This window comes from Microbacterium sp. UNCCL10, assembly GCF_000746195.1.
Taxonomy (GTDB): Bacteria; Actinomycetota; Actinomycetes; order Actinomycetales; family Microbacteriaceae; genus Microbacterium; species Microbacterium saccharophilum.
Window position 1 is genome coordinate 845,311 of sequence record NZ_JQKT01000007.1, and the last position, 110,284, is coordinate 955,594.

Annotated in this window: 116 protein-coding genes and 4 tRNA genes (2 of these 120 running past the window's edge); 84 read left to right on the plus strand and 36 right to left on the minus strand. The window is 71.6% G+C overall.

Going from position 1 to position 110,284, the window contains the following annotated elements:
* A protein-coding gene (locus tag BR85_RS04250; protein WP_028495405.1) for an ABC transporter permease crosses the window boundary here: on the plus strand, positions 1 to 45 show its 3' portion. Its footprint begins 675 nt before the window's first position; 45 of the gene's 720 nt are visible here — the last part of the coding sequence; the start codon falls outside the window, past its left edge; its stop codon occupies positions 43 to 45.
* 30 nt (positions 46 to 75) lie between these two features.
* The gene (locus tag BR85_RS04255) at positions 76 to 990 is read left to right on the plus strand and encodes an ABC transporter substrate-binding protein (RefSeq protein WP_028495406.1); all 915 of its coding nucleotides are present in this window, start codon (positions 76 to 78) and stop codon (positions 988 to 990) included.
* Between the two features lie 76 nt (positions 991 to 1,066).
* Here the strand turns inward: BR85_RS04255 and BR85_RS04260 are convergent, their stop codons facing one another.
* Entirely contained in the window at positions 1,067 to 2,380 is a 1,314-nt protein-coding gene (locus tag BR85_RS04260; RefSeq protein WP_028495407.1) for an LLM class flavin-dependent oxidoreductase, read from the minus strand.
* The gene (locus BR85_RS04265) at positions 2,377 to 3,708 is read right to left on the minus strand and encodes an O-acetylhomoserine aminocarboxypropyltransferase/cysteine synthase family protein (RefSeq protein ID WP_051526141.1); all 1,332 of its coding nucleotides are present in this window, start codon (positions 3,706 to 3,708) and stop codon (positions 2,377 to 2,379) included. The genes BR85_RS04260 and BR85_RS04265 overlap by 4 nt, the downstream gene beginning before the upstream one ends.
* A 235-nt stretch (positions 3,709 to 3,943) precedes the next feature.
* Here BR85_RS04265 and leuC point away from each other — a divergent pair, with 235 nt between their 5' ends.
* The 6 genes from leuC to BR85_RS04295 all read left to right on the plus strand — a co-directional run bounded on the left by leuC (position 3,944) and on the right by BR85_RS04295 (position 10,303).
* Positions 3,944 to 5,389: a 3-isopropylmalate dehydratase large subunit gene (gene leuC / locus BR85_RS04270; protein WP_028495408.1), complete on the plus strand. Its 1,446-nt coding sequence runs from the start codon at positions 3,944 to 3,946 to the stop codon at positions 5,387 to 5,389.
* 1 nt (position 5,390) lies between these two features.
* On the plus strand, positions 5,391 to 5,987 hold the full coding sequence (gene leuD, locus BR85_RS04275; protein ID WP_028495409.1) for a 3-isopropylmalate dehydratase small subunit: 597 nt from the start codon (positions 5,391 to 5,393) through the stop codon (positions 5,985 to 5,987).
* A gap of 69 nt (positions 5,988 to 6,056) precedes the next feature.
* On the plus strand, positions 6,057 to 7,427 hold the full coding sequence (gene murA, locus BR85_RS04280; RefSeq protein WP_028495410.1) for a UDP-N-acetylglucosamine 1-carboxyvinyltransferase: 1,371 nt from the start codon (positions 6,057 to 6,059) through the stop codon (positions 7,425 to 7,427).
* A gap of 3 nt (positions 7,428 to 7,430) precedes the next feature.
* On the plus strand, positions 7,431 to 8,195 hold the full coding sequence (locus tag BR85_RS04285; RefSeq protein ID WP_028495411.1) for a lysophospholipid acyltransferase family protein: 765 nt from the start codon (positions 7,431 to 7,433) through the stop codon (positions 8,193 to 8,195).
* Positions 8,196 to 8,208: 13 nt separating this feature from the next.
* Positions 8,209 to 9,315, plus strand: a complete 1,107-nt coding sequence (locus BR85_RS04290; RefSeq protein WP_051526142.1) for an NAD(P)H-dependent glycerol-3-phosphate dehydrogenase — start codon at positions 8,209 to 8,211, stop codon at positions 9,313 to 9,315.
* Entirely contained in the window at positions 9,221 to 10,303 is a 1,083-nt protein-coding gene (locus tag BR85_RS04295; RefSeq protein ID WP_081782659.1) for a D-alanine--D-alanine ligase family protein, read from the plus strand. The genes BR85_RS04290 and BR85_RS04295 overlap by 95 nt, the downstream gene beginning before the upstream one ends.
* Before the next feature lie 33 nt (positions 10,304 to 10,336).
* Here BR85_RS04295 and BR85_RS04300 read toward each other — a convergent pair whose 3' ends face one another.
* Positions 10,337 to 10,807, minus strand: a complete 471-nt coding sequence (locus tag BR85_RS04300; RefSeq protein WP_028495414.1) for a DUF3515 family protein — start codon at positions 10,805 to 10,807, stop codon at positions 10,337 to 10,339.
* 22 nt (positions 10,808 to 10,829) lie between these two features.
* Between BR85_RS04300 and thiL the strand changes: the two genes are divergently transcribed.
* Positions 10,830 to 11,813: a thiamine-phosphate kinase gene (gene thiL / locus BR85_RS04305; RefSeq protein ID WP_028495415.1), complete on the plus strand. Its 984-nt coding sequence runs from the start codon at positions 10,830 to 10,832 to the stop codon at positions 11,811 to 11,813.
* Positions 11,814 to 11,976: 163 nt separating this feature from the next.
* On the opposite strand, the gene rsmD is transcribed toward thiL, so the two are convergent.
* A complete protein-coding gene (gene rsmD, locus BR85_RS04310; RefSeq protein ID WP_028495416.1) occupies positions 11,977 to 12,537 on the minus strand; it encodes a 16S rRNA (guanine(966)-N(2))-methyltransferase RsmD in 561 nt (186 codons plus the stop codon).
* Between the two features lie 4 nt (positions 12,538 to 12,541).
* Complete coding sequence (locus tag BR85_RS04315) at positions 12,542 to 13,123, minus strand: 1-acyl-sn-glycerol-3-phosphate acyltransferase (protein WP_028495417.1); 582 nt, start codon at positions 13,121 to 13,123, stop codon at positions 12,542 to 12,544.
* A gap of 59 nt (positions 13,124 to 13,182) precedes the next feature.
* Here BR85_RS04315 and BR85_RS04320 point away from each other — a divergent pair, with 59 nt between their 5' ends.
* From BR85_RS04320 to mutM, 6 genes are all read left to right on the plus strand, one after another.
* Complete coding sequence (locus BR85_RS04320; protein WP_028495418.1) at positions 13,183 to 15,348, plus strand: ATP-dependent DNA helicase RecG; 2,166 nt, start codon at positions 13,183 to 13,185, stop codon at positions 15,346 to 15,348.
* Between the two features lie 26 nt (positions 15,349 to 15,374).
* On the plus strand, positions 15,375 to 15,872 hold the full coding sequence (gene coaD, locus BR85_RS04325; RefSeq protein WP_028495419.1) for a pantetheine-phosphate adenylyltransferase: 498 nt from the start codon (positions 15,375 to 15,377) through the stop codon (positions 15,870 to 15,872).
* A 73-nt stretch (positions 15,873 to 15,945) separates the two neighbouring features.
* The gene (locus tag BR85_RS04330; RefSeq protein WP_028495420.1) at positions 15,946 to 16,494 is read left to right on the plus strand and encodes a YceD family protein; all 549 of its coding nucleotides are present in this window, start codon (positions 15,946 to 15,948) and stop codon (positions 16,492 to 16,494) included.
* 2 nt (positions 16,495 to 16,496) lie between these two features.
* The gene (gene rpmF / locus BR85_RS04335; RefSeq protein ID WP_028495421.1) at positions 16,497 to 16,706 is read left to right on the plus strand and encodes a 50S ribosomal protein L32; all 210 of its coding nucleotides are present in this window, start codon (positions 16,497 to 16,499) and stop codon (positions 16,704 to 16,706) included.
* A 17-nt stretch (positions 16,707 to 16,723) separates the two neighbouring features.
* Positions 16,724 to 17,416, plus strand: coding sequence for a ribonuclease III (gene rnc, locus BR85_RS04340; RefSeq protein ID WP_028495422.1), 693 nt, complete (start codon positions 16,724 to 16,726; stop codon positions 17,414 to 17,416).
* Between the two features lie 8 nt (positions 17,417 to 17,424).
* The gene (mutM, locus tag BR85_RS04345; protein WP_028495423.1) at positions 17,425 to 18,330 is read left to right on the plus strand and encodes a bifunctional DNA-formamidopyrimidine glycosylase/DNA-(apurinic or apyrimidinic site) lyase; all 906 of its coding nucleotides are present in this window, start codon (positions 17,425 to 17,427) and stop codon (positions 18,328 to 18,330) included.
* Here mutM and BR85_RS04350 read toward each other — a convergent pair.
* From BR85_RS04350 to BR85_RS04360, 3 genes are read right to left on the minus strand one after another with little or no spacing between them, the layout of a single operon-like run.
* The gene (locus BR85_RS04350) at positions 18,323 to 19,414 is read right to left on the minus strand and encodes a GNAT family N-acetyltransferase (RefSeq protein WP_028495424.1); all 1,092 of its coding nucleotides are present in this window, start codon (positions 19,412 to 19,414) and stop codon (positions 18,323 to 18,325) included. The genes mutM and BR85_RS04350 overlap by 8 nt on opposite strands.
* Entirely contained in the window at positions 19,411 to 20,496 is a 1,086-nt protein-coding gene (locus BR85_RS04355) for a GNAT family N-acetyltransferase (protein WP_028495425.1), read from the minus strand. The genes BR85_RS04350 and BR85_RS04355 overlap by 4 nt, the downstream gene beginning before the upstream one ends.
* Positions 20,497 to 20,531: 35 nt before the next feature.
* On the minus strand, positions 20,532 to 20,786 hold the full coding sequence (locus tag BR85_RS04360; protein WP_028495426.1) for a hypothetical protein: 255 nt from the start codon (positions 20,784 to 20,786) through the stop codon (positions 20,532 to 20,534).
* 388 nt (positions 20,787 to 21,174) lie between these two features.
* Here BR85_RS04360 and smc point away from each other — a divergent pair, with 388 nt between their 5' ends.
* From smc to BR85_RS04375, 3 genes are read left to right on the plus strand one after another with little or no spacing between them, the layout of a single operon-like run.
* Positions 21,175 to 24,684 (plus strand): chromosome segregation protein SMC, encoded by a 3,510-nt coding sequence (smc, locus tag BR85_RS04365; RefSeq protein ID WP_028495427.1) that lies wholly within the window; start codon positions 21,175 to 21,177, stop codon positions 24,682 to 24,684.
* Positions 24,685 to 24,700: 16 nt separating this feature from the next.
* Positions 24,701 to 25,573 carry a signal recognition particle-docking protein FtsY gene (ftsY, locus tag BR85_RS04370; RefSeq protein WP_028495428.1) on the plus strand — a complete coding sequence of 291 codons (873 nt, stop codon included), beginning with the start codon at positions 24,701 to 24,703 and terminating at the stop codon, positions 25,571 to 25,573.
* Positions 25,574 to 25,632: 59 nt separating this feature from the next.
* Positions 25,633 to 26,133: a DUF2004 domain-containing protein gene (locus BR85_RS04375; protein ID WP_028495429.1), complete on the plus strand. Its 501-nt coding sequence runs from the start codon at positions 25,633 to 25,635 to the stop codon at positions 26,131 to 26,133.
* Positions 26,134 to 26,149: 16 nt separating this feature from the next.
* Here BR85_RS04375 and lipA read toward each other — a convergent pair whose 3' ends face one another.
* Together lipA and lipB are read right to left on the minus strand one after the other, a co-directional pair.
* Positions 26,150 to 27,181, minus strand: a complete 1,032-nt coding sequence (gene lipA, locus BR85_RS04380) for a lipoyl synthase (protein ID WP_028495430.1) — start codon at positions 27,179 to 27,181, stop codon at positions 26,150 to 26,152.
* Positions 27,178 to 27,843, minus strand: coding sequence for a lipoyl(octanoyl) transferase LipB (lipB, locus tag BR85_RS04385; protein WP_028495431.1), 666 nt, complete (start codon positions 27,841 to 27,843; stop codon positions 27,178 to 27,180). Before lipB ends, lipA begins: the two co-directional genes overlap by 4 nt.
* A gap of 73 nt (positions 27,844 to 27,916) precedes the next feature.
* Here lipB and BR85_RS04390 point away from each other — a divergent pair, with 73 nt between their 5' ends.
* Positions 27,917 to 28,906, plus strand: coding sequence for a TetR family transcriptional regulator (locus BR85_RS04390; RefSeq protein ID WP_036272223.1), 990 nt, complete (start codon positions 27,917 to 27,919; stop codon positions 28,904 to 28,906).
* Between the two features lie 12 nt (positions 28,907 to 28,918).
* On the plus strand, positions 28,919 to 30,466 hold the full coding sequence (gene ffh / locus BR85_RS04395) for a signal recognition particle protein (RefSeq protein ID WP_028495432.1): 1,548 nt from the start codon (positions 28,919 to 28,921) through the stop codon (positions 30,464 to 30,466).
* Between the two features lie 18 nt (positions 30,467 to 30,484).
* Here the strand turns inward: ffh and BR85_RS04400 are convergent, their stop codons facing one another.
* Positions 30,485 to 31,648 (minus strand): glutamate--cysteine ligase, encoded by a 1,164-nt coding sequence (locus BR85_RS04400; RefSeq protein ID WP_028495433.1) that lies wholly within the window; start codon positions 31,646 to 31,648, stop codon positions 30,485 to 30,487.
* Positions 31,649 to 31,832: 184 nt separating this feature from the next.
* Between BR85_RS04400 and rpsP the strand changes: the two genes are divergently transcribed.
* Genes rpsP through trmD form a run of 4 tightly spaced genes read left to right on the plus strand, consistent with a single transcriptional unit; the run spans position 31,833 to position 33,800 of the window.
* Positions 31,833 to 32,255: a 30S ribosomal protein S16 gene (gene rpsP, locus BR85_RS04405; RefSeq protein ID WP_028495434.1), complete on the plus strand. Its 423-nt coding sequence runs from the start codon at positions 31,833 to 31,835 to the stop codon at positions 32,253 to 32,255.
* 4 nt (positions 32,256 to 32,259) lie between these two features.
* A complete protein-coding gene (locus BR85_RS04410) occupies positions 32,260 to 32,490 on the plus strand; it encodes an RNA-binding protein (protein WP_028495435.1) in 231 nt (76 codons plus the stop codon).
* Between the two features lies 1 nt (position 32,491).
* Positions 32,492 to 33,091 (plus strand): ribosome maturation factor RimM, encoded by a 600-nt coding sequence (gene rimM / locus BR85_RS04415; RefSeq protein WP_028495436.1) that lies wholly within the window; start codon positions 32,492 to 32,494, stop codon positions 33,089 to 33,091.
* Between the two features lies 1 nt (position 33,092).
* Positions 33,093 to 33,800, plus strand: coding sequence for a tRNA (guanosine(37)-N1)-methyltransferase TrmD (gene trmD, locus BR85_RS04420; protein WP_028495437.1), 708 nt, complete (start codon positions 33,093 to 33,095; stop codon positions 33,798 to 33,800).
* Here the strand turns inward: trmD and map are convergent.
* Positions 33,780 to 34,562: a type I methionyl aminopeptidase gene (gene map, locus BR85_RS04425; protein ID WP_028495438.1), complete on the minus strand. Its 783-nt coding sequence runs from the start codon at positions 34,560 to 34,562 to the stop codon at positions 33,780 to 33,782. The two genes, trmD and map, sit on opposite strands and share 21 nt — an antisense overlap.
* Positions 34,563 to 34,614: 52 nt before the next feature.
* Between map and BR85_RS04430 the strand changes: the two genes are divergently transcribed.
* The 9 genes from BR85_RS04430 to BR85_RS04470 all read left to right on the plus strand — a co-directional run bounded on the left by BR85_RS04430 (position 34,615) and on the right by BR85_RS04470 (position 41,740).
* Positions 34,615 to 35,112: a hypothetical protein gene (locus BR85_RS04430; protein WP_028495439.1), complete on the plus strand. Its 498-nt coding sequence runs from the start codon at positions 34,615 to 34,617 to the stop codon at positions 35,110 to 35,112.
* Positions 35,113 to 35,275: 163 nt separating this feature from the next.
* On the plus strand, positions 35,276 to 35,623 hold the full coding sequence (rplS, locus tag BR85_RS04435; protein WP_028495440.1) for a 50S ribosomal protein L19: 348 nt from the start codon (positions 35,276 to 35,278) through the stop codon (positions 35,621 to 35,623).
* 163 nt (positions 35,624 to 35,786) lie between these two features.
* Entirely contained in the window at positions 35,787 to 36,542 is a 756-nt protein-coding gene (lepB, locus tag BR85_RS04440; protein WP_028495441.1) for a signal peptidase I, read from the plus strand.
* Entirely contained in the window at positions 36,539 to 37,198 is a 660-nt protein-coding gene (locus BR85_RS04445) for a ribonuclease HII (protein WP_028495442.1), read from the plus strand. The genes lepB and BR85_RS04445 overlap by 4 nt, the downstream gene beginning before the upstream one ends.
* Before the next feature lie 71 nt (positions 37,199 to 37,269).
* Complete coding sequence (locus BR85_RS04450) at positions 37,270 to 37,590, plus strand: DUF2469 family protein (RefSeq protein ID WP_028495443.1); 321 nt, start codon at positions 37,270 to 37,272, stop codon at positions 37,588 to 37,590.
* A gap of 96 nt (positions 37,591 to 37,686) precedes the next feature.
* Entirely contained in the window at positions 37,687 to 38,049 is a 363-nt protein-coding gene (locus BR85_RS04455) for a YraN family protein (protein ID WP_028495444.1), read from the plus strand.
* Positions 38,046 to 39,578 (plus strand): YifB family Mg chelatase-like AAA ATPase, encoded by a 1,533-nt coding sequence (locus BR85_RS04460; protein WP_028495445.1) that lies wholly within the window; start codon positions 38,046 to 38,048, stop codon positions 39,576 to 39,578. The genes BR85_RS04455 and BR85_RS04460 overlap by 4 nt, the downstream gene beginning before the upstream one ends.
* Positions 39,575 to 40,765, plus strand: coding sequence for a DNA-processing protein DprA (gene dprA / locus BR85_RS04465; protein ID WP_028495446.1), 1,191 nt, complete (start codon positions 39,575 to 39,577; stop codon positions 40,763 to 40,765). Before BR85_RS04460 ends, dprA begins: the two co-directional genes overlap by 4 nt.
* Positions 40,766 to 40,819: 54 nt before the next feature.
* Positions 40,820 to 41,740, plus strand: a complete 921-nt coding sequence (locus BR85_RS04470; protein ID WP_028495447.1) for a tyrosine recombinase XerC — start codon at positions 40,820 to 40,822, stop codon at positions 41,738 to 41,740.
* Positions 41,741 to 41,819: 79 nt separating this feature from the next.
* Here the strand turns inward: BR85_RS04470 and BR85_RS04475 are convergent, their stop codons facing one another.
* Entirely contained in the window at positions 41,820 to 42,365 is a 546-nt protein-coding gene (locus BR85_RS04475) for a murein hydrolase activator EnvC family protein (RefSeq protein ID WP_028495448.1), read from the minus strand.
* Positions 42,366 to 42,686: 321 nt separating this feature from the next.
* On the opposite strand from BR85_RS04475, the gene rpsB reads away from it, so the two are divergent.
* The 9 genes from rpsB (at position 42,687) to BR85_RS04520 (ending at position 49,306) form a co-directional block, all read left to right on the plus strand.
* Positions 42,687 to 43,595, plus strand: a complete 909-nt coding sequence (gene rpsB / locus BR85_RS04480; protein WP_028495449.1) for a 30S ribosomal protein S2 — start codon at positions 42,687 to 42,689, stop codon at positions 43,593 to 43,595.
* A 68-nt stretch (positions 43,596 to 43,663) separates the two neighbouring features.
* Positions 43,664 to 44,491 carry a translation elongation factor Ts gene (gene tsf, locus BR85_RS04485; protein WP_028495450.1) on the plus strand — a complete coding sequence of 276 codons (828 nt, stop codon included), beginning with the start codon at positions 43,664 to 43,666 and terminating at the stop codon, positions 44,489 to 44,491.
* A gap of 90 nt (positions 44,492 to 44,581) precedes the next feature.
* Entirely contained in the window at positions 44,582 to 45,301 is a 720-nt protein-coding gene (pyrH, locus tag BR85_RS04490) for a UMP kinase (protein ID WP_028495451.1), read from the plus strand.
* A 54-nt stretch (positions 45,302 to 45,355) separates the two neighbouring features.
* Positions 45,356 to 45,910 (plus strand): ribosome recycling factor, encoded by a 555-nt coding sequence (frr, locus tag BR85_RS04495; protein ID WP_028495452.1) that lies wholly within the window; start codon positions 45,356 to 45,358, stop codon positions 45,908 to 45,910.
* Between the two features lie 6 nt (positions 45,911 to 45,916).
* The gene (locus BR85_RS04500; protein ID WP_028495453.1) at positions 45,917 to 46,933 is read left to right on the plus strand and encodes a phosphatidate cytidylyltransferase; all 1,017 of its coding nucleotides are present in this window, start codon (positions 45,917 to 45,919) and stop codon (positions 46,931 to 46,933) included.
* Positions 46,930 to 47,508 carry a DivIVA domain-containing protein gene (locus tag BR85_RS04505; RefSeq protein WP_036272228.1) on the plus strand — a complete coding sequence of 193 codons (579 nt, stop codon included), beginning with the start codon at positions 46,930 to 46,932 and terminating at the stop codon, positions 47,506 to 47,508. The genes BR85_RS04500 and BR85_RS04505 overlap by 4 nt, the downstream gene beginning before the upstream one ends.
* Positions 47,509 to 47,567: 59 nt before the next feature.
* Positions 47,568 to 48,296 carry an aggregation-promoting factor C-terminal-like domain-containing protein gene (locus tag BR85_RS04510; protein ID WP_036272230.1) on the plus strand — a complete coding sequence of 243 codons (729 nt, stop codon included), beginning with the start codon at positions 47,568 to 47,570 and terminating at the stop codon, positions 48,294 to 48,296.
* 4 nt (positions 48,297 to 48,300) lie between these two features.
* Positions 48,301 to 48,582, plus strand: a complete 282-nt coding sequence (locus BR85_RS04515) for a hypothetical protein (RefSeq protein ID WP_028495456.1) — start codon at positions 48,301 to 48,303, stop codon at positions 48,580 to 48,582.
* A 1-nt stretch (position 48,583) separates the two neighbouring features.
* Positions 48,584 to 49,306, plus strand: coding sequence for an alpha/beta hydrolase (locus BR85_RS04520; RefSeq protein WP_028495457.1), 723 nt, complete (start codon positions 48,584 to 48,586; stop codon positions 49,304 to 49,306).
* Positions 49,307 to 49,327: 21 nt separating this feature from the next.
* Here BR85_RS04520 and BR85_RS04525 read toward each other — a convergent pair whose 3' ends face one another.
* The gene (locus BR85_RS04525) at positions 49,328 to 50,407 is read right to left on the minus strand and encodes an AI-2E family transporter (protein WP_028495458.1); all 1,080 of its coding nucleotides are present in this window, start codon (positions 50,405 to 50,407) and stop codon (positions 49,328 to 49,330) included.
* A gap of 162 nt (positions 50,408 to 50,569) precedes the next feature.
* On the opposite strand from BR85_RS04525, the gene BR85_RS04530 reads away from it, so the two are divergent.
* Positions 50,570 to 52,369 carry a DUF8094 domain-containing protein gene (locus BR85_RS04530; RefSeq protein WP_028495459.1) on the plus strand — a complete coding sequence of 600 codons (1,800 nt, stop codon included), beginning with the start codon at positions 50,570 to 50,572 and terminating at the stop codon, positions 52,367 to 52,369.
* Positions 52,366 to 53,307: a tetratricopeptide repeat protein gene (locus tag BR85_RS04535; RefSeq protein ID WP_028495460.1), complete on the plus strand. Its 942-nt coding sequence runs from the start codon at positions 52,366 to 52,368 to the stop codon at positions 53,305 to 53,307. The genes BR85_RS04530 and BR85_RS04535 overlap by 4 nt, the downstream gene beginning before the upstream one ends.
* 9 nt (positions 53,308 to 53,316) lie before the next feature.
* Here BR85_RS04535 and glgB read toward each other — a convergent pair whose 3' ends face one another.
* From glgB to glgX, 3 genes are read right to left on the minus strand one after another with little or no spacing between them, the layout of a single operon-like run.
* A complete protein-coding gene (glgB, locus tag BR85_RS04540; RefSeq protein WP_028495461.1) occupies positions 53,317 to 55,473 on the minus strand; it encodes a 1,4-alpha-glucan branching protein GlgB in 2,157 nt (718 codons plus the stop codon).
* Positions 55,470 to 57,554, minus strand: a complete 2,085-nt coding sequence (locus BR85_RS04545) for an alpha-1,4-glucan--maltose-1-phosphate maltosyltransferase (protein WP_081782660.1) — start codon at positions 57,552 to 57,554, stop codon at positions 55,470 to 55,472. Before BR85_RS04545 ends, glgB begins: the two co-directional genes overlap by 4 nt.
* 58 nt (positions 57,555 to 57,612) lie before the next feature.
* Positions 57,613 to 59,700 carry a glycogen debranching protein GlgX gene (glgX, locus tag BR85_RS04550; protein WP_028495463.1) on the minus strand — a complete coding sequence of 696 codons (2,088 nt, stop codon included), beginning with the start codon at positions 59,698 to 59,700 and terminating at the stop codon, positions 57,613 to 57,615.
* Positions 59,701 to 59,752: 52 nt separating this feature from the next.
* Here glgX and BR85_RS04555 point away from each other — a divergent pair, with 52 nt between their 5' ends.
* The 3 genes from BR85_RS04555 to ligA are packed head-to-tail and all read left to right on the plus strand — an operon-like array spanning position 59,753 to position 64,389.
* The gene (locus BR85_RS04555; protein ID WP_028495464.1) at positions 59,753 to 60,937 is read left to right on the plus strand and encodes a cysteine desulfurase family protein; all 1,185 of its coding nucleotides are present in this window, start codon (positions 59,753 to 59,755) and stop codon (positions 60,935 to 60,937) included.
* A gap of 10 nt (positions 60,938 to 60,947) precedes the next feature.
* Complete coding sequence (gene mnmA, locus BR85_RS04560) at positions 60,948 to 62,045, plus strand: tRNA 2-thiouridine(34) synthase MnmA (RefSeq protein ID WP_081782661.1); 1,098 nt, start codon at positions 60,948 to 60,950, stop codon at positions 62,043 to 62,045.
* A 28-nt stretch (positions 62,046 to 62,073) separates the two neighbouring features.
* Positions 62,074 to 64,389, plus strand: coding sequence for an NAD-dependent DNA ligase LigA (ligA, locus tag BR85_RS04565; protein WP_028495466.1), 2,316 nt, complete (start codon positions 62,074 to 62,076; stop codon positions 64,387 to 64,389).
* A 229-nt stretch (positions 64,390 to 64,618) separates the two neighbouring features.
* Here the strand turns inward: ligA and BR85_RS04570 are convergent, their stop codons facing one another.
* Positions 64,619 to 66,319: a long-chain-fatty-acid--CoA ligase gene (locus tag BR85_RS04570; protein WP_028495467.1), complete on the minus strand. Its 1,701-nt coding sequence runs from the start codon at positions 66,317 to 66,319 to the stop codon at positions 64,619 to 64,621.
* A 61-nt stretch (positions 66,320 to 66,380) separates the two neighbouring features.
* On the opposite strand from BR85_RS04570, the gene gatC reads away from it, so the two are divergent.
* The 6 genes from gatC to BR85_RS04600 are packed head-to-tail and all read left to right on the plus strand — an operon-like array spanning position 66,381 to position 71,918.
* Complete coding sequence (gene gatC, locus BR85_RS04575) at positions 66,381 to 66,680, plus strand: Asp-tRNA(Asn)/Glu-tRNA(Gln) amidotransferase subunit GatC (RefSeq protein WP_028495468.1); 300 nt, start codon at positions 66,381 to 66,383, stop codon at positions 66,678 to 66,680.
* On the plus strand, positions 66,677 to 68,188 hold the full coding sequence (gatA, locus tag BR85_RS04580) for an Asp-tRNA(Asn)/Glu-tRNA(Gln) amidotransferase subunit GatA (RefSeq protein WP_028495469.1): 1,512 nt from the start codon (positions 66,677 to 66,679) through the stop codon (positions 68,186 to 68,188). Before gatC ends, gatA begins: the two co-directional genes overlap by 4 nt.
* On the plus strand, positions 68,188 to 69,702 hold the full coding sequence (gatB, locus tag BR85_RS04585; protein ID WP_028495470.1) for an Asp-tRNA(Asn)/Glu-tRNA(Gln) amidotransferase subunit GatB: 1,515 nt from the start codon (positions 68,188 to 68,190) through the stop codon (positions 69,700 to 69,702). The genes gatA and gatB overlap by 1 nt, the downstream gene beginning before the upstream one ends.
* 36 nt (positions 69,703 to 69,738) lie before the next feature.
* Positions 69,739 to 71,004, plus strand: a complete 1,266-nt coding sequence (gene dinB, locus BR85_RS04590; RefSeq protein ID WP_028495471.1) for a DNA polymerase IV — start codon at positions 69,739 to 69,741, stop codon at positions 71,002 to 71,004.
* Positions 71,005 to 71,056: 52 nt separating this feature from the next.
* Positions 71,057 to 71,377 (plus strand): hypothetical protein, encoded by a 321-nt coding sequence (locus tag BR85_RS04595; protein ID WP_028495472.1) that lies wholly within the window; start codon positions 71,057 to 71,059, stop codon positions 71,375 to 71,377.
* Entirely contained in the window at positions 71,361 to 71,918 is a 558-nt protein-coding gene (locus BR85_RS04600) for a nucleoside/nucleotide kinase family protein (RefSeq protein WP_028495473.1), read from the plus strand. Before BR85_RS04595 ends, BR85_RS04600 begins: the two co-directional genes overlap by 17 nt.
* 1 nt (position 71,919) lies before the next feature.
* Here BR85_RS04600 and BR85_RS04605 read toward each other — a convergent pair whose 3' ends face one another.
* From BR85_RS04605 to orn, 5 genes are all read right to left on the minus strand, one after another.
* Positions 71,920 to 72,411 (minus strand): DUF2017 family protein, encoded by a 492-nt coding sequence (locus tag BR85_RS04605; RefSeq protein WP_028495474.1) that lies wholly within the window; start codon positions 72,409 to 72,411, stop codon positions 71,920 to 71,922.
* On the minus strand, positions 72,408 to 72,692 hold the full coding sequence (gene clpS, locus BR85_RS04610; RefSeq protein WP_036272233.1) for an ATP-dependent Clp protease adapter ClpS: 285 nt from the start codon (positions 72,690 to 72,692) through the stop codon (positions 72,408 to 72,410). Before clpS ends, BR85_RS04605 begins: the two co-directional genes overlap by 4 nt.
* Positions 72,689 to 73,039 carry a metallopeptidase family protein gene (locus tag BR85_RS04615; protein ID WP_028495476.1) on the minus strand — a complete coding sequence of 117 codons (351 nt, stop codon included), beginning with the start codon at positions 73,037 to 73,039 and terminating at the stop codon, positions 72,689 to 72,691. Before BR85_RS04615 ends, clpS begins: the two co-directional genes overlap by 4 nt.
* Positions 73,040 to 73,064: 25 nt before the next feature.
* Positions 73,065 to 73,140: transfer RNA gene (locus tag BR85_RS04620), tRNA-His, on the minus strand.
* Between the two features lie 34 nt (positions 73,141 to 73,174).
* The gene (gene orn, locus BR85_RS04625) at positions 73,175 to 73,798 is read right to left on the minus strand and encodes an oligoribonuclease (protein WP_028495477.1); all 624 of its coding nucleotides are present in this window, start codon (positions 73,796 to 73,798) and stop codon (positions 73,175 to 73,177) included.
* Positions 73,799 to 73,857: 59 nt separating this feature from the next.
* Here orn and BR85_RS04630 point away from each other — a divergent pair.
* Both BR85_RS04630 and BR85_RS04635 read left to right on the plus strand, forming a co-directional pair.
* Positions 73,858 to 73,930 (plus strand) — tRNA-Arg (locus BR85_RS04630).
* A gap of 62 nt (positions 73,931 to 73,992) precedes the next feature.
* The gene (locus BR85_RS04635) at positions 73,993 to 74,205 is read left to right on the plus strand and encodes a hypothetical protein (RefSeq protein ID WP_028495478.1); all 213 of its coding nucleotides are present in this window, start codon (positions 73,993 to 73,995) and stop codon (positions 74,203 to 74,205) included.
* Here the strand turns inward: BR85_RS04635 and yczE are convergent.
* Positions 74,192 to 74,809, minus strand: coding sequence for a membrane protein YczE (gene yczE, locus BR85_RS04640; RefSeq protein ID WP_028495479.1), 618 nt, complete (start codon positions 74,807 to 74,809; stop codon positions 74,192 to 74,194). The two genes, BR85_RS04635 and yczE, sit on opposite strands and share 14 nt — an antisense overlap.
* A 62-nt stretch (positions 74,810 to 74,871) precedes the next feature.
* Between yczE and yczR the strand changes: the two genes are divergently transcribed.
* Positions 74,872 to 76,287 (plus strand): MocR-like transcription factor YczR, encoded by a 1,416-nt coding sequence (gene yczR / locus BR85_RS04645; protein WP_028495480.1) that lies wholly within the window; start codon positions 74,872 to 74,874, stop codon positions 76,285 to 76,287.
* Here the strand turns inward: yczR and BR85_RS04650 are convergent.
* A complete protein-coding gene (locus BR85_RS04650) occupies positions 76,284 to 76,520 on the minus strand; it encodes a hypothetical protein (RefSeq protein ID WP_051526144.1) in 237 nt (78 codons plus the stop codon). The genes yczR and BR85_RS04650 overlap by 4 nt on opposite strands.
* 130 nt (positions 76,521 to 76,650) lie before the next feature.
* Between BR85_RS04650 and msrA the strand changes: the two genes are divergently transcribed.
* The 5 genes from msrA to BR85_RS04675 all read left to right on the plus strand — a co-directional run bounded on the left by msrA (position 76,651) and on the right by BR85_RS04675 (position 80,620).
* On the plus strand, positions 76,651 to 77,175 hold the full coding sequence (gene msrA / locus BR85_RS04655; RefSeq protein WP_028495481.1) for a peptide-methionine (S)-S-oxide reductase MsrA: 525 nt from the start codon (positions 76,651 to 76,653) through the stop codon (positions 77,173 to 77,175).
* Positions 77,176 to 77,343: 168 nt separating this feature from the next.
* The gene (gene ssb / locus BR85_RS04660; protein WP_051526145.1) at positions 77,344 to 77,859 is read left to right on the plus strand and encodes a single-stranded DNA-binding protein; all 516 of its coding nucleotides are present in this window, start codon (positions 77,344 to 77,346) and stop codon (positions 77,857 to 77,859) included.
* A 31-nt stretch (positions 77,860 to 77,890) separates the two neighbouring features.
* Complete coding sequence (locus tag BR85_RS15510) at positions 77,891 to 78,430, plus strand: DUF6993 domain-containing protein (RefSeq protein WP_231478564.1); 540 nt, start codon at positions 77,891 to 77,893, stop codon at positions 78,428 to 78,430.
* A gap of 35 nt (positions 78,431 to 78,465) precedes the next feature.
* Complete coding sequence (ettA, locus tag BR85_RS04670; RefSeq protein ID WP_028495483.1) at positions 78,466 to 80,145, plus strand: energy-dependent translational throttle protein EttA; 1,680 nt, start codon at positions 78,466 to 78,468, stop codon at positions 80,143 to 80,145.
* Between the two features lie 10 nt (positions 80,146 to 80,155).
* Positions 80,156 to 80,620 carry an acyl-CoA thioesterase gene (locus BR85_RS04675; protein ID WP_036272237.1) on the plus strand — a complete coding sequence of 155 codons (465 nt, stop codon included), beginning with the start codon at positions 80,156 to 80,158 and terminating at the stop codon, positions 80,618 to 80,620.
* A gap of 16 nt (positions 80,621 to 80,636) precedes the next feature.
* Here the strand turns inward: BR85_RS04675 and BR85_RS04680 are convergent, their stop codons facing one another.
* Positions 80,637 to 81,527, minus strand: coding sequence for an acyl-CoA thioesterase (locus BR85_RS04680; RefSeq protein ID WP_028495485.1), 891 nt, complete (start codon positions 81,525 to 81,527; stop codon positions 80,637 to 80,639).
* Between the two features lie 58 nt (positions 81,528 to 81,585).
* On the opposite strand from BR85_RS04680, the gene BR85_RS04685 reads away from it, so the two are divergent.
* Positions 81,586 to 82,257 (plus strand): DUF8185 domain-containing protein, encoded by a 672-nt coding sequence (locus BR85_RS04685; protein WP_028495486.1) that lies wholly within the window; start codon positions 81,586 to 81,588, stop codon positions 82,255 to 82,257.
* A 7-nt stretch (positions 82,258 to 82,264) separates the two neighbouring features.
* Here BR85_RS04685 and BR85_RS04690 read toward each other — a convergent pair whose 3' ends face one another.
* From BR85_RS04690 to BR85_RS04715, 6 genes are all read right to left on the minus strand, one after another.
* On the minus strand, positions 82,265 to 83,941 hold the full coding sequence (locus tag BR85_RS04690; protein ID WP_036272464.1) for an FAD-binding dehydrogenase: 1,677 nt from the start codon (positions 83,939 to 83,941) through the stop codon (positions 82,265 to 82,267).
* Positions 83,941 to 84,414 carry a globin gene (locus BR85_RS04695; RefSeq protein WP_028495488.1) on the minus strand — a complete coding sequence of 158 codons (474 nt, stop codon included), beginning with the start codon at positions 84,412 to 84,414 and terminating at the stop codon, positions 83,941 to 83,943. The genes BR85_RS04690 and BR85_RS04695 overlap by 1 nt, the downstream gene beginning before the upstream one ends.
* Positions 84,411 to 85,490 (minus strand): mechanosensitive ion channel family protein, encoded by a 1,080-nt coding sequence (locus BR85_RS04700; RefSeq protein WP_036272240.1) that lies wholly within the window; start codon positions 85,488 to 85,490, stop codon positions 84,411 to 84,413. The genes BR85_RS04695 and BR85_RS04700 overlap by 4 nt, the downstream gene beginning before the upstream one ends.
* Positions 85,491 to 85,496: 6 nt before the next feature.
* The gene (pepN, locus tag BR85_RS04705) at positions 85,497 to 88,043 is read right to left on the minus strand and encodes an aminopeptidase N (protein ID WP_028495489.1); all 2,547 of its coding nucleotides are present in this window, start codon (positions 88,041 to 88,043) and stop codon (positions 85,497 to 85,499) included.
* Positions 88,044 to 88,114: 71 nt separating this feature from the next.
* Positions 88,115 to 89,797: a SulP family inorganic anion transporter gene (locus tag BR85_RS04710; protein WP_051526146.1), complete on the minus strand. Its 1,683-nt coding sequence runs from the start codon at positions 89,795 to 89,797 to the stop codon at positions 88,115 to 88,117.
* The gene (locus BR85_RS04715; protein WP_028495491.1) at positions 89,794 to 90,180 is read right to left on the minus strand and encodes an ArsR/SmtB family transcription factor; all 387 of its coding nucleotides are present in this window, start codon (positions 90,178 to 90,180) and stop codon (positions 89,794 to 89,796) included. Before BR85_RS04715 ends, BR85_RS04710 begins: the two co-directional genes overlap by 4 nt.
* A gap of 68 nt (positions 90,181 to 90,248) precedes the next feature.
* Here BR85_RS04715 and BR85_RS04720 point away from each other — a divergent pair, with 68 nt between their 5' ends.
* The 4 genes from BR85_RS04720 to BR85_RS04735 are packed head-to-tail and all read left to right on the plus strand — an operon-like array spanning position 90,249 to position 93,945.
* Positions 90,249 to 90,785 carry a ribose-5-phosphate isomerase gene (locus tag BR85_RS04720; RefSeq protein WP_028495492.1) on the plus strand — a complete coding sequence of 179 codons (537 nt, stop codon included), beginning with the start codon at positions 90,249 to 90,251 and terminating at the stop codon, positions 90,783 to 90,785.
* On the plus strand, positions 90,785 to 91,780 hold the full coding sequence (locus BR85_RS04725) for an Fpg/Nei family DNA glycosylase (protein ID WP_028495493.1): 996 nt from the start codon (positions 90,785 to 90,787) through the stop codon (positions 91,778 to 91,780). The genes BR85_RS04720 and BR85_RS04725 overlap by 1 nt, the downstream gene beginning before the upstream one ends.
* Before the next feature lie 18 nt (positions 91,781 to 91,798).
* On the plus strand, positions 91,799 to 92,449 hold the full coding sequence (locus BR85_RS04730; protein WP_028495494.1) for an FMN-binding negative transcriptional regulator: 651 nt from the start codon (positions 91,799 to 91,801) through the stop codon (positions 92,447 to 92,449).
* Positions 92,446 to 93,945 carry an amidohydrolase gene (locus BR85_RS04735; RefSeq protein ID WP_028495495.1) on the plus strand — a complete coding sequence of 500 codons (1,500 nt, stop codon included), beginning with the start codon at positions 92,446 to 92,448 and terminating at the stop codon, positions 93,943 to 93,945. Before BR85_RS04730 ends, BR85_RS04735 begins: the two co-directional genes overlap by 4 nt.
* 53 nt (positions 93,946 to 93,998) lie before the next feature.
* On the opposite strand, the gene BR85_RS04740 is transcribed toward BR85_RS04735, so the two are convergent.
* Positions 93,999 to 94,484 carry a Dps family protein gene (locus BR85_RS04740; protein WP_028495496.1) on the minus strand — a complete coding sequence of 162 codons (486 nt, stop codon included), beginning with the start codon at positions 94,482 to 94,484 and terminating at the stop codon, positions 93,999 to 94,001.
* A 136-nt stretch (positions 94,485 to 94,620) separates the two neighbouring features.
* Here BR85_RS04740 and BR85_RS04745 point away from each other — a divergent pair, with 136 nt between their 5' ends.
* The 7 genes from BR85_RS04745 to BR85_RS15140 all read left to right on the plus strand — a co-directional run bounded on the left by BR85_RS04745 (position 94,621) and on the right by BR85_RS15140 (position 98,882).
* A complete protein-coding gene (locus BR85_RS04745; protein WP_036272466.1) occupies positions 94,621 to 95,160 on the plus strand; it encodes a gamma carbonic anhydrase family protein in 540 nt (179 codons plus the stop codon).
* Entirely contained in the window at positions 95,160 to 95,549 is a 390-nt protein-coding gene (locus BR85_RS04750) for an A1S_2505 family phage non-structural protein (protein WP_028495498.1), read from the plus strand. Before BR85_RS04745 ends, BR85_RS04750 begins: the two co-directional genes overlap by 1 nt.
* A 209-nt stretch (positions 95,550 to 95,758) precedes the next feature.
* A complete protein-coding gene (locus BR85_RS15770; RefSeq protein ID WP_269319965.1) occupies positions 95,759 to 96,121 on the plus strand; it encodes a DUF222 domain-containing protein in 363 nt (120 codons plus the stop codon).
* Positions 96,084 to 97,010, plus strand: a complete 927-nt coding sequence (locus tag BR85_RS15775; RefSeq protein WP_051526148.1) for an HNH endonuclease — start codon at positions 96,084 to 96,086, stop codon at positions 97,008 to 97,010. Before BR85_RS15770 ends, BR85_RS15775 begins: the two co-directional genes overlap by 38 nt.
* A gap of 91 nt (positions 97,011 to 97,101) precedes the next feature.
* The gene (locus BR85_RS15780; protein ID WP_269319966.1) at positions 97,102 to 97,656 is read left to right on the plus strand and encodes a DMT family transporter; all 555 of its coding nucleotides are present in this window, start codon (positions 97,102 to 97,104) and stop codon (positions 97,654 to 97,656) included.
* Entirely contained in the window at positions 97,596 to 98,147 is a 552-nt protein-coding gene (locus BR85_RS15785; protein WP_269319968.1) for a DMT family transporter, read from the plus strand. Before BR85_RS15780 ends, BR85_RS15785 begins: the two co-directional genes overlap by 61 nt.
* 45 nt (positions 98,148 to 98,192) lie before the next feature.
* On the plus strand, positions 98,193 to 98,882 hold the full coding sequence (locus BR85_RS15140) for a cation efflux transmembrane domain-containing protein (RefSeq protein WP_081782711.1): 690 nt from the start codon (positions 98,193 to 98,195) through the stop codon (positions 98,880 to 98,882).
* Here the strand turns inward: BR85_RS15140 and BR85_RS04770 are convergent.
* A tRNA-Gly gene (locus tag BR85_RS04770) sits at positions 98,837 to 98,907 on the minus strand. The genes BR85_RS15140 and BR85_RS04770 overlap by 46 nt on opposite strands.
* A gap of 94 nt (positions 98,908 to 99,001) precedes the next feature.
* Here BR85_RS04770 and BR85_RS04775 point away from each other — a divergent pair.
* The 8 genes from BR85_RS04775 to BR85_RS04810 all read left to right on the plus strand — a co-directional run bounded on the left by BR85_RS04775 (position 99,002) and on the right by BR85_RS04810 (position 105,724).
* The gene (locus tag BR85_RS04775) at positions 99,002 to 99,373 is read left to right on the plus strand and encodes a nuclear transport factor 2 family protein (RefSeq protein ID WP_028495500.1); all 372 of its coding nucleotides are present in this window, start codon (positions 99,002 to 99,004) and stop codon (positions 99,371 to 99,373) included.
* A gap of 85 nt (positions 99,374 to 99,458) precedes the next feature.
* Positions 99,459 to 99,532, plus strand: a tRNA-Pro gene (locus tag BR85_RS04780).
* Between the two features lie 73 nt (positions 99,533 to 99,605).
* A complete protein-coding gene (tig, locus tag BR85_RS04785; protein ID WP_028495501.1) occupies positions 99,606 to 101,105 on the plus strand; it encodes a trigger factor in 1,500 nt (499 codons plus the stop codon).
* 150 nt (positions 101,106 to 101,255) lie between these two features.
* The gene (locus BR85_RS04790; RefSeq protein WP_028495502.1) at positions 101,256 to 101,840 is read left to right on the plus strand and encodes an ATP-dependent Clp protease proteolytic subunit; all 585 of its coding nucleotides are present in this window, start codon (positions 101,256 to 101,258) and stop codon (positions 101,838 to 101,840) included.
* A gap of 23 nt (positions 101,841 to 101,863) precedes the next feature.
* Positions 101,864 to 102,529: an ATP-dependent Clp protease proteolytic subunit gene (locus BR85_RS04795; protein ID WP_028495503.1), complete on the plus strand. Its 666-nt coding sequence runs from the start codon at positions 101,864 to 101,866 to the stop codon at positions 102,527 to 102,529.
* Positions 102,530 to 102,668: 139 nt separating this feature from the next.
* Positions 102,669 to 103,937, plus strand: a complete 1,269-nt coding sequence (clpX, locus tag BR85_RS04800; protein WP_028495504.1) for an ATP-dependent Clp protease ATP-binding subunit ClpX — start codon at positions 102,669 to 102,671, stop codon at positions 103,935 to 103,937.
* A gap of 57 nt (positions 103,938 to 103,994) precedes the next feature.
* Complete coding sequence (locus BR85_RS04805) at positions 103,995 to 105,113, plus strand: epoxide hydrolase family protein (RefSeq protein WP_028495505.1); 1,119 nt, start codon at positions 103,995 to 103,997, stop codon at positions 105,111 to 105,113.
* A 44-nt stretch (positions 105,114 to 105,157) separates the two neighbouring features.
* Positions 105,158 to 105,724 carry a dihydrofolate reductase family protein gene (locus BR85_RS04810; RefSeq protein WP_028495506.1) on the plus strand — a complete coding sequence of 189 codons (567 nt, stop codon included), beginning with the start codon at positions 105,158 to 105,160 and terminating at the stop codon, positions 105,722 to 105,724.
* Here BR85_RS04810 and BR85_RS04815 read toward each other — a convergent pair.
* Complete coding sequence (locus BR85_RS04815; RefSeq protein WP_036272242.1) at positions 105,702 to 106,199, minus strand: GyrI-like domain-containing protein; 498 nt, start codon at positions 106,197 to 106,199, stop codon at positions 105,702 to 105,704. The two genes, BR85_RS04810 and BR85_RS04815, sit on opposite strands and share 23 nt — an antisense overlap.
* A gap of 38 nt (positions 106,200 to 106,237) precedes the next feature.
* A complete protein-coding gene (locus tag BR85_RS04820) occupies positions 106,238 to 108,289 on the minus strand; it encodes a M3 family metallopeptidase (protein WP_028495507.1) in 2,052 nt (683 codons plus the stop codon).
* Between the two features lie 93 nt (positions 108,290 to 108,382).
* On the opposite strand from BR85_RS04820, the gene BR85_RS04825 reads away from it, so the two are divergent.
* The 3 genes in view from BR85_RS04825 to BR85_RS04835 are tightly spaced (each overlapping or abutting the next) and all read left to right on the plus strand, a layout consistent with a single transcriptional unit that may run on beyond the window.
* Positions 108,383 to 109,033: an ArsR/SmtB family transcription factor gene (locus BR85_RS04825; protein WP_081782663.1), complete on the plus strand. Its 651-nt coding sequence runs from the start codon at positions 108,383 to 108,385 to the stop codon at positions 109,031 to 109,033.
* On the plus strand, positions 109,030 to 109,239 hold the full coding sequence (locus BR85_RS04830; RefSeq protein WP_028495509.1) for a hypothetical protein: 210 nt from the start codon (positions 109,030 to 109,032) through the stop codon (positions 109,237 to 109,239). The genes BR85_RS04825 and BR85_RS04830 overlap by 4 nt, the downstream gene beginning before the upstream one ends.
* A protein-coding gene (locus BR85_RS04835; protein WP_081782664.1) for an MFS transporter crosses the window boundary here: on the plus strand, positions 109,236 to 110,284 show its 5' portion. It continues 235 nt past the right edge of the window; the window shows 1,049 of its 1,284 coding nt (coding positions 1–1,049); its start codon is at positions 109,236 to 109,238; its stop codon lies off the right edge, out of view. Before BR85_RS04830 ends, BR85_RS04835 begins: the two co-directional genes overlap by 4 nt.

The window sequence follows — 110,284 nt, forward strand, 5'->3', positions numbered from 1 at the left end:
CACTCCGCTCCGAAGACCTCCCGGCGCCGTCCGGTTCCGGCCTGACCCCATCACCACAGAAAGAGAGAGACGCACATGTTCACAGCACGGAAGAAGCGCGTGCTCGGCATCGCGACCTTCGCCCTCACCGCATCGCTGGCTCTCGCCGGATGCGGGACGAGCGATCCGCTCGCCGAGGAGACCACGTCGCCCGGCGGCGAGACCGACGCGATCGTCATCGGCTCGCAGGCCTACTACTCCAACGAGATCGTCGCGGAGATCTACGCGCAGGCGCTGGAGGGCGCCGGCTTCGAGGTCGAGCGCTCGTTCAACATCGGCCAGCGTGACGCCTACCTGCCGTCGCTGGAGAGCGGCGAGGTCGACCTGTTCCCCGAGTACAGCGGCAACCTGCTGCAGTTCTACGACCCGGAGACCGAGGCGCGCAGTCCCGAGGACGTGTACAGCGCCCTGGTCGACGCGCTTCCCGAGGGGCTCACCGTCCTCGAGCAGTCGACCGCCAGCGACCAGGACTCGTACACCGTCACGGAGGCCTTCGCCGAGGAGAACGACCTCACCACGATCGCCGACCTGGCGGACGTCTCCGTGCCGCTGACCCTCGGCGGCCCGCCCGAGCTCGCCGAGCGGCCGTACGGGCCCGAGGGTCTCAAGGCGACTTACGGCGTCGACGTCGCCTTCGAGGGAACGGGCGACACGACCGTCGAGGAGCTCGTGGCCGGCACGGTCAACGTGGCGAACGTCTTCACCGCCGACCCGCGCATCGAAACGCAGAAGCTGCGTGTCCTCGAGGATCCCGAGGCGCTGTTCCTCGCCTCCAACGTCGTCCCGCTCGTGAACGCCGACATCGCCGAGGAGATCGCCGATGTCATCAACGCCGTCAGCGCGGCGCTCACCCCCGAGGGACTCGTGTCGCTGAACGTGCAGTCCCAAGTCGACGAGAAGTCGCCCGAGGACATCGCGAGCGCATGGCTCGCGGAGAACGGCCTGGACTGAGGACGGCGGGTGGGGGCCCGTCGACCGACCGGCCCCCACCCGTGGTTCGGTTCCCGGGGTGCCTCTGCCTGCGTGGTCAGAACGAGCGGAGGTTCGCGCGCAGACCGCCGTCGGCGTACTCCGCGCGCAGGATGCCGCGCCGCCGGAGGATCGGCACGAGCTCGTCCAGCATCCGGTGCACCGTGACGGGATGCAGGTCGCCCCACAGCAGCACGCCGTCGTTGCCCCACGTCCCGAGCTCCTCGATGCGGTCGGCCAGTTCGCCCGCCGTGCCGACGAACCCGCTGCCGTCGCTCAGCCGCCCGAGGCGCGCGTGCGCCGTCAGGATCTCGCGCAGCGTCGCGTCCGGGCCGTGCGCGCCGACGAGCCGTCGGATGCTGCCGTGCGACACGTGCTCGCCGAACACCGCCGTATCCAGTGGCGCGTCGAGGTCCAGGGCCGTGAGGTCGGTCTCCAGGTCGCTGGACTGACGTTCGGCGATCTGCCGCAGCGTCGCCTCATCCGGGTGCGCCGAGGCGGCGACGAGCCGGTCGGCCTCCTCCGGCGAGGACACGAGCACCGGCTGGATCGCGAAGAGGACCTTCACATCCTCGGGCCGGCGACCCGCCGCACGCGCGGCGTCGTGGATCTTCGCCCGGTACGCGCGGATGCTGGATTCGTCCAGGGGTGCGAGGGCGAGCTGGATGTCGGAGTTGTGGCCCGCGAAGCCCAGTCCGCGTCCCGAGCCGCCGGGGGAGACGATGACGGGTTCGCCGTCCGTGAACGGCACGAAGTTCAGCGGACCGTCGAAGGCGAAGTGCTCGCCCCGGTGGCGGACGGCCTCCAGGCGGGTCCCGTCGGCGTAGCGTCCGCGCGCCGGGTCGGCGATGAGCGCGTCGTCCGGCCAGCTGCGCCAGAGGTCCCGGATGCCCCCGAGCCACTCCTCGGCGCGGTCGTACGCGGCGTCGTGGCCGAGCGGGGGCGCGGCGCCGAAGTGCCGCGCGCTCCCGGTGTCGGTGACGACGTTCAGGCCGAGGCGGTTCCCGCTCAGGTGCTGCAGCGTCGCGAACTGGCGCGCCGCCGTGTACGGCAGGTACGCCGCGGGGTTGACGGTGGGCGCGACCCCCAGGTGCCGCGTCGCGGCGAAGAGGTACGGCGCGAGGAGCAGCGGGTCGAGCTTGGGCCCGCCGAACGCCTGGCGCACGCGGAGGTCGATCGTCTCCGCGGAGCCGAGCGAGGGCGCGTCCTCGATGATGAGGAGGTCGAAGCCGGCCTGCTCGAGGGCGCGGACGGCATCCTGGTAGAGCGTGGGCTCGGTCCAGCGGTAGTTCCAGTCGAGGTACGGATGCCCCCAGCCGTGCGGTCCGAAACCCCGCGCGAGGAACCATCCGAAGTGCTGGAGACGGCTCACGCGACCACCGGATCCGCGCGGTCCGCCGGGACGGGCTCCGCTCCGGTCGCGGAGACGGCGTCGAGCGCCCGGCCGAGGTCGGCGATGAGGTCGTCGACGTCCTCGATCCCGATCGACAGTCGGAGCGTCCCCGGCTCTACTCCGTGCGCGCGCTGCTGCGCCGCCGTGCGGTGGGTGTGGCTCGTCGATGCGGGGTGCAGCACGAGCGAGCGGACATCGCCCAGGTGCGTCATGTGCGTGATGACGCGCAGGCCGTCGACGACCGTCCGCGCCGCGGGCAGTCCGCCGCGGAGCGTGACCGTGAAGACCGAGCCGAAGCCGCCGCGGAGGTACCGGCGTGCCGTGTCGTGCGTCGGGTGCGACGCGAGGCCGGCGTGGTCGACGCGGGCGACCTCCGGCCGGCCCTGGAGCCACCGGGCGACGGCGAGCGCGTTCTCGCTCTGCCGCTGCACGCGCAGGCTCAGCGTCTCCACCCCCTGTCCGATGAGGAAGGCGTTCAGCGGAGAGGGGGTCGGTCCGAAGCGAGGCGCGACGCTCTCCCGCAGGTACGCGATGCGGGCCCGTCCGCCGTGCCGCTCCCACAGGCTGGGGCCGGATGCGGCATCCGTCAGGTGCGGGAAGCGTCCGGCGGCCGTGGCGGCGTCGAAGCGGCCGTCGTCGACGACGACGCCGCCGAGCACCGCCCCCTGGCCGGCCAGGAACTTGCTCGCCGAGTGCACGACGACGGCGGCGCCGTGCTCGAGAGGTCGCACGAGATAGGGCGTCGCGAACGTGTTGTCCACGACGAGCGGGATGCCGTGCTCGTCGCCGACGGCCGCCACCGCGGCGATGTCGAGGACGTCGTTGCGCGCATTCGCGATCGACTCCGCCAGCAGCGCGCGCGTCGTGGGGCGGATGGCGCGCCGCCAGGCGTCCGGGTCGGCGATGTCGTCGACGAAGTCCACGGTGATCCCGAGCCGGGCGAAGTTGTCCAGCAGCAGACCGCGGGAGCCCTCGTAGATGTGCGTCGAGCTGACGATGTGCTCGCCCGCGGCCACGAGCCCCAGCAGGGCGACCGTGAGCGCCGCCTGGCCGCTGGCCAGCAGCAGCGCCTCGGCGCCGCCCTCGAGGGAGGCGAGCTTGCGTTCCACGGCATCCACCGTCGGGTTGCCGGTGCGGGTGTAGCCGAAGCCGTCACCGACCCCGAAGTGCGCGGCGGCGTCGTCGAACGAGCCGAACGTGAAACCCGCCGTCAGGTGGATCGGAAGGGCCCGCGGCGTGGCGGGGACGGCATCCGACCCGATGTGCACCTGCCGCGTCGTGAACCCGGCGTCCGTTCCCGCTCCCACAGCGTCCTCCCGTTGCTTCCGGCCCTCAGCGTCGCACGCCGCCGCCTGCGGAACCCGCGATTGCGACGCGGTGTTACGCCCGCACCCGGGCGGGCGCCCGGTCGCGCGGTGGTAATCTGGCCGCGTGCGGATCACTCGCCTCCTCCTTAGCGGCCGCGACGAGACCTCGTTCTGAGCCCGTCCTCGTCGCGGAGTGAGTCGCGGGCGTGATCCCCTTTCTGGAGAACGAGACACCATGAGCACTGCGATTCCCGATCGTCCTCGCACCCTGGCCGAAAAGGTCTGGGACGACCACCTCGTCGTCAAGGGCGAGGGCGGTGAGCCCGACCTCATCTACATCGACCTGCACCTCGTGCACGAGGTGACGAGCCCGCAGGCCTTCGACGGCCTCCGCGCCGAGGGGCGGCCCGTGCGGCGCCTCGACCTCACGATCGCGACCGAGGACCACAACACGCCGACGCTCGACATCGACAAGCCGATCGCCGACCTCACGAGCCGGACCCAGATCGAGACGCTGCGCCGCAACGCCGCCGAGTTCGGGGTTCGGCTGCACTCGCTCGGCGACAAGGAGCAGGGCATCGTCCACGTCGTCGGCCCGCAGCTGGGGCTCACGATGCCGGGAATCACGGTCGTGTGCGGCGACTCGCACACCTCGACGCACGGCGCGTTCGGCGCCATGGCGTTCGGCATCGGCACGAGCGAGGTCGAGCACGTCCTCGCGACCCAGACGCTGCCCCTGAAGCCGTTCAAGACCATGGCGATCACGGTCGAGGGGACGCTCAAGCCCGGTGTCTCGGCGAAGGACGTCATCCTCGCCGTCATCGCGAAGATCGGCACGAACGGCGGCCAGGGCTACGTCCTGGAGTTCCGCGGCTCCGCGATCAGAGCCCTCTCCATGGAGGGGCGCATGACGATCTGCAACATGTCGATCGAGGCCGGCGCGCGCGCCGGCATGGTCGCCCCGGACGACACGACCTTCGCGTACCTCAAGGGCCGCCCGCACGCGCCGGCCGGTGCCGACTGGGACGACGCCGTCGCGTACTGGCGGACGCTCCCCTCGGACGAGGGCGCCGTCTACGATGCGGAGGTCTTCCTCGACGCCGACGAGCTGGAGCCCTTCGTCACGTGGGGCACCAACCCGGGTCAGGGCGTGTCGCTGTCCGGCGTCGTGCCGGCGCCGGAGGACTTCGCCGACCCCAACGAGCGGGTCGCCGCGCAGCGGGCGCTGGAGTACATGGACCTCGTCGCCGGCACCCCGTTGAAGGAGGTGCCCGTGGATGCCGTGTTCATGGGCTCGTGCACGAACAGCCGCATCGAAGACCTGCGCCAGTTCGCCTCGATCATCCGCGGACGGACCAAAGCGGACGGCGTCCGCGTCATGGTCGTGCCCGGGTCGGCGCGCGTGCGCCTGGAGGCCGAGGCGGAGGGCCTGGACAAGGTGTTCACCGACTTCGGCGCCGAATGGCGCTTCGCTGGCTGCTCCATGTGCCTCGGCATGAACCCCGACCAGCTGGCACCGGGGGAGCGCTGCGCCTCCACGAGCAACCGCAACTTCGAGGGCCGGCAGGGCAAGGGCGGTCGCACGCACCTCGTCTCGCCCCTCGTCGCCGCGGCCACGGCCGTCCTCGGCCGGCTCGCGAGCCCCAGCGACCTGCCCGTCCTGACCGCAGCGGAGGCCTGACATGGAGAAGTTCACCACGCACACCGGTGTCGTCCTGCCGCTGAAGCGCTCGGCCGTCGACACCGATCAGATCATCCCGGCCGTGTACCTCAAGCGGGTCACGAAGACCGGGTTCGAGGACGCCCTGTTCGCCAACTGGCGGCAGGACCCCGACTTCATCCTGAACCAGCCGACCTACGCCGGCGCGTCGGTCCTCGTCGCCGGCCCGGACTTCGGCACCGGCTCGAGCCGGGAGCACGCCGTGTGGGCGCTCCGCGACTACGGGTTCCGGGTGGTCCTGAGCCCCAAGTTCGCCGACATCTTCCGCGGCAACGCGGGCAAGCAGGGGCTCGTCACGGGGGTCATCGGGGAAGCCGACCTGGAGGCGATCTGGGCGGCCGTGGATGCCGACCCGGGCGCCCGGATGACGGTCGACCTGCAGGAGCGCACCGCCGTTATCGGCGATCTCCGAGTCGCTTTCGATATCGACGATTACACTAGGTGGCGGCTCCTCGAGGGACTCGACGACATCGGGTTCACACTGCGCAACGAAGAGAAGATCTCGCAGTTCGAGGCGCGCCGTGAGGCGTGGCGGCCGCGGACGATCCCCGTCCCGTAGCCCGAACAGCCCGTCCCACATCCTGCGGACGCGGCCGAGTTCCCTCGAACAACAAGTGAGGTCCACCGGATGAACACACTGCTGAGTGCGTCGGCGACGCCGAACCCCGGGGACGGGGACAGCGAGCTCGGAGAGGTCCTCTCGATCCGGGGCGGCCGACCGCTCACCGGTCGTGTCGACGTCAAGGGCGCGAAGAATCTCGCGACGAAGGCGATGGTCGCCGCCCTCCTCGGGGAGGACGTCAGCGTCCTCCGCGACGTCCCGGACATCAGCGACGTGCAGGTGGTCCGCTCGCTCCTGGAGGTCCACGGTGTGACCGTCGAGGACGACGGCGAGGGCGTCCTCCGGCTCGACCCGCGCGGCGCCGTCTCGGCGCACATGGAGGAGATCGACGCCCACGCCGGTGCCTCCCGCATCCCCATCCTGTTCTGCGGGCCGCTGCTGCACCTGCTCGGCCAGGCGTTCATCCCCGACCTCGGCGGCTGCCGCATCGGCGACCGTCCCATCGACTTCCACCTCGATGCCCTGCGCGCCTTCGGCGCGATCGTGGAGAAGCTGCCGAGCGGCATCCGCCTCTCCGCACCCGAGGGGCTCCGCGGCGCCGACATCGAGCTGCCGTACCCGAGCGTCGGGGCGACGGAGCAGGTGCTGCTGACGGCGGTGCGCGCCAAGGGCACGACGGAGCTCCGCAACGCCGCCATCGAGCCCGAGATCATGGACCTCATCGCGGTGCTGCAGAAGATGGGCGCCATCATCTCCTACGAGCCCAACCGCGTCATCTTCATCGAGGGCGTCGATTCTCTCCGCGGCTACGACCACCGCTGCATCTTCGACCGTAACGAGGCCGCCTCCTGGGCGTGCGCCGCGCTGGCCACCGACGGCGACATCTTCGTCGGCGGGGCCAAGCAGCAGGAGATGCTGACCTTCCTCAACGTGTTCCGCAAGGCCGGCGGCGACTTCGACATCGCCGAGGACGGCATCCGCTTCCGCCGGGGCGGGGCGCTGCGGCCCGTCGTCGTGGAGACCGACGTGCACCCCGGCTTCATGACCGACTGGCAGCAGCCGCTCATCGTCGCGCTGACGCAGGCGGAGGGCGAGTCCATCGTCCACGAGACCGTGTACGAGAACCGGCTCGGCTTCACCCGCGCGCTCGTCCAGATGGGCGCCGACATCGTCGTGCACCCGGATGGCATCGCGAGCCCCGACCGGCGCGTCCCGCGCCGCGCCCTGGAGCAGGCCGCCGTCATCAACGGCCCGACGCCGCTGCACGGCGCCGACGTCGTCGTCCCCGACCTCCGCGGCGGGTACAGCTACGTGATCGCCGCCCTCGCGGCCGAGGGGCAGTCGACCGTCCGCAACATCGGGATCATCCGCCGCGGGTACGAGAAGTTCCTCGACAAGCTCGCCGCCGTCGGCGCCGACTTCGACGTCATCGGATAATCGGTGCCGCGCTCCCCACGGCGGCGGGCCTCCGCCGAGAAGTCCGCGCCCAGCGTCTACTGGCCGGCCGCAGCCATCGTCGTCCCGGTCGTCGGGCTGATCGCGAAGATCGAGATCACCGGCGGCGAGCACCTGCCGCAGGAGGGCCCCTACGTCCTCGCGCCGAACCACTACAGCGAGTTCGACCCCGTGATCGTGGCCGTCGCGACGTGGCGGCTCGGGCGGGCTCCGCGGTTCATGGCGAAGGAGAGCCTCTTCCGGGTTCCGGTGCTCGGTCCGCTCCTGACCTCGATGGGCATGGTCCCCGTCGCGCGGGCGTCCTCCGCCTCTGCGGCGCGCCAGACCATCGTGCAGGCCGCGTCGCTGGTCGAGAAGGGCCGCGGCGTCATCGTGTACCCGGAGGGCTCGCTCACCCGCGACCCCGACCTCTGGCCCATGCGCGGCAAGACCGGCGCCGTGCGGCTCGCGCTCGAGGGCGACATCCCCGTCATCCCCGTCGCGATGTGGGGTGTCGAGAAGATCCTGCCGCGCTACGGCAGGCTCAGCCTCTGGCCGCTCCGCAAGCGCGTGCAGGTGCGCCTCGGCCCGCCCGTGGACCTCGACGCGTACCGCGCGAAGGCCACGCCCACGAACCTCGTCGCAGCGACGGATGTCGTCATGGCCGACATCTCGCGGCTCCTCGGCGAGCTGCGCGGCGAAACGCCGCCCGCGCAGCGCTGGAACCCGTCCGATCACGGGCAGAAGGAGACGGGCCGCCTTGAGTCGTAGGCAGGATGCCGCCATGCCCCGCGTCGCCGTCATCGGCGCCGGCAGCTGGGGGACCACGTTCGGCAAGGTGCTCGCCGACGGCGGCGCGCAGGTCGTCATGTGGGCCCGCCGGTCCGAGCTCGCGCAGGAGATCAACGAGGGCAAGCGCAACAGCGAGTACCTCCCGGGCGTCAACCTGCCCCGGTCGATGACCGCGACCTCCCACCTCTCCGACGCGCTCGAGGGGGCGACACAGGTCTACCTGGCGATCTCCAGCCAGGCCCTGCGCCAGAACCTGAAGGCCGTCCGCCCGCTGGTCGCCGCCACCGACGCCCCCATCGTGTCGCTCATGAAGGGCGTCGAGAAGCGCTCCGGCCTGCGGATGAGCCAGGTCATCGAGCAGGAGCTGCACTGCGATCCGTCCCGGATCGCCGTGGCATCCGGCCCCAACCTCGCCTTGGAGATCGCGCGCGAGCAGCCCACCGCCGCCGTCATCTCCTCCACGAGCCAGGAGACCGCGGAAGCCGTCGCCCGCCGCGCCCGCAACGCCTACTTCCGCACCTTCGTGAACACCGACGTCATCGGCACGGAGTTCGGCGGGGTCCTGAAGAACCTCATCGCCGTCGCCATCGGCATCGTCGACGGCGTCGGCTACGGCGAGAACACGAAGGCGTCGATCATCACGCGCGGCCTCGTGGAGATGACGGACTTCGCCGTCGCGCAGGGCGCGCAGCCGGAGACGCTGCAGGGGCTCGCCGGGCTCGGCGACCTCATCGCGACGTGCCAGTCGCCGCTCAGCCGCAACAACACGGCGGGCCGGCTCCTCGGCCAGGGGTACAGCTTCCAGGACGTCGTGAAGCAGATGGACCAGACCGCAGAGGGGCTCGCGTCCGTCGCGCCGATCCTGCAGCTGGCCCGGGATGCCGGCGTGCACATGCCGATCGTCGAGCAGGTCAAGATGGTCCTGGACGGCACCATGAACCCGCGCGACATCGCGCCCCACCTGACGACGGACGACGACCAGCCCAAGGGCGAGAGGACGCAGAATGGACAAGGCGGCAGTGGCGGTGCTCTTTGGAGGTCGCTCCAGCGAGCATTCGATCAGCTCCGCAACGGCCGGGGGAGTGCTCCGCGCGATTGACCGCGAGCGCTACCGCGTCATCCCCATCGGCATCACCCGCGAGGGGGCGTACGTCCTGGAGGACGACGAGCCGGACAAGTTCTCGCTCGACCCCGCGCACCTGCCGGAGGTCGTCGACAACGGCACCCGTGTCATCTGGCCGGACTCCGCGGCGTCCCGCGAACTGCGCGTCCGCGACGCCGACGGCGAGCGGTCGCTCGGCGAGGTCGACGTCGTCTTCCCGATCCTGCACGGCCGGTTCGGCGAGGACGGCACGATCCAGGGCTTCCTCGAGCTGCTCGACCTGCCCTACGTCGGCGCGGGCCTGCTGATGTCCGCGATCGGGATGGACAAGCACACCACCAAGAGCGTCCTGAAGGCGGCGGGCGTGCCCGTCGTGCCGTGGGTGACGGTCACCCGGCGCGACCTCGCGCGCGACCGGGATCTGTGGCTGCGCCGCATCCGCGCCCTCGACCTGCCCCTCTTCGTCAAGCCCGCCCGCGCGGGATCCAGCGTCGGCGTGTCCAAGGTCTCGGACCTCGGCGAGCTCGACGCCGCGCTGGAGACCGCCTTCGCGGAGGACGGCACCGTGCTCGTCGAGCAGGCCGTCGTCGGCCGAGAGATCGAGTGCGGCGTGCTGGCCGCGCGCGACGGCGGGCTCCCGCGCGTGAGCGTCGCGGGCGAGATCGTGCTGGACGGCCGGGACTTCTACGACTTCGAGGCGAAGTACCTCGACGTTCCCGGCGTCGCGCTCACCTGCCCCGCCGACCTCGGCGACGGCGAGCTCGCGGAGATGCAGCGGATCGCCGCCCGTGCGTTCGAGGCGATCGGCGGCGAAGGGCTCGCCCGGGTGGACTTCTTCTACACCGGGACGGAGTTCTTCGTGAACGAGCTCAACACGATGCCCGGCTTCACCCCGATCTCGATGTTCCCGAAGTGCTGGATCGCCTCCGGGATGACCTACCCCGAGCTCATCACGGAGCTCATCGAGATCGCCCGCGCCGCCTGAGCGGACGGGGGATCCGGCGTCAGCGGTCGCCCGTCAGGGCAGGACCGAGGACGTCGAGGTGCACTGCCGCTGGGCGGGCACCTGCTGCAGCGCCGTCGCGAGGCCATCCAGCACCGTCGTGGGCGCGACGATCTCGTTGTCGGTGAGCACCTCGACCGCCGGCGTCCGGCCGTAGCTCGTGATCCGGTAGCGCGGCGCGGCGGAGTCGTCGACGATCCAGTCGATGCCGGCCACCGTGATGCACTGCGCCTCGGTCGGCCCGGGCGGCACGACCCCGCAGGACACCAGGACGGCGGACGGGTCGCCCCACGCCGCGGTGGACTGCGCGTCGGTCCACAGGCGCTGCTGGCCGTCCAGCGTGTCGGGGAGGCGGACCATGACCTCCGCGCACAGCGGATCGTTCGCGTCGTCGGCGGGCTGCATCGAGACCGTGGTGGCGCAGCCGGTGAGCGTCAACGCCGTCAGCACGGCCAGGAGGACGGCGGTCGGGCGCGGGCGGGGCACCACTCCAGGCTAGCGTGGAGGCATGCCAGGCGATGACGGGGAGACGGTCGGCGGATCGAGCGAACGCGTGGTGCTGGCCCGCATCCTCGGCGCGCTGCGGGGCTCGTCGCGAGCCCTCGTCGGGCCGGGCGACGACGCCGCCGTGCTCGCCGCGCCGGACGGCCGTGTCGTCGTCACGACGGACACGCTCGTACACGGCCCCGACTTCCGCCTCGCCTGGTCGAGCGGCCGCGATCTCGGCTTCAAGGCCGCGGCCGTGAACCTCGCCGACGTCGCCGCGATGGGCGCGCGGCCGACCGCGCTGTTCGTCGCCCTCGCGGCGCCCGAGGCGACGCGGCTGCGGTTCTTGGAGGACCTCGCCGCGGGGCTCCGCGAGGCCTGCGACGAGCTCGCCCCGGGCTGCGCCGTCGAGGGCGGCGACCTCACGGTCTCGGACACCCTCACGGTCGCCGTGACGGCGGTGGGGGTGCTGGACGGGCGGGAGCCGGTCCTCCGCTCCGGAGCCCGGCCCGGCGACGTCGTCGCGGTCGCCGGCGCGCTCGGGCAGGCCGCGCGGGGGCTCGCCGTGCTGTTCGACCGGTTCCGCGACGATCTCGGCGAACCGGTCCCCGTCGACCTCGCCGCGCTGTCACCGGAGGAGCGTGCGGCGCTGACGGCGCAGCTGCGGCCCGCCCCGCCCATCGCGCTGGGGCCCGTCGCGGCGGATGCCGGCGCGACGGCGCTCATGGACGTGTCGGACGGCCTCGTGCTCGATGCGACCCGGATGGCGGAGGCCTCGGACGTGACGATCGCGCTCGAGAGCCCCGGCGATCCGCTCGCGCTCTCCGGCGGTGAGGACCACGCCCTCCTCGCGACGTTCCCGGCCGGCGTCCCCCTGCCGGAGGGCTTCCGCCCGGCCGGCGTCGTGGCGCCGCGCGGCGCGCACCCCGTCACCGTCGGCGGCGCCCCGCCCGCGGGCCGGGGCGGCTGGGACCCCTACCAGGACTGGGACGCACACCGCGGCTGACGCGGCCGGGCGTCCGGCTCGCACGCCGGGCGCCGCATGCGGCTCGCGGCCGCGAGAAACCACATCCGGCGTGAGAAACCACGCCAGAGCCGGTTTCTCATGCTCGATGTGGTTTCTCGGGCGGGTGGGCGGCCGGGGCGGGCGGGTAGGCGTGGGCGGGGCGTCAGGGCGTGGTCGCCCACCAGACGGCGGTGTCGCCGTAGCGCTTCGAGCGCTCCAGGACGAGGCCGGGGGGAAGTGCCGGCTCGGGCGAGCGCGCGGCGCGCTCGATGACCACCGTGGCCTCCTCGGCGAGACGGGGGACGAGCAGGGCGAGGGTCGCGGCGAGCGCCTCGTCGTCGACACCCTCGTACGGCGGATCGAGGAACACGAGGTCGTAGGGGCCGCGCGGCAGCTGCAGGAAGGCGTCCGCCGTCATCCGGTGCACCCGGGCGGCGGCACCCGGCACCGCCTTCGCGACGGCGCGGGCATTGCGCTCGGCGACCGCCGCGGCGCGCGGCGCCTTCTCCACGAGATCGGCGGATGCCGCGCCGCGGCTGAGCGCCTCCAGCGCGAGGGCGCCCGAGCCGGCGTACAGATCCAGCACGGCGGCGCCGCGCAGTCGGTCGGCGGACTCCAGCGAGCCGAACAGCGACTCGCGGACCCGGTCGCTCGTCGGCCGGGTCCCGGCATCCGGCACCGCCAGGGTGAGCGACCCGGCGAGCCCCGCGATGATCCTCGTCACCTGTTCACGATATCGGCGCGCCGCTCTCGTCGCGCAGCCGCGGTTCGGTGCGTAGGTGCGGGCGGAGGCCCGCCTTGTCGGCGTAGAAGGCGCGGATGCGGTCCATGTCGGTGGCCACGTCGCCGGTCAGCTCGATCGTCGGGCCGAGGCCCGTCGTCATCGTCGTCCGGTCCACGAAGCCCAGGGTCACCGGCATTCCCGTCTCGCGCGCGATGCGATAGAAGCCGGACTTCCAGTACGTGTTGCCGCCGCGCGTGCCGTCCGGGGTCACGACGAGGCCGAAGACCTCGCCGGCGTGCGCACGGTCCACGACCTCGGTTACGACGCCCGCGGCGTCGGATCGGTCGACGGGGATGCCGCCGAGCCGCCGCATGATCGGTCCGCGCCACCCCCGGAACAGCGAGTCCTTGCCGAGCCAGCGGATCGGGATCTCCAGGCGCCACGCGATGGCGAGCATGAGGACGAAGTCCCAGTTCGAGGTGTGCGGTGCCCCGATCAGGAGCGTCGGGCGCTGCGGGGCCGGCTCCGTCTGCAGGGTCCAGCGGCTGAGCGACCAGTAGAGGCGGGCGACGGCGCGGCGGATCATGCTCACACAGTACGCGGCCGCGGGGGAGTGGCGTCCCCGACCGCTCGTAGACTCGGGGCATGCCGTCCGTGAGCCTCGAGTCCCGTCTGGACGGCGTCGTCGGAGGCAAGACGGCGTCCGCCCTGTCACGGGCGTTCGGGATGTCCACAGTCGGCGACCTCCTCGACCACTACCCGCGCCGCTACGCCCGGCGCGGCGAGCTGACGCCCATCGCCTCGCTGCCCGTGGGGGAGCAGGTGACGATCGTCGCCGAGGTGCGCTCGGTCTCCGTCCGCCCCATGCGCGCCCGCAAGGGGACGCTGCTGGAGGTCGTCATCAGCGACGGCCACGGCACGGTGAGCCTGACCTTCTTCAACCAGGCGTGGCGGCAGAGCGAGCTGAGAGTCGGGCGGCAGGGCATCTTCTCCGGCAAGGTCGGCGACTTCAAGGGCCAGAAGCAGTTCGCCCACCCCGACTACGAGATGTTCGACGACGAGGGGCAGGCGCGCACGAGCGCCGAGGCGAAGCAGAACCTCCCCATCCCGATCTACCCGGCAACGAGCACCGTCACGAGCTGGCAGATCGCGAAGACCGTCGAGATCGTCCTCGCCGTCCTCGGCGACGTCCCCGACCCGCTCCCCGACGACCTCCGGCAGCGCCTCGGCCTGCTCGATGCCCGCACCGCCCTCCTGCGCATCCACGCCCCCGAGCTTCCCGACCAGATCGAGCAGGCCCGCGAGACCCTGCGGATGCACGAGGCGTTCGTGCTGCAGGTGGCGCTCCTGCAGCAGCGCCAGTTCGTCCGCATGCTCTCCGCGACCTCCCGGCCGGCCGGCGACCTCCTCGCCCGCTTCGACGCGGCGCTGCCGTTCGAGCGCACCCCCGACCAGGTGTCGGTGGGCGACACGATCGCCGCCGACCTCGAGGGAGCGTGGCCGATGAACCGGCTCGTGCAGGGCGAGGTCGGTTCCGGGAAGACCCTCGTCGCGCTCCGCGCGATGCTGCAGGTCGCCCAGTCGGGCGGGCAGTCCGCGCTCATCGCGCCGACCGAGGTCCTCGCGGGCCAGCATGTGCGCTCCATCGCGCGGATGCTGGGCCCTCAGCTCGCGCCGGAGCTCATGCCGACGCTCCTCACCGGCCAGCAGCCCGTCGCCGAGCGCCGCAAGGCGGCGCTGCGCGCGGCGGCGGGGCAGGCGCGCATCATCGTGGGCACCCACGCGCTGCTGAGCGAAACGACGACGTTCGCCGACCTCGGCCTCGTCGTCGTCGACGAGCAGCATCGGTTCGGCGTGGAGCAGCGCGAGACGCTCCGCGCGAAGGGGACCTCGCCGCACGTGCTCGTGCTGACCGCGACGCCGATCCCGCGCACCGTCGCCATGACCGTCTTCGGCGACCTCGACGTCTCCACGATCCGCACCCTGCCCGCCGGGCGCGCCGGTATCTCGAGCTTCGTCGCCCCGCTGGATGAGAAGCCGGGCTGGTTCGCGCGCGTGTGGGAGCGCGTCGCGGAGGAGGTCGCGCAGGGGCGGCAGGCGTTCGTCGTCTGCGCCGCGATCGACGCCGAGGCGAACGCGAAGGACGCGAAGGACGACGGCGCGGAGCCGCCGACGCTCGAAGGGGAGCAGGAGCGCACCCGCTGGGGGGTCGTGCAGGTGCACGAGATGCTCGCGGGGCACCCCGCGTTCGACGGCATCCGGGTGGAGATCCTGCACGGCAAGATGCCCTCGGATCAGAAGGACGCCGTCATGCAGGCGTTCAGTCGCGGGGAGATCGACGTGCTCGTCGCCACGACCGTCGTGGAGGTCGGTGTGGACGTCCCGAACGCCTCGACGATGGTGATCCTCGAAGCCGACCGGTTCGGCGTCTCGCAGCTGCACCAGCTGCGCGGGCGGGTGGGCCGCGGCGCGATCCCGGGACTCTGCCTCCTCGTGACCGAAGCGCCGCAGGGCACGCCCGCCCGCGCACGGGTCGAGGCGGTCGCCGCGACGACGGACGGCTTCCAGCTCGCCGAGGTCGACCTCGAACTGCGCGGTGAGGGCGATGTGCTCGGCGACGCGCAATCGGGTGCACGATCGTCGCTGCGCCTCCTCCGCGTCGTCGCCGACGCCGACCTCATCGCGCTCGCCCGCGCCGCGGCGGAGCAGGTCCTCGACGAGGACCCGGCGCTCCTCCGCCACGCCGGCCTGGCCGCGGCGATCGGGCGCCGCGTCGGTCAGCAGGAGCGCGCGGCGCTGGCCAAGAACTGACCCGCCCGGCCGATAGGCTCGATGGCATGAACAACCGGATCGCCGTCGTCCCGGGATCGTTCGATCCGCCGACGCTGGGTCACATCGACGTCATCCGCCGGGCCGCGGCGCTGTACGACGAGCTGCACGTCCTCGTGGTGCACAACCCCGGCAAGGAGGCCATGCTGCCGATCGCGCAGCGGCTGAGCCTGCTGGAGCAGTCCATCGCCGAGGAGAACGTCGACGGCAACGTCATCGTCGCCTCGTGGAGCATGGGCCTGCTCGTCGACTACGCGACCGACGTGGACGCGGGGGTGCTCGTCAAGGGCATCCGCTCCCAGGTGGACGTCGCGTACGAGACCCCCATGGCGATCGTGAACCGGCATCTCGCGCAGATCGAGACGGTGTTCCTCCTGCCCGACCCCGCCCACGCCCTCGTCTCCAGCAGCCTCGTCCGCCAGGTCGCGGCGCTCGGCGGCGACGTGTCGCCGTTCGTGCCGGGCCCGGTGGCCCGCTTCCTGGACACCGGCGCGCGGGGACTCTGAGCCGGCGCACCTGCGCGGCGGGCCCCGGTGGTCCCGGCGCCGACTAGCATTGACGACCGTGGTCAGAAAGCATATGAACGGTCCCTTCGTCCTGTCGGTGCGCGACATCTCGCACCGCGCGGGCGAGATGCGCGAACACGACCTCGAGGTCGCCGCGCCCGCCAAATGGGGCGAAGGCCTGGTGTCCGTCCCGCAGGGGGAGCCCATCGACATCGCCGTCCGGCTGGAGTCCGTCCACGAGGGCATCCTCGTCACCGCCGACATCGCGACCCAGTACTCGGGCGAATGCGGACGCTGCCTGACCGAGATCACGCAGCCCGTCGAAGTCGAGATTCAGGAACTCTTCGGGTATCCTGGATCGGAAGCGACTGACTTCGAGGTTCAAGACGACCACGTGGATCTTGAAACTCCGGTCAGGGATGCGATCGTCCTGTCGCTTCCTTTCCAGCCGGTGTGCCAGCCGGATTGCCCCGGCCTCGATCCGGCCACGGGCGTGAAGCTGGCGCCGGATGCCGTGCCGGAAGCTCCGATCGACCCGCGTTGGGCCACGCTGAAGGCCCTCACCCCAGACCACGACGACGAGGCAGCGCGCCCCGCCGCCGACGACACAGAGAAGAGCTAGCCATGGCAGGTAACCCCCCGAAGCGGAAGGTCTCCCGCTCCAACACCCGTTCGCGCCGCGCCCAGTGGAAGGCGGCGCCCATCACGCTGACCACCACCGTGGAGAACGGCAAGGTCGTCTACAGCCGTCCGCACCAGGCCAAGGTCGTCACCGACTCGCAGGGCACGGAGCTGTTCCTGGAGTACAAGGGCCGCAAGGTCGCCGACGTCTGATCCTCGCGGCCCGCGCCGTGACTGAGGTCTCGCTCGAGCACCAGCTGCTCACCGACAAGCTCGGGGTCGACATCGACGCCGAGCTTCTGTCGCTTGCGCTCACGCATCGCTCGTTCGCGTACGAGAACGGCGGGATCGCGCACAACGAACGCCTCGAGTTCCTCGGGGACTCGATCCTCGGCCAGGCCGTGACAGTGCACCTGTACACGCGTCACCCGGGCCTGGAGGAGGGTGCGCTGGCCAAGCGTCGCGCGAGCGTCGTCTCGACGGTCGCGCTGGCCGAGGTCGCCCGCGGCATCGGGCTGGGTGCGCACCTGCGCCTCGGGCGCGGTGAGGACCAGACCGGCGGACGCGACAAGGACTCGATCCTCGCCGACACGATGGAAGCCGTCATCGGCGCGACGTTCCTCTCCGCCGGTCCCGATGCCGCGACGGCGCTCGTCCTCCGCCTCGTCGCGCCGCTCATGGCCGACCCGGAGCGCTACGGCGCCGCGATGGATCCGAAGACGAGCCTGCAGGAGCTCGCGGCGCGCATGAATCTCGCGCCGCCGCAGTATGTCGTCGTGGCCGCCGGCCCCGACCACCACCGCGTGTTCACCGCGACCGTCACGGTCGGCGACGTGGAGCGCGACGGCCGCGGCAGCAGCAAGAAGCAGGCCGAGATGGCCGCCGCTCTCGCCGTGTGGCGCGAGCTGTCCGCCCGTGCCTGAGCTGCCGGATGCCTGAGCTGCCCGAGGTCGAGGTCGTCCGCGCCGGTCTCGCGCCCGCCGTCTCCGGCGCGACCGTGCTCGGTGTCACGGTCCTCGACGAACGGGCGCTCACGCGGCACACCGGCGACGGCGTCGACTTCGAGCGCGCGCTGACCGGGCAGGTCATCGAGACCGCCGCCCGCCGCGGCAAGTTCCTGTGGATGCCGGTGCGCGGCGCCGACGAGGCGGTCGTGGCACACCTCGGGATGAGCGGACAGCTCCTGCTGCGTGCGCCCGGCGCTGCCCAGGAGCGGCACGAGCGGATCCGGCTCGACATCGCGCATCCGGAGCACGGCGATCTCGCCGTCGTCTTCGCCGACCAGCGCACGTTCGGCTCGCTCGCCCTCGACGCCCTCGTGCCGACCGCCGACGGCGCCCCGGGCGGGTGGGGGACCGACGCGGCGACGGTGCCGACCCAGGTCGCGCACATCGCCCGCGACCCGCTGGATCCTGCCTTCGACGACGCCGCGTTCGTCACGGCGACGCGGCGGAAGAAGTCGGCGGTCAAGCGCGTGCTGCTGGACCAGACCGTCGCGAGCGGCATCGGGAACATCTACGCCGACGAAGCGCTCTGGGCCGCCCGCATCCACCCGGAGACATCCGCGGCAGGCATGTCGCCGCGGACGGTCCGGCGGCTCCTCGCGGAGGTCCGCACGGTGCTCGAGAAGGCGCTGGCGGAGGGCGGCACGAGCTTCGACGCGCAGTATGTCAACGTCAACGGGCAGGCCGGCTACTTCGCGCACTCGCTCAACGCCTACGGTCGCACGGGTCAGCCGTGCCCGCGGTGCGGGCACCCGATCGTGCGGGTCGGGTTCATGAACCGGTCCAGCCACTATTGCGCGCACTGCCAGCGACGCCCCCGCGTGGTCAGCTGACCCGCTGCCACGCGCCGGCGACGGTGAGCGGCGTGAAGCCGAGTGCCTCGTTCACGTCCAGCATCGGGCGGTTCTCCTCCGCGTTGAACGTCGTGATCACGGGCGACTGCGGCACGAGCTCCCGCCAGCGCAGGATGTTCGCGCATTTCACGAGCGTCCCGAGGCGGTGACCGCGATGCTCGCGGAGCACGAGGGTGCCCCACTGGTTCGTCGGGCGCGTCCGGTCGGCGCCGATCGTCAGCTCGTTGTAGGCGACGAGCCGGCCGGTCGGGACGTGCTCGACCACGGCCACCGAGACGAGCAGTCCGCCGGCGCGGAGCCGCTCGTCACGACGCGCGACGCGCGCGGCATCCCACGTCTCCTCCGTCACGGTCAGCCCGGCGAAGGGCGCATCCGTCGACATCCGCGAGATGACGTGCGCGAACTCCGCGCGCCACGGCGCGGGGGTCGGCGACGTCCACGTCCGCAGACGGTAGTGCGGGCCGGCCGCGGCCTCGGCGGACGCGAACAGCTCCTGCACGCGGTCCAGGGGAGCGGTGAGATCCAGGATGCTGTTGCGCTCGACCTGCTGCAGCGTGAAGCCGTGGTCGCGGTAGAACCGCGAGTACCGGTCGACCGGGACGGAGCCGAAGCCCGTGGGGGAGCCGATCCGCTCGCCGCCGGCATCCGCGCGGTGCAGTGTGTAGGTCTGCACGTGCGTGCGTCCGAGGCGCGCGGCCTCGGCGAGGAGCCGCTGCAGCAGTGCGTCCTCGACGGCGCCGTCGCGCCGCGCATCCGGCAGCGCCAGCAGGTCGAACTCCAGTTCGGTGGCGCCCTTCTCCCGCGGCGCGGTCAGCGCGAGGGCTCCCGCCGGGCGGCCGTCCTGCCAGGCGAGGAACCCCGCCTGCAGGCGGTCGGTCTGGTCCTGCCAGGCGGGCAGCATCTCGGCGGCATCCCAGCGGAGATGGTCGAGGCCCAGGTCGTGGTGCAGCGCGGTGTTGAAGACGTCGGCCAGCGCGCGGAAGTCGCGCGCGTCGTCCCCGTCGATGTGCCGCGGCACTCCGACGGGGACGACGACCGGACGCTCCGTCCCGAGGACGGTCACGGCAGGACCTTCTTCCAGGCGCCGTTGTAGGACACCGGGACGAACCCGATCGCCTCGTTGATGTCCAGCATCGGCCGGTTCTCCTCGGCGTTGTAGGTGATCACCTTCGGGGACTCCGGCGCGATCTCGGTGCGCCAGCGCGCCAGGCCCGCGCACTTCACGAGCTGCCCGAGCCTGTGGCCGCGGTGCTCCTTGAGCACGAGGGTGTCCTCCTGGCTCGTCGCGAGCGTCCGGTCCGGTCCGATGGCCAGCTCGTTGAAGGCGACGATGGCTCCCGAGTCGATGTGCTGCGCGACCGTGACGAGCACCGTGCGGCCGCCGTCGAGGTAGCGCTGGTCGTGCAGCCGAACGCGCTCGGCATCCCAGGTCTCCTCGTCGAACTCGAGTCCGGCGGCGGGTGCATCCGTCGACATGCGCGACTTCGTCCAGGCGTACCCGTCGATGTACTCCTCCGGCGTGGGCGGGCTCCACTGGATGACCCGGTAGCCCGTCGCCTTCGCCTCCGCCTCGGCGAGGAGGCGCTGCACCGTCGGGGCGGACGTCACCAGGTCGAGCTCGCTCTTGCGCTCGATCTGCTCGAGCGTGTACCCGTTGCGGAGGTAGAACCGGGCGACGTCGTCCTCGGGGATCTCCCCGAAGCCCGTCGGCGGCGTGAGGCGGCGGCCCGGCGCGTCGGGGTGCGTCGCCCACGACTGCAGCACGGTCCGGCCGTGCTCCCGGGCCGCCTCCTCGACGAGGGCGTACCCCGCCGTGCCGATGCCGCGCCCGCGGTGCGAGCGCTGCAGCTCCACGAGCCAGTAGGCGTTCTTCGACCCGTCCTCCAGGGGAAGGTCGACGCCGACGCGGCCGACGATCGCACCTTCGGCCACGACGAGCCACATGAGCCGGATCTCGTGCGGGTCCGGCGCGTAATGCGGGAGAAGCTCCTGCGGCGTGAGGTCGTCGTCGGCGTTGCCGTTGATCTCGGCGTAGACGGCGTTGCGCACGCGCACCATCTCGACGAAGTCGGCGTCGTCCGCGTCGCCGATCGCGGCGGGGACGGTCAGGCGCCGGAACTCGACGCCCGTTGTCGTCGTCTGCATGTCATTTCCGTTCTGTGGGATGCCGGGGTGACCGGTCATCGGCTGTTCGGGAGGAGGAGGCGCGCTCGCGCCCACTCCTGCTCGCGGATCCGGCGGTCGCGCAGGAGCCGGTGCGCCTGCGCGCCGGCGGCGCGGTCCCGGTTGTCGGTCGGCCGTGTGCTCCACAGGAGCAGAGCCAGGGCGATCCGCATGGCGATGCGGTCGGGGAGGGACGTGCGCGGGGCACGGCCCGGAAGCTGCAGCGGATCGGGGATGCCCGACGGGCGCTGCGGCGCAAGGAGAGTACTCATGGGGGTTCTCTTTCGGAGTGGGTGAAGGATGCCGCGAAACGCGGCGGAGATCGTGCCGCAGCACGAAGGGGAAGGCCGAGCGCCGATCAGGACGAGGCCGGATGGGCGGAGACCGCGAGCCCGAAGAGGACGGAGTCCTCCTGTGCGGACGTCAGCAGGCGGCGCGAGCGCTCAGGCTCGGGAAGGCGCCGAAGGAGCCGGTCCCCGGACGCATGAACGCCGGAGCGAACGCTCCGGTGGTGGCGGTGATGGTCATCATTTCGGGGACCTCCTTTCTCGACTTCAGACGCGATCAGTGACGATAGACCCGACTCGCCCTCCGCGTCAAGAGGGCACGGCGTGCGGTGGGCTACGGTGGACCGGACACTCATGTCGGGAGGCTGGCCGGATGCACCTGAAGAGCCTGACGCTCAAGGGCTTCAAGTCGTTCGCGCAGCCGACCACGTTCGCCCTCGAGCCGGGCGTCACGTGCATCGTCGGACCCAACGGATCGGGCAAGTCGAACGTCGTCGACGCCCTCGCCTGGGTCATGGGCGAGCAGGGCGCGAAGACGCTCCGCGGCGGCAAGATGGAGGACGTCATCTTCGCCGGGACGGCGACGCGCGGCCCGCTCGGCCGCGCCGAAGTGCAGCTCACCATCGACAACAGCGACGGCGCCCTGCCGATCGAGTACAGCGAGGTGACGATCAGTCGCACGCTGTTCCGCAACGGGGCGAGCGAATACGCGATCAACGGCGACACGTGCCGGCTGCTGGACGTGCAGGAGCTGCTCAGCGACTCCGGTCTCGGCCGGGAGATGCACGTCATCGTCGGACAGGGGCGCCTCGACACCGTCCTCCAGGCCTCGCCGGAGGAGCGTCGCGGGTTCATCGAGGAGGCCGCCGGCATCCTCAAGCACCGCCGACGCAAGGAGAAGACCCTCCGCAAGCTCGACGCCATGGAGGCGAACCTCACCCGCCTGAGCGATCTGGCCGGCGAACTGCGCCGGCAGCTGAAACCCCTCGGCAAGCAGGCCGAGATCGCCCGCGAGGCGGCGACCATCGCCGCGGTCGTCCGCGACGCGAAGGCCCGGCTCTACGCCGACGACCTCGTCTCGCTGCGCACCCAGCTCGCCGATCATGCCCGCAACGAGCAGGAGCGGCACGGGGAGCGCCTCGTCCTGCAGGACGAGGCCGAGCAGCTCAAGGTCCGCATCGAGTCCCTCGAAGCGCAGCAGCGATCGGAACTCGTCGACAAGGCCCGCGCCGTCGCGTTCTCCCTCGAGCAGGTCCAGGAGCGGCTGCGGAGCCTGCACTCCCTCGCCGGGCAGCGTCTCGCGCTGCTCGAGGACGACGGGCAGCTCGCGATCGAGGTGGCCACGGTCGGCCAGGCCGCGATCGACGAGGCCCGCGCCGAGATCGACGAGATCGCGAGCGGGCTGGGTGCCGCACAGGATGCCGCCGCGGCGGGGTCGCGTGACGTCATCCGGGCGCGTGCCGAGCTGGACGCCCTCGACGTCGACATCGCCGCGCAGAGCGCCCTGGTCTCCGAGCACGACATGCGCCTGGCGGCATTGCGGGGCACCGCGGAGGCCGCCGCCTCCCGCCTGGACGCCGTCCGCGCCGCCGTGGAACGGCAGCAGCGGGCACTGGATGCGGCCCTGCAGCGCCGCGACGAAGCCGCTGAGGTCCTCGCCGGCGTCGACCCGGACCTGGTGCCGGAGAGCTCCTCGGCCGAGCATGCCGCCGGCTACGAGCGCAGTCAGCGCGAGGCCACCGACCTCGAGGCGAAGGTCGGCGGTCTGCGGGAGCGGCTGCACGCCGCGGAGCGCGAGGTCGAGTCGCTGACGGCCCAGACCGCCGCGCTCGGCCGGGCCCTCGACATCCGCAACGCCGCCGCCGAGCTCATCGCGCGCGGCGGGCGCGGCATCCGCGGACTCGTCGGCGACGCCGTCAAGGTCACCCCCGGCTACGAGGCGGCCATCGCCGCCGCCCTCGGCTCGCTCGCCGAAGGCGTGCTCGTCGACGACGTCGACGCCGCGCTCGAGATGGCGCGCACGGCCCGTGACGCCGACCTCGGCTCCGTCGACATCGCCGTCGCGGCCGGTCGCGCTCTCGCCGACCTGCCGTCCGGCGTACCGGGGGTCGTCCTGGCCCGTGACGTCGTGACGGCGCCGGAGGGTGTCCTCGGCGTGCTCGCCGCCGTGGGGATCGTCGACGACCTCGATGCCGCGCACGCCGCCGGGCGCGCACTGGCGGATCAGGGCGCCGGTCCGGTCACGATCGTCACCCGCGCCGGGGAGATCGTCACGGAGTACACCGTCCGTGCGGGATCGGGTGCGGGACGCTCGCGCCTCGAGCTCGCCGCGGAGCGGGACGCTGCCGCCGAGCGCCTCGGCGAGATCGCCGTCGTCGCCGACTCGCTCCGCGAGGCGCTGGCCGACGCGCAGGCCGCCTGGGACGACGCCCGCCGCCGCACCCGCGAGGCGCTGGAGACCCTCCGCGCCCACGACGCCGCGCTGGCGGCGCACACCGAGCAGGTCAACCGCGCGACCCTCCGCCACGAGGCGGCCCTGGCGGAGTGCGAGCGGCTGGAGGCCGGCGTCCGCCAGGCACAGGCCGCCGTCGCCGACGCCGAGGCCTCCGCGCGCACCGCGGACGCGGCGCTCGCGAAGGCGCAGGACGCGCCGCGTCCCATCCTCGACGCCTCCTCCCGCGACGAGCTCCTCGGGGCGCTCGAGGCCGCCCGCGATGCCGAGATGCGCGCCCGGCTGGACGTCGAGACGCTCAAGGAACGCGTCCGCGCCGGCGAAGCGCGCGTCGCCCAGCTGGAGCGGCAGCGCGAGCGCGAGCGCGCCGCCGCCGAGGAAGCGGCCCGGCGCGCCGTCATCCGCCGCGCCCAGCGCGAGCTCGCCGCCGAGGTCGCCGATCAGCTGCCGCCGCTCCTGGAGTCCGTCGACCGGTCCGTGACCCAGGCACGCGTCGAGCTCGCCCTCGCCGAGCAGTCCCGCACCGCCGTGACGGCGGAGCTGGCGCAGCTGCGCGCGCAGGACGCCGCCGTTCGCGAGCGGCTGAGCCGGCTCACCGAGAGCGTCCACGGCCTCGAGCTCCAGATGCACGAGAAGCGCCTGCACGTCACGAGCCTGCTCGAGCGCGTCGCGTCCGAACTCAGCCTCGACGAGAACATTCTCGTTTCGGAATATGGTCCCGACCAGCCGATTCCGGCCGACACTGAGGACGGCGAGCCCGTCCCGTACGACCGCGACCGCCAGCGCAAGCGCCTCGCCGACGCGGAGCGGAAGCTCGCCCAGCTCGGCCGCGTCAACCCGCTCGCGCTCGAGGAGTTCGCGGCGCTGGAACAGCGGCACGCGTTCCTCACGGAGCAGCTCGCCGACCTGACGCAGACCCGCACGGACCTGCTCACGATCATCGACGAACTCGACGAGCGGATGCAGACGATCTTCCTGGCCGCGTTCGAGGACACCAAGACCGCCTTCGGCGAGGTCTTCCCGATCCTCTTCCCGGGCGGCGCCGGGAGCATCTCGCTGACGAACCCGGACGACCCGCTCACGACCGGCATCGAAGTCGCCGTGCGTCCGGTCGGCAAGAAGATCGAGCGGCTGTCGCTCCTCTCCGGCGGCGAGCGGTCGCTGGCGGCCGTCGCGCTGCTGACGGCCATCTTCAAGGCGCGGCCGAGCCCGTTCTACATCCTCGACGAGGTCGAGGCGGCGCTCGACGACGCGAACCTCGGTCGCCTCCTCGGCGTCTTCGAGCAGCTCCGCGAATCGAGCCAGCTCATCGTCATCACCCATCAGAAGCGGACGATGGAGATCGCCGACGCCCTCTACGGCGTCTCGATGCGGCAGGACGGCGTCTCCGCCGTCGTCGGGCAGCGCGTGCGCGAGCGCGAAGCCGTCTGAACCGTAGGCTGGAGACATGGCGGAGAACTCCTGGTCGCTCGGTCGCGCGCTGCGCGGCATGTTCGTCAAGCCCACGATCGACGAGACGACCTGGGAGGACCTGGAGACCGCCCTGCTGACGGCGGACTTCGGCCCGGATGTCACCGAGCGCCTCATCGACGAGCTGCGCGAGAAGGTGGACCGGTTCCGCACGACCGACCCGCGCGACCTGCAGCGGATGCTGAAGGAGACCCTCGAGGAGCACTTCGCCAAGTTCGACACGACGCTGCGCCTCACCGAGCGCCCCGCCGTCGTCCTCGTCGTCGGGGTCAACGGCGTCGGGAAGACGACCACGATCGGCAAGTTCGCGAAGTACCTGCAGCGCTTCGGCCGCACGGTCGTCGTCGGCGCCGCCGACACCTTCCGCGCGGCGGCCGTCGACCAGCTCGCGACGTGGGCCGAGCGCGGGGGAGCGGCGATCGTGCGTCCTCAGCAGGAGGGCCAGGACCCGGCATCCGTCGCCTTCCAGACCATCGACTACGCCAGGCGCACCGGCACGGAGATCGTCCTCGTCGACACGGCGGGGCGTCTGCACACCAAGGGCGGGCTCATGGACGAGCTCACCAAGATCCGCCGCGTCATCGAGAAGCAGGCGCCCATCAGCGAGGTGCTCCTCGTGCTGGACGCCACGACGGGTCAGAACGGCGTCATGCAGGCGGAGGCCTTCCTCCAGCACGCCGGCGTCACGGGTCTCGTCCTGACCAAGCTCGACGGCTCCGCCAAGGGCGGCTTCGTCCTCGCGGTGCAGGAGCGCACCGGAATCCCGGTGAAGCTGCTCGGCCAGGGCGAGGGCATCGGCGACCTCACAGGCTTCACGCCGCACGTCTTCGCCGCCGCGCTCGTGGACTGATCCGGCGATTCGGCGTGGCCGGGGTCGCGTCCGGGTCGCGAGGCTGGTTTCATGGGCGTATGGCGATCGAGCACGACTACTTCGGACTCCTCGAGTCCGGACCCGACGGATCGATCTTCTGGTCCGAGAGCGTCGACCTCGGCGACCAGAGGGTCACCGTCGACCTGACCGCGCCCGATCAGGACGACGTCTCCGCCGCCGCGCTGGACGTCGCGGCGGCCATGATCTCCTCGATCGAGGACATCGACATGCAGGCGCGCAACGCGATGGTCGACGAGCTCGACGATCGCACGAGCGAGGTCATCGAGTACATCCTGCAGCAGCAGGAGCAGCTGGGCGAGAGCATCGAGGATGTCCTCGTGGACATCTCCGGCGACGTGCACGTGGACATCATCCGGTCGCTGCAGCTGGTGAGCATGACGATCCTCGCCGATGAGCACGGCGGCTCGGACCCCTTCGCGGTCCTCGAATACGCGCTCGACCCGGACGCGACCGACGAGGTCCTCCTCGTCAACCTCACCTCCGACGGCGCGGTCCAGTCGGTCACGAGCGCCGACTGAGCCGCACCGCCCGAGTTCAGACCGCCTGGGCGAAGGTCGCCCCGTCGCGGGCGATGTCGGCGGCGAGGTGGGCGAGGTCCTCGGGGATCTCGCGTCCCTTGGAGAGCATCGACTGCGCCCAGAGACGGCCCGCGCGGTAGGAGGAGCGCACGAGGGGGCCGGCGAGGACGCCGAGGAAACCGATCCGCTCGGCCTCGTCCTTGAACGCGACGAACTCGTCGGGCTTGACCCAGCGGGCCACCGGCAGGTGCCGGGGCGAAGGCCGCAGGTACTGCGTGATGGTGATGATGTCGGTGCCGGCGTCGTGCAGGTCCTGCAGCGCCTGGACGACCTCCTCCGGCTCCTCGCCCATCCCGAGGATGAGGTTGGACTTCGTGATGAGGCCGGCGTCGCGCGCGCGGGTGAGGACGCCGAGGGAGCGGTCGTAGCGGAACGCGGGGCGGATGCGCTTGAAGATGCGCGGGACCGTCTCGACGTTGTGCGCGAAGACCTCGGGGCGCGCGTCGAACACCTCGTCCAGGAGCACCGGGTCGCCGTTGAAGTCGGTGGCGAGGATCTCCACGCCGGTGCCGGGGTTGTCGGCGTGGATGCGCCGCACCGTCTCGGCGTGCAGCCACGCGCCGCCGTCCGGCAGGTCGTCCCGCGCCACGCCGGTGACCGTGGCGTAGCGCAGCCGCATCCGCCGCACGCTCTCGGCGACCCGGCGGGGCTCGTCGGTGTCGTAGTCCGCCGGCTTGCCGGTGTCGATCTGGCAGAAGTCGCACCGCCGCGTGCACTGCGAGCCGCCGATGAGGAACGTGGCCTCGCGGTCCTCCCAGCACTCGTAGATGTTGGGGCAGCCCGCCTCCTGGCAGACCGTGTGCAGCCCTTCCTCCTTCACGAGCGAATGCAGGGCCTGGTACTCGGGGCCGAGCTTCGCCTTCGTCTTGATCCATTCCGGCTTCCGCTCGATCGGGGTCGCGGCGTTGCGGACCTCGAGGCGGAGGAGCTTCCGTCCGCCCGGCGCGGCCGCCGCCGGCGACGCCGGACCGGTGCCGCAGGCGCTCACGCGGCGACCTCCGCCGCGGAGACGCCTGCCGAGACGGCTGACGAGGCGGTGCGGAAGGCGGAGGCGACGGCGTCCACGACGTCGGCGGGGGAGAGGTGGGCGCCCGCGGCCTCGCTGAGCGTCGTGACGCCGGCATCCGAGATCCCGCACGGGACGATCCGGGAGAACGCGGCGAGGGAGTTGTCGCAGTTCAGGGCGAAGCCGTGCATCGTGACGCCGCGCTGCACGCGCACCCCGATCGCGGCGACCTTGTCCTCGGACAGCGGCCGGCGCACCCACACGCCGCTGCGCCCCTCGACCCGGTGCCCCGCCACGCCATAGCCGCGCAGCACGCCGATCAGCACCTCCTCCAGCATCCGGACGTGCGCCACGACATCGACGGGTTCCGGGAGCCGCACGATCGGGTAGCCGACGAGCTGGCCGGGCCCGTGCCACGTGATCTTTCCGCCGCGGTCGACGTCCACGACCGGTGTGCCGTCGGTGGGGCGCTCGTGGCGCGCCGTGCGGGCACCTGCCGTGTAGACGCTCTCGTGCTCCATGAGCAGCAGGGTGTCGGGCCGTTCGCGGGCGACGACGGCGGCGTGGACCTCGCGCTGCAGCGCCCAGCCGTCGAGGTAGGGGACGAGGTCCGGCGCGAGGCCGACCGTCTGGACTTCGAGCATGACGCTCCTCCGGATCGCGGGGACGGGCGTTGATAGACCGCGTCCAACAATACCTGCTCGTTACGATGGGCGCGTGACCAGCGGACGACCCAGGGCCTCCTCGCGCGACACGCTCGCCGACGCCGCCTGCGAGCTGTTCCTCGAGCAGGGTTACGACGCCACGACGGTGACGGACATCACGCGGCGTGCCGGCGTCAGCCGATCCAGCTTCTTCAACTACTTCGGGTCGAAGGCCGACATCCTGTGGGGCGGGCTCGACGAGCGGATCGCGGAACTCGAGGAGCGGCTGCGCGCGGAGGCCGGAGCGGATGCGCCCGGCGACGTCCGCGCCGCGCTGACGGCCCTGGGCGTGACCGTCGCGGCGGACAGCCTCGCCCTCGCCGTGGCCAACAGCGAGGCGATGGGGCTCGTCGACGAGCTGCGGCGGGAGGCCGCGCTCCGGCAGGCGCGCATCGCCGTCGCCGTCGCCGACCGGCTCGAGCGGGCGGGGACGCCCCGCCTGGCCGCCGCCGTGGCGGGATCCGCGCACGCCGGCGCCGTGTGGGCGGCGATCGCGCAGTGGGCCTGTGTCGGCCCGGGGCGGACGGCGCTGCCCGCGCTCCTGGGCACGGCCCTCGCGGCCGCCGCCGTCACTGTGCCCGGCCCGGTCCGCCAGCTCCGCGTCGTCGCCCGCGCGGAGGATTTCGAGGACGCCCTCACCTTCTACCGCGACACGATGGGCATGCGCGAGCAGGACGCGTACGAGGGACCCGCGGGCGCGCGCGTCGCCATCCTGGACGCCGGGCGGGCGACGCTCGAACTCGCCAACGCCGCCCAGGTCGCGCTCATCGATGCCGTGGAGACCGACGGAGACGCACCGAGCGAGCCGATCCGCATCGGGTTCGAGGTCTCGGACACCGCCGTCGTGACCGACGCGCTCGTCTCCGGGGGCGCCCGGCTGGAGGCGGCGCCGCGCGTGACGCCGTGGCGTTCCGTCAACGCGCGCCTCCGCGCCCCGGCCGGACTGCAGGTCACGATCTTCCAGGAGCCCGCAGCGGAATCGGGCGCCGACGCGCGACGGTAGAATCGTCGGATCATGGCGACTTTCGGCACCCTCTCCGACCGGCTCACCGAGACCTTCCGCAACCTCCGCAAGAAGGGGCAGCTCACGCCCGCGGATGTGGACGGCACCGTCCGCGAGATCCGTCGCGCGCTCCTGGACGCCGACGTCGCGCTGACCGTCGTCAAGGAGTTCACGGCCAAGGTGCGCGAACGCGCGCTCGGCGACGAAGTCAACCGCGCGCTGAACCCGGCGCAGCAGGTCGTCCAGATCGTCAACGAGGAGCTCGTCGCGATCCTCGGCGGCGAGCAGCGGCGCCTCCAGTTCGCGAAGAACCCGCCCACGGTCATCATGCTCGCGGGCCTGCAGGGCTCCGGAAAGACCACCTTCGCCGGCAAGCTCGCGCGGATGCTGCAGAAAGACGGCCACACGCCGCTCCTCGTCGCCGCCGACCTGCAGCGCCCGAACGCGGTGAACCAGCTGCAGGTGGTCGCCGGGCAGGCCGGCGCCGCCGTCTACGCACCGGAGCCGGGCAACGGCACCGGTGACCCCGTCCGCGTCGCCCGCGACGGCGTCGAGACCGCGCGACGCCAGCAGCACGACGTCGTCATCATCGACACGGCGGGCCGGCTCGGCGTGGACGCGGAGCTTATGAAGCAGGCCGCCGACATCCGCAAGGCCACCGACCCCGACGAGGTCCTCTTCGTCATCGACGCGATGATCGGCCAGGATGCCGTCAACACGGCCAAGGCCTTCCAGGACGGCGTCGACTTCACCGGCGTCGTGCTGAGCAAGCTGGACGGCGACGCCCGCGGCGGCGCGGCGCTGTCCGTGGCATCCGTCACGGGACGTCCCATCATCTTCGCTTCCACGGGCGAGGGCCTGGACGACCTCGAAGCGTTCCACCCGGACCGCATGGCGAGCCGCATCCTCGACCTCGGAGACATCCTCACCCTCATCGAGCAGGCGCAGGCCGCGTTCGACGAGGAGGAGGCGCTCAAGGTCGCCGAGAAGCTCGCGACGGAGCAGTTCACCCTGGAGGACTTCCTCGGCCAGCTGCAGCAGATGCGCAAGATGGGCTCGATGAAGAAGATGCTCGGCATGCTGCCGGGCATGGGCCAGATGAAGCAGCAGCTCGAGGACTTCGACGAGCGCGAGATCGACCGCACCGAGGCGATCATCCGCTCGATGACCCCGGGGGAGCGCCGCAACCCCAAGGTCCTCAACGGCTCGCGGCGCCTGCGCATCGCCCGGGGCTCTGGCATGACCGTCACCGACGTCAACGCGCTCGTGAACCGCTTCGAGCAGGCCGCGAAGATGATGAAGACCGTCGCGCGCGGCGGTGTCCCCAACATCCCCGGCATGGGCCCCATGGGCGGCAAACCCGGCGCCTCCAGCAAGCGCGGCAAGCAGGCCAAGAGCCGTTCGGGTTCGCGGTCCGGCAACCCCGCCAAGCGCGCGGCGGAGAACGCCGGCATCGCGGCTGCGGCGCCCACGGGCTCCGGCTTCGGGCTCGGCGGCGGTGCGCCGCAGCCGACCGAGGCGGACCTCGCCGAGATCCAGAAGCTCTTCGGCAAGGGCTGAGCCTCAGCCCGCCGGGCGTCAGGGACGCAGCGTCGCCAGGTGGTCGCGCAGGGTCGGGCCCGCGCGGAACTCGCGGATGAGGTGCTGGACGACTTCCCGGAGATCGCCCTCCGCAGCGTCGGCCACCCGCAGCTGTCGCGCGTAGCTCGCGCCCTGCTCGACGATCGCACCGAGGCCCGCGAACTCGCGTGCGCAGTGCAGCTCCTCCGCGACCGGCATGAGCCGCTCCATCGTCTCGCGCAGGTGATCGGTGACGAGACGCTGCGTGCCGTCGTGGTCCACGATCACGCGGGCGTCGAGTCCGTACCGGGCCGCCCGCCACTTGTTCTCCCGGATGAACCAGGGCTGGATGGTGGGGAGTTCGCGGCCCTCGTCGAGCTCACGCGAGAAGTGCTCGACGAGCACCTGGACGAGGGCGGCGACGGCGGCGAGCTCGGGAAGGGTCGACATGCCGTCGCAGGCACGGATCTCGATGGTGCCCCAGCGCGGGGCCGGCCGGATGTCCCAGCGGACCTCCGTCGCGTCCTCGATGACCCCGGTGCGCACCATGTCCTCGAGATAGCCCTCGTACTGGCTCCAGTCGGCCAGGGGCCAAGGGAGCCCCGCCGTGGGCAGCTGCTGGAAGACGAGCGCACGGTTGGAGGCGTATCCGGTCCGGTCGCCGGCCCAGAAGGGGCTGGATGCCGAGAGGGCCTGCAGATGCGGGAGGTACACCGCCAGCGCGTTGATGATCGGGAACACCTTGTTGACATCGTCGACGCCCACGTGCACGTGGATGCCCCAGATCATCATGTTGCGCCCCCACCACTGGGTGCGCTCGATGAGCTTGTGATAGCGCGTCTTGTCGGTGATCTGCTGGTCGTACCACTGCGCGAACGGATGGCTGCCGGCGCACAGCAGCTCGAGTCCCATCGGGTCGGTGACCGTGCGGACCGTGGCGATCGCGTCGGCGATGTCGTCGACGGCCGCCGCCACCGTGTCGCCGACGCCGCTCGTGACCTCGATGGTGTTCGTCAGCAGCTCGCCGGTCACGGTATAGCGTTCCAGCGCGGTCGGCTCCTCGACCTGCGCGATGAGGTCGGGCGCGCGAGGCGCGAGGTCGCCCGTCGCCCCGTCGGCGAGCATGATCTCCCATTCGAGCCCGACCGTGGAGCGGGCGGATGTCGCAAACGGCACCGTCATCCGCTCAGTCTGACACGGCGCGCGGCGGCCGGTTCGCGGCATCCGTCCGGATCTGGCAAAATGGATCCTTGGACCACCCGCTCGACCCTCTAATCCGGCGGGGCGCGTCCACCCAGAGCTCCCGCCGGGTGTGCACCCCACGCTCCAGGCGACGTTCATCACCTCTTACACATTCAGGAGAATTGTGGCTGTCAAGATCCGTCTCAAGCGCCTCGGCAAGATCCGTGCGCCGTACTACCGCATCGTCGTCGCGGACTCGCGCACCAAGCGCGACGGTCGCGTCATCGAGGAGATCGGCAAGTACCACCCGACCGAGGAGCCCTCGTTCATCGAGGTCGACTCCGCGCGTGCGCAGTACTGGCTCTCCGTGGGCGCCCAGCCGACCGAGCAGGTCGCGGCGCTCCTCAAGCTCACGGGCGACTGGGGCACCTTCAAGGGCGACGCGAACGCCGTCTCGACGGTGAAGACCGCCGAGCCGAAGGCGGCCTTCTCGGTCGACGCCGGCAAGAAGTCGGTGCTCAAGCCCCAGGCCAAGAAGGCCGAGGCTCCCGCCGAGTCCAACACCTCCGACGCCGAGGCGCCCGCCGCCGAGGCCGACGCAGAGTAATCCGTTGCTGGCCGCCGCGCTCGAGCACATCGTCAAGGGGATCGTCGATCACCCCGACGATGTCACCATCAACGCCTCCTCGTCGCCGCGAGGCGACGTCCTCGAGGTGCGCGTGCACCCCGATGACCGGGGGCGTGTGATCGGGCGCGGCGGACGCACGGCCAAGGCGCTGCGGACGCTCGTGTCCGCACTGGCCGACGGAAAGCGCGTCCGCGTCGACGTCGCGGACGACTGAGATGTCCGCTGCGAAGCCGGCCCGCACGCAGCTGCGTGTCGGCCGTCTTGTCAAGGCGCACGGGCTCAAGGGCGCCCTCAAGCTCGAGCTGTACACCGACGACCCGGACGGGCGCTTCGTACCCGGCGCCGAGTTCACCCTCCAGGTGCCGGAGTCCTCGCCGTGGCACGGCAAGACCGTCACGGTCCGCGAGTTCCGCTGGATGAACTCGCACCCCGTCGTCTTCTTCGAGGACATCGACGACCGCGACGGCGCCGAGTCGATCGTGCGCGCGATCCTCTGGATCGATCAGGACGACGCGTCCGCGCCGGCCGAGGAGGACGCCTGGTACGACCACCAGCTCGTCGGACTCGAAGTCGTCCGCGACGGTGCGGTCGTGGGGCGCGTCGCGCGCGTCGATCACCTGCCGGCGCAGGACATGCTCATCGTCGCGCCCACCGGCCGCGACGGCGAGATCCTCGTGCCCTTCGTGAAGGCGATCGTGCCCGAGGTCGACCTCGCCGCCGGTCGCGTGACCGTCACGCCGCCTGCCGGTCTCTTCGAAGAGCTGCCGGACGACGAGGACACCGCCCCCGCCGAGGAACCGGCCGACGAGGACTGACGTGCGCATCGACGTCGTCACGATCTTCCCGGCGTTCTTCGACGTCCTCGAGGTCTCCCTCCTCGGCAAGGCCCGCGGCAGCGGCATCCTCGACGTCCGCGTGCACGATCTCCGCGACCACGCGCACGACCGTCACCGCAGCGTCGACGACACCCCGTACGGCGGCGGCGCCGGCATGGTCATGAAGCCGGAGCCCTGGGGCGAGGCGCTCGACGCGATCGCCGCGGACCCCGCCGCCCGCCCCGTGTTCATCTTCCCCTCGCCCGCCGGCGAGCAGTTCACGCAGGCCACGGCCCGCGAGCTCGCCGCGGTGCCCCACCTCGTCTTCGGCTGCGGTCGCTACGAGGGCATCGACGAGCGCGTCTTCGCGTACGCCGCGACGCTCGGCGAGGTGCGCCTGGTCAGCCTCGGCGACTACGTGCTCAACGGCGGCGAGGTGGCCGCGATGGCCATGATCGAGGCGGTCGGCCGGCTCATCCCCGGTGTCGTGGGCAACCCGGAGAGTCTCGTGGAGGAGTCCCACGAGGACGGCCTGCTGGAGTACCCGTCCTACACCAAGCCCGCCTCCTGGCGCGGCCGGGACGTGCCGGACGTGCTCCTCAGCGGCCACCACGGCCGCGTCGCGCAATGGCGCCACGACCAGCAGGTGCAGCGCACCCGCGAGCGACGGCCCGACCTCCTGCCGGAGTCAGTCGACGCCGAGGAATGAGCGGTCGGTCAGGACGATCGGTCCCGCATCGGTGATCGCGACGGTGTGCTCGGCGTGCGCGCCGCGGGACCCGTCCACGCTGCGCAGCGTCCAGCCGTCCGGGTCGGTGACGAGCTCGTCCGTCGTCTGCAGGAACCACGGCTCGAGCGCCAGCACGAGGCCCGCGCGCAGCGGGTAGCCGCGGCCCGGCTTGCCGTCGTTGGCCACGTGCGGGTCGCCGTGCATCTCCCGGCCGACGCCGTGCCCGCCGAAGTCGGTGTTGATGGCGTAGCCGTCCGCCCGGGCGACGCCGGCGATCGCATGCGAGATGTCGCCGATGCGGTGCCCGACGACCGCCGCATCGATCGCGGCCGCCAGGGCCCGCTCCGCGGTGTCGATGATGGCGAGGTCCTCGTCGCGGGGCGTCCCCACGACGAACGAGACGGCGGAGTCGGCGACCCACCCGTCGACGGACACCGCGAAGTCCAGCGAGACGAGATCGCCGTCACGGAGCGCGTAGTCGTGGGGGAGGCCGTGCAGCACGGCGTCGTTGATGGACGTGCAGATGACCTTGCCGAAGGGACTCGCGCCGAAGGACGGGTGGTAGTCGATGTAGCAGGACTCGGCACCCGCGCGGCGGATGAGGTCGTGCGCGCGCCGGTCGATCGCCAGCAGGTTCGTGCCGACCGTGGTCTCATCGCGAAGGGTCGCGAGGACCTCCGCCACGAAACGGCCCGCGGGCCGCATCGCCTCGATCTCGGCAGGCGTGCGCAACTCGATCATCCTGATCCTTTCCTCAGAGACCATTCTGACGGACCGGCGTAGCATCGAAGGCATGTGGCTGAGACGTGCGTTCTACCAATGGCTCCTGCCGGCGGCGCTGATTCTGCCGCTGTGGCTGCTGATCGGCTGGATCGCGTTCAGCGCGAGCGGCTGGGCGCTGCTCTGGGTCATCGTCATCGCCATCCCCTCCGTGCTCGTCGGCCAGGTGCTGCTGACGCTCCTCGCCCGCGCGCGCGGCACGGTCCGGCACACCCGCACCCTGTCGTGGTGGGATGTCGCCGGCTTCGGGCTCTGGCACCTCCTCACCATCGCGGTCGGATTCTTCTCCCCGGCCGCCTTCTGGCCGCTGCTGAGCGCCGCGATCGTGGTCTTCATCGGCCTCGTCTGGCTCATGCTGTGGCAGCTGTTCCGCGAGGCGAAGCCGGGTGCCGTGCTGCAGCGCGCGACGGACGGCGCCCGGTACATCCCGCCGCCCGCGCCGTCCCAGACCCCGCGGGAACCGCACGAGGTGATCGTCGTGACCGAGAAGCGGAGCACCGGCGACGCCTGAGCCGGTTTTGAGCGCACCGTCATCCATGGCAGAATGAATCTTTGTGCCCTGAACAGGCTCTGCCTCAGGGGAGCACGGCGCCGTCTCGGCTGCCAGGGGCACACTCCATCCTTTTCCCTCAACTCTCGCGATCGACCTGTGGCGGTCGCAGGAAGTGACGATCATGCAGATCCTCGACTCCGTCGACGCAGCATCCCTGCGCAACGACATCCCGGTGTTCGCGCCGGGCGACAACGTGAAGGTTCACGTCAACATCACGGAAGGCAACCGCTCGCGCGTCCAGATCTTCCAGGGCGTCGTCATCGGCCGCTCCGGCGATGGCGTGCGCGAGACCTTCACCGTCCGCAAGATCAGCTTCCAGGTCGGCGTGGAGCGCACCTTCCCGGTGCACAGCCCGGTCATCGACCACATCGAGGTCGTCACCCGCGGTGACGTGCGTCGCGCGAAGCTGTACTACCTCCGCAACCTCCGCGGCAAGAAGGCCAAGATCAAGGAGAAGCGCGACCGCTGAGACGCGGCGCGATCACCTCGTGATGCCCCGGGACCGTTCGTCGGTCCCGGGGCATCGCGCTGTCCGACGTGCGCGCGGCGGCACGCGCGGCAGCGCGGATGTGGGACCCTGGTAGGGCGGTCGCGGGGCGACCGGCAGATGTGTGTGCGTGTGAAGGACGGGAATGACTTCGGAGACGACGGCCCCGGCCGCTGATGCCGCGGGCGAACCCGCATCCCCGCGCCGGACGCACCGGTTCTGGCTGCTCGTCCGCGACGTGCTCGTGATCGTGCTCATCGCCGTCGTCGTGTCCTTCCTCGTCAAGACCTTCCTCGTCCGCTCGTTCTTCATCCCGTCCAGCTCCATGGAGCAGACGCTGCAGATCGACGACCGGATCCTGGTGGACGAGCTCACTCCCCGGTTCGGCGGCTACGACCGCGGCGACGTCGTCGTCTTCCGCGACCCGGGCGGCTGGCTGCCGCAGACGCCCGCCCCCGACCGCTCCTTCGCCGTCGAGGCCGTCGACTGGGTGCTCGCCCTCGTCGGGATCTCCGCACCGGACAGCAAGGACCACCTCATCAAGCGGATCGTCGGCGTCGCCGGCGACCATGTGGTGTGCTGCAACGTCCTCGGGCAGATCGAGATCAATGGCGTCCCCGTCGACGAGTCGGCGTACCTCAACCTCGCGGAGGGCCAGAGCGCTCCGGAGGACGTCCCGTTCGACGTCACGGTGCCGGACGGCTCGCTGTGGGTGCTCGGCGACAACCGCGACCACTCCCGCGACTCGCGCTACAACGTCGACCAGCCCTCGCGCGGCTTCGTGCCCGTCGACAACGTCGTGGGGCGCGCGTTCCTGCTCACCTGGCCGCTCTCGCGGTTCGGGTTCATCGACGCGCATCACGATGTCTTCGCCGGCATCCCGGACCCCGGGACGCCATGACCGTCGCGACCCCGAAGCTCACCGTCGAGCGGCGCCTGCTCAAGGAGCACGCCGTCGTCATCGCCTGCGACGAGGTCGGGCGCGGGGCCCTCGCCGGGCCCGTCGCCGTCGGTGCCGCCGTCGTGGACGCCGCGGGCGCCCGCCGCCGGATTCCCGAGGGCCTCCGCGACTCGAAGCTCGTCGCAGAGCACCACCGCGCCGCCGTCGCGGACCGGGCCGCCGGCTGGGTGAACGCCTCCTCGGTCGGGTGGGCGAGCGCCGCCGAGATCGACAGCGTCGGCATCATCCGCGCCCTGGGGCTCGCCGCGCTCCGCGCGATCGCCGACCTGCGCGCTCACGGCATCGTCCCGGAGGACGCCATCGTGATCCTCGACGGCAACCACGACTACATCACCCCGGCGGGGGGTGCCGGGCTGCGCGTCACCCCGATCATCAAGGCCGACCGCGACTGCGCGTCGGCGGCAGCCGCATCCGTCATCGCGAAGGTCGCGCGCGATGCCCTCATGACCCGGCTGCACGACGAGGTGCCCGTCTACCAGTGGGCGCGCAACAAGGGCTACGCGAGTCTCGAGCACCGCGAGGCGATCCGCTCGCACGGGCTGAGCGACCACCATCGCGCGTCCTGGGCGATCGGCGACGCCCCCACGCTCTTCTGACCCGCCCGGCGATGCCGGCGCCGCGACCGGGCGGTGACCTTGCCCTCCCGCGACCCTAGGATGGAAGCACCATGGACGACGAAGTATTCGAGGACTACGACCGCGAACTCGAACTGGCGCTCTACAAGGAGTACCGGGATGTCGTGTCGCAGTTCCAGTACGTTATCGAGACCGAACGGCGGTTCTACCTCGCCAACGAGGTCAACGTCGTCCGCCGGGACACCGAGCACGACTTCTACTTCGAGATCTCGATGCAGGACGTGTGGGTGTGGGACATCTACCGCGCCGACCGGTTCGTGAAGTCCGTGCGCGTGCTGACGTTCAAGGACGTCAACGTCGAGGAGCTGCAGCGCCGCGACTTCCAGCTCCCCGAGGAGCTCTCGCTCGACTGAGCATCGCCTCCTGCACAGGATGCCGCCGCAGCGGCCTCCTGCACGGATCCGGGACCCCGCGCCCTGACGAGGTGACCCGCTCGGGACGCTGTCGTCATGGCATTGAAGGACGAGCGGGGCCGAGCCGGTGAGGACCGTGCGGCGTCGTACCTGCGGGGCGGCGGATACCAGATCCTCGACCGCAACTGGCGCTGCCCCGCGGGCGAGATCGACATCGTCGCGGCGTCGCGGGAGGACCTCGTCGTCGTCGAGGTCAAGACGCGGCGGACGGAGTGGTTCGGGCATCCCTTCGAGGCCGTCGACGCGCGCAAGCGCGCGCGGCTGTGGCGGCTCTCCTGCGCGTGGATCGCCGCGCATCCGGCTGCCGCGCGGGGCAGGCGGCTGCGCCTGGACGTCATCGCCATCACGGGAGAGGATCCCGCCACCGCTGTCCTCGAGCACATCGAGGACCTCGCGTGAGCCTCGGGCGGACGTGGTCGGTGGCGCTCACCGGGCTCGTCGGCGACGTCGTCGAGGTCGAGGCCGACCTGTCGAACCAGACCCCGGGGTTCGCGATCATCGGGCTGGCCGACAAGGCGATCTCCGAAGCGCATCAGCGCGTGCACAACGCGTGCGCGAACAGCGACCTCGCCCTGCCGCGGCGCCGGCTGACCGTGAACCTCTCGCCGGCGAGCCTGCCGAAGCAGGGCACGGGGCTCGATCTCGCGATCGCCCTCGCGGCGCTCGCGACCGAGCACCCGATGGACCGGGACTCGCTCGCCGGCGCGGTGCACCTGGGCGAGCTGGGCCTCGACGGGCGTCTCCGGCCAGTGCCCGGCATCCTGCCGGCCGTCCTGGCCGCCGCCCGGGCGGGCTTCCGCCGTGTCGTCGTCCCGCATGCCTGCCGCTCCGAGGCGGAGCTGGTCGACGGCGTCGAGGTATTCGGCGCCGCGAGCCTCCGCGACGTCGCGCGCTGGCACGGCCTCGACGTCGCGGAGGTGGAGGAGGAGCCCGTCCCGTCCGCCGCCGCCGCACCGGAGGCGGAGACGGAACCGCCCGAGCTCGCCGAGGTGGTCGGGCAGCGCGACGCCGTGGATGCGCTCGTCGTCGCCGCGGCGGGCGGTCACCACCTCCTGATGAGCGGGCCGCCCGGCGCCGGCAAGACGATGCTGGCGCGGCGGCTCCCCGGCATCCTTCCCGATCTCGACGACACCGCCGCGCTGCAGGTGGCCTCGATCCGCTCGCTCGCGGGGCTTCCGGTCACGGGGCTCCCGCGCACGCCCCCGTTCGAAGCCCCGCACCACAGTGCGAGCGTCGCCGCGCTCGTGGGCGGCGGGAGCCGCGTCGTCCGCCCCGGCGCGATCGCCCGCGCCAGCGGCGGGGTCCTCTTCTTGGACGAGGCGGGGGAGTACAGCGGTCACGCCCTGGACGCTCTGCGTCAGCCCCTCGAGTCCGGCCGGATCGAGATCCACCGTGCGGGCTTCCGCGCCGCGTTCCCCGCACGGTTCCAGCTCGTCCTCGCGACGAACCCGTGCCCGTGCGGCGTGTACGGGGTGCCGGGTGGGACCTGCGTCTGCCCGCCGATGGCGATCCGGCGCTACCTCTCGCGGCTGTCCGGTCCGCTGCTGGACCGCATCGACATCGAGTTGGCCATGCAGCGGGTGTCCCTCGCGCAGATCACCGGGGCGGGCGGCGGCACGGAGACGACCGCCTCGGCGCGGGCACGCGTCGCGGAGGCGCGCTCCCGCGCCGCCCACCGGCTCCGTGAGACCCCGTGGCGGACGAACGCCGAGGTGTCCGGGGCGTGGCTGCGATCGGGACCGCTCGCGCCGGAGCCGCTCATCCGTCGCCCGCTGGATGCCGCGCTGCACCGCGGGTCGCTCACGCTGCGCGGGTTCGACCGCGTGCTGCGCGTGGCGTGGTCGGTGGCGGACCTCGCGGGGCGCGGCCGGCTCGAGGTGCCGGACATCGGCCGAGCGCTGTACCTGAAGAGAGGGACGCACGCATGAGGGGTACCGATCTGTCCATCGCCGCGGCGCGTGCGGCGCTGCGGGGGAGCCCCGGTGCACGGGGGGCCGGGGAGGACGAGGATGCCGCGCGGGACCGGTTCGCGCGGGGCATCTGGTCGGCGCTCACCGAGCCGGGCGACGGCACCGGCGGCGCGTTGCGCGACCGGTGGGGCGCCGCCGAGGCGCTCGCCATCGCAGTGCTGACGGACGGGCGCGAGGCGGAGGCCGCGGAAGCCGGCGTCGAGCCCGCCAGCCTGAAGAAGGCGAGGGAGCGCTGGCATCCCCGCGTCGAGGGCGTGGGCGAGACCTTCGCCGCCGCACGGCGCGCCGGAGCCGTCCTGCTGACGCCCGCCGATCCGCAGTGGCCCGCGGGCTTCGACGACCTGGGACCGCACGCGCCCGTCGCGCTGTGGACCCTCGGTGCGCCGGAGCGCCCGCTGACCCCGGGATCCGCCGTCGCGCTCGTCGGGGCGCGGGCGGCGACGGCGTACGGCGAGCACGTCGCGATGGAGCTCGCCGCAGAGCTGGGCGCGACGGGGACGACGATCGTGTCCGGCGCCGCGTACGGGGTCGACGGCTCCGCGCATCGCGCCGCCCTCCGCGTCGACGGGCTGACGGTGGCGCTCCTCGCCGGTGGCGTCGACCGCCCGTATCCCGCCGGCCACAGCGACCTGCTCGACCGCATCGCCCGGACGGGCGTCGTGGCATCCGAGGTGCCCTGCGGGTCGACGCCGACCAAATGGCGCTTCCTCGCGCGCAACCGCCTCATCGCCGCCGCGGCACATGCGACCGTCGTCGTGGAGGCGGGATGGCGCAGCGGCTCCCTCAACACCGCGCACCACGCGGCGTCCCTCGGGAGACCGCTGGGAGCGGTGCCGGGTCCGATCACGAGCGCGGCGTCCGCGGGATGTCACCGGCTGCTGCGGGAGGCCGACGCGCAGTGCATCACCGCCGCCGACGACGTACGGGAGCTCCTCGGGCTGCCCGTGACGATGTCAGCGGACGACGGGGGACGCACCGACGACCGGACGCGGGTCGTCGACGCGCTGGGCGTGCGCGTCGCCCGCTCTGCGGAGGAGGTCGCGCGGCGCGCGGGCCTCTCCGCCGGTGACGCCGCCGCGCTCCTCGGGCTCCTCGAGCTCGAAGGCCGCGCATCGCGCGGCGTCGACGGGTGGCGGCGGTGCTGACCGGCGCCGGAGGGTCGCCGCTCGCACGCCGGGCGGGCGGGGCATGCTGGACGCATGCGCATCTCCGCCGCGGTCGCCGCGTACACGGCACACCTCGCCGACGTGCGCCGCCTCTCGCCCGCGACGGTCCGCGCCTACCGCGCCGACCTCGCCGACCTCACCCGCTCCTGCGGCGACCCCGAGATCGCCGACGTCGACCTGGAGACGCTGCGCGAATGGCTGTGGACGGCGACCAAGCGGGGCGATGCACGCGCGACGATCGCGCGCCGCACGGCGTCGGCCCGCGGGTTCTTCGACTGGGCCGTGGAGACCGGACTGCGGGGGACCGACCCGAGCCTGCGCCTGGTCGCACCCAAGCGGGGCCGCACCCTCCCACACATCGCGACGGCGGGGGCCATGGCATCGCTGCTGGACGACGCCCGCACCGTGGCGGACGAGGAGGGTGATCCCCTCGCGCTCCGTGACGTCGCGATCCTCGAGCTGCTGTACGGCGCGGCGCTGCGCGTCTCGGAGCTCTGCGGTCTGGACCTCGACGCCGTCGACCGCGACCGCCGCACGGTGCGCGTCGTCGGGAAGGGCTCGAAGGAGCGGATCGTCCCGTTCGGGGCGCCCGCAGGACGCGCCCTGGACGCCTACCTCGTGCGCGGGCGGCCGGCGCTGCTCGCGCGAGGGACCGGCCCCGGAGCCGGGCCCCGTGCCTCGGCGATCTTCCTCGGCGCCCGCGGCGGACGGATCGGACCGCGCGCCGTGTACGACATCGTCGCCCGGACGGTCGGCCCCGTGGTCGGCGCCGGTGCAGTCGGTCCGCATGCGCTGCGCCACTCGGCCGCGACGCACCTGATCGACGGCGGCGCCGACCTCCGTGCCGTGCAGGAGCTCCTCGGCCATGCGAGCCTGGGCACGACGCAGATCTACACGCACGTCTCGGCCGAGAAGCTGACGGCCTCCTACCGGCTGGCGCATCCCCGCGCCTAACGTGCGTCCGGTGCGGGCGCGGGCTCCGTCGAGAGCAGAGCGCGCCGCGCAACCGCACCGGGCGGACCGATCGGCCACGTCAGCAGCAGGGGAGCAGGATCGCCCGCGGCAGGTCGCCCAGGAGCAGCATGGGGTTGATGTACTCGCCGTGTTCCCGCACCCCGAAGTGCACGGCGCCGGGGGCGGCGTGCCCGCCGTGCCCGATCGACCCGACCGGGTCGCCGGCGGCGACCCGCGTGCCCGGCACCGGCATCCCCGACACGGGTTCCAGGGTCGTGACGAGGCCGCCCCCGTGGTCGATCGTCACGACGCCGCGCCCCGCGACGGGCCCCGCGAACGCGACGACGCCCGCGGCGGGGGAGCGGACCAGGTCCGCGCCCGCCGACTCCAGATCGATCCCGCGATGGCCGGGGCCGTACCGGTGCGCGGGGGCCGCGTAGGGACGGGTGATGCGGAAGGAGTCCAGCGGCCAGCGCCAGCCGGCGAGTCGCGCGGCCTCCGCGGCGCCGCGCTCCGGCGGCGCGGAGGGCTCCCCGCCGCCCGCGACGGCGGGCGGGACCGCGGCGGGTCCCAGGGCCAGGAGGACGGCGACGGCGGCCGCTGCGGCACGGGCCGAGAAGGTCATGCCGGGAGCCTGCTCCGGCCGCCGCTCCGGGCGGATCCCGCAGCGGTGATCGGTGGACGAGCGGATGCCCCGCCCTGCGGGGCAGGAAGCGCCGTGACTGATACACTGAACGACGCACCTCGCTTGTCGGGGTGACTCCGCGTGCCCACAGCGCGTGCGGCGATCCGCAAGGACAGTCGCGGCGTGGCATCCCACACCCCAGGTCTCGCACCGCTCCGGCGGACGAGCGGGTGTGCGCCGGGCACCAGGCCCGCCGACCTTCCGGTCCGGCGAGAACAACCGAAACAGGGCGCGCCCGCGCGCCAGAACAGGAGAACGGCCATGGCCGTCGTCACCATTCGCCAGCTGCTCGACAGCGGCGTCCACTTCGGGCACCAGACCCGCCGGTGGAACCCGAAAGTCAAGCGCTTCATCCTCACCGAGCGCTCCGGCATCCACATCATCGACCTGCAGCAGTCGCTGGCCTACATCGACCAGGCCTACGAGTACGTCAAGGAGACGGTCGCGCACGGCGGCACCATCCTCTTCGTCGGCACGAAGAAGCAGGCCCAGGAAGTCATCGCCGAGCAGGCGACCCGCGTCGGCCAGCCCTACGTCAACCAGCGCTGGCTCGGTGGCCTCCTCACCAACTTCTCCACCGTCAGCAAGCGCCTCGCGCGCATGAAGGAGCTCGAGGAGCTCGACTTCGAGAACCCCTCCGAGAGCGGCTTCACGAAGAAGGAGCTGCTGCTCAAGAAGCGCGAGCTGGACAAGCTGCACAAGTCGCTCGGCGGCATCCGCAACCTCCAGAAGACGCCGTCGGCCATGTGGGTCGTCGACGCCAAGCGCGAGCACCTCGCCATCGACGAGGCCAAGAAGCTCGGCATCCCCGTGATCGGCATCCTCGACACGAACGCCGACCCGGACGAGTTCCAGTACCCGATCCCCGGCAACGACGACGCGATCCGCTCGGTGGGCCTGCTCACCCGCATCATCGCCGACGCCGCCGCCGAGGGCCTCATCCAGCGCCACCAGCCCACCGACGAGTCCGCCGAGGCCGCTGAGCCGCTGGCAGACTGGGAGCGTGAGCTCCTCGAGTCCGCTCCGGCCGAGGCCGCTTCCGAGGCGCCCGCCGCCGACGCCGAGACCGAGGCTCCGGCCGAGGCCCCCGAGACCGAGGCTCCGGCCGAGGCTGCCGAGACCGAGGCTCCGGCCGAGGCCGCTGCCGACGAGGCCCCCGCAGCCGAGTAAGTCGTCGCCCCGGCGGGCGTGACCCGCCCGCCGGGGCTCCCACACCACGAACCAAGGAGCCACCACCCATGGCAAACTTCACCATCGCCGACATCAAGGCGCTGCGCGAGCAGCTCGGCACGGGCATGGTCGACACGAAGAAGGCGCTCGAAGAGGCCGACGGCGACCTCGAGAAGGCCGTCGAGATCCTGCGCCTCAAGGGCGCGAAGGGCAACGCGAAGCGCGCCGACCGCTCCACGAGCGAAGGCCTCGTCGCCGCGACCGAGCAGAACGGCGCGGTCACGATGATCGAGCTCGCCTGCGAGACCGACTTCGTCGCCAAGAACGACCGCTTCATCGCCCTCGCCGACAAGGTGCTCGCCGCGGCTGCCGCTGCCGGTGCCGACTCGGCGGAGGCCGCCCTCGCCGCCGACGCGAACGGGCAGACGGTCGAGCAGCTCATCTCCGACGAGGCCGCCATCATCGGCGAGAAGGTCGAGCTGCGGCGCGTCCGGACGCTCACCGGCGACGCGTTCCAGGTGTACCTGCACAAGACGAGCAAGGACCTGCCCCCGCAGGTCGGCGTCGTGGTCGCCTACACGGGTGCCGACGCCGAGACGGCTCGCTCCATCGCGCAGCACATCTCCTTCGCGAACCCCTCCTACCTGTCCCGCGACGAGGTCCCCGAGGCCGACGTGGAGAAGGAGCGCGAGATCGTCACCGAGATCTCCCGCAACGAGGGCAAGCCCGAGGCGGCCCTGCCGAAGATCGTCGAAGGTCGCGTCAACGCGTTCTTCAAGCAGGTCGCCCTGCTCGACCAGGACTACGCGAAGGACAACAAGCTGTCCGTCGCGAAGGTCGCGCAGGACGCCGGCATCACCGTCACCGGCTTCGCCCGCTTCAAGGTCGGCGCGTAGTCGTGGAAAGGGCCCGCATCTCCGGATGCGGGCCCTTTTCCATGCCCGCCATTCGATAGTCTGCACACGCGACGAGAGGAACCCACCCCTGTGATCGATGAGAACACCGGACGCCGACGCGTCCTCCTGAAACTGTCCGGCGAGGCGTTCGGGGGTGGCCAGCTCGGAGTGAACCCGGATGTGGTCGGTCAGATCGCGCGTGAGATCGCGGCGGCCGTGGACCGCGTGGAGATCTCCATCGTGGTCGGCGGCGGCAACTTCTTCCGCGGCGCGGAGCTCAGCCAGCGCGGCATGGACCGTGGGCGCGCCGACTACATGGGCATGCTCGGCACCGTCATGAACGCGCTCGCCCTGCAGGACTTCCTCGAGCAGGCGGGCGCTGCCACCCGCGTGCAGTCCGCCATCGCGATGACCCAGGTCGCCGAACCCTACATTCCGCGCCGCGCCGAGCGGCACATGGAGAAGGGCCGCGTCGTCATCTTCGGCGCCGGCGCCGGGCTGCCGTACTTCTCCACCGACACCGTGGCCGCCCAGCGCGCCCTCGAGATCGGCGCCGACGAGGTCCTGGTCGCCAAGAACGGCGTCGACGGCGTGTACACCGCCGACCCGAAGACGGATGCCACGGCGAGCCGCATCGACGAGATCACCTACCGCGATGCGCTGCAGCGCGGCCTCAAGGTCGTCGATTCGACGGCGTTCAGCCTCTGCATGGACAACGGGATCGACATGCGCGTGTTCGGGATGGAGCCGGCCGGCAACGTCACCCGCGCCCTCCTCGGGGAGCGGATCGGCACGCTCGTCACCGTCTGAGCCCGAGGCCCGCCGCACTAGACTTGATCCGACGTACCGACGAATGGAGTGACCGTGATCGCCGACATCCTGGCCGACACGACAGCGCGCATGGACCGTGCCGTGGAGGCGGCGAAGGAGGACTTCGCCACCGTCCGCACGGGCCGCGCCAACCCGCAGATGTTCCAGAAGATCCTCGTGGACTACTACGGCTCGCCCACCCCGCTCGCGCAGCTCGCCTCCCTGAACAATCCCGAGGCACGCACGATCATCGTGACCCCGTACGACAAGTCCGCCCTCAAGGCGATCGAGCAGGCGATCCGCGACACCCCGAACCTGGGCGCGAATCCCACGAATGACGGCAACATCGTGCGGGTGACGCTCCCGGAGCTGACGCAGGAGCGCCGCAAGGAGTACGTCAAGCTCGTCCGCACGAAGGGCGAGGACGCGAAGGTGCACCTGCGCGGCATCCGCCGCAAGGGCAAGGACGACCTCGACGCGCTGAAGAGCGATGTCGGCGAGGACGACCTCGTGCGCGCGGAGAAGGAGCTCGATGCCCTCACCCGCGCCCGCGTGGACGCCATCGACGAGGCTCTCACGCGCAAAGAAGCCGAACTCCTCGAGGTCTGACCACCCATGACCGAGTCATCCGGCGACCCGGCGCCGGACGAGCGGATGCCGACGTCGCGCGCCGCGCGTCGCGCCGTCGATCCGGCGTCGTTCCAGCAGCATGTGCGTGCGGCGCGCTCGGAATTCGAACTGCAGATCGAGAAGGCCCGCACCGATTTCGAGCAGGCCAACGAGCGGATCAACGAGCGGACCGGTCGGAACCTGCTGCTGGCGACGATCATCGGCATCGCGATCGGCGCCGTCGTGATCGGCGCGCTGCTGTTCGTGAAGTGGATCTTCCTCCTCTTCGCGATCCCGGTGTGCCTCCTCGGCCTGTTCGAGTTCTCCCGCGCGCTGCAGACGGCGGGGCGTCGCGTGGACCTCGTGGTGCAGCTGCTCGCGGGCACCGCGATCCTGCTCGCCGCCTACTTCACCGGCCACTGGACGCACTGGGTCATCACCTTCGCCGTGGTCGCCACCCTCGTCGTGTGGCGGCTCATGGCCCAGATGGCGACGGCGGACGGCCGGCGCTACGGCGAGGTCGTCTCGGACGCGCTCGTCGCCGGCCTGCTGCCGCTCTACGTCCCGTTCCTCGGGAGCCTCTGCCTCGTGCTCCTCCGTCAGGAGCAGGGCGAGCTGTGGGTCCTCACGATGATCGCGACGGTCGTCGCCGCGGACACCGGCGCCTACGCGAGCGGACTCGCCTTCGGCCGGCATCCCATGGCGCCCCTCATCAGCCCCAAGAAGACGTGGGAGGGTTTCGCGGGCGCCGCCCTCGCGGCCGTGGCCGCCGCCGTGCTGATGGGGATCTTCCTCCTGCACGTCCCGTTCTGGGTCGGGATCGTCTTCGGCCTCGTCGTGCTCGGCTCGGCCACCGTCGGCGATCTCGGCGAATCGATGATCAAGCGGGACCTCGGCATCAAGGACATGAGCTCGTGGCTGCCCGGGCACGGCGGCGTGCTCGACCGGCTCGACTCCATCCTGCCGTCGACGATCACGGCGCTGGCGATGTACTTCCTCTTCTTCCCCCTGGTGAGCGCATGACCTCCGAAATCCCGATCGGCACGACCACGGAGTCGACGCCCTTCCCGCTCGCGACCGGCCGATTCAAGGGCTACGACATCGCCGCGGTCGACGAATTCCTCGCCGTCGCCCGCGCCGCCTTCGAAGACGACGACGACGCGCGGATCTCCTCGGCCGACGTCCGCCAGGTGGGCTTCCCGCTCGTGAAGCACGGCTACCAGATCGCCGCGGTGGACGCCGCGCTCGGGCGCCTCGAGGATGCGTTCGCCGCGCGGGAGCGGGAGCACGCGCTGTCCCGCGCGGGGGCGCGCGGCTGGGTCGGGCGTTCCCGCCGGCTCGGGCAGGAGATCCTCGACCGGCTCAACCGCCCGCGCGGTCACCGCTTCGAGCGGGTCGGGCTGCTCACGTACGGCTACCGCGTCGACGAGGTCGACGTCGTCGCCGACAAGATCGCCGGCTACCTCGAATCCGGTGAGCACATCACCGCCGACCAGGTGCGCAGCGTCGCCTTCCGCATGCAGCGGCGGGGCTACCGCGAGGACCAGGTGGATGCGGTGCTGGACGCCGTCGTCGAGGTCATGCTCGCCGTCGGCTGAGCCCGTCCCGCGACGCCCGGATGGCACGACCGCGGACCAGCCGGTAGACTCGCGGCACTGTGACTTCCGAAGGCGAGCTGATCCCCGCGTCATCCCGAGAGGTGGCGGGGCCGGTGACCCCCGTCGTCCGCCGGCCTCCGGCATCGGCCCGCTGGTCCCGCCGTCGCCGTGTGCTGTCGGTCTTCGCGGCCCTCGCGGTCGCCGGGTTCGTCGCGGCCTACATCGGCCCGGTCGGCGCGTCGGTCTCGCAGGCGGAGGCCAGCGAGATCGAGCCGGTGTCGCTGTACGCGAGCTCCATCCAGGACGCGCAGGCGTACGTCGCCGACGCGGGGACCGCGACGACGCTCGACCGCGGCGCCCTCACCTACACGGTCTACGTCGCGCCGAAGCCGACGCCCACCCCGACGCCCACCCCGGAGGCCGCGAAGAAGCGGACCGGCACCTCGACGTCGTCGACCTGGTCGCCGCCGTTCGTCTCGCCCGACCCCGGCAGCGCGCAGGCGATCGCCTACGAGATGGTCACCGCCCGCGGCTGGGGCGACGACCAGTTCGCGTGCCTCGTGGCGCTGTGGAAGAAGGAATCCGGCTGGCGGGTGAACGCCTACAACGCCTCCAGCGGTGCGTACGGCATCCCGCAGGCCCTCCCCGGCAAGAAGATGGCGTCTGCGGGCGCCGACTGGGAGACCAACCCCGCGACGCAGATCGCCTGGGGCCTCGGGTACATCTCCGGCCGGTACGGCGACCCGTGCGGCGCGTGGGGCCACTCGCAGAGCGTCGGCTGGTACTGAGCGCATGCCGAGGTCGAACCGTCGTCGCCCGCAACCCGGTGACGACTCCCTCGAACGCCTGCTGAGCGGCTGGAAGCGCACGGAGACCCGTCGTGGCGCGGCGTGGACCGTGCAGCCCGTCTCCGCCGCACAGGCGCAGAAGACCTACACGTGCCCGGGTTGCGGGCGCGACGTCGTGCCCGGTACCGCACATCTCGTCATCTGGCGCGCCGACGGCGTGCTGGGCGATGCCGCGGACCTCGCGGCGCGTCGACACTGGCACACGGCATGCTGGAGGATCAGCTGACATGGAGATCCGCGGCCCCGTCCTGCTGCCCGCGCGGCGCGAGGACATCGCATTCGAGACCATCGACGGGCTGACGCTCGTGGGGGAGCTCGCGCTCCCGGCGGAGACCGAGCCTGTCGCGACGCTCGTGACGCTGCACCCGCTGCCGACGGCGGGCGGGTTCATGGACTCGCACGTCCTGCGCAAGGCCGCGGGGCGCCTCCCGGCCCTCGCCGACCTCGCGGTGCTGCGCTTCAACACGCGGGGGACGAGCTCTCCGCGCGGGACGAGCGAAGGCGCGTTCGACGGCGGACGCGGCGAGGCGTTCGACGTCGCCGCGGCGATGGACTTCGTCCGCGAGCGCGGTCTGCCCCGCCCGTGGCTCGTCGGCTGGTCGTTCGGCACGGAGCTCGCACTCAAGTACGGCCGGGATCACGATGTGGAGGGCATCATCCTGCTCTCCCCGCCGCTGCACCGCGCGACCGACGAGGACATCGCGGCGTGGGAGGGCGTCCCGCGGAGCGTCATCGTCGTGGTGCCGGAGTTCGACGACTACCTCCGCCCGGAGGAGGCCCGGCGCCGCTTCGCGCCCATCGGGCACGCGACCGTCATCGCCGTGGACGGCGGCAAGCACCTGTGGGTGGGGGAGACGCAGACCCGCCGCGTGCTGACGGAGATCGTCGCGGCCGTGAACCCGGACGCCCTGCCGCTGCCCACCGAGTGGCACGGCGCGGTCGTCGGCTGAGCGGCGGCCGCCGACCGGCGGTCAGAGCTCGTTCTGCCGCGGGATGATCACCTGGCGGTAGATGATGAGGATGCTGGCCGCCACCGGGATCGCGATGAGCGCGCCCAGGAGCCCGAGCAGCGAACCGCCCGCGAGGGCCGCGATGACGACCACGGCGCCGGGCACCGAGACGGCGCGGTTCATGATGCGCGGGGAGAGCAGGTAGGCCTCCACCTGCATGTAGATCAGGTACCAGATGAGCGCGACGAGCGCCGTCAGCGGCGAGCCGAGCCCGGGGATGAGGCAGGTCAGGACGATGATCGCCGAGCCGGTGAGCGTTCCGACGAGCGGGATGAGCGAGAAGAAGAACGCGATCACGGCGAGCACGGCGGGGAACGGGGCGCCGATGATGCTAAGGAAGATCGCGCTCAGGATCCCGTTGATGATGCCGAGCGATGCCTGCCCCATGACGTAGTAGCCCACCGACGCGGTGATCTGCTCGGACAGGTCCACGAACCGCTCCCGCTTAGAGGCCGGGACCAGCTGGTAGACGGCGGCCTTGAGCGACGGCGTGGAGGACGTGAAGTAGATCGTGAGGATGAGGACGATGATGGCGCCGGTCGACGCGGCGATGATGCCCCCGCCGATGCCGAGCACCGTCGTGCCCACCGACTGGCCGATCTCACCCATGTCGAGGGATTCGTACCAGTTCGAGACGTATTCGAAGACCTGGTCCACGTTCAGCAGCGGGAAGGCGTCGTGCAGCCACTGCTTCGCGGCGTCCACCGGGTCCCACGTGCCGGCCACGGCATCCTCGACGAGCGTCTGGATCTGGGTCACCAGCTGTGTGATCTGCCCCACGATGATCGGCACGACCATGAGGATGAGCCCCGCGAAGACCGCGAGCACCCCCACGAAGGTGACGAGCAGCGCCGCCCACCGGGGGAGGCCACGCCGCTCGAGCCACGACACGAGCGGGTCGAGGCCCAGCGACAGGAACAGGGCCGTGCCCACGTACAGCAGCACGGTCTGCAGGGTCGTGATGCTCGTGATGAGCATGATGCCGACTCCCACACCGAGGGTCGCGATGAGCGCGGTGCGGAACGGATGCTGGATCTTCACGGGCCCTCTTTCCGGGGGGTCTCTGTGCTGTCAGGATACGCACGCGACCACCTTCCGTGAGGACGCCTCGCCCGCTCCCGGGCGACATTCAGCCGGTATTCGCTAGTCTGGAACGTCGATTGTGCCTCCCCGCGCGCCGCGGAGGCAGAGAGGTGTCGTTTCGTGCGTTTCGTGTGGGCTGTGGCCGCTTTCGTGCTGGCCACGCTGATGATCGGTGCCGGCATCGCCCAGCGCACCGTGTTCCAGGGCCCGGAGACCGAGACGCGCGCGATCGAGATCGACGAGACCGCTCCGTACATCGTCGTCGACGGCGGCGTCCTGAACAGCCACCGCGGCGCGCAGACGCTCCGCGCGCGGGGCGACGGTGAGATCTTCGCCGCGTACGGGCGCACGACGGACATGACCCAGTGGCTCGCCACGAGCGACCATGTGCGCGTGACGCTCGACGACGACGGCGACCCGGTCGCCGAGTTCGTCGCGGCTCCCGAGCCGGAGGAGCCGGCCGAGGGCGAGGAGACCGCCGAACCGGCCCCCCTCACCCCGGCGGGCTCCGACCTGTGGCTCGACGAGTTCCAGCAGGAGGACGTGCTCGTCACGTCGCTGCAGCTGCCCGAGGAGATGAGCCTGCTCGTGGCGGCCGACGGCGAGCAGCCCGCGCCGTCCCGCCTCACTCTGACCTGGCCGACCGGCGTCACGACCCCGTGGGCCGGTCCGCTCATCGTCGGCGGGTGCCTCGTCATGGCCGCCGGCATCGTGCTCTACATCCTCGGTCTCCGCCACGCGCGCCGTTCCCGCGGCCCGCGCCGCAAGGGCCTGCCGATGGCGCAGACCGAGCCCATCGACCTCGCGGTCGAGGGGTCCGACAAGGGCGTCATCAGCGCCACGCCGACGCGGCGGAGGATCTCCGCGGGCAAGCGCGCCTTCGCGGCGGTGCCCATCGTCGCGGTCTCCGCGCTGCTGTTCACCGGCTGCACCGCCGACGCGTGGCCGCAGCTCGGCGGGACACCCACCCCCACGCCCACCGAGACCGTCATCGTCCCGGCAGGGCAGGGCCAGCCGGCCGTCACGAAGGCGCAGGCCCAGCGCATCGTGACGCGGATCGCCGAGCAGGTCGCGACAGCGGACGAGGCGAAGGATGCCGCCGCCGCGGCGGCCAGGCTCGCGGGTCCCGCCCTCGCGGAGCGCGAGACCAACTACACGCTGCGCGCCCAGCTCGCCGACCACCCCGCGCTCGACCCGATCCCGAGCGGACCGCTCTCGCTCGTGCTCCCGCAGGCGTTCGACGGCTGGCCGCGGACGTTCATGGCGGTCGTCGACGACCCCCAGGACAAGCAGTCCACGATCATGACGATGTCGCAGGAGGATGCGTGGGCCGACTACAAGCTCACCTACATCGCGAACCTCGCCGCGGACACCAGCATGAACGTCGCGCCCGACTACGTCGGCGCCACCGCCGTCGAGCCCAACTCGCCCTTCCTCGTCCTCCCGCCGGATCAGATCGCCACGGCGTACGCCGACGTCCTCAACAACGGCGACGACAGTGAGTTCGCCGCGTTCTTCGACGAGGACACCGACACGTTCCGCGCGGAGGTCGCGCGGGACCGAGCCGGGCGGCTCGAGCAGTTCAACCAGACGGGGCAGGAGACCGGGAAGCTGACGTTCGCGGCCACGGCGGGGACGCAGGCCCCCGTCGCCCTCGCAACGCTCGACAGCGGCGCGATCGTGGCCGTCACGATCAACGAGAGCGACACAGTCACCCCCACGAACGCCGACGCCGTCATCAAGGTCGACTCGAACCCGATCGTGAAGACCCTCGCCGGTGTGACGCAGTCCGCCACCGGCTTCACGACGACCTTCGCCGACCAGCTCTTCTTCTTCGTTCCCGCCCAGAGCTCCAGCGAGAGCATCCGGTTCCTGGGCTACTCGTCCAACATCCTCTCTGCCAAGGTGGTGAATCAGTGAGCGACATCGCTCCCGGCGCCGTCCTCCGCGGCGCCGTCGACCTGTCCACTCTCCGAGCGCGGGCAGCCCAGCCCGCCCAGGCCGCCGGTGCGGCCTCCGATGGCGCGCCGTCCGGCGCGGTCCCGTCGCTCGTGTTCGACGCGACCGACGAGACGTTCGGGCAGGTCCTGGAGCTGTCCCGCTCCGTCCCGGTCGTCGTGGACCTCTGGGCCGAGTGGTGCGGGCCGTGCAAGCAGCTGAGCCCCATCCTCGAGAAGGTCGTGGCAGAGCTCGGCGGCCGGCTCGTCCTCGCGAAGGTCGATGTCGACGCGAACCCGCAGCTCGCGCAGGGTTTCCGGGCGCAGTCGATCCCGATGGTGGTCGCGCTCATCGCCGGCCAGCCGGTTCCCCTGTTCACGGGCGCGGTCCCGGAGCAGCAGGTGCGCGAGGTGTTCGCACAGCTGCTCCAGCTCGCCGCTCAGCACGGCGTGACCGGCACCGTCCCCGTCGGGGACGCGCCGGAGACGGATGCCGAGGAGCCGCAGCTCCCGCCGCTGCATCTCGAGGCGTTCGACGCCATCGAAGCCGGCGATTACACGCGCGCCGTCGCCGCCTACGAGCGCGCTCTCGCGGAGAATCCGCGGGACGAGGACGCGCGCGCCGGTCTCGGGCAGGTCCGCCTCCTGGAGCGCATCCAGGGCGTCGACCTGCAGGCCGCCCGCGCCGCCGCCGCGGCCGCGCCGACCGACATCCCCGCCCAGTTCACGGTCGCCGATCTCGACCTGGCCGGCGGCCACGTCGAGGACGCGTTCGATCGTCTGCTCGACCTGTTCGCGTCGCTCCCGGGCGACGAGCGCGCCCCCGTGCGCGAGCGCCTCCTCGAGCTGTTCGGCCTGATCGGCACCGCCGACCCCCGCGTCATCCGCGCGCGGGGCCGGCTCTCCAGCCTGCTCTTCTAGACCGGTCTTCTACACCGCGTCGTCGCCGGCCGCGGTCCGGTGGCCGAGCCACAGCACGCCCAGGGGCGGCAGGACCATGTGCGCGCGGCCGGCGCCGTCGGCGTGCACCGTTCCCATGTTGCCGACGCCGGAGCCGCCGTAGATCAGCGCGTCCGAGTTCAGCAGCTCCGACCACTCCCCGGCTTCGGGGAGGTCGAGGGCGAAATCGTGGATGGGGGCGCCGGAGAAGTTGCAGACGACCGCCACGGTGTTGCCGTGGTGGTCGCGGCGCGCGAAGGCGATGACGTTCGGGTTCCATGCGGGAGCGCCCAGACGCTGGAACGCGTCCCCGTCGCTGTCCCGCGCCCACAGCGGCGCATTGTCGCGGTATACGCGGTTCAGCGCGGCGACGAAGTCGTGCAGCTGGCGGTGCGGCGGCTGGTCGAGGATCCACCAGTCCAGGCCCCGGCCCTCGGACCACTCCGACAGCTGGCCGAACTCCTGGCCCATGAACAGCAGCTGCTTGCCCGGATGACCCCACATGTACGCGAGGTAGGCGCGCATGTTCGCGAGCTTCTGCCAGTGGTCGCCCGGCATCCTCGTGAACAGGGTGCCTTTGCCGTGCACGACCTCGTCGTGACTGATCGGGAGGACGAAGTTCTCGGTGAAGGCGTAGACGAACGAGAAGGACAGCTCGCCCTCGTGGTGCGATCGGTACATGGGGTCGCGCTTCATGTACACGAGCGAGTCGTTCATCCAGCCCATGTTCCACTTGAAGCCGAACCCGAGGCCGCCCTGCGACGTCGGGGCGGTGACGCCGGGGAAGCTCGTGGACTCCTCGGCGATCATCGCGATGCCCGGGTAGCGCTTGTAGGCGGTCGCGTTGACCTCCTGCAGGAACGCGAGCGCCTCCAGGTTCTCCCGGCCGCCGTGCACGTTCGGCTCCCACTCGCCGGCTTCGCGGGAGTAGTCGAGGTACAGCATGGATGCCACGGCATCCACCCGCAGACCGTCGACGTGGAACTCCTCGAGCCAGTACAGGGCGTTCGCGACGAGGAAGTTGCGGACCTCGCTGCGGCCGTAGTCGAAGATCAGCGTGCCCCAGTCGCGGTGCTCGCCGCGGCGGGGGTCGGCGTGCTCGTACAGCGCCCGCCCATCGAAGCGGGCGAGGGCGAACTCGTCCTTCGGGAAGTGCCCGGGGACCCAGTCCATGATGACCCCGATGCCGGCCTGATGCAGGCGGTCGATGAGGTAGCGGAGGTCGTCCGGAGTGCCGAAGCGGCTCGTCGGGGCGTAGTAGCCGCTCACCTGGTATCCCCACGACCCGCCGAACGGATGCTCCGCGAGCGGCATGAACTCGACGTGGGTGAAGCCCTGCGCGAGGACGTAGTCGACGAGAGGGTCGGCCGCGTCCCGATAGCCGAGGCCCGGGCGCCACGAGCCCAGGTGCACCTCGTAGGTCGACATCGGCTTGTCCAGCGGGCTCTGCGACGCGCGCGCCGTCATCCACTCGTCATCGGCCCACGTGTAGCCGCTCTCCGTCACGACCGACGCGGTCGCGGGGGGCACCTCGGCCCACTGCGCCATCGGGTCGGCCTTCTGCACCCACGCGCCGGCCTCGGTGAGGATCTCGTACTTGTAGGCGGTGCCGGCGGACAGGCCGGGGACGAAGAGCTCCCAGATCCCACTCGAGCCCATGGAGCGCATCGCGTGGCCGGCGCCGTCCCAGGAGTTGAAGTCGCCGGTGACGCGGACCGCACGGGCGTTGGGGGCCCAGACGGCGAAGGACACCCCGTCGACGCCGGCGAAGTGGCGCACGTGGGCGCCGAGCACCTGCCAGAGCTGCTCGTGACGTCCTTCCCGGATGAGGTGGATGTCGAGCTCGCCGAGCGTCGGCAGGTGCCGGTACGGGTCGTCGGCGCGGTGGTCCGGTCCGCCGTCGTACGTGGCGACGAGGTCGTACGCGTGCGGCTGGGCCGCGGTGCGCCCCTCCCACACGCCGCTGCGGACGTGGGCGAGCTCGACTTCGGTGGCGTCGTCGAGGACCGCCGTCACGGTCTTCGCGAAGGGCCGGCGGGCGCGGATGAGCCAGCCGTCGCCCTCCTCGTGCGGCCCCAGGATGTCGTGCGGGGCGAAGTAGGAGCCCGCCGCCACGGTGTCGAGGACGGAGTCGGACGGTCGGTTCATCGGTGCCCCTTGACGTGGAGGATGTGGACGGGCTCGGCGAACGCGTCGAGTCGGACGAAGTTGTCCTGGTTCCAGGTCCACCGTGCCCCCGTGAGCAGATCCTCGACGTCGTAGTCGTGGCCGCGCGGGACACCGAACTCGGACGAGTCGATGTGGACGGTGGTCTGGCGGGTGGAGTGCGGGTCGACGTTCGCGACGACGATGATCGTGTCGGACTCGCCGGTCGGCGACAGCGCCGCGGGGAGGTGCTTGACGTACACGAGGATCGCCTCGTCGTCGCTCCAGTGGATGCTGAGGCCGCGCAGCTGCCGCACGGCCGGGTGCGCGCGACGGATCTCGTTCAGCCGACGCAGGTACGGGGCGAGGGAGTCGCCGGAGGCCTCGGCAGCGGACCAGTCACGGAGCTTGTACTCGTACTTCTCGTTGTCGATGTTCTCCTCGGAACCGGGCCGCGCCACGTTCTCGAACAGCTCGTAGCCGGCGTAGACGCCGTAGGACCCGGCACCGGTCGCCGCGATCGCGGCGCGGATCTTGTAGGCCGGGCGGCCGCCGTACTGCAGGTACTCCGTGAGGATGTCGGGGGTGTTGACGAAGAGGTTCGGCCGCATGAAGTCGGCGGTCTCATCCGAGATCCAGCCGAGGAACTCCTCCAGCTCGGCCTTCGTGTTCCGCCAGGTGAAGTACGAGTAGCTCTGCTGGAAGCCGGCCATCGCGAGCCCCTGCAGCGGGGCGGGTCGTGTGAAGGCCTCGGCGAGGAAGACGACGTCGGGCTCCTCCGCGTTCACGGTCCGGATGAGCCACTCCCAGAACTGCAGGGGCTTGGTGTGCGGGTTGTCGACGCGGAAGATCTTCACCCCCTGGGCGATCCAGTGCCGGACGATGCGCAGCACTTCGGCGCGGATGCCGTCCGGGTCGTTGTCGAAGTTGACCGGGTAGATGTCCTGGTACTTCTTCGGGGGGTTCTCCGCGTACGCGATGGAGCCGTCCGGGAGCGTCGTGAACCACTCCGGGTGGCTCGTGACCCACGGGTGGTCGGGGGCGGCCTGCAGGGCGAGGTCGAGGGCGACCTCCAGGCCCTCCGCGCGCGCCGCGCGTACGAACGCGCGGAAGTCCGCGAGGGTGCCGAGGTCGGGATGGACGGTGTCGTGGCCGCCCGCGGCGGAGCCGATGGCCCACGGCGAGCCGGGGTCGCCGGGCCCGGCGGTCAGGGTGTTGTTCGGTCCCTTGCGGTTCTGCTCGCCGATCGGATGGATGGGCGGCAGGTACAGGACCTCGAACCCCATGGCGGCGACGGCGGGGAGGCGCTTGACCGCCGTCCGGAACGTCCCGCTGCGGATCGTGCCGTCCTTGAGCCGCCGCGCGCCCTCCGAGCGCGGGAAGAACTCGTACCAGGCGCCGACGCCGGCGCGCTCCCGCTCCACGAGCAGCTCGAGGTCGGGGCCGACGGTCACGAGGGACTGCAGCGGCCGGTCGGCGAAGAAGCGCGCGATGGTGGGGTCGCGGACGACGAGGAGCGCCGCGTCGTCGTCGACGGACGTGTCCCGCAGGGTGGCGGATGCGGCGGCCAGGGCGCGCCGTTCGGCGGCCGGCCGCGCGCTCTCGGCAGCCGCCCGGTCGAACAGCGCCGCGCCCATCTCCCGCATGAGCGGCGCGTCGACGCCGGCGGCGATCTTCAGGTCGGCGGCGTGCTCCCATGTCGCGAAGTCATCGCCGAACGACTCGAAGCGGAAGCGCCAGACGCCCTGCTCGAGCGGAGCGACGAGGGTCCGCCACCGGTCGAAGCCGTCGTGCAGCGCCGTCAGGCGGTGCAGCGTCTCCTCGCCGGACGGGGCGAAGAGGCGCACGTGGACGCCGATGATGTCGTGACCCTCGCGGTAGGCCGTGACGCCGAACGGCACCGCCTCTCCCGTGACCGCCTTCGGACGGTACAGGCCTCCCGGAACGCCCGGCCGGGCGAGGCTCAGGGGGATGCGCCCCGCCACCGCGTCGGCGGGCGGGGCTGCGGCGCCGGCCGGCCGCAACGGGATCTGACCGTCGCTTCGCACGGAGGCAGGGGCGGAGGAACGCGTCGTCGTGGCCACCCATCGAACCTACCGCCGTTGCGTCTGCGGACGACAGCCGCGGCGGCGAGCCGCGGGTTCACTCGGCGCGGAAGAGCCGCATCGCGGTGCCCGGGATCAGCACGGTCTCGCCCGGTGCGAGCGGGTCGCCATCGTCGGCGGGGCGCTCATCCATGCTCGACCACAGGGGCACGAATCGGGCCACACCCGGGATCCGGGGGAGCGTCACCGTGATGGGCGATTCGTCGCCGTGGACGATGAGGAGGATCCGGTTGGGGTCCTCCAGCTCGGGGGTGGAGCGGGCGTCGTACTGCAGTGTGCGGTGCGCCGGGTTGGTCCACCGTTCGATGGACATCGTCTCGCCGTGCTCGTCGTACCAGTCGATGACCGAGGCGCTCGGCACGGCCCGCTCCTCGTGCGCGAACCGCGTCGGACGCAGCGCCGGGTTCTCCCGCCGCACCTGCAGCAGCCGCTGGACGTGCGCGAACAGGTCCTCCTGCCACGGCGCGTGGTCCCACGCCAGCCAGGTGAGCGCGGAATCGTGGCAGTACGCGTTGTTGTTGCCGCGCTGCGTGCGCCCGAACTCGTCGCCCGCGGTGATCATCGGCACGCCCGCGGAGAGCAGGAGGGTGCCGAGCAGGTTCCGCATCGCCTTGCGGCGCGTCGCGAGGATGGCCGGGTCGTCGGTCGGACCCTCCGCGCCGTGGTTGAACGAGCGGTTCGTGTCGGCGCCGTCGCGGTTGTGCTCGCCGTTGCCCATGTTGTGCTTGACGTCGTACGAGACGAGGTCTCGCAGCGTGAACCCGTCGTGCGCCGTCACGAAGTTGATGCCGGCCAGGGGCCCGCGCTCGGCGCTGAAGGTGTTCGCCGAGCCCGCCAGCCGGTGCGCGAAACCGCCGATGCCGACCGGTGCCGTGGATGCGCGGCGGGCGTAGTCCACGTCGCTCAGCCAGAAGTTGCGCACCCGGTCGCGGTATCGATCGTTCCACTCCGACCAGCCGTCGCCGAAGTTGCCGGTCTGCCAGCCGCCCATCCCCACGTCCCAGGGCTCGGCGATCTTCTTGACCCCGTCGAGCAGGGGATCCTCGACGATCGCGCGCAGCAGCGGGTGATCCGGAGTGAACACATGGTCGCCGTCCCGTCCCAGCGTCGGCGCGAGGTCGAACCGGAAGCCGTCCACCTGGACGTCGTTCGCCCAGTACCGCAGCGAATCGAGCACGAGGCGGGACGCCGCATCCGTCGCGGTGTTGAGGGAGTTGCCGCAGCCCGTGACGTCGATGTAGGCGCCGTCGTCGTGCTGGCGGTAGTAGGCGCGGTTGTCGATGCCGCGCAGGCTCGTCCGCGGACCGCCCAGCTCCAGCTCCGCGGTGTGGTTGTAGACCACGTCGAGGATGACCTCGAGGCCGGCTTCGTGCAGGAGCTTGACCATGCCCTTGAACTCGCGCAGCACCGCATCCGGTCCGCCGGCGCGGCTCTGCGCGCTCGCGTAGCCGATGTGCGGTGTGAAGAAGTTCAGCGTGTTGTAGCCCCAGTAGTTCAGCAGCCCGAGGTTGAGCAGCCGTGGCTCGGTGCTGAACGCGTGCACGGGAAGGAGCTCGACGGCCGTCACGCCGAGCGAGAGGAGGTGCTCGATCATGGCGGGGTGCGCGAGGCCGGCATACGTGCCGTGCAGCGCGGGCGGGATGCCGGGATGCCGCTTGCTGAGGCCCTTCACGTGGGCCTCGTAGATGACGGTGCGGTCCATGGGCGTGGCGGGCTTGCGGGACGAGCCCCAGTCGAAGGACGTGTCGACGACGACGCCGCGCCAGTCGTCGAGGCCGCCCCAGGCGAGCCCCTTCGCGTACGGCTCCAGGAGGAGGGTCGCGGGGTTGAACGTGCTGCCCGCGCCGGTGGGGCCGCCGACGCGGATCGCGTAGCGGGCGCCGGGCCGCAGCGCCGGGGTCGTGACCTCCCAGACGCCCCCGCCCACGGGCGCGAGCGGCCGGGTGTCGGTGATCCAGTCCAGGTCGACGGCGTCGAAGAGCACGAGTTCGACGGCGTCGGCGGCGCCCGACCAGACGCGCAGGGTGCCGACGCCGTCGTGCATCGTGACGCCGAGGTCGTCGAGGCGCGCGGAGAGGAACTCGGGGGCGCCGAGGACGGGAGCACTCGGCTGCGGGCTGGCCATGCGCTCTACAGTAGTTAGGCGGCAGGCCGTTCGTGACGCCGAGGGGAGAGCGATGACCGTCTACCTCGACCACGCGGCCACGACGCCGCTCCGGCCCGAAGCCCGCGCCGCATGGCTCGCGGCCACCGAGATCACCGGGAACGCCTCCTCGGTGCACGGCTCCGGCCAGGAGGCCCGCCGCGTCCTGGAGGATGCCCGCGAGCGGATCGCCGCCGCCCTGGACTGCGATCCGATCGAGGTCGTCCTCACCTCCGGCGGCACGGAGGCGATCAACCTCGCGCTCAAGGGCCTCTGGTGGTCGCGCGGCGAAGGCACGGCTGCCGTCGTGCTCCCGGACGGGGAGCACCATGCGACGTGGGATGCCGTGCGGTGGCTGGAGAGCGCGCAGTCCGCGGTCATCCGCCCGGTCCCCCTCGACGCGTTCGGCGCCATCGGCTCCGCCTCGTTCGCGGCGGCGCTGCCCGGCGCGGCGCTTGCGACGGCGCTCGTCGCCAACAACGAGGTCGGGACCGTCAACGACGCCGCCGCCCTGGCGGCGGCCGCCGCCGAGGCCGGGGTGCCGCTGCATCTGGATGCCGTGGGCGCCGCCGGGCACCTCGACGTGGCGTTCGGGCGCTGGCGCGGGCCGGGCGCCGCACCGCACGGCCTCGTCGCGCTGAGCGTCTCCGGTCACAAGGTCGGCGCGCCCGTCGGGACCGGTGCCCTCGTGGTGTCGCGCCACGCCCGGCCGACGGCGCTCGTCCACGGCGGCGGGCAGCAGCGCGGCCTCCGCTCCGGAACCCAGGACGTCGCGGGAGCGGCGGCCTTCGCCGCCGCGCTGGAGGCCTCCGTCACCGAGCGGGCCGCCGAGGCGGAGCGACTCGTCGCCCTCCGCCGCCGGCTCATCGACGGCATCCGCCGGGCCGTGCCGGAAGCGGAGCTGCTCGGCGACCCCGACCGGCGCCTGCCTGGCAACGCGCATGTGCACTTCCCCGGGGCGGCGGGGGAGACGCTGCTGTTCCTCCTCGACCAGCGCGGGATCTCCGTCTCCACCGGGTCGGCCTGCCAGGCCGGGGTCACCGAGCCCTCGCACGTCGTGCTGGCGCTCGGGCGCGACGAGCGCGCGGCACGGTCGGTCCTGCGCCTCACCCTCGGCCGCACCTCGTCCGCCGCCGACGTCGACGCGCTCGTCGCCGCGCTTCCGGACGCATACGCGCGGGCCGTCGCATCCGGCGCCCGGTCAGCCGCCCGCTCGTAGACTGGAGTCCATGCGGATCCTGGCGGCGATGAGCGGTGGCGTCGACTCCGCCGTCGCGGCCGCCCGTGCCGTGGAGGCGGGGCACGACGTCGTCGGCGTGCACCTGGCGCTGTCCCGCGCCGGCGGGACGCTGCGCACCGGCAGCCGCGGCTGCTGCACGATCGAGGACGCGATGGACGCGCGGCGCGCCGCCGACCGGCTCGGCATGCCGTTCTACGTGTGGGACTTCTCCGAGCGCTTCCGCGACGACGTCATCGACGACTTCGTGGCGGAGTACCGTGCCGGACGCACACCGAACCCGTGCATGCGGTGCAACGAGAAGATCAAGTTCGCCGCCCTGCTGGAGCGCGCGCTGGAACTGGGCTTCGACGCCGTCTGCACCGGCCACTACGCGCTCCTCGTCGACGGACCGGAGGGGCGGGAGCTGCACCGCGCCTCCGACGCCGCGAAGGACCAGTCCTACGTCCTCGGTGTCCTGACGGCCGAGCAGCTCGCGCACACGTACTTCCCGCTCGGCACGACGCCGTCGAAGGCGCTCGTCCGCGCCGAGGCTGCCGAGCGCGGGCTGTCGGTCGCGCAGAAGCCGGACAGTCACGACATCTGCTTCATCCCGGACGGCGACACGCGCGGATGGCTCGCCGACAAGGTCGGCGCCGCGGCCGGAGACATCGTCGACCGGTCGGGCGCCGTCGTCGGCGCGCACGAGGGAGCCCACGCCTACACGGTCGGTCAGCGCCGCGGACTGTCCCTGGGCGTCCCGGCACCGGACGGCAAGCCGCGCTTCGTCCTGGAGGTGCGACCGGTCAGCAACACCGTCGTCGTGGGGCCGAAGGAGGCGCTCGCGACCGCGCGGATCGCGGGGGAGCGGTTCACGTGGGCCGGGCGCGCTCCGGCATCCGAATCGTTCGCGTGCCAGGTGCAGATCCGCGCGCACGCCGAACCCGTCGACGCGGACGCGCGCATCGAGGACGGCATCATCACGGTCGAGCCCGCCGTCCCCTTCGACGGGGTCGCGCCCGGGCAGACGGCGGTGCTGTACGAGGGCACGCGCGTCATCGGCCAGTTCACGATCGACACCACGACCTCGGCCGTCCCCGCGCCGGTCTGATGTCGGAAGCCCGCCATACACTTGCCGGGTGACGGAAGCCGCTGACCCCACGCCCGCAACACTCCAGGAAGCGCGGGCCGAAGCCGAACGGCTGACCACGCTGATCATCGAAGCGCGGGAGAACTACTACGGCCGCGACGCCGAGATCGTCGACGACGCCACCTACGACGGGTGGATGCGGCGGCTCGAGGAGCTGGAGCGCTTCCACCCCGAACTGCAGGGCCAGGACTCCCCGACCCTCACGGTCGGGGCCGCGGAGTCCTCGATGTTCGCTCCCGTCGAGCATGCCGAGCGGATGCTGAGTCTCGACAACGTCTTCAGCGAGGACGAGCTCCGCGACTGGTGCCTGAAGGCGCAGTCGGCGGCCGGGCGCACCGTGCGGTGGCTGACCGAACTCAAGATCGACGGGCTCGCGATCAGCCTGCGGTACGAGGACGGGGTGCTGACGTCGGCGGCGACCCGCGGGGACGGGCGGGTGGGCGAGGACGTCACCGTCAATGCGCTGCGCGTCACCGGCATCCCGCAGCGCCTGGCAGGCACCGGTCACCCGTCGATCGTGGAGGTGCGCGGCGAGGTGTTCATCCCCGTCGCCGCCTTCGACGAGCTCAACGCCCTGCAGGCCCGGCTACGCGATCGCGTGCTCGCCGAGGCCCTCGCGCGGGGGACGGACGAGGAGAAGGCCTCGCGCAGCGCCGCCCGCCGGTTCCCGGCCTTCGCGAACCCCCGCAACGCGGCGAGCGGCGGCCTGCGCCAGCAGCTCGACAAGAAGAGCGGACTGGAGCTCGAGGCCGGACAGGCGCGCGTGGACTCCCTCCGCCTCTTCGTGCACGGCATCGGCGCGTGGCCGGACCCGCCCGTGGCCTCGCAGAGCGAGGTGTACGCCCTCCTGGCCGAGTGGGGGCTGCCGACGAGCCCGTACTTCCGCACCGCCGACGACGTCGACGGGGTCCTCGCTTTCGTGGCGCACTACGGGGTGCACCGGCACGACGTCGAGCACGAGATCGACGGCATCGTCGTGAAGGTCGACGAGCTCGCGCTGCACGACGAGCTCGGTGCGACGAGCCGGGCGCCGCGGTGGGCCATCGCGTACAAGTACCCGCCCGAGCAGGTCAACACGAAGCTCCTCGACATCGTCGTCTCTGTCGGGCGCACGGGCCGGGCGACGCCGTACGCCGTCATGGCCCCCGCGCGCGTCTCGGGCAGCGTCGTCCGGCAGGCGACGCTGCACAACCAGGACGTCGTCAAGGCCAAGGGCGTCCTGATCGGCGACACCGTCGTGCTGCGCAAGGCCGGCGACGTCATCCCCGAGGTGCTCGGCCCCGTCGTGGAGCTCCGCGACGGGGCCGAGCGCGCGTTCGTCATGCCGGCGGACTGCCCCGAGTGCGGCTTCCCGCTCGCCCCCGCGAAGGAGGGCGACATCGACCTCCGCTGCCCCAACACCCGCGCCTGCCCCGCGCAGGTGCGGGGCCGCGTCGAGCACGTCGGCTCCCGCGGCGCCCTCGACATCGAGGCGCTCGGCGAGGTCACCGCCGCGGCGCTCACGCAACCCTCCCACCCGGAGACCCCGCCGCTGAAGAACGAGGCGGCGCTGTTCGAGCTGACCCTCGACGAGCTCGTGCCGATCGAGGTCGTCGTCCGCGACGCGGAGACCGGGCTGCCGAAGGAGGACGAGGACGGCACCGTCAAGACGCGCGCGCCCTTCCGGCGGAACCCGAGCGCCGCCGAGAAGAAGGCGGGCCGCACCGGCCCGCAGCCGTCCGCGCAGGCCCTCACCCTCCTCGAGGAGCTCGAGAAGGCGAAGACGAAGGACCTGTGGCGCTTCCTCGTCGCGCTCAGCATCCGGCACGTCGGCCCGGTCGCCGCCCGCGCGCTGGCGCAGTGGTTCGGCTCGCTCGCGGCCATCCGCGCGGCCTCCCGCGACGAGCTCGCGGCCGTCGAGGGCGTCGGCGGCATCATCGCCGACTCCCTCATCGAGTGGTTCGACGTCGACTGGCACCGGGAGATCGTCGAGCGCTGGGAAGCCGCCGGCGCCCGCTTGGAGATCCCCGGCCACCCCGGCCCCGGCGCTCTCCGCAGCGCGGGCGGGGTCCTGGACGGCATCACGGTCGTCGCGACCGGCAGCCTCGACGGCTACAGCCGGGAGGGCGCGCAGGAGGCGATCATCGCGGCGGGCGGCAAAGCCGCCTCGAGCGTCTCGAAGAAGACCGACTTCGTCGCCGCCGGCCCCGGTGCGGGCTCGAAGCTCGGCAAGGCGGAGGAGCTCGGCATCCGCATCATCGACGCCGCGCAGTTCAAGATCCTCGTCGAGCAGGGCCCGGGGGCCCTCGACGCGGAGGACGAGTAACCACTCCGCCCCAGTGTCGTAGGTATGTTCTCGTCTCGAGGCGGTCCCCAACCCGGGACACATCGCCTTCGCCGCCAACCGCTTCGATCAGCGCCCCGATGAGTTCTCGGTGCCGCTGCTGCAGTTGACCTACGACGACCGCGACGGACGCTTCCCCGACGAGGACGGCTACGCCGACGCGTCGTGGATCCAGCCGCGGCCGGGGGAGTTCAGCGCGCGCTGACGCCCGTCAGCTCCCCGAGGTGAGGGCCAGCAGCGACTCGCGCACCTGGCGGCGCAGCACCTTGCCGATGAGCGAGACGGGCAGCTCGTCGACGACGAAGATCCGCCGGGGGACCTTGTAGGGCGTGAGGATGCTCCGGGCGAACTCGCGAATGGACTCCACGTCGACGTCGCCCTCGCCGTCGAGCACGACGGCCGCGACCACCTCTTCGCCGGAGGTCGCGTTCGGGAGCCCGACGACGGCGGCATCCGCGACCCGGGGGTGCTGCCGGAGCACCTGCTCCACCTCCGTGGGCGCGACGTTGAACCCGCCGGTGATGACGAGCTCCTTGATCCGGTCGACGATGCGCACGAAGCCGCGTTCGTCGATCGTGACGATGTCGCCGGTGCGGAACCAGCCGTCGACGAACACCGCCTCGGTCTCCTCGGGTTTGCCGTAGTAGCCGGCGAACACCTGGGGGCCTCGAACGACGAGTTCCCCGGGCTGCCCGGGAGGCACGTCGCGCGTCGGCTCGTCCGGATCGACGACGCGGCACTCGGTGCCCGGGAGCGGGAGGCCGACCGTGCCCGGCACGCGGTTGTCCGCGACGGGGTTCGCCATCAGGACGGGCGAGCACTCCGACAGGCCGTAGCCCTCCACGAGGTAGCCCCCGGTGGCTTCCTCGAACGGCACGACGAGCTCGTGCGGCAGAGCCATCGCACCGGAGATCGCGATGCCGGTGCCGGCGAGGGAGACGCCCTTCTCCCGGGCGACGGCCAGCAGCCGCGCCGCGATCGGGGGGACGAGCGGCAGGAAGGTCGCCGGATGCTTCTTCGTCACCTCGAGCACCATGTCCGCATCGAAGCGCGGGAAGAGCACGAGCCGGGCGCCCATCGACATCGCGAAGGTCAGGCACAGCGTCAGCCCGTACGCGTGGAACATGGGCAGCACCGCGTACACGACGCAGCCCTCGCCGCGATGGATCGACGGCACCCACGCCTGCGCCTGCCGCGCGTTGGCGAGGAGGTTCCGGTGCGTGAGGGCGGCGCCCTTGGGGGTGCCGGTCGTACCGCTCGTGTACTGGATGATCGCGAGGTCGTCCGTGCGCGGCTGGGGGAAGGAGGCCGGGAGCGGGGTCGCCTGCAGGAGCTTCTCCCACCCGGTCGCGCCGGTCACGCGCTCGGTCAGCGCCGCCCGCGATTCGCGGGCCTTCGGGATCGGCAGAGTGAGGGCGAGGCGCAGCGACAGGGGCATCGCACGGGTGAGGTCGACGGTGACGATGGTGCGCACCGCGAGGTCGGCCGGGAAGTCCTGCACCGTCCGCACGACCTTGCTCCACACGATCGCCGTCTTCGCACCGTGGTCCTCGAACTGCTTCCGCAGCTCCCGGGGCGTGTACAGCGGATTGTGCTCGACCACGACGGCGCCCAGGCGCAGGATCGCGTAGAACGCGACGATGTGCTGCGGGCAGTTCGGCAGGACGAGGGCGACCCGGTCACCGGGCCCGACACCGAGCGCCTTCAGGCCCGCCGCCGCGCGGTCGACGGCATCCTGCAGCTGACGGTAGGAGGTCGTCCGGCCGAAGAACTGCAGCGCGGGCGAGTCCGGGTAATCGCGCGCCGAGGCGGCGACGATGTCCAGCAGGTTCCCCTCCAGCGGGCCGAGGTCGGCCGGCACCCCCTCCGCATAGCTGGCGATCCAGGGGCGAGGCGGGTCGTACGTCGTCACGGCCCTCACCTTACGACAGGGCGGGACAGGACGGTGCAGGCGGCGCAACTAGACTTGACCGGTGTCTGAAATCACCCCCGATCTCGTGCGCCACCTCGGCGTCCTCGCCCGGATCCAGCTGAGCGACGAGGAGGTGGAGCGGCTCACGGGTCAGCTCGACGTCATCGTCGACAACATCGCGAAGGTCTCGGAGGTCGCGACCCCCGAGGTACCGGCGACCAGCCACCCCATCCGGCTGCACAACGTGTTCCGTCCCGACGTGCCGGGCGACATGCTCTCCGTCGAGCAGGTGCTGCAGAACGCTCCGGATGCCGCCGACGGCCGCTTCCGCGTCACCGCCATCCTGGGAGAAGAACAGTGAGCGACCTCACCCGCCTGACCGCCGCCGACCTTGCCGGCAAGCTGGCCGCGGGGGAGGTGTCCAGCGTCGAGGCGACGCAGGCGCACCTCGACCGGATCGCCGCCGTCGACGGCGACGTGCACGCCTTCCTGCACGTCAGCGACCACGCTCTCGACGTCGCCGCCGACATCGACCGGCGCCGCGCCGGCGGGGAGCAGCTGGGCGGGCTCGCCGGCGTCCCGCTCGCGATCAAGGACGTCCTCGTGACGACCGACATGCCCTCCACGAGCGGCTCGAAGATCCTCGAGGGCTACATGTCGCCGTACGACGCGACCGTCGTGGCACGGGCCCGCGCCGCCGGCCTCGTGCCCCTCGGCAAGACGAACATGGACGAATTCGCGATGGGCTCCTCCACGGAGCACTCCGCATACGGCCCCACCCACAACCCGTGGGACCTCGACCGCATCCCGGGCGGCTCCGGCGGCGGCTCCGCCGCGGCCGTCGCCGCCTTCGAGGCGCCGATCGCGCTCGGCTCCGACACCGGCGGGTCCATCCGCCAGCCCGCGCACGTCACCGGCACCGTCGGCATGAAGCCCACGTACGGCGGCGTCAGCCGGTTCGGCGCGATCGCGCTGGCGTCCAGCCTCGACCAGGTCGGCCCCGTCTCCCGGACGGTGCTCGACTCCGCGCTCCTGCACGATGTCATCGGCGGACACGACCCGCACGACTCGACGTCGCTCACCGACGCGTGGCCCTCCTTCGCCGCCGCCGCCCGCGAAGGCGCCACCGGTGAGGCCCTCAAGGGGCTCAAGGTCGGCGTCATCGCCGAGCTGCCGGACAGCGGCTTCCAGCCCGGCGTCTCCGCCTCCTTCCGTGCGGCGCTGGCCGCCATGGAGGCCGCCGGCGCGGAGATCGTCGAGGTCAGCGCGCCGCACTTCGAGTACGGCGTCGCCGCGTACTACCTCATCCTCCCGGCGGAGGCGTCCAGCAACCTCGCGAAGTTCGACTCGGTGCGCTTCGGCATGCGCGTGAACGTCCCCGGCGGCACCGTGGAGGACGTCATGGCCGCGACCCGCGACGCCGGTTTCGGCGACGAGGTCAAGCGCCGCGTCATCCTCGGCACGTACGCTCTGTCCGCGGGCTACTACGACGCCTACTACGGCAGCGCACAGAAGGTCCGCACTCTCATCCAGCGCGACTTCGACGAGGCGTTCGCCCGGGTCGACGTCATCGCCACCCCGTCCGCGCCGACCACGGCGTTCAAGCTCGGCGAGAAGGTCGACGACCCCATCCAGATGTACCTGAACGACGTGACGACGATCCCGGTGAACCTCGCCGGCGTCCCCGGCATCTCGATCCCCTCCGGCCTCGCCGAGGAGGACGGGCTGCCGGTCGGCATCCAGTTCATCGCTCCCGCGCGGGAGGACGCCCGCCTGTACCGGGTCGGCGCCGCCGTGGAGACCCTGCTCGTCGACCGCTGGGGCGGACCGCTCCTGGACCGCGCACCCGTTCTCGGAGGAACCCGCTGATGGCCAAGGACAAGCTGCTCGACTTCGACAAGGCCCTCGAGCTGTACGAGCCGGTGCTCGGCTTCGAGGTGCACGTCGAGCTGAACACCGCGACGAAGATGTTCTCCTCGGCCGCCAACCCGGCCAACTCGGCGAACCACGAGGCGGGACCGAACACGCTCGTCGCACCCGTCGACATGGGGCTCCCGGGCTCGCTGCCGGTCGTCAACGAGACCGCCGTGCGCTACTCGATCAGCCTGGGCCTCGCCCTCGGCTGCTCCATCGCGCCGTCCAGCCGGTTCGCGCGGAAGAACTACTTCTACCCCGACCTGGGCAAGAACTACCAGATCTCGCAGTACGACGAGCCCATCGCCTTCGAGGGCTCCGTCGAGATCGAGCTCGGCGACGGCACCCTCGTGACCGTCCCGATCGAGCGCGCCCACATGGAGGAGGACGCCGGCAAGCTCACCCACATGGGCGGTGCGACCGGCCGCATCCAGGGGGCCGAGTACTCGCTCGTGGACTACAACCGCGCCGGCGTGCCGCTCGTGGAGATCGTCACGAAGCCGATCTTCGGGGCCGAGCACCGCGCGCCGGAGATCGCGAAGGCGTACGTCGCCGCGATCCGCGACATCGTGATCTCGCTGGGCATCTCGGAGGCGCGCATGGAGCGCGGGAACCTCCGCTGCGACGCCAACGTCTCCCTCCGCCCACGCGGCCAGGAGAAGCTCGGCACCCGCACCGAGACGAAGAACGTCAACTCGATGCGCTCGGTCGAGCGGGCCGTCCGCTACGAGATCCAGCGTCAGGCGGCGATCCTCGCCGCCGGCGGCACGATCACGCAGGAGACGCGGCACTGGCACGAGGACACGGGGACGACCTCGCCCGGTCGCCCCAAGTCGGATGCCGACGACTACCGGTACTTCCCGGAACCCGACCTGCTTCCCGTGGAGCCCTCCGCCGAGCTGATCGAGAAGCTCCGCGCCGCGCTGCCCGAGCCGCCGGCCATCCGTCGGCGCCGGTTGAAGGCCGACTGGGGCTTCACCGACCTGGAGTTCCAGGACGTCGTCAACGGCGGCCTCCTCGCCGAAGTCGAGCAGACCGTCGCCGCGGGAGCCGCACCGGCCGCCGCCCGCAAGTGGTGGACGGGCGAGATCACCCGCGTCGCCAACGCGCAGGGCGTCGAGGCGAGCGCGCTCGTCGAGCCGCAGGCCGTCGCCGCCGTGCAGAAGCTCGTCGACGCCGGCACCCTCACCGACAAGCTCGCGCGCCAGGTGCTCGAGGGCGTCATCGCGGGTGAAGGCTCGCCCCAGGAGGTCGTCGACGCGCGGGGACTCGCCGTCGTGTCCGACGACGGTGCCCTCATCGCCGCGATCGACGACGCCCTCGCCGCGCAGCCCGACGTCCTCGCGAAGATCCGCGACGGCAAGGTGCAGGCCGCGGGCGCCGTCATCGGTGCGGTCATGAAGGCGATGCGCGGGCAGGCGGATGCGGCGCGCGTGCGCGAGCTCGTGCTGGAGCGCGCCGGGTCCTGAGCTGGCGGTGTCCGGGGGACCCGGGACAATGGTCGTATGGGACGCGGTGACGGGACGGGACGGATCGCCTCGCCCGACGACGCCGACGACACCGGGACCCGCATCCTGCACGTCGACATGGACGCGTTCTACGCGTCCGTCGAGGTGCTCGACGATCCGCGCCTGGCCGGCAAGCCGATCATCGTCGGCGGCGCGGAGGGGCGCGGCGTCGTCTCCAGCGCCTCCTACGAGGCGCGTCGCTTCGGCGTCCGCTCGGCGATGTCGACCGGCATGGCGCTGCGCCTGTGCCCGACCGCGATCGTCGTCGCGCCCCACTTCGACCGGTATGCCGCGCTGTCGCGCGCGGTGATGCGGATCTTCCACGAGGTGACGCCGCTCGTCGAGCCGCTGTCCATCGATGAGGCCTTCCTCGACGTGAGCGGGGCGCGGCGGCTGTGGGGATCCCCCGGGGAGATCGCGCGCATGCTGCGCGCACGCGTGAAGGAGCAGACCGGGCTCACCTGCAGCATCGGCGTCGCCGCGACCAAGCACGTCGCGAAGATCGCCTCGACCCTGTCGAAGCCGGACGGGCTGCTCATCGTCAGCGCGGCCGACACGGGGGCTTTCCTGGCCGCGCGGTCGGTGCGCGCACTCTGGGGTGTCGGGCCCAAGGCCGCTGAGGCTCTCGAGGCCCGCGGCATCCGCCTGGTCTCGGACATCCTGGACGCGCCGCAGGCCGTCCTGGAGCGCGCACTCGGGAAGGCCATGGGGGAGCGGGTCGCCCAGCTCGCCCGCGGACTCGACCCCCGCGAGGTGGAGACGCACCGCGTCGAGAAGAGCGTCGGCCACGAGGAGACGTTCCTCGAGGACATCTCCGCCGTCCCGGTCCTGCGCACCGAGCTGCGCCGCCTCGCCGACCGTGTCGCGGCACGCCTGCGCGACGGCGACTGGGAGGCGTCCACGATCGCCCTGAAGCTCCGCTTCGCCGACTTCACGACGCTCAGCCGGTCGGCGACCCTCCCGGAGCCGACGAATGTCGGCCAGCGCATCGGCGACGTCGCCATCGAGCTGTTCGACCGCATCGACCTCGTGCAGCCGGTGCGGCTCATCGGCGTCCGCGGCGAGAAGCTGCGCCCCGCCGGATCGCTCGGGCTCGCGCTGTGGGACGACGACGCCGACTGGCGCCGCGTCGACGAGGCCCTCGACGGCGCCCGCTCCCGCTTCGGCGGTGGCGCCGTCACGCGGGCGAGCACCCTGGGGGCACGCCGCGACGTCAACGCGCTTCCCACGAACCCGCGCCTGCCGCAGACCGACCAGGGCTGAGCATCCTCGCAGAGCCCGCGCGCCCGCGCGCTCCGCGCAGTACGGTGGGACCATGCCCAACCTCGCACTGGAACTCGGCAAGCAGACCGCCGCCCTCGGCGTCCACAGCGTCTACGGAGAGCAGATCGACGTCGACGGCGTCCGCCTCATCCCCGTCGCCATGACCTGGTCGGGATTCGGCGCCGGCGAAGACGACCGCGGCAGCGGCGGCGGGGGCGGCGGTGGTGTCGCCGTGCCGCTGGGAGCGTACATCCGCAAGGGCGACGACCTGCGCTTCGAGCCGAACCTCGTCTCGCTCGTCGCCGTCGCGATCCCGTTCGTGTGGGTCACGGGACGGGCGCTCAGCCGCCTCATCCGTGCACTCAAGCGCTGACGGAGTCGCCGGCGCCCTCGCCGCGGCCGCCGATCTGCTGGCCCCCGCGCTCCTCGACGCGCGCGTGACCCTGATCGACGGACGCTCCGGGGCGGGCAAGACGTCCCTCGCGGCGCTGCTCTCCGCCCGGCTGCCCCAGGTTCAGGTGCTTGCTCTGGACGCCCTGTACCCGGGCTGGGACGGCCTCGAACAGGGCGTGGAAGCCGTCCTGCACGGTGTCCTGGAAGCCCTGGCGCGGGGCGAGGAGGGCCACTGGCGGCGTTGGGACTGGGCGAAGGAGCGCCCTGCCGAGGCGCATGCCGTCGACCCCGCGCGCCCGCTCATCGTCGAAGGATCCGGCATCCTCACCCCGCAGACGGCCGCCCTCGCCGACGTCCGCGTCTGGCTGCGTTCGCCCGCGGCGTCGCGGAAGGCCCGCGCCCTCGCCCGGGACGGAGAGGCGTACCGGCCGCACTGGGACCGGTGGGCCGGGCAGGAGGAGCAGCACCTCCGCACCGACGAGCCGGAGCGCTGGGCGACGCACGTCCTCGACGTCCCCTGAGTCAGCCGTCGATCGCCTGCAGCAGCCCCTCGAGCCGGTAGCCGAGCCATTCGTACACGCCGTAGCGCGGGTCGTCGACGTCTCCGTCGGCTTCCGTCCGGATGCCGAGGCGCGTCGCCAGGACGAGCCGCAGCGCCGTGAGGGTGCGCAGCCACGCGGACAGGCGCTCCCCATCCAGCGGGATGCTCACCACCGCCTCTGCCGACACGGCATCCAGCTCCTCCGGGCGGAGCGGGGCGCCGTCGCGGAGCAGCGTGGCCAGCACCAGGCCGGCGTCGGCGGCGCGCCGCTGCAGGAGGTCGCTCTCCGTGAGGGCGCGGAACTCGCGCGCCGCGTCGGCGTCGGCATAGGCGTCGGGGACGAGTCGCGCGATCGCCGGGTCTCCGGCATCGGATTCCTGCTCGGTCACGAGGGCGGAGAACTGCTCCACGAGCGAGGTCAGGTGAGCGACCTCGATCGCGGTCAGCTCGAGGGCGACGCCGGGCACGGTCACGCGCCGGCCTCCCGCACGGTCGCCCACAGGCCGTAGTCGTGCATCGCCTGCACGTGCAGCTCCATCTGCTCTCTCGCCCCCTCCGCCACGACCGCGTGCCCGTCGTGGTGCACCGCGAGCATCAGCTGCTGGGCGCGCGCCGCCGAATACCCGAAGTACTCGCGGAAGACGTGCACGACATAGCTCATGAGGTTGACCGGATCGTTCCAGACGACCGTCTGCCAGGGTCCCGACGCGGTCCGCGCGAGGTCGAGGTCGTCCTGGGGGAGGGTGAGGGTCATGCCCAGCCCAACTCGTGCAGACGGTCGTCGTCGATGCCGTAGAAGTGCGCGATCTCATGGACGAGGGTCGTGTGCACCTCGCCCCGCAGCTCGTCCTCGTCGGCGCACACATCCAGGTGCGGTTCGCGGTAGACGATGATCCGGTCGGGGAGTTCGCCCATGCCGTAGCGGTCGCGCTCGGTGAGGGAGAGGCCGTCGTAGAGGCCGAGGAGATCGAGGCTGCCGTCCTCGGGGCGGTCCTCCACGACGAACACGACGTTGTCGAGGCCGGCGACCATGTCCCCCGGCAGCCGGTCGAGTTCGTCGGAGACGATCGCGTCGAACGCGTCGGCATCCATCTCGATCATGACAACGCCTCACCGCGGGGGTGCTTGGGGTGAGTAACGGGACTTGAACCCGCGACCCCCTGGACCACAACCAGGTGCTCTACCAACTGAGCTATACCCACCAAGTGCCCGTGCATGGGCAACCCCACCAGTGTATTACAGCCCGGAGGCGAACGACGACACGGCGGATGCCGCCGCGTCCCGCGCCGCGTCACTGGTGGGTCCGGGCTCGGGGACGAAGACGGCCTGCCGGTAGTACGCGAGCTCGCGGATGGACTCGCGGATGTCGGCGAGGGCGCGGTGCCCGCCGTCCTTGCTCGGCGCGTTGAAGTAGGCCCGCGGGTACCAGCGGCGGGAGAGCTCCTTGATCGTGGACACGTCGATGTTCCGGTAGTGCAGCCAGCGATCGATGCGCGGCATGTACTTCGCGAGGAACATCCGGTCGGTGCCGATCGTGTTGCCCGCGATGGGCGCCTTGCCCTCCGCGACGAAGCGCTGGATGTACTCGAGCGCCTCGAACTCCGCCTCGGCGAGGCTCACGCCGTTCGGGATCTCCTCGAGCAGTCCGGACGTCGCGTGCATGTTCGTGACGAACTCGTTCATGTTCGCGAGGGCGGAGTCGTCCGGCTTGACCACGATCTGGAAGCCGGGGTCGAGCACGCGGAGTTCGAAGTCCGTCACGACGATCGCGATCTCGACGATCTCGTCGACCGCCGGGTCGAGCCCCGTCATCTCACAGTCGATCCAGACGAGACGATCGTTCTCCGCGGCACTCACCATGCCGCCATCCTAACGAGCGCTTCCGACGTGGCCCGGCCCGCGCGATAACCTGACAGTGCGCCCTCGTAGCTCAGTGGATAGAGCAGCGGCCTTCTAATCCGCCGGTCACAGGTTCGAATCCTGTCGGGGGCACGTCCCTCTGGCGGCCCGCGGCCGTTCCGCGTAGCGTCGTGACCGTCGGAAGGAGTTCGGAGATGAGCACCACGTCACAGACCGCCCTCTGGGTCGCATACGGCGCGGAGAGCAACGTCGTGGGGACGATCCGCAAGGTCGACGGCGCATACACCGTCACGATCGCCGGCGCGGACGCCTCCGTCGGCACCTACCCGTCCATGGAGATCGCGAAGAGCGCGCTGCACGGGCACCTCCCGCCCGGGTCGGACTGGCCGAGGTTCACCCAGCACTGACGGCCGGCGTGGCGGGCGCGGGTGTCGCGCGCCGACGGTGGTCGAACGGCGGCAGCGCGATGTGCACGAGCGGTCCGATGAGGACGGCGAAGAGCACGGTCCCCAGGCCGACCGTGCCGCCCAGCAGCCAGCCCGCCAGCAGGACCGTCGCCTCCACCGCGAGGCGGGCCGCCCAGATGGGCCAGCCGAACCGCGCGTTGATCCCCGTCATGAGCCCGTCGCGCGGCCCGGGGCCGAAGTTCGCGCCGATGTAGAGCCCCGAGGCCAGCGCGACCAGCACGACCCCGCCGAGGAAGACGACCCCCTGGGTGAGCCAGCCCGTGATCGGCGGGACGATGCCGAGCGTCGCCTGCATGCTCGTCCCGACGATGAGGATGTTCGCGATCGTCCCGATGCCGGGCTTCTGCCGCAGCGGTATCCACAGCAGGAGGATGAGGAACCCGAGGAGGTTCGTCACCCAGCCGATCCCGATCCCCGTCTGGCGGGACACGCCCTGCGCGAAGACCGTCCACGGGTCGAGTCCGATCCCCGCCTGGACCATGACGGCGCAGCCGGCGCCGTAGAGGACGAGGCCGATGAGGAGTTGGACGACGCGGCGGGGCATGAGGACATCCAATCGCACGATTGGCCCTCAGTGAGCGGTCCAATCCCGATATGGTGGCTCGCATGGACTCCCGGATCACGGCGCGCAGCCTCGCGCAGGCTCTCGGCGGGTGGCGCACGCGCGATCCCGCCTATGAGGCGCTGGCCGACGGCATCCGCCTGCTCTGCCTCGACAACCGTCTCGCGCCGCGGACGGCGCTGCCGGCCGAGCGGGAACTCGCCGGGGTCCTGCAGCTGAGCCGCACGACGGTCGCCGCGGCGTACGGGAGCCTGCGTGCGACGGGACACATCGAGAGCCTCCGGGGCTCCGGGAGCGTGACCCTGCCGCTCCATCGCCGCGAGCCGGGTCGCGTCGCCGGCGCGCCGGACGACATCGACCTGCAGCAGGCCAGCCCGGCCGCGTGGCCCGGTCTCGCCGGGCTCATGAGCGAGGTCGCGCTGGACGCCACGTCCATCGTGTCGCGCGCCGGGTACGACATCCTCGGCCGGGAGGACCTGCGCGAGGCCATCGCGGCCCGCTACTCGCTGCGCGGCGTCCCGACGACCGCGGACCAGATCATGGTGACGACGGGGGCGCAGAGCGCGATCCACCTCGTCGCCGCCGCGTTCCTCCGCCGCGGCGAGCGCGCCCTCATCGAGACGCCGACCTACCCGCACGCGGCGGAGGCCCTCCGGGATGCGGGTGCGCGACTCGTCGGCGTCCCGGTCACCACCGACGACGGCTGGGATCTCGAGCGGGCGGAGCAGGCGTTCGCCCGTACGAATCCGGCCCTGGCGTACCTCATGCCCGTGTTCCAGAACCCCACCGGGCGGAGCATGACCGAGCGCGAGCAGGACGTCATCGGTGCCGCGGCGCACCGCGCCGGCACGCTCCTCGTGCTCGACGAGACGACCGGCGACCTGGCGATCGACCCGCGCCCGGCGGGCCTGGCCCTGCCGCACGCCGACGTCATCCGCATCGGGTCGCTGGGGAAGACCGTGTGGGGCGGGCTGCGGGTCGGGTGGATCCGGGCCGACACGGAGACCATCCGTCGGCTGGTGGCCGCCCGCCCGCACCGCGATCTCGGCACGCCCGAGTTCGAGCAGGCCGTCGCCACCCGGGTCCTCGGCCACATGCCGGATGTCATCGCGCAGCGCTCCGCCCTGCTGCGCGAGGGACGGGATGCGCTGGCCGCCGCTCTGCGCACCCACCTGCCGGAGTGGCGGCTGCCGCACGTGGCCGGGGGCGTCTCGCTGTGGGTCGGCCTCGACGCGCCGCTCAGCTCGGGGCTCGTCCTCGCAGCGCGGGCCGAGGGGCTCCACCTGTCGGCGGGCGCCCGCTTCGCCGTCGACGGCGGCCACGACCGGCACCTCCGCGTGCCGTTCACGGCGCCGGTGGAACAGCTCCGGCGCGCCGTCGACATCCTGGCCCGCACGTGGCCGGCCGTGCGGTCCAATGCCCCGCTCCGGGGTGCGGACCTGCTGGACGCCGTGGTCTAGCGGGACAGCCGCAGACACTCCACGGCCTCCGCCGCCGACCAGAACGTGCCGACCTCGCGGAACCCCGCGCTGGCGGCATGGAAGCGGAGCGCGGCGAATCGCGCGCCGTCCTCCCGGGTGGCGAGATGCCCGAGCGCGCGCCCCGCGGCGTCCAGGACGCGCCAGAGCCCCGCACCCACCGGCAGCAGCCGCACGGCCTCGGACACGGGCGGTCCTTCCATCAGAATCGACATCGTCTCTCCTTCCCGGAATCGAACATATGTCCACCCTCCGACATCCCGTCCGCGTCGGGAACAGCGGCGCGGGGATGTACGTTCGGTCCAGTGACGCGCCGCCGATCGTGGCGCGAGATTCGGAGACGACATGGAGACGTACGTACTCGCCGGCGGGTGCTTCTGGTGCCTGGATGCCGCATATCGCGCCCTGCGCGGAGTGACCGAGGTCGAATCCGGCTACATCGGCGGCACGACGCCGAACCCCAGCTACGAGCAGGTCTGCACCGGCACGACCGGGCACGCGGAGGCGGTGAAGGTCACCTTCGATCCCGAGGTCATCCCCGGCGACGTCATCCTCGACGCGTTCTTCACGATGCACGACCCGCGTCAGCTGAACCGGCAGGGCAACGACGTCGGTACGCAGTACCGTTCGGCCATGTTCCCCGCCGACGACGCGCAGCGCGAGGCGTTCGCCGCCGCCGCGGAGCGCGCGGCGGAGTGGTGGGACGGCGGTCTCGTGACGACCACGGAGGAGCTGGGCGCGTTCTACCCGGCCGAGGACTACCACCAGGACTTCTTCGCCAAGAACCCGGGCCAGGGATACTGCCTGGCCGTCGCGGTGCCGAAGGTCAACAAGGTGCGCGCGCGCTTCGGCGAGTACGCCCGCCTCTGACGCCTCCTCCCCACCGCCTCTCTCCGCGCCGCCCTCCACCGATCGCCCGGCTCGCCCGTTCCTGTGGGCGGGTGCCGGTCAGGGTGGAGGTGCTTCGGCATCCGACGGGCACTCGGATGCCGAAGCATGGCCTGCGGAGAGTCCGCGGCCCGTGAGAGAGGAAACGCGATGAGCGATCGCATCACCGTCGTCGGCAACATCGCCACCGTCCCCGAGCGCCGGCAGACCGGCACCGGGATCCCGGTGGCACACTTCCGGCTCGCGACGAGCCAGCGTCACCGCGACGCGCAGGGGGCCTGGGTCGACGGCACGACCAACTTCTACTCCGTGTCGGCCTACCGGCAGCTGGCCGAGCACGCCCTGGCGTCCCTGCAGCGCGGCCAGCGCGTCATCGTCACCGGCGCCCTGAAGATCCGCACGTGGGAAGTCGGCGAGAAGAAGGGCACCGAGGCCGAGATCGACGCCGACGCCCTGGGCCCGGACCTGCAATGGGGAACCAGCCGGTTCACCGCGCTGAAGCGGGAGACCGCCGCGCCAACGACCGACGCGAGCTGGTCTGCGCCGGGGCTTCCGGCGGGTGGCCCGAATGGGCCGGAGGACGGCGGCGCAGATCCGGATGCGGTCGACGACGAGGTGGAGCCGGACTGGGCGCGGAGCCCCCTCGCGGAGCCTGCCCCGTTCTGAGCGAGGCGCGGAGCGCGCCTAGACTCGCTCCGTGCCCGTGTCGCCTGCCTCCTCTGCGTCGTCGACGGGGCACCCCACCCGCCGCGTCGCGCACCGGCGTCGTGGATCGACGGTCGCGGCCCTGATCGCGGGGGTCCTCGCCGCGACGATGGCGGGCTGCGCGCCGACAGCCGTCGACCCCGTGTCGACGCCGTCGCCGACCTGGGCGGCGCCGACGCCCACTCCCACGCCCGCGGGGCCCACGCTCGTGGTGGACGGGTCGGCGGAGGACAACCTCCCGCTCTTCACCGCGGTCATGCAGACGGTCGCCGCGACGGCGCAGTCGGTCGAGGGGCGGGCGTACATCGACGCGCTGGCGGGGGCGGGCTTCGACAAGTCGGCCATGGAAGTGACCTACGACCGGACCACCGTCGACAATGCCGCCGACAGCATCCAGTTCTCCGTCGCGTGGGAGGGGGAGTGCCTCATCGGACAGGTCGGGCCCTCCACCCCGGCCCCCACCGCCGTCGTCCTGCCCGCGCTGCCCGCCGGCGGCTGCCTCATCGGCGAGACCCGCCCGATCGACTGGTGAGGCGCACTCCGCTCCCCGCGTAGACTTGGGCCGTTATGGCTGAATACATCTACTCGATGGTCCGTGCCCGCAAAGCGGTGGGCGAGAAGCTCATCCTCGACGACGTCACGATGGCATTCCTGCCCGGCGCCAAGATCGGCATGGTCGGTCCGAACGGCGCCGGCAAGTCGACGATCCTGAAGATCATGGCCGGCATGGATCAGCCCTCCAACGGCGAGGCGAAGCTGTCTCCCGGCTACAGCGTCGGCATCCTCATGCAGGAGCCGGAGCTCGACGAGACCAAGACCGTGCTGGAGAACATCCAGGAGGGCGTCGCGATCAAGGCGAAGCTCGACCGGTTCAACGAGATCTCCGCGCTCATGGCCGACCCCGACGCGGATTTCGACGCGCTGCTGGCGGAGATGGGCGTGCTCCAGGAGGAGATCGACGCCGCCGACGGCTGGGACCTCGACTCGCAGCTCGAGCAGGCGATGGACGCCCTCCGCACCCCGCCCGGGGACGCCGAGATCGCACCGCTCTCCGGTGGTGAGCGGCGCCGCGTCGCCCTCGCGAAGCTCCTGCTCCAGAAGCCCGACCTGCTCCTCCTCGACGAGCCCACCAACCACCTCGACGCGGAGAGCGTCCTGTGGCTCGAGCAGCACCTGCAGGCGTACAAGGGCGCGGTCATCGCGATCACCCACGACCGGTACTTTCTCGACCACGTGGCCGAGTGGATCGCCGAGGTGGACCGCGGTCGCCTCATCGGCTACGAGGGCAACTACTCGACCTACCTCGAGAAGAAGGCGGAGCGTCTCGACGTCCAGGGCAAGAAGGACGCCAAGCTCGCGAAGCGCCTGAAGGACGAGCTGGAGTGGGTCCGCAGCAGCGCGAAGGGCCGCCAGACGAAGTCGAAGGCGCGTCTGGCGCGCTACGAGGAGATGGCGACGGAGGCCGAGCGCACCCGGAAGCTGGACTTCGAGGAGATCCAGATCCCCGCCGGCCCCCGCCTGGGCAGCATCGTCATCGACGCCAAGAAGCTCAAGAAGGGCTTCGGTGACCGCACGCTCATCGACGGCCTCAGCTTCAACCTCCCGCCGAACGGCATCGTCGGCGTCATCGGGCCGAACGGCGTCGGCAAGACGACCCTGTTCAAGACGATCGTGGGCCTCGAGCCGCTGGACGGCGGAGACCTCAAGGTCGGCGAGACCGTCAAGATCAGCTACGTCGACCAGTCGCGCAGCAACATCGACCCGAACAAGACGCTGTGGGAGGTCGTCTCGGACGGCCTGGACATCATCACGGTCGGGAAGATCGAGATCCCCTCACGTGCGTACGTGTCGAAGTTCGGCTTCAAGGGGCCCGACCAGCAGAAGAAGGCCGGTGTCCTCTCCGGCGGTGAGCGCAACCGGCTGAACCTCGCCCTGACGCTCAAGGAAGGCGGCAACCTGCTGCTCCTCGACGAGCCGACGAACGACCTGGACGTCGAGACCCTGTCGAGCCTGGAGAACGCGCTCCTGGAGTTCCCCGGCTGCGCCGTGGTCATCACCCACGACCGGTGGTTCCTCGACCGCATCGCGACCCACATCCTCGCCTACGAGGGCACCGACGAGGACCCGGCGCAGTGGTACTGGTTCGAGGGCAACTTCGAATCGTACGAGGCCAACAAGATCGAGCGCCTCGGCGCCGACGCCGCCAAGCCGCACCGTTCGACGCACCGCAAGCTCACCCGTGACTGACAGCCCGCGGATGCACGTCCCCATCCACCTGCGATGGGGCGATCTGGACGCCTTCAACCACGTCAACAACACGGCGATGCTGAAGCTGCTCGAAGAAGCCCGGGTGCGGGTGTTCTGGCTGCCGCAGGCGGGGGAGACCGGTCCGGACACGGCAGTGCTGGAGTCCAGTCTCGCCGCCGGCACCGTGACGCTCATCGCCCGGCAGGAGATCGAGTACCTCGCGCCCGTTCCGTACGGGCGGGAGCCCCTGAACGTGCAGATGTGGTTCGGCAAGATCGGCGGCTCGAGCGTCGAGGTCTGCTACGAGGTCTACAGCCCGCTCGGCGCCGAGCCGCAGAAGCTGTACGCGCGGGCGACGTCGGTCGTCGTGATGGTGGATGTCGCGACGGGGCGCCCCACGCGCCTCTCCGACGAGATGCGCCGCGTCTGGGAGCCGTACCTCGGCGAGCCCATCGCGTACGGCCACCGCCGCTGAAACCACCGCCGCTGAATCAGCCCGCGGTGAGCTCTCCGGCGGGGACCCGCACCATGATCTCCTGGGCCACGGAGGCGATCAGCTCACCCTCGCGGGTGTACATGCGGCCCGTCGACAGCCCACGGCCGCCGCGGGCGCTCGGCGACTCCTGCACGTAGAGGAGCCAGTCGTCGACGCGGCCGGGCCGGTGCCACCACATCGCGTGGTCCAGACTCGCGACCTTCAGCCCGGGCTGAGACCATGCGATGCCGTGGGCGCGCAGCACCGACTCCTGGATCGTCAGGTCGCTCATGTACGCGAGGGCCGCGCGATGCAGCCGCGGGTCGTCGGGGATCGTCCGGCGCGTCCGCATCCATACCGCCTGCCGCGCCTCGTGCGCGCCGTCCACGGCGACGTAGATCGGCGAGGAGACGTGCCGCAGTTCGATGGGACTGTCCGCGAAGAAGCGCTTCGTCATCGGGTGCAGGCCCGGGAGGCGGTCCTCGATGCTGTCGACGCGCTCCGGGTCGGGGACGCCCTCCGGCATCGGCGCGCGATGCTCGAGACCGGGCGCCTCGTGCTCGAAGGACGCGATCATCGAGAAGATGGGGACGCCCTGCTGGAAGGCCTGGGTGCGTCGCGTCGAGAACGACCGGCCGTCGTGGATGCGGTCCACGGAGAACGTCAGGCCCGCCGTCGAGTCGCCGGGGCGCAGGAAGTACCCGTGCATGGAATGCGCGATCCGCTCGTCGGGCAGGGTGCGCTCGGCCGCCATGATCGACTGGGCGAGGACCTGCCCGCCGAACACCCGGCCCGTCGGCATGTTCTGCGAGACGCCCGTGAAGATGTCCTCCGTCGTGCGGGCATCGCCCGAGGAGAGATCAAGGACGGACAGCAGGCCGGTGACCGGGTCCAGATCGTCCGCCACGTGGTCTCCCTCTCACACTCCGCGCCGGGGCGCATCCGTCGCTGATAGCTTAGGGCGGATGTCCCCGAGCCTCCGCTTCCCCGACCCGCAGGCCGCCGCCGACGTCCTCACCTTCGCCCGGCGCGCCACGCGGCTCGGCGACGGCGCCGTGCGGCTTCGGGCCGACGCGGGAGTCCTCGCCCTGTCGTCGGCGCCGCTGGCCCCGCGGACGCTGCTGGAGGCCGTGCCGACGGTGCTGGGGATGCGGTTCCTGCCGGTCGACCCCGAACTCGTGTGCGACCTGACCGTGGACGCCGGCGCGCTGGCCGAGGGCACCCAGCCGCACACGGTCCGGCTTCCGGACACTTCCGTGACGGCGCCGTGGGCGGGCATCTCCCCGCCGCGCGGCGGCTGGACGGACGCCGGCGCGCTCCCGGCATCCCTTCTCGCCTCCCGCGCCCAGTGGGGCATCGCGGCGGTCGCCGAGCAGGTGCCGACCGATGCCGGCGACGACGCCGTGCACCGCGTCCGGTCGCTCGTCTGGGGTGCAGCGGACGAGGACCTCGGCGGCATCCCGCTCGGCGCGGCGTTCGCCGCCTTCGCGCTCGGCTTCATCGCCGGCGACGAACTCGCCGCCGTGCGCCGCTCCGGTGCGTGGACGCGGGTGAGCCTCACCCGCGGGCATGTGCTCGTCCGCACGGCCGGCCCGCCGGGACTCACCGCCGTGCGGCGTACCGGCGCGAGCCGGTAGAGCGGCCTCAGACGGCGGCCGCGGCCGCCCTGCCCGCGGTGCGGCCCGAGAAGAGGCAGCCGCCCAGGAACGTCCCCTCCAGCGCGCGATAGCCGTGCAGGCCTCCGCCGCCGAAGCCCGCGGCCTCACCCGCCGCGTAGAGGCCCGGCACCGGCGCGCCGCCGCCGCCGAGCGCGCGCGCCGACAGATCGGTCTCGATGCCGCCGAGCGACTTCCGGGTCAGGACGTGCAGCTTCACGGCGATGAGCGGTCCGTTCTTCGGATCGAGGATGCGGTGCGGGACGGCCGTCCGCACGAGCCGGTCGCCGCGGTAGGCGCGCGCGGAGCGGAGCATCGCGATCTGCGCGTCCTTCGTGAAGTCGTTGTCGATCTCGCGGTCGCGGGCTTCGACCTCGGTCCGCACCCGGTCGGCGTCGAGGCTCTCCCCGCCCGGCAGCGCCTGCATCCCCGCGATCAGGTCGTCGAGGGTGTCGCGGACCACGAAGTCGGCGCCGTGGTCGAGGAAGGCCTGCACGGGACCGGCGGCGCCCTTCCCGAGCCGGGACTTCACGAGGAGCGGGAGATCCTTGCCGGTGAGGTCGGGGTTCTGCTCGCTGCCGGAGAGCGTGAACTCCTTCTCCACGATCGCGCGGGACAGGACGAACCAGGAGTGGTCGTAACCCGTGGCCCGCAGGTGCGCGAGCGTGCCGAGGGTGTCGAACCCGGGGAACAGCGGAACGGGCAGCCGGTTTCCGAGAGCGTCGAGCCACACCGAGGACGGGCCCGGGAGGATGCGGATGCCGTGCTGCGGCCAGACCGGGTCGAAGTTCCGGATGCCCTCGACGTAGTGCCACATGCGGTCGCCATTGATGAGCCGGGCGCCGGCGGCGCTGCTGACCGGCTGCAGCGACCCGTCCACATAGGCGGGGACGCCGGAGAGCATCGAGGCCGGCGGGGCGCCGAGGCTCGCGGGCCACTGCGCGCGGACGAGGTCGTGGTTGCCGCCGATCCCGCCGCCCGCGACGATGACGGCGGGGGCCCGGATCTCGAACGAGCCCACCGTCTCCCGCGCCGTCGGGGCACCGCGGACGGCACCGGAGGGCGCGAGGACGTCGCCGGAGGCTCCCACGACGGCGCCGCCCGAGACGGTCAGAGCGGTGACCCTGTGGCGGGGGAGAACCGTCACGAGGCCCCGCGCCTCGCCGTCCTCGAGGTCCTTCTGGAAGGGCGCGACGATGCCGGGACCGGTGCCCCACACGATGTGGAAGCGGGGCACGGAGTTGCCGGGCCCGGTCGACAGGTACCCGCCGCGCTCGGCCCAGCCGACGACGGGGAAGAATCCGACGCCCTTGGCGCGAAGCCAGGCGCGCTTCTCCTCGTGTGCGAACTGCAGATAGGCCTCCGCCCACCGGCGTGGCCAGAGGTCTTCGTCGCGGTCGAAGCCCGCCGTGGCGAACCAGTCTTGGCGCGCCAGATCGGGGGAGTCTTTGATGCCCATGCGGCGCTGTTCGGGGGAGTCGACGAGGAACAGCCCGCCGAAGGACCAGTGCGCCTGACCGCCGAGGTTGGTGCGGGGCTCCTGGTCGACGATGACGACCCGCTTGCCCGCCGCGGCCGCTTCGGAGGCCGCGACGAGGCCCGCCAGGCCCCAGCCGATCACGAGGATGTCCGCGGAATGCGTCTGGGTCTGCCGGGCTCCGGTCATCACGACTCCTTCGTCGTCTCGGGATGTGCCAGGAGGCTCGTCGCCTCCGGTGGTCGCGTCGGGCCGATGCCGGTCGGCTCGAAGGTGTTCACCATCGCGAACGCGGCCCGCTGCAGATAATCCCACAGCGTCGCCTCGTGCAGTGGCGGGAGGTCGAGCTCATCCACGGCGGTGCGCATGTGCCGCAGCCAGCGGTCGCGCGCGTCGGGATTGACATGGAACGACGCATGCCGCATGCGCAGCCGCGGGTGCCCGCGCCGTTCGCTGTAGGTGCTCGGCCCGCCCCAGTACTGCTCGAGGAAGAGCGTGAGGCGCTCGGCCGCCGGCCGGAGGTCGTCCTCGGGGTACATGGGCTTGAGGACCTCGTCGCCGGCGACACCGCGATAGAACGCGTCCACGAGCCGCACGAACGTGTCGTGGCCGCCGATCTCCTCGTAGAAGCTCAGCGGCGCGGGGGTTCCGGCATCCGTCATTTCGCGTCCTTCGCGTCGTCGCCGGCCGGAGACTCGGCGGCCTGCGCCTTCGTGGTCTTCTTGGCCTTCCAGACGCCCTTGGCCGGGGTGACGGGGGTGGGCCGGGTGCGCGGCGGGTTCGCGCCCCGCACCCGCTGGGCGCCCTCCAGACCCGTCAGCATGACGGAGTTCATCTGCGGGAGCGACAGGCCCAGGTCGTCCATCGCCCTCTTCAGCCGCATCCGCAGTTCGCGTGCGACGTCGTCCTTCGCGTTGGAGCGGGTCTTGACGACGAGACGGATGACGAGCGACTCACCCGTGATCGCCTCGAGGCCCCATACCTCCGGCTCCTCGAGGATGCGCGTGCGCCACTTGGGGTCCTTCACGAGCGACGTCGCCGCCGTGAGCATGGACTTCTCCACCTGCTCGATGTCGGCGTCGGTGGGAACGGCGAGATCGACGATGACGCGCGACCACCCCTGCGACATGTTGCCGATGCGGGTGATCTCCCCGTTGCGGACGTACCAGAGCGTGCCGTTGACGTCGCGGACGTGGGTGATCCGGACGCTCACGTACTCGACGATGCCCGTCGCGAGCCCGAGGTCCACGACATCGCCGATGCCGACCTGATCCTCGGCGACGATGAAGATGCCGTTCAGCACGTCCTTGACGATGTTCTGCGCGCCGAAGCCGAGTCCCGCGCCGACCGCCGCGGAGAGCAGGGCGAACGACCCCAGCGCCGTGGGCGCGAGGAAGTTGATCACCAGCAGCGTCACGACGATCACGATCGTGACGTTGACGATGTTCTGCAGGATCGAGCCGAGGGTGCGGGTCCGCTGCACGAGGCGCATGGCCGCGAGCGGCGAGCGGTCGAGCGCCTGCGTGTCGTCGACGTTCGCCTTGTTCTTCGCGCCGGAGACGATCCGGTTCACGACGCGGCGGATCACGAATTTCAGGACCCACCCGGCGAGGACCCCGCCCACGATGAACGCCGCCACGATGAGCAGGCTGATGCCCGCATCGCCGAGCCACGTCAGCAGCTGCTGCCAGAAGTCGGGATCCGTGATCGTGCCGGGATCGGTGGAGAGTGTCGTCATCGTGGCCTACTGGGCGTCGCGCTCCTGGACGGACAGCGCCCGCTCGACGCCGGCGAGGTTCTCCTGCACGAGACGGCGGAGGGCCGGGGCGGCATCGCCGTGCGCGTCGAGCCACGCCCGCGTCGCCGTGCGCAGCGCGCGGTCCGCGAGGGGCGCCGGGTACAGGCCCGTGATGAGGTAGTTCGCGATCTGGTAGGTGCGGTCCTCCCAGATCGGCAGCAGCATGTCGAAGTAGTCGTCCACGAACGCGCGGAGCGCCTCGACGCCGGCCGGGTGCGTGAACCCGAGCGCCGCGGAGCGGACGACGGTGTTCGGCAGGTCGGCGGTGTCGATGAGCGACGACCAGGCGGCGCGCTTGGCGTCGACGGTCGGCAGGGCGGCCTTCGCCTGTGCGGCGAACTCGCCGCCCTTGGCCGTGTTGTCGGCCGCGAGGGCGGCGTCGATGTCGGCGGTCGTGACGAGCCCGCCCGCGGCGAGGGAGACCAGCAGGGCCCAGGACAGGTCCGCGTCGATCTCGAGACCCTCGAGCGCGGTCTGCCCGTCGCGGAGGGCGCGGACCTGCTCCCACTGCGCCGGGGTGGCCGCGGCCGAGGCGAACGCCGTGACGAACTGCAGCTGGCTGTCGCTGCCCGCTTCCGCCGCCTGCGCGAGGGCCCAGAGGCCCTCGGCGACCCTCTCCCGTGTCGCGTCGCGCTTCTCCGGCGCGACGTACGCGTTCGCGGCGAGCTGCAGCTGAGCGAGGGTCGTCCGCACGGTGGTGGACTCCGTCTCGGCGCCGATGTTGCGGAGCACGAGGTCGACGTAGTCGGAGGCGGAGGCCTCCGCGTCGCGGGTCTGGTCCCAGGCCGCGCCCCAGACGAGCGAGCGGGCGAGCGGGTCGCTGATCTTGCCGAGGTGCTCGATGGCCGTCCGCAGCGACCGGTCGTCCAGGCGGATCTTCGCGTACGCGAGGTCGTCGTCGTTGAGCAGGACGAGGTCGGGGCGGGCGATGCCGACGAGCTCGGCGACCTCGGTCAGGTCGCCGTCGACGTCGATCTCCACGCGGTGCGTGCGCACGAGCGCGCCGTCGGTCAGCGAGTAGAAGCCGACACCGAGGCGGTGCGGGCGGATCGTCGCGTAGTCCGCCGGAGCCGTCTGGACGATCGCGAAGCGGGTGATGATCCCGGCGTCGTCGGTCTTGATCTCCGGGGACAGCGTGTTCACGCCGGCCGTCTCGAGCCACTTCCGCGACCACGTGGAGAGGTCACGGCCGCTCGTGGCCTCCAGCTCGGTCAGCAGGTCGGACAGCTCGGTGTTGCCCCACGCGTGCTTCTGGAAGTACTGCGAGACACCGGCGAAGAACGCCTCGATCCCGACCCACGCGGCGAGCTGCTTGAGGACCGAGCCGCCCTTCGCGTAGGTGATGCCGTCGAAGTTGACCTGCACGTCCTCGAGGTCGTTGATCGTCGCGACCACGGGGTGCGTCGAGGGCAGCTGGTCCTGGCGGTACGCCCAGGTCTTCTCCATGGCGTTGAACGTAGTCCACGCCTCGGTCCACTCGGTGGCCTCGGCCGTCGCGATCGTGGACGCCCACTCGGCGAACGACTCGTTCAGCCACAGGTCGTTCCACCACTTCATCGTGACGAGGTCCCCGAACCACATGTGCGCGAGCTCGTGCAGGATCGTGACGACCCGGCGCTCCTTCACGGCATCCGTCACCTTCGAGCGGAAGACGTAGGTCTCCGTGAACGTCACGGCGCCGGCGTTCTCCATCGCTCCCGCGTTGAACTCCGGGACGAAGAGCTGGTCGTACTTCGCGAACGGGTACGGGACCTGGAACTTCTCCTCGTAGTACGCGAAGCCCTGGCGGGTCTTCTCGAAGATGTAGTCCGCGTCCAGGTGCTGCCAGAGGCTCTTGCGGCCGTAGACGCCGAGCGGGATGACGCGGCCGGAGGCGCTCGTCAGCTCGGAGAACGTCGCCTCGTACGGGCCCGCGACGAGCGCCGTGATGTAGGACGAGATCCGCGGAGTGGGCTCGAACGTCCACGTCGCCGCGCCGTCCTGGGCCGGCACCGGCTCGGGGGTGGGGGAGTTGGAGACGACCTTCCACGCGGCGGGCGCCGTGATCGTGAACTGGAACGTCGCCTTGAGGTCGGGCTGCTCGAACACGGCGAACACCCGCCGGGAGTCGGGAACCTCGAACTGCGAGTAGAGGTAGACCTCGCCGTCGACGGGGTCGACGAAGCGGTGCAGGCCCTCACCCGTGTTCGTGTAGAGGCAGTCGGCCTCGACGACGAGCTCGTTGTCGGCGGACAGGCCGTCCAGGGCGATGCGCGAGTCGGAGAACACGGCGGCGGGGTCGAGCGCGCGACCGTTCAGCGTGATCGCGTGGACGGTGCGGGCGATCAGGTCGATGAACGTGGCCGCCCCCTCGGCGGCGGTGAAGCGGATCACCGAGCGGGATCGGAACACCTCCGGCCCGGTCGTGAGGTCGAGGCTCACCTCGTACGAGGTGGTGTCGACGATCGCGCGGCGCTCCTGCGCCTCGATGCGGGTGAGGTTCTCTCCAGGCACGTGCATGGCTCCCAAGGTCAGGGTGGATGCCGCGGTCGGGCGCTGCTGGCGCCCGCGGCAACCTCCCCAGACTACGCGCCCGCGGTCTCGCGCCGCACGTGACTGCGGGCGTGCGCCACCGCGGGCGCCAGTTCGGTGAAGAGATGATTGTGGTGGCGCAGCGACCCGAGGACACCCACCGTCCGGAACAGGTCGGCGTGACGGGGCTGGACGCCCTTGAGCAGCACCGTGACCCCGCGACGCTCCAGGGCCTGCACGATGTCGCCGAGGATGCGGGCTCCCGTCGCGTCGACGAGTTCGAGCTGCGACATCCGGAGGATCACGACCGACACGCCTCGCACGGCGTTGACCTCGTCGAAGACGCGGTCGGCGGCGGCGAAGAACAGCGGACCGTCGAAGCGGATCACGGCGATGCGCTCGTCCCCGGGCTCCGGGTCGCCGGGGAGCGCCTCGCGCTGCACCCCCGACGCGCGGGAGAGGCTCCGGATCGCGAAGACCCCCGCGAAGACGACGCCGATGACGACCGCGACGATGAGATCGAACGACACGGTGATGACCGCCGTGAGCACGAAGGCGACGGCATCCGCACGGGTCGAGCGGAGGATCGCGCGCACCGTGTCGCGCTGCACCATGCGTACCGCCGTCACCATGAGGACGCCCGCGAGCGCCGCCAGCGGGATGGTCCCGACGGGGCCGGCGGCGACGAGGACGACGAGGAGCAGGACGACGGCGTGGAAGATGCCGCTGATGCGCGACCGGCCGCCGGAGCGGACGTTGACGGCTGTGCGGGCGATGGCGCCGGTGGCCGGCAGCCCGCCGAACAGCGACGCGCCGAGGGACGCCAGACCCTGGCCGACCAGTTCCCGATCGGGGTTGTAGGCCCCCGTGTCGGCCATGGCCGCCGCGACCCGCGCCGAGAGGAGCGACTCGATGGCGGCGAGGGCGGCGACCGTCAGGGCGGGTGCCACGAGGCTCGGGAGCACTGCGGGATCGAGTGCGGGGAGCGTCGGCAGGGGCAGGGTTCCCGGCAGGGCTCCGATCCGGGCCAGCGGGCTCGGCAGCAGGAGCGCCAGCACCGTCACGATCGCGATGCCGACCAGCGAGCCCGGCACTGCGGGGTGGATTCGGGGGGCGAGGATCATGCAGGCGGCCACGATCGCCACGGCGCCGACGGCCCAGGCCAGGTAGCCGAGGTCCGCGGCGGTGAGGGCCTGGATGGCGGCGATCACGGCGTTGCTGCTGTGGTCGGTCGCGGAAGACGCGTGACCGGTGGTCAGGAGCGGGATCTGCTGCAGGAAGATGATGACCGCGATCCCGAGCGTGAAGCCCTCGATGACGGGCCAGGGGATGAAGGAGACTGCCCGGCCGAGCCCCAGGAGACCCGCGACGAGCACCAGCACCCCGGCGATCAGGGCCACCGTCGCCACCGAGCCGACCCCGTGCTGCGCGACGATCGGCAGGAGCACGACGGCCATCGCGCCGGTGGGTCCGGAGATCTGGACGTGCGAGCCGCCGAACACGGCGGCGATGACGCCGGCGACGATCGCGGTGATGAGCCCCGCCTCCGCGCTGACCCCCGAGCTGACGCCGAACCCGAGAGCGAGCGGGAGGGCGACGATGCCCACCGTGACGCCCGCGAGCAGGTCGCGCCGCCACGTGCGGCGGGCGGAGGCGTAGTCGGCCCGCGACGGCAGCAGGCCGGCGAGGAAGACCGCGGCGCGGCGCGCACGGGTCGGGGCGGGGCGCTCGTTCATGAGCGGCCGGCCTCGGGAGTCTCCGGCGCCGCGAGCGCGGGGAGCGTCGCGACATCGCGGAGGAGGTCGCCGTCGGCGGCCAGCACCTCGACGAGGAGGTCGCGGGCCACCGCGAGCAGCCGCCCCACGGCCGGGTCGCCGAGCCGGTAGAAGACGTGGCTGCCGCGCCGCTCGGACTCCACGAGCCGGTGCCGGCGCAGCACGGCAAGGTGCTGCGAGAGGTGCGAGGCCTCGAGCCCGGTCTGGGCCTGCAGATTGGCGACGCTGCGCTCGGGTGCCGTGGAGAGCAGTTCGAGGATGCGAATCCGGAACGGATGCGCGAGGCCCTTGAAGAGGTTGGCCTTCACTTCGTAGAGGGGTCGCTGGGCGCGGGTGAATGGCATGATGGAATCATCATATCGCTGTCGCGCGACGGGATCCGCCCGCTACGAGCGTCCCTAGGATGGATGCCATGCGCATCCACATCGCGACCGACCACGCCGGCCTCGAATTCTCGACCCAGCTCCAGCACCACCTCGCCGCGAACGGCCACGAAGTCGTGGATCACGGTCCGCTGGAGTACGACGCGCTGGATGACTACCCGGCGTTCTGCATCCGCGCGGCCGAGGCCGTCGCCCGCGATCAGGCGGCCGGGATCGAGGCGCTCGGCGTCGTGTTCGGCGGCTCCGGCAACGGCGAGCAGATGGCCGCGAACAAGGTGCGCGGCATCCGCGCCGCCCTCGTCTGGAACCTCGCGACCGCTGAGCTCGCACGCGAGCACAACGACGCCAACGTGATCTCCATCGGCGCGCGCCAGCACACCTTCGACGAGGCGGCGTCGTTCATCGACCGTTTCATCGCGACGCCGTTCACCGGCGAGGAGCGGCACGCGCGCCGCATCGCGCAGCTGGCCGCATACGAGACCGACGGGTCTCTGGAGCCGGACCCGCGCGCGCAGGCGCCGCACGGCGGCGAGTCCGCCGACGCCATCGACCCGGAAGCGGGCTGATGCCCGAGGGCCATTCCGTCCACCGCATCGCGCGCCAGTTCGACCGCAACTTCGTGGGCCGCACCGTCTCGGCCAGCAGCCCGCAGGGTCGTTTCGCCGAGGGGGCCGCGCTCCTCTCCGGGCGGGAGGCGACGGCGGCGCGCGCCGTGGGCAAGCAGATGTTCCTCGCGTTCGAGGACGACCTGTGGCTGCGTGTGCATCTGGGTCTGTACGGCGCGTGGGACTTCGCGGGGGAGATTCTCGTCGATCCCACCATCGCGTCGGCGAACGGCCGGATGGGGCAGACGAATCAGCGCGGCACCGACCTCGCCCCGATCCTGGACGACGCGGGCGAGAACTCGCTGAGCTCGATCGGCGCCCCGCGTCGCACGCGCGTGCACGTCCGGATGAGCGAGCAGACGCAGGGCCTCGGCGAAGACGGTGACGAGTGGCCGCCGCCGGTCGTGGGCCAGGTGCGGCTGCGACTGCTCACCGACACGACGTGCGCGGACCTGCGCGGCCCGACGGCGTGCGTGCTGCAGACTCCCGACGAGGTCGGGGCCACGATCGCGAAGCTCGGCCCGGATCCCCTCGTCGACGACCCTGCCGAAGGCGAGGAGCGCTTCACCGCCGTCGTCCGCCGTAAGCCCACCTCGATCGCGCTCCTCCTTATGGACCAGAGCGTCGTCGGCGGAATCGGGAATGTGTACCGCGCAGAGCTGCTGTTCCGCGCGCGCCTGAACCCGCACACCCCCGGTCGCGAGGTGCCGGAGGAGATCGTGCGGCAGATCTGGCGCGACTGGGTGCGGCTCCTCGCGATCGGCGTCGAGACCGGCCAGATGATGACGATGGACGACCTGGACCCGGCCGCGTACCGGCTCGCGATGGCCAATCGCGACGACCGGCACTGGGTGTACCGCCGCGCGGGGCTGCCCTGTCGGGTGTGCGGCACGGCCATCGTGCTCGAGGAGCTGGCCGCCCGGAAGCTGTACTGGTGTCCGCGGTGCCAGGCGTGACGAGGGGATGAGGGAGCCATGCGACAGAACCCGAGCTTCGCGATGACCGACGTCGGCGAGCTGCGGCGCGTGATCGAGCAGAACCCGTGGATGACGCTGGTCAGCGACACCCCGGACGGACTCGTCGCCTCGCACTACGCCGTGCTGCTGGATGAGGACCGCGACGACCTCACGATCGTGGGCCACGTCGGCAAGCCCGACGACGCCGTGCACGGTCTCGGCGAGCGCGAGCTGCTCGTCGTCGTGCAGGGCCCGCACGGGTACATCTCACCGGGCTGGTACCCGGCCGGTCCGAACGTGCCGACCTGGAACTTCGTCTCGGTGCATCTCTCCGGCATTCCGGAGATCCTCGGCCCCGAGGAGAACCTGCGCGTGCTGGAGCGGCTCGTGGCGCGTTTCGAGACGGCGCTGCCGGGCCCCCGGCTCCTGTGGGAGCCCCCGAACGACCCCGGGTACGTGCGCCGTCTCGCGCAGGGCACCGTCGGCTTCCGGCTGACCCCGACGAAGGTCGTCGCCAAGCGCAAGCTCAGCCAGAACCGCCCCGGCGAGACGGTCGACACGATCATCGCGGAACTCGAGGCGGGCTCCAGCCCCTACGCCGATCCGCGGCTTCCCGCCGAGATGCGCCGCGCCCGCGACGCCATGCGGCGCGCGGGGGACGCCCGATGAGCCTGGACCGCGGCGCGCACGTCGACATCATCACGGACGCCCGGCTCACCGGCGCCGACCGGCTCGACCCGTTCGGCAGCGACCCCGTGGACGTGCACCTGCGCGGAGGGCGCATCGTCGACATCGCCCCCGCCGGCGCCCTGCCCCGCACCGGCAGGATGCTGGACGCCGCCGGCGGCTACGTCCTGCCCGGGCTCTGGGATCACCACGTGCACACCGTGCAGTGGGCGCTCGCGGCGCAGCGGCACGACCTCGGGGCGGCGCGCTCGGCGCGCGAGGCGGCCGCGCTGACGGCATCCGCGCCGGTCCTGCAGGACGGCCGGCGCATCGGGGCGGGGTTCCGTGACGCGCTGTGGCCGGACGTCATGGAGTTGGAGCTCCTCGATGCCGCAACCGGCGGCATACCGACGTACCTCATCAACGCGGATGTGCACAGCGTGTGGCTGAACACGGCCGCGTTGCAGCGCGAGGGGTTCCCGGTCGACGGCTCGGGCGTCCTGCGCGAGGAGCCCGCGTTCGAGATCTCGCGGCGCCTCAACGCCGCCGACCCGGTGGTGGGGGACCGCCTCGTCGCCGCGGCGCTGCAGGCCGCTGCGGGGCGCGGCGTCGTCGGGATCGTCGACTTCGACATGGCCTGGAACGCCGAGGCGTGGGCGCGGCGGCTGGATGCCGGCTTCGACACGACGCGCGTGTCGTTCGGTGTGTACCCGGCGCTCCTGCACCGGGCGATCGCGGAGGGGCTGGCGACCGGCGATGCGCTGGATCCGGCGGGCCTCGTGCGGATGGGTCCGCTCAAGGTCATCACCGACGGCTCGCTCGGTACGCGCACGGCGGCCTGCTCGCACTCCTATCCCGGAGACCCGCACAACCACGGTCTGCTGACCGTGTCGCCGGAGGAGCTGCGGGAGCTGCTCACGACCGCGACGGCGGCGGGGATGGCCGCCGCGGTGCACGCGATCGGCGACCTCGCCAACACGTACGCGCTCGACGCGTTCGCCGCGACCGGCGCGCACGGCACGATCGAGCATGCGCAGCTCGTCGCGCACGCCGACATCGCCCGCTTCGCCCGTCTCGGGGTCGGTGCCAGTGTGCAGCCCGAGCACGCCGTGGACGACCGCGACATGACCGACGCCATCTGGGCGGGGCAGACCGCGGTGCCGTACCCGCTGCGTGCTCTCGCCGACGCCGGAGCCAACCTCCTGTTCGGCTCCGACGCCCCGGTCTCCCCACTCGATCCGTGGGCGGCGATGGCGGCCGCCGTGTGGCGCACCCGGGACGGTCGCCCCGCGTGGCGACCCGAGCAGGCGCTCGATGCCGCGACCGCGCTGGCCGCCTCCACCGCAGGGGGTTCGGAGGCGGGGAGCGCGCTGGCCCCTGGCAGCGTGGCCGATCTCGTCGTCGCCGACCGCGACCCGCTCACCGCGGACGAGGGCGCGCTGCGCGGCACGCGGGTCTCCGCGACCCTGCTCCAGGGGCGGCTCACGCACGTCGCCTGACACGACGACGCCCCGGGCACGGGCCCGGGGCGTCGGATCGCTGCGTGTCGGCGTCAGCCGGCGAGGTGGGCGGAGAGGAACCAGCGGTCCTTCTCGAGCCCGGCCTTGATGCCGATGACGATGTCCTGGCTGGTCAGATCGATCTCGTCGAGCCCGTCGATGGCGGCCTGGACGTCGGCGATGACGGCATCCATGTCGCCCACGACGGCGGCGATGATCTGCTGCCACTGCGTGAAGCCGGCCGGCACGGCCGTCGGCTTCGTCTTGGCGGCGACCGTCGACACCCGCGCGTCGATCGGGAGGCCCAGGGCGACGATGCGCTCGGCCGCCTCATCGGCGAAGCCCTGGGCGTTGGCGAGGACGGTGTCGAGGAGCTCGTGGATCGCGATGAAGTTGCTGCCGCGGACGTTCCAGTGGGCCTGCTTGCCGTTGACGGCGAGGCCCTGGAGTCCCAGCACGACGGGGGTGAGGAACTGCGCGGTTCCGGCGGCGACCTCGGGGTCGGTCGCGCTCATGGGGATGGTGTGCGTCTCGTTCATATGCTTCGTCTCCTTCAGCGGGGTGTCCGGTCCCGCTGTGGGTGCAACGCTACTCAGCAGCGGGCATTCCGCAAGCAAGCCGAGGCTGGGCTAACCGGTGTCGGCACCCGGGCCGGTGCGCGATATCGTCGGGACCATGACGATCGCCGACGATGCCTCCGTCCTGTCCGTGTCGGGGCACAGCCCCCGCATCCACGCGTCCGCCTTCGTGGCATCCGGTGCCCGCATCATCGGAGACGTGACCCTCGAAGAGGGCGCGAGCGTCTGGTACAACGCCGTCGTGCGCGGCGACAGCGCCGCCATCACCCTCGGCGCGGGCAGCAACCTGCAGGACAACGTGTCGGTGCACGTGGATGCCGGTCACCCGGTCGTCATCGGCCGGGACGTCTCGGTGGGGCACAACGCCGTCGTGCACGGCTGCACGATCGGCGACGGCTCGCTCGTCGGCATGGGGAGCGTCATCCTCTCCGGCGCGGAGATCGGGAGCGGCTGCCTCATCGCCGGGGGAGCGGTCGTCCTGGAGGGCACGGTCGTGCCGGACGGGTCCCTCGTCGCCGGCGTCCCCGCGAAGGTGCGGCGGGAGCTCAGCGAGGAGGAGAAGGCCGGCCTGCTGCGCAACGCGCAGGTCTACCGGACGCACTCCGCGAACCACGCCGAGGCCACGGCGGCGCACTGATGCGGATCGAGCGGCTGGCGGCGGACGAGGTCTTCGTCTTCGGCTCGAACGCGCACGGCGCCCACGGCGGCGGCGCGGCCCGCTTCGCGCATGAGCGCTTCGGCGCCGTGTGGGGGCAGGCCGAGGGGCTGCAGGGACAGTCGTATGGCATCGACACGATGTCGGGGCTCGACGTCTTCCGGGCGCAGGCGGCGCGATTCGTCGCGTTCGCGGCGGAGCATCCGGAGCTGCGGTTCCTCGTCACCGAGGTGGGATGCGGGATCGCCGGCTATACGCCGGCCGAGGTCGCCGGATTCTTCGCCGGGGCGCCGGAGAACGTGGTGCTGCCGGAGAGCTTCCTGCGGGAGCTCGGTGAGGCGGGGCCGGAGGCTGGGGAAGCCGGGGTTTAGCGACTCCGGCGCGGTGGCGCCGGTCGCCGGTTCCTGCACTGCGGTCGTGTTCTGGTGGTCATACACAGCTAGAACAGATCTTCGAAGGATGTCGGAGGTGCGGGATAGCTTCGGGGTATGAATTCTCCGATGGATGCTCTGCTTGAGGCGGTGACGGCGGCGCGCGCGGTGTGGCCGGCCGGCCGGGTCGGCGGGCGCGGTTGCTCGCGGTGAACGATGCGCTGGGGACGGCGCGACGGTTGTTGGAGGCGGCGTCGACGCAGGTCGCGGCGGAGACCGCCCGGCAGTCGCGGCCGGAACTCGGTGCCGACAGTCTCGCGAAGGCGAACGGGTTCCGCGCCGCCACCGCGCTGCTCGCCTCAACTCTCGGCACGACGAACGGGGAGGCGTCGCGGCTGGTGCAGGTGGGGGATGCGACCGCGCCGCGGGTGCTGCTGAGCGGGGGAGAGGCCCCGGCGAAGCACCCGCACGTGGCTGCGGCGTTGGCGGCCGGGGCGATCGGGGCGTTGGCGGCGTCGGCGATTGATTGTGTCGATGCTGGATCGGGTCGCCCTCCGCGTGAACCCGGCTGATCTGGAGGCGGCGGAGCGGACCCTGGCCGGGCAGGCGCCGGGGTTGACGTTGGATCAGCTGGCGAAGGTCATCGCGCGTGCGGAGGCGCAGCTGGATCCGGATGGGGTGCCGCCGCGGGAGGAGGAGCTGCGCGGGCAGCGGTTCCTGCGGGTGCAGGAGGATCGGTCCGGGATGCTGCACCTGACCGGCGCGTTCGACCCGGAGCACGGCGCGGCGATCATGGTCGCGATCGACGCGATCGTGGGCGCCGAGCTCGGCGCGCAGCGCGACGCGGACGCCTCGAGCGATGTGGATGCGCCGCGGCGCAGCGTGACGATGATGCGCGCCGATGCGCTGGTGAAGATCTGCGAACACCTGCTCGGCTGCGCGCACCGCGACACCCCGCTGCAGGGTGCGACCGTGGTCGTCCGGATGACCCTGGAGGACCTCCGCGCCGGGACCGGGCACGCCACCATCGACGGGCTCGCCGCCCCCGTCTCGATCGCGACGGCCCGGCGGATGGCGGCGGACGCCGGGATCATCCCGGTCGTGCTCGGCGGGGACAGCGAGATCCTGAACTGGGGCCGGCAGCGGCGCCTGTTCACGAGGGCGCAGAGACTCGCGCTCACCGAACGCGACGGCGGCTGCGCGATGTGCGGCGTCCCACCCGGCCATGCGCAGGTCCACCACATCCGGTGGTGGGCGAGAGACCGAGGGCCCACCGACCTGGCCAACGGCGTCCTGCTCTGCGAGTCCTGTCACCACCGCATCCACGACAACGGGTGGAACATCCGCATCGACGGGACGGGTGTCGGCGCGCGGGTGTGGTTCATCCCACCCGCGCACGTCGACCCGCACCAGACCCCACGCCTGGGCGGACGCCGACGCTACGACTACCTCGCCGCCTGAGCCGGCCGAGCCGCCTGAGCCGCCTGAGCCGCCTGAGCCGGCCGAGCCGCCGCGGTGCGCTACGAGAGGACGCCCGGACGATACTTGAGGCATGAGAGGTGCCCGGCAGGTCGGCGTGCAGGCAGCGGTCGCAGCGGCGGTCCTGTTCGGCGCGGGCACGCCCCTTGCGAAGCTGCTCCTGGGCGAAGTGAGCCCGTGGCTGCTCGCCGGGCTGCTGTACACCGGGTCTGGGCTGGGTCTCACGGCATGGCGGCTGGTCCGGCGGGCGCCGCGGGTCCGCATCCCTCGGCAGGAACTCCCTCCGCTGGCGGGGGCCGTCCTCCTCGGGGGTGTCGTGGCGCCCGTCCTGCTGATGGCGGGTCTCGCGGGGATGCCGGCATCCGGCGCGTCGCTCCTGCTCAACGCCGAGGCCGTCTTCACGGCACTCCTCGCCTGGGTCGTCTTCCGCGAGAACGTCGACCGGCGGATCGCGCTCGGGATGGTCGCGATCGTGGCGGGCGCGGTCCTCCTGAGCGTGCCGTGGGGTCCGACTTCGGATCCGGATGGCCCGCCCTCGCGATCCTCGGCGCGTGCCTGTGCTGGGGCCTGGACAACACCCTCACCCGCAAGGTTCCGCTCAACGATGCGACGTGGCTCGCGGCGGTGAAGGGCATGGTCGCCGGACCCGTCAACCTCGCCCTCGCGTTCGTCCTCGGCGCCGAGCTTCCGCGGATCTGGGCAGTCGGGGCGGCGATGGCCGTCGGCCTGTTCGCCTACGGCGTCTCGCTCGCCCTCTTCATCGTCGGGATGCGGCACGTCGGCACGGCGCGTGCCGGCGCGTACTTCTCCGTCGCCCCGTTCTTCGGCGCCGTGCTCGCGGTCCTCCTCGGGGAGCCCGTCACGCTGCCTCTCGTGATCGCCGCCGCCCTCATGGCCACGGGCGTGTGGCTGCATCTGACCGAGCACCACGAACACGAGCACACCCACGAGGCGCTCACCCACGAGCACTGGCACACGCACGACGAACACCACCAGCACGAGCATCCGGGCGGCGCGGTGCTGCCGGCCGGGGCGCGGCACCGGCATGTGCACACGCACGAGGCCGTCACGCCCTCGCACGAGCACTACCCGGACGCACACCACCGGCACCCGCACTGAAAGGGGCGTCATGAACCGCGACGCGGACTCCTGCGAGGCAGTGCTGTGACCTCGCTCACGTCGGTGCGCCGATCGGCGCTCCAGCGCCGCATCCGACTCATCGTCGGCACCACGATCACCTACAACCTCGTCGAGGCGGTCATCGCCCTCGCGGCCGGTGCCGCCGCGTCCTCGACGGCCTTGATCGGGTTCGGCCTGGACTCCACGATCGAAGTGCTCTCCGCGGCGGCCGTCGCGTGGCAGTTCACGCGACGCGACCCGGAGCGGTGGGAGAAGCCCACCCTCCGTGTGATCGCGGTGGCGTTCTTCGCCCTCGCGGCATGGGTGACGGTGAGCGCCGCGCTCACCCTCACGGGGGTGTGGGCCGAGCCGGAGCACTCCACCCTCGGCATCCTCGTCGCCGCCGTCAGCGTCGTCGTCATGCCGGTCCTGTCGTGGTGGGAGCGGACGACCGGCCGCGAACTCGGATCGGCCACCGCCGTCGCCGACTCGAAACAGACCCTCATCTGCGCCTATCTGAGCGCCGCGGTGCTCATCGGCCTGATGCTGAACGGGTGGTTCGGCTGGTGGTGGGCCGATTCCCTCGCCGCGCTCGTGATCGCCGCCTTCGCGGTCCGCGAAGGCATCGAGGCCTGGCGGGGAGACGCCTGTGCGACATCGGTCGGGATGCTGCGGGAGGAGGAGTTCGGAGGGGATGACGGGAATCGAACCCGCACCATCAGTTTGGAAGACTGAGGCTCTACCATTGAGCTACATCCCCGTGCGCCCGCTGACGGGCACCGATCCATCCTAATACACGACCGGGCATCGCCCCCTGACGCCAGCCTCCGCGCGGATCACGGGAGGAGACGATGATGTCGGGACAGCAGGTCATCGAGGCGCTGATCGCCACACTGAACGCGGGCGACGTGCCGGGCATGGATGCCGTCTTCCATGAGGACGCGGTCATGGAATGGCCGCAGTCGGGGGAGCGGATCGTCGGAGGAGACAATCGCCGCGGCGTGTACGGGGCGTTCCCGCAACTGCCGAGCATCACTCCGCGACGGATCACGGGGGAGGGCGACCTCTGGGTCGCGGAGGCCGACCTCGACTACGGTGACGGCGATCCCTACCAGACGGTCTTCATCTTCGAACTGCGCGACGGCAAGATCGCGAAGGAGACGGCGTACTGGACGAAGCCGTTCCCGGCGCCGGAGTGGCGCGCGCAGTGGGTGCAGGCCCGCTAGCATCCGGGGCCCGCCACCGGGATCCGCGGACGCGTCGGCTAGACTGACCCGCGGCCGTATTTCGGCGCTCGCCTGCGTGCGCGCCCGGGGCGTAGCTCAGCTTGGTAGAGCGCCCGCTTTGGGAGCGGGAGGCCGCAGGTTCAAATCCTGTCGCCCCGACAACGGCCCCCAGAACCAGACCACCAGCGGACGCGCATGTGCGCGGCCGCTTCACGGAGGAGAACGAACAGGCATGGTCACCAGCACCGTCGAGAAGCTCAGCCCCACCCGGGTGAAGCTCCACATCACGGTCACCCCGGACGAGCTCAAGCCCAGCATCGCGCACGCGTACGAGCACATCGCCCAGGACGTCCAGATCCCCGGCTTCCGCAAGGGCAAGGTCCCCGCGCCGATCATCGATCAGCGCATCGGCCGCGGCGCCGTGCTCGAGCACGCCGTCAGCGAGGGCCTCGACACGTTCTACCGCGAGGCCGTCACGGCCAACGAGGTGCGCATCGTCGGCCGTCCGTCGGCGGAGATCGTCGAGTGGCCGAGCGAGAAGGACTACTCCGGCGACCTCAAGGTCGAGGTCGAGGTGGACGTCCGCCCCGAGTTCGAGCTGCCGTCCTACGACGACGTCACGATCGAGGTCGACGCCGTCGAGACCGACGACGCCGCGATCGACGCCGAGCTGGACCGCCTCCGTGCGCGTTTCGGCACGCTGGTGACCGTCGACCGTCCCGCCGCGACCGGTGACTTCGTCGAACTCGACCTCGTCGCCACGATCGACGGCAACGAGATCGACCGCGCCGAGGGCGTGTCGTACGAGCTCGGCTCCGGCGAGCTCCTCGAGGGCATCGACGAGGCCATCGAATCCCTCACCGCAGGTGAGGACACCACGTTCCGCTCGAAGCTCATCGGCGGCGACCACGCCGGGGAAGAGGCCGAGGTCTCCGTGTCGGTCAAGGCCGTCAAGGAGCGCGAGCTCCCCGAGGCCGACGACGACTTCGCCCAGATGGCGAGCGAGTTCGACACCATCGCCGAGCTCCGCGAGAGCCTCGTCGAGCGCGTGTCGCAGCAGTCCGTCTTCACGCAGGGTGCCGCCGCGCGCGACAAGCTCGTCGAGGCGCTGCTGGAGAAGGTCGAGATCCCCGTCCCCGAGCAGCTCGTCGAGGACGAGGTGCACGCGCACCTCGAGGGCGAGGGCCGCCTCGAGGACGACGTGCACCGCGCCGAGGTCACCGAGGCCAGCCAGAAGCAGTTCCGCACCCAGATGATCCTCGACAAGCTCGCCGAGAAGCACGAGGTGCAGGTCTCGCAGGAGGAGCTGACGCAGTACCTCATCCAGTCCTCTGCGCAGTACGGCATGGCACCGCAGGAGTTCGTCGACGCGCTGCAGCAGGGCAACCAGCTGCCCGCCATGATCGGCGAGGTCGCCCGCAACAAGGCGCTCGCGATCGCGCTCGGCAAGGTCTCCGTCGTCGACTCGAACGGCAAGGCCGTCGACCTGACCGGCTTCGCCGCCGAGGACGACGACGCCGAGACGGCCGAGTCCGAGACCGCCGAGTCGGAGACCTCCGCCGAGGAGAAGCCCGCCAAGAAGGCGCCGGCGAAGAAGGCTCCCGCCAAGAAGCCGGCGGCCAAGAAGGCCGACGCCGACGAGGCGGCCGCCGAGGAGGCGCCCGCGAAGAAGGCCCCGGCCAAGAAGCCGGCCGCGAAGAAGGCTGCCGCCCCCAAGGCCGACGCCGAGTAAGACCCCTTTCGCGAACGGGCGGATGCTGCGGCATCCGCCCGTTCGTCGTCTCCGCCGGCCGCCCGATATGCCGACGGCGAACACGGGCGGGTCGCTCGCGGCGCGTCGGTAGATTCATTGACGAACCGCAACCCGGAAACAGGAGCATTCATGGCTGAACCACTTGTCGCGACGAGCGTCTTCGACAGACTGCTGAGGGACCGCATCATCTGGCTCGGGTCGGAGGTGCGCGACGAGAACGCGAACGAGATCTGCGCCAAGATCCTCCTGCTCGCCGCCGAGGACTCGCAGAAGGACATCTACCTCTACATCAACTCGCCCGGCGGCTCGATCACGGCCGGCATGGCGATCTACGACACGATGCAGTTCGTCCCGAACGACATCGTCACCGTCGGCATCGGCATGGCCGCGTCGATGGGTCAGCTGCTGCTGACGGCCGGCACGAAGGGCAAGCGCTACATCACGCCCAACGCCCGCGTCCTGCTGCACCAGCCCCACGGCGGGTTCGGCGGCACCTCCAGCGACATCCAGACGCAGGCGCAGCTCATCCTCGACATGAAGAAGCGCCTCGCCGAGATCACGGCGGCGCAGACGGGCAAGACCGTCGAGCAGATCAACGCCGACGGCGACCGCGACCGCTGGTTCACGGCGGACCAGGCGCTCGAGTACGGCTTCGTCGACCACATCCGCGAATCCGCGTCCGATGTCATCGGCGGCGGCGGAACCGAGAACTGAAAGCACCGGAGGAACATCCAGAAATGAACACCCCGACCTTCGGCGTCCCGCAGGGCGTGCAGATGCCCTCCAGCCGGTACATCCTCCCGCAGTTCGAGGAGCGCACCGCCTACGGCTACAAGCGCCAGGACCCCTACAACAAGCTGTTCGAGGACCGCGTGATCTTCCTGGGCGTCCAGGTCGACGACGCGTCCGCGGATGACGTCATGGCGCAGCTCCTCGTGCTGGAGAGCCAGGACCCCGACCGCGACATCATCATGTACATCAACTCGCCCGGCGGCTCCTTCACGGCCATGACGGCGATCTACGACACGATGCAGTACGTCTCGCCCGAGATCCAGACGGTGGTCCTCGGCCAGGCGGCATCCGCGGCATCCGTCCTGCTGGCCGCCGGCGCGCCGGGCAAGCGCCTCGCGCTGCCCAACGCCCGCATCCTCATCCACCAGCCCGCCGTCGGCGAGGCCGGCCACGGGCAGGCGTCGGACATCGAGATCCAGGCGGCGGAGATCCTCCGCATGCGCACCTGGCTCGAGGAGACGATGGCGCGGCACACCAACCGCACCCAGGAGCAGGTCAACAAGGACATCGACCGCGACAAGATCCTCTCGGCGTCCGAGGCGATGGAGTACGGCATCGTCGACCAGGTGCTCACCTCGCGCAAGCGCACGCCGTCGGCCATCACGGTCTGATCGACGCACCGGAGCCCCGCCCACCTCGGGCGGGGCTTCGTCGTCCGGCTTCCGCAATCCCCGTCGCAATCCGCCACGTTGTCGGTGTCAGCGATTAGGCTCGAGAACGCATTCGCAGTGAACCCTGAAGGAGGGCGCCATGGCTCGTATCGGTGAGAGCGCCGACCTGTTCAAGTGCTCCTTCTGCGGCAAGAGCCAGAAGCAGGTCCAGCAGCTGATCGCGGGCCCCGGCGTGTACATCTGCGACGAGTGCGTCGAACTCTGCAACGAGATCATCGAAGAGCGGATGGCGGAGTCCGGAGACGGCGCCGTCGCTGACTTCGATCTGCCGAAGCCGCGCGAGATCTTCTCCTTCCTCGAGGAGTACGTCGTCGGTCAGGACCCCGCCAAGCGGGCGCTGTCCGTCGCCGTCTACAACCACTACAAGCGCGTCCGCGCCCACGCGACCCTGCAGCCGGCCGAGCAGCGCGCCGACGAGGTGGAGATCGCCAAGAGCAACATCCTGCTCCTCGGTCCCACCGGCTGCGGCAAGACCTACCTCGCGCAGACGCTCGCGAAGCGCCTCAACGTCCCGTTCGCCGTCGCCGACGCGACCGCGCTGACGGAGGCCGGGTACGTCGGGGAGGATGTCGAGAACATCCTCCTGAAGCTCCTGCAGGCCGCGGACTTCGATGTCAAGCGCGCCGAGACCGGCATCATCTACATCGACGAGGTCGACAAGATCGCCCGCAAGGCCGAGAACCCCTCGATCACGCGCGACGTGTCGGGCGAGGGCGTGCAGCAGGCGCTGCTGAAGATCCTCGAGGGCACGGTGGCCTCGGTCCCGCCGCAGGGCGGCCGCAAGCACCCGCACCAGGAGTTCATCCAGATCGACACGACGAACGTCCTGTTCATCGTGGCGGGCGCCTTCGCGGGTCTCGAGGACATCATCTCGGCCCGCGTGGGCAAGCACGGCGTCGGCTTCGGCGCCCCGCTGCACGAGAAGGGCAAGGACCTCGACCTGTTCAGCGAGGTGCAGACCGAAGACCTCCACAAGTTCGGCCTGATCCCCGAGTTCATCGGCCGCCTGCCCGTCGTCACCTCGGTGTCGCCGCTGGACCAGAAGGCGCTCATCGAGATCCTCACCGGGCCCAAGAACGCGTTCGTCAAGCAGTACCAGCGGATGTTCCAGCTGGACGGCGTCGAGCTGGAGTTCGACGACGACGCGCTCATGGCGATCGCCGATCTCGCCGTCGCGCGCAAGACCGGCGCCCGCGGCCTCCGCGCGATCCTCGAAGACGTGCTCGGGCCGATCATGTTCGAGATCCCGTCCGCCGAGGACGTCGTGAAGGTCATCGTCACGCTTCCCGCGGTCACGGAGGGCGCCGCGCCGACGCTCGTGCTCCGGCAGAAGCGCAAGAGCGCCTGACGCCCCGGGGCCCCTGCGGCAGCGCTGGGTGTCGGATGCCGCGCGTAGCGTCGCCGCATGACCGTCGAACCCTTCGTCGTCCGGGTCGAGGATGCCGTCCTCGACGACGTGCGTACGCGTCTGTCGCGGACGCGGGCGCTGCCCGATTCGCCGCGGCGTCCCGCCGCAGGAATGAGCGCTGACTACCTGAATGCGCTCGTCGCGTCGTGGGGCGCCTTCGACTGGCGCGCCCGCGAGTCATGGCTCAACACGCACCCGCAGTTCCGGGCGCCGATCGGCGACACGACGGTGCACTTCGCCCATCTCCGCTCCGCCCGGCCGGACGCGCCCGCCCTCCTCGTCATGCACGGATGGCCGCATACGTTCGCCCTGCAGTTGGACTTCGCCGACCTGCTGCCCGACTTCCACGTCGTCGTGCCGAGCTTTCCGGGTTTCGCCTTCTCCACGCCGTACGCCGACGAACCGATGACGGAGGTTCGACTGGCGGAGACCATGCATACCCTCATGACAGACGTCCTGGGCTACGCGAGCTACCTGACCTACGGCGAAGACGTCTCGGCGAACGTCAACGATCTGCTCGCCGCGACGCATCCGGATGCGGTGGCGGGGATCGTCGTGACGCACGCGCATTTCCCGTCACAGGCCGAGCGTGCTGCTCTCGACGACGAGGACGAACGGGCGTTCTTCGACCGGCTCGCCGCGTGGGGCGCGGCGAGCGGCGCATACGGCCACGTGCAGGCGACGCGCCCCGACACGCTCGCTGCCGCGCTCAACGACTCGCCCGCCGGGCTGCTCGCGTGGCTCGCGGAGAAGCTCGTGGAGTGGAGCGACACGCCGAGCGGCGACCCGTCCCAGGTCGAGCAGCTCATCGCCCGCGACCGGATCCTCACCGAGGCGATGCTGTACTGGGCGACGCAGAGCATCGGAACCTCCTTCCGGCCCTATTACGAGGGCGCCGATCAGCCCGATGCCATCCCGCCGGTCGAGGTGCCGGCGTCCATCCACATCCAGCGTCACGAGAGGGACTACCCGGAGTCCCTGGCCCGCCGGTTCTACCGTGACATCCGCACGTTCGAGCGGCTGGAGCGCGGTGGGCACTTCACCGTCGCCGAGGTCCCTCGCGCCATGGCCGACCGGGTCCGTGCCTTCGCGGGAGGGCTCGGCCTCCTCGGCTGAGCCGGCATCGAGCGCGTGTCCGCGGCCGGCGGTAGCGTCACGTCATGACGCGCATCACTTTCGACACCGCGACCTCTCTCAACGGCTGGATCGCCGACGAGGACAACTCGCTGAGCTGGCTCTTCGCCGTCGACGGCGGGACGACACCCGATGCGGAGGTGCTGCCCGGGAACGCCGGGGTGCTGGTGGAGGGGTCCACGACCTACGAGTGGGTGCTCGCCGAGTCCGACATCCTCGCGCACCCGGAGAAGTGGCAGGACTTCCACGGCGACCGTCCCACGTTCGTCTTCACGACGCGCGACCTGCCGCGCCCCGAGGGTGCGGACATCCGCTTCGTGTCCGGCCCCGTCGCCGACGCACTCCCCGCGATCCGGGAGGCGGCGGGCGACACCGACATCTGGGTCGTGGGCGGCGGTGACCTGGCCGGTCAGTTCCTCGACGCGGGCGCGCTCGACGAGATCGCCGTGTCGATCGCGCCCGTGCTGCTGACCGGCGGGGCGCCCCTCCTCCCGCGCCGACTGGACTCGGACCGGCTCCGGCTCGTCAGCGCGAAGGCCGTCGGCCAGTTCGCGCGACTCGTCTACGCGGTCAGTCCCGCACCGGCAGGATGAGATCGGTCCGCAGCTCCTCCGGCGCCGTGCTGCCCGGTTCTCCGACGTAGCTCTCGATCCAGACGCCCGTGGGCGTCCCGTCGGCGGCGCCCGCCAGCTCACCCCAGGCTGCCCCGAGACCGTCGTAGGGCCCGATGTGGGTGGTGGCGAACGCCGGGCCCGCGGGCAGCTGCGATGCCCGGACGACGACGTCGCCACGAACGATCGGAGCCGCCGGCGCCACGGTGACGGGGAACCCGAGTTCGAGGTCGAACTCGCCCATCGGATCGCCGTGGTAGATCGCGAGCGCGGGTCCGGTGGGCACGAGCTCACCGGACTGGAAGAGTCCGCCGATCGCGGTATAGCCGCGGTCGAACACGGCGCCGAGATCCGCCACGCGGAGGCCTTCCTCCCGGATCACGGCAAGAGGTGTCGCCTGCAGCGTGATCCGCTCGGCCGGAGCGAACGCAGCGGCGGGGAAGGCAGGGTCGGTCATGATGACATCCTCCCCGCGTTCCCCGTCGCCGTCCAGGCTCATTCCGACAGGCCGCGGCGCTTCAGAAGCGGGTCGATCTCGGCATCCCGACCGCGGAAGTCGCGGTAGGCCTCGAGCGGATCCTTCGACCCGCCGACGCCCAGGAGTCGCTGTCGGAACCGGTCGCCGTTCGCGCGCGTGAGGCCGCCGTTCTCGCGGAACCATTCGACGGTGTCCGCGTCGAGCACCTCGCTCCAGATGTACGAGTAGTACCCCGCGCTGTATCCGCCCGAGAAGACGTGCGCGAAGTACGTCGAGGAGTAGCGCGTCGGCACGACGGGATTGTCGAGCCCGATCTCGGCGAGTGCCTGCGCCTCGAAGGCCGCCACGTCGATCTCCGCCTCGGCCTCGGCGACCCCGAGGGAGTGCCACGCCTGGTCGAGCCAGGCCGCGGCCAGGTACTCGCTCGTCGCGAAGCCCTGGTTGAACGCCTCGGATGCGTGGAGCTTCTCCACGACCTCCGCCGGCAGGGGCTCATCCGTGTCGACGTGCCGCGCGTACGAGGCGAGGATCTCCGGCCAGTAGATCCACATCTCGTTGACCTGGCTGGGGAACTCGACGAAGTCGCGGAAGACCGCCGTGCCCGCGAAGTGCGGGTAGGTCACGGTTGCGAAGAGGCCGTGCAGCGCGTGCCCGAACTCGTGGAACAGGGTGGTGACCTCGTCGAGGGTCAGGAGGGTCGGCCGGCCCGGGGCGGGCTTGGGCACGTTGAGGTTGTTGACGACGATCGGCCGGGTGCCCCGCAGCGCCGACTGCGAGACGATCGAGTTCATCCACGCGCCGCCGCGCTTCGTGTCGCGCGTGTACAGGTCGAGGACGAAGAGGCCGAGCTCGGAGCCGTCCGCGTTGTGCAGCTCGAAGACGCGGGCATCGGGGTGGTAGGCCGGGATGTCGGTGCGCTCGGTGAAGGTCACGCCGTACAGCTCGGTCGCGGCCCGGAACACGCCGTCCCGCAGCACCCGCTCGGATTCGAACCACGGGCGCAGGGCTCCCCGGTCGAGGTCGTACTCCGCCGCGCGCACCTTCTCCGTGTAGAACGCCCAGTCGTGCGCCTCCAGCGGGAACGGCTCGGTCTCGGCGTCGATGATGGCTTGCAGGGCCGCCTGCTCGCTGCGGGCGTTGCGGGCGGCGGGCACGGCGAGCCGGCGGAGGAGGTCGTGCACGGCTGCGGGCGAGCCGGCGGTCTCGTCGGAGGTGATGTACGCGGCGTGCGATTCATAGCCCAGGAGGGCCGCCCGCTGCGCGCGCAGCCGGACGATCTCACGCAGGACCCCGCGGTTGTCGGCGTCGTTGCCGCGGGAACCCCGCGAGCGTGAGGCGTCGAGGATGCGCTTGCGGCTGGAGCGGCGGACGAGGGACGAGAGGTAGGGGTGGCCCGTGAACAGGGTGAGCGTCACGACCCACTTGCCCTCCAGTCCCCGGTCGGCGGCCGCCTGCGCGGCGGCCGAGAGCTCGCCCTCGGTCAGCCCCTCCAGCTCGTCCGCCGTGTCGAAGCCGACCGCGAGGTCGTTGGTGTCGGCGAGGAGGTTCTTCTCGAACGTCGTCGTCAGGGTCGACAGCCGCTGGTTCAGCGCCGTGAGCTCGGCCTTGGCATCCTCGCCCAGTGCGGCACCCGCGTGCGCCATCTCGCGGTGGTGCCGCTCGACGAGGTAGCGCTGCTCCGGAGTCAGCGGGAGCGCGTCGAGCTGCGCGTGGATGGCGGCGATGCGTGCGAAGAGGGCTGCATCGAGCTGGATCGCGTCCTGATGGGCCGACATCAACGGCGCGAGCTCCTCCTCGATCTCCTGGATCTCCGGGGTCGCGTCGGCGGAGGACACCGTGTAGAAGGTGCGCGCGACGTCGCCGAGAAGCCGGCCGCTCTCCTCCAGCGGGAGCAGGGTGTTCTCGAACGTCGGGGGAGCGGGGTCGGACGTGATCGCCGCGACCTCGGCCGCGTGCCGCGCGAACGCCTGACGGAAGGCCGGGAGGTAGTGGGCGGGCCGGATGGCGGCGTAGTCGGGCAGGCCGTACGGCAGCGATGAGGGGGACAGCAGCGGGTTCTCGATCGTCATCCGGTCAGCCTATCGACTCCTCGAGAACGATGCCGCGGAATCTTTGCAAAGGACATGTTGCAAAGAAGTCTTTGCATCTGTATCGTGATGGGCATGGCAGAGAACGAGACCGCTCCCGATATTCGGGCGCAGGCGGATGCGCTGGCTCGCGCCGAGGCGCGGCACAACCAGGACCGCGTCCTCGACACCGGCGCACTCCGGGCGCTCGCGCACCCGCTGCGCGTGCGGATCTACGACATCCTCAGCCAGTACGGCCCCCAGACGGCGAGCACCCTCGCCGAGCGCCTGGGGGAGTCCAGCGGTTCGACCAGCTACCACCTTCGCGCGCTCGCCAAGCACGACCTGATCCGTGAGGCCGCGGACCGCGGTACGGCCCGGGAGCGCTGGTGGGAGCGTCCGGTCGGCGGGGTGTCGTTCACCAATCCGGATGCGATGGCGACGCCCGCCGGGCGTGCGGCCACGCAGCTCGTGATGAGCGAGTTCCTCCGCAACCGCAACGACCAGCTCCTCGACTTCGTGAACCGGGGCATCGCCGCCGAAAGCGAAGAATGGCAGGAGGGGACGCTCATCTCCACCGCCACCACGCGGCTCACTCCCGAACAGAGCAAAGAGCTGACGCTGAAGATCATGGCCGTCATCGACGAAGCCGTGGACACCTATCGCAATCAAACCGGCGAGAACGTCCGGCCCGTGACAATCCGTGCCGACCTGTTCCCGCTCCCCTCTCTCGGAGAACAGTCATGACCGCAGTCATCGCACCCCGCACTCTCGCGCGCGCCACCTGGTTCGAGCGCGCGCTGCTCACCACCTCGGATCGGATCGACGCGTTCGTCCTCGCCCGCCTGGAGCGCCGCGTCGCCTTCTCCCGGCCCGCCCGCACCGTCGTCAGCGCACTCGATGTCCGTGCCACGGCCTCGACGTACGGCTTCGGCGGGCGGCTCAACGGGTGACCCGTCTCGACAGGCCCGGCCGGGCGGTGACGGACACCCGTCCCTCGCTCGGCCGGGACTTCGGCAAGCTCTGGACCGCGGCGGCGTTCAGCAACCTCGCCGATGGCCTCGGCCGCACCGCCGTCCCGCTGATCGCCACGACGCTCACCCGCGATCCGCTCGCCATCTCCATCATCGCGGCGCTGGCCTTCGTCCCGTGGCTCGTGTTCGGCCTGCCCGCCGGAATGATCGTGGATCGATGCGACCGGCGGGTCGTGATGGCGTCCGCCAACGCCCTGCGCGGCGGCGTGGCGCTCGCGCTGGCGCTGCTGACCGTCTCCGGTGGCCTCACCATCTGGTGGCTCTTCCTCGGCGTCCTCGTGTTCGGAGTCGGTGAGACGCTCTTCGACAACGCGACGAACGCGGCGATCCCGGGGGTGGTGGGGCGCCGCCGGCTCGACCGGGCCAACGGCTGGATGCAGGCGGCGCAGATCACGATCGACAGCTTCATCGCGACACCCATCGCCGGCATCCTGTTCGCCGTCTCGCTCGCCCTCCCGTTGTGGCTCGGTGCGCTCGGCTACATCGTGCCGGTCGCCCTCGCCCTGTTGCTGCCGCTGTCGGCCGCGCGGGCGGTGCGCACCGGGGAGAAAGCGGGCCATGACGGGTCACGTCGCGTCAGCACGCGCGACGCGCTCGCCTTCCTCTGGCGACACCGGTATCTGCGTGCGATGGTCGTCTTCACCTCGGTGATCGGGTCCGCGCTGTCCTTCTCCCAGGCGGTCATCATCCTGTTCTTCCTCGACACGATGGCCGTCCCCGCCGCCGCGATCGGGTTCGTGACGGCCGGCATCGGCGTCGGCGCGCTCGGCGGCTCGCTACTTGCGCCGCGGCTGGTCGAGAGGTTCGGGCGGGGTCCCGTGATGTTCGGCGCGGTGCTCGCGAGCGGCGTGACGCTCCTGGGCACCGGCGCCTCCCCGAGCGTCTGGACCGCCGTCGCCTCGTTCGCGCTGTCGGCGTGCTCGATCGCCATCTGGAACGTGCCGTGGGGGAGCCTGCGTCAGCA

Coding starts and splice junctions, on each gene's coding strand:
- BR85_RS04430 (WP_028495439.1), top strand. CDS start 34,615: ATGTGGCTGAGACGTGCGTTCTACCAATGGCTCCTGCCGGCGGCGCTG.
- ftsY (WP_028495428.1), top strand. CDS start 24,701: ATGGCGGAGAACTCCTGGTCGCTCGGTCGCGCGCTGCGCGGCATGTTC.
- BR85_RS04690 (WP_036272464.1), bottom strand. CDS start 83,941: ATGACCGGAGCCCGGCAGACCCAGACGCATTCCGCGGACATCCTCGTG.
- BR85_RS04375 (WP_028495429.1), top strand. CDS start 25,633: ATGGCGATCGAGCACGACTACTTCGGACTCCTCGAGTCCGGACCCGAC.
- yczR (WP_028495480.1), top strand. CDS start 74,872: ATGGACTCCCGGATCACGGCGCGCAGCCTCGCGCAGGCTCTCGGCGGG.
- clpS (WP_036272233.1), bottom strand. CDS start 72,692: ATGACCCTCACCCTCCCCCAGGACGACCTCGACCTCGCGCGGACCGCG.
- tsf (WP_028495450.1), top strand. CDS start 43,664: ATGGCAAACTTCACCATCGCCGACATCAAGGCGCTGCGCGAGCAGCTC.
- yczE (WP_028495479.1), bottom strand. CDS start 74,809: ATGCCCCGCCGCGTCGTCCAACTCCTCATCGGCCTCGTCCTCTACGGC.
- glgX (WP_028495463.1), bottom strand. CDS start 59,700: ATGGCCAGCCCGCAGCCGAGTGCTCCCGTCCTCGGCGCCCCCGAGTTC.
- BR85_RS04290 (WP_051526142.1), top strand. CDS start 8,209: ATGCCCCGCGTCGCCGTCATCGGCGCCGGCAGCTGGGGGACCACGTTC.
- BR85_RS04825 (WP_081782663.1), top strand. CDS start 108,383: ATGGCAGAGAACGAGACCGCTCCCGATATTCGGGCGCAGGCGGATGCG.
- BR85_RS04810 (WP_028495506.1), top strand. CDS start 105,158: ATGACGCGCATCACTTTCGACACCGCGACCTCTCTCAACGGCTGGATC.
- tig (WP_028495501.1), top strand. CDS start 99,606: ATGGTCACCAGCACCGTCGAGAAGCTCAGCCCCACCCGGGTGAAGCTC.
- msrA (WP_028495481.1), top strand. CDS start 76,651: ATGGAGACGTACGTACTCGCCGGCGGGTGCTTCTGGTGCCTGGATGCC.
- BR85_RS04715 (WP_028495491.1), bottom strand. CDS start 90,180: ATGCCATTCACCCGCGCCCAGCGACCCCTCTACGAAGTGAAGGCCAAC.
- BR85_RS15775 (WP_051526148.1), top strand. CDS start 96,084: ATGCTGGATCGGGTCGCCCTCCGCGTGAACCCGGCTGATCTGGAGGCG.
- BR85_RS04555 (WP_028495464.1), top strand. CDS start 59,753: ATGACCGTCTACCTCGACCACGCGGCCACGACGCCGCTCCGGCCCGAA.
- BR85_RS04500 (WP_028495453.1), top strand. CDS start 45,917: ATGACCGAGTCATCCGGCGACCCGGCGCCGGACGAGCGGATGCCGACG.
- BR85_RS04820 (WP_028495507.1), bottom strand. CDS start 108,289: ATGACGATCGAGAACCCGCTGCTGTCCCCCTCATCGCTGCCGTACGGC.
- lepB (WP_028495441.1), top strand. CDS start 35,787: ATGACTTCGGAGACGACGGCCCCGGCCGCTGATGCCGCGGGCGAACCC.
- BR85_RS04355 (WP_028495425.1), bottom strand. CDS start 20,496: ATGCAGACGACGACAACGGGCGTCGAGTTCCGGCGCCTGACCGTCCCC.
- BR85_RS04730 (WP_028495494.1), top strand. CDS start 91,799: ATGCGACAGAACCCGAGCTTCGCGATGACCGACGTCGGCGAGCTGCGG.
- BR85_RS04400 (WP_028495433.1), bottom strand. CDS start 31,648: ATGACGGTGCCGTTTGCGACATCCGCCCGCTCCACGGTCGGGCTCGAA.
- BR85_RS04635 (WP_028495478.1), top strand. CDS start 73,993: ATGAGCACCACGTCACAGACCGCCCTCTGGGTCGCATACGGCGCGGAG.
- BR85_RS04615 (WP_028495476.1), bottom strand. CDS start 73,039: ATGATCGAGATGGATGCCGACGCGTTCGACGCGATCGTCTCCGACGAA.
- BR85_RS04735 (WP_028495495.1), top strand. CDS start 92,446: ATGAGCCTGGACCGCGGCGCGCACGTCGACATCATCACGGACGCCCGG.
- BR85_RS04695 (WP_028495488.1), bottom strand. CDS start 84,414: ATGACGGATGCCGGAACCCCCGCGCCGCTGAGCTTCTACGAGGAGATC.
- BR85_RS04795 (WP_028495503.1), top strand. CDS start 101,864: ATGAACACCCCGACCTTCGGCGTCCCGCAGGGCGTGCAGATGCCCTCC.
- BR85_RS04790 (WP_028495502.1), top strand. CDS start 101,256: ATGGCTGAACCACTTGTCGCGACGAGCGTCTTCGACAGACTGCTGAGG.
- BR85_RS04815 (WP_036272242.1), bottom strand. CDS start 106,199: ATGACCGACCCTGCCTTCCCCGCCGCTGCGTTCGCTCCGGCCGAGCGG.
- BR85_RS04650 (WP_051526144.1), bottom strand. CDS start 76,520: ATGTCGATTCTGATGGAAGGACCGCCCGTGTCCGAGGCCGTGCGGCTG.
- leuD (WP_028495409.1), top strand. CDS start 5,391: ATGGAGAAGTTCACCACGCACACCGGTGTCGTCCTGCCGCTGAAGCGC.
- BR85_RS04295 (WP_081782659.1), top strand. CDS start 9,221: ATGGACAAGGCGGCAGTGGCGGTGCTCTTTGGAGGTCGCTCCAGCGAG.
- BR85_RS04330 (WP_028495420.1), top strand. CDS start 15,946: ATGAACGGTCCCTTCGTCCTGTCGGTGCGCGACATCTCGCACCGCGCG.
- BR85_RS04775 (WP_028495500.1), top strand. CDS start 99,002: ATGTCGGGACAGCAGGTCATCGAGGCGCTGATCGCCACACTGAACGCG.
- BR85_RS04710 (WP_051526146.1), bottom strand. CDS start 89,797: ATGAACGAGCGCCCCGCCCCGACCCGTGCGCGCCGCGCCGCGGTCTTC.
- orn (WP_028495477.1), bottom strand. CDS start 73,798: ATGGTGAGTGCCGCGGAGAACGATCGTCTCGTCTGGATCGACTGTGAG.
- BR85_RS04720 (WP_028495492.1), top strand. CDS start 90,249: ATGCGCATCCACATCGCGACCGACCACGCCGGCCTCGAATTCTCGACC.
- dprA (WP_028495446.1), top strand. CDS start 39,575: ATGAGGGGTACCGATCTGTCCATCGCCGCGGCGCGTGCGGCGCTGCGG.
- BR85_RS04255 (WP_028495406.1), top strand. CDS start 76: ATGTTCACAGCACGGAAGAAGCGCGTGCTCGGCATCGCGACCTTCGCC.
- BR85_RS04505 (WP_036272228.1), top strand. CDS start 46,930: ATGACCTCCGAAATCCCGATCGGCACGACCACGGAGTCGACGCCCTTC.
- map (WP_028495438.1), bottom strand. CDS start 34,562: ATGATCGAGTTGCGCACGCCTGCCGAGATCGAGGCGATGCGGCCCGCG.
- BR85_RS04750 (WP_028495498.1), top strand. CDS start 95,160: ATGCGGATCGAGCGGCTGGCGGCGGACGAGGTCTTCGTCTTCGGCTCG.
- dinB (WP_028495471.1), top strand. CDS start 69,739: ATGGGACGCGGTGACGGGACGGGACGGATCGCCTCGCCCGACGACGCC.
- BR85_RS04830 (WP_028495509.1), top strand. CDS start 109,030: ATGACCGCAGTCATCGCACCCCGCACTCTCGCGCGCGCCACCTGGTTC.
- BR85_RS04515 (WP_028495456.1), top strand. CDS start 48,301: ATGCCGAGGTCGAACCGTCGTCGCCCGCAACCCGGTGACGACTCCCTC.
- BR85_RS04470 (WP_028495447.1), top strand. CDS start 40,820: ATGCGCATCTCCGCCGCGGTCGCCGCGTACACGGCACACCTCGCCGAC.
- murA (WP_028495410.1), top strand. CDS start 6,057: ATGAACACACTGCTGAGTGCGTCGGCGACGCCGAACCCCGGGGACGGG.
- lipB (WP_028495431.1), bottom strand. CDS start 27,843: ATGCTCGAAGTCCAGACGGTCGGCCTCGCGCCGGACCTCGTCCCCTAC.
- thiL (WP_028495415.1), top strand. CDS start 10,830: ATGCCAGGCGATGACGGGGAGACGGTCGGCGGATCGAGCGAACGCGTG.
- BR85_RS04700 (WP_036272240.1), bottom strand. CDS start 85,490: ATGACGACACTCTCCACCGATCCCGGCACGATCACGGATCCCGACTTC.
- BR85_RS04805 (WP_028495505.1), top strand. CDS start 103,995: ATGACCGTCGAACCCTTCGTCGTCCGGGTCGAGGATGCCGTCCTCGAC.
- BR85_RS04320 (WP_028495418.1), top strand. CDS start 13,183: ATGCCGTCCGTGAGCCTCGAGTCCCGTCTGGACGGCGTCGTCGGAGGC.
- BR85_RS04745 (WP_036272466.1), top strand. CDS start 94,621: ATGACGATCGCCGACGATGCCTCCGTCCTGTCCGTGTCGGGGCACAGC.
- ettA (WP_028495483.1), top strand. CDS start 78,466: ATGGCTGAATACATCTACTCGATGGTCCGTGCCCGCAAAGCGGTGGGC.
- BR85_RS04520 (WP_028495457.1), top strand. CDS start 48,584: ATGGAGATCCGCGGCCCCGTCCTGCTGCCCGCGCGGCGCGAGGACATC.
- gatB (WP_028495470.1), top strand. CDS start 68,188: ATGGCCAAGGACAAGCTGCTCGACTTCGACAAGGCCCTCGAGCTGTAC.
- BR85_RS04685 (WP_028495486.1), top strand. CDS start 81,586: ATGTCCCCGAGCCTCCGCTTCCCCGACCCGCAGGCCGCCGCCGACGTC.
- BR85_RS15780 (WP_269319966.1), top strand. CDS start 97,102: ATGAGAGGTGCCCGGCAGGTCGGCGTGCAGGCAGCGGTCGCAGCGGCG.
- rpsB (WP_028495449.1), top strand. CDS start 42,687: ATGGCCGTCGTCACCATTCGCCAGCTGCTCGACAGCGGCGTCCACTTC.
- mutM (WP_028495423.1), top strand. CDS start 17,425: ATGCCTGAGCTGCCCGAGGTCGAGGTCGTCCGCGCCGGTCTCGCGCCC.
- leuC (WP_028495408.1), top strand. CDS start 3,944: ATGAGCACTGCGATTCCCGATCGTCCTCGCACCCTGGCCGAAAAGGTC.
- ssb (WP_051526145.1), top strand. CDS start 77,344: ATGAGCGATCGCATCACCGTCGTCGGCAACATCGCCACCGTCCCCGAG.
- BR85_RS04725 (WP_028495493.1), top strand. CDS start 90,785: ATGCCCGAGGGCCATTCCGTCCACCGCATCGCGCGCCAGTTCGACCGC.
- mnmA (WP_081782661.1), top strand. CDS start 60,948: ATGCGGATCCTGGCGGCGATGAGCGGTGGCGTCGACTCCGCCGTCGCG.
- BR85_RS04455 (WP_028495444.1), top strand. CDS start 37,687: ATGGCATTGAAGGACGAGCGGGGCCGAGCCGGTGAGGACCGTGCGGCG.
- rimM (WP_028495436.1), top strand. CDS start 32,492: ATGTCCGCTGCGAAGCCGGCCCGCACGCAGCTGCGTGTCGGCCGTCTT.
- BR85_RS04445 (WP_028495442.1), top strand. CDS start 36,539: ATGACCGTCGCGACCCCGAAGCTCACCGTCGAGCGGCGCCTGCTCAAG.
- clpX (WP_028495504.1), top strand. CDS start 102,669: ATGGCTCGTATCGGTGAGAGCGCCGACCTGTTCAAGTGCTCCTTCTGC.
- BR85_RS04360 (WP_028495426.1), bottom strand. CDS start 20,786: ATGAGTACTCTCCTTGCGCCGCAGCGCCCGTCGGGCATCCCCGATCCG.
- coaD (WP_028495419.1), top strand. CDS start 15,375: ATGAACAACCGGATCGCCGTCGTCCCGGGATCGTTCGATCCGCCGACG.
- BR85_RS04595 (WP_028495472.1), top strand. CDS start 71,057: ATGCCCAACCTCGCACTGGAACTCGGCAAGCAGACCGCCGCCCTCGGC.
- smc (WP_028495427.1), top strand. CDS start 21,175: ATGCACCTGAAGAGCCTGACGCTCAAGGGCTTCAAGTCGTTCGCGCAG.
- BR85_RS04450 (WP_028495443.1), top strand. CDS start 37,270: ATGGACGACGAAGTATTCGAGGACTACGACCGCGAACTCGAACTGGCG.
- glgB (WP_028495461.1), bottom strand. CDS start 55,473: ATGAACCGACCGTCCGACTCCGTCCTCGACACCGTGGCGGCGGGCTCC.
- BR85_RS04740 (WP_028495496.1), bottom strand. CDS start 94,484: ATGAACGAGACGCACACCATCCCCATGAGCGCGACCGACCCCGAGGTC.
- BR85_RS04315 (WP_028495417.1), bottom strand. CDS start 13,123: ATGATCCGCCGCGCCGTCGCCCGCCTCTACTGGTCGCTCAGCCGCTGG.
- rpmF (WP_028495421.1), top strand. CDS start 16,497: ATGGCAGGTAACCCCCCGAAGCGGAAGGTCTCCCGCTCCAACACCCGT.
- rplS (WP_028495440.1), top strand. CDS start 35,276: ATGCAGATCCTCGACTCCGTCGACGCAGCATCCCTGCGCAACGACATC.
- ffh (WP_028495432.1), top strand. CDS start 28,919: ATGGCGACTTTCGGCACCCTCTCCGACCGGCTCACCGAGACCTTCCGC.
- BR85_RS04675 (WP_036272237.1), top strand. CDS start 80,156: ATGCACGTCCCCATCCACCTGCGATGGGGCGATCTGGACGCCTTCAAC.
- BR85_RS04475 (WP_028495448.1), bottom strand. CDS start 42,365: ATGACCTTCTCGGCCCGTGCCGCAGCGGCCGCCGTCGCCGTCCTCCTG.